Raw genomic sequence first — 103,157 nt, 5'->3', positions numbered from 1 at the left:
CCGGTGTGATCGATCGGCAGTTCGTCCAGACCCCACCACAGCCGGTTCACGACAGCAGCGTGAGGGAGGGTAACGCCCTTCGGCTTGCCGGTGGAACCCGAGGTGAACAGCGTGTAGATCGCCGCGTCGGGGCGGATCGATGCGCCGCGTTCGGCGTCGGTGATCGGTGTGGTGGTCAAGTCCGCCACGCCGTCGCAGGAGACGACGATGGTGCGGATATCTCCGGGCTGTCCGGCTTCGAGAGCGGAGGTTTCGGCGACCAGGAGGAGATCGACACCGGCGGTCTCCAGCATGTATTCGACACGGTCGGCGGGGGTGCCCAGACCGATCGGCACGTACTGGCCACCGGCCGCGACGATCGCGTGGATCGCGACGATGAGTTCCACCGACCGCGGAATGCACAGCGCCACCGCCGAATCCGGACCGACGCCGGACTCGATGAGCTCACGGGCAAGCGAGTTGACGCGTGCACCGAACTCCGCGTAGGAGACACTTCGCCCCTCGAACCACAGCGCGGGTGCGTCCGGGGTCGCCGCGACCTGCGCGGCTACGGCGTCAACGATCGAACCGGCCCGAATCGCGACCTCGGCACCCCACTCGCGGCCCTCGACCTCGGCGACGCCGGCGTCGTCGAGCAGGTCGATGTCGGCCACCGGCAGTGCGGGCGCGGTCGCGATGGCGCGCATGATCTGAGTCAGCGCATGGGCGAACACGGCGATCTGGTCGTCGCCGAACGCCGACGGCAGATACTTGAGCCGGACCAGAAGCCCGTCGGCCGACGGCGCCGTCACCATGTTCAGCGGGTAGTGCGTGGAATCGCTAGCCCGGACATCGGTGATCGACAGCCCGCCGGTGGCCGAGGTGTCCGCGGTGGCCAGCGAATCGGCGTTCACCGGGTAAGACTCGTGAATGGTCAGGGTGTCGAACCCGACCGGCTTGCCCGCTGCCGCCGCGATGGCCGGCAGGCTCAGATACTGGTGGTCGAGCACCGTGATCTTGTCGGCCTGGACCTTGCCGATCACCTCTCCGATGGAGACCGCAGGGTCGACGTCGACCACCGCGGGCAGGGTGTTGATGAACAGGCCCACCATGGTTTCGACACCGTCGAGGTCGGCGGGCCTGCCCGATACCGTCTCGCCGAAGGTCACGACCCGGTTTCCGGTGAGCCGGGACACCAGCACCGCCCAGGCCACCTGGACGACCGTCGCCAGAGTGGAACCATGTTCTCGTGCAACCGATTCCAGCAGGGAGGTGGTCTCGGGGTCGAGACGGGTCTCGTAGTCGCGGGGCAGCGCGTCGGCCTCCGGTACCTGGCCGGCGGCCACCATCGTCGCACCCTCGACAGGGGCGAGGACCTCCCGCCACGCGGCCAGTCCCTGTGCCCGGTCGCGACCGGTGATCATCGTCAGGTAGTCGCCGAAATCGCCTGTCGCGCCACCGGATGCCACCGAGGTGTACGGGGTGCCGGTCGCATACACCGCCAACACGTCGGCCAGGACAAGCGGTGCCGACCAGCCGTCGAGAATGAGGTGATGGTTGGTCACGACGAGTGTCGATGATGCACCGTGCCGGACGAGGACGAACCTCAGCAGCGGCGGTGTGGCCAGGTCGAACGGCCGCACGCGCTGCGCCGCGACGATCGACTCGATCCGTTCGGCGACAACATCCTCGGTGCCATGTTCATCGAGGTCGACAACGGTCCAAGGCAGTTCGGCGTCGGCTGCGACGGCGGCGACCACCGCACCGCTCGGGGCGGCGACGAACCGCGACCGCAGCACCCGATGGTGGTCGATGACCTTCTGGGCCGCTGCCCGCAGCCGATCGGCGTCGGCACCGGACAGCGTCAGAACCGCCTGTGCCACATACACATCCACTTGACCACTGTCGATGGCCAGCTGTGACTGGAAGTACAGACCGCCCTGCAGCGGCGACAGCGGCCACAGGTCGGCATCGGGGAAACGCGCTTCCAGATCGTCGACGTCGGCCTGGGTCAGTTCGGCCCCGGGAATGTCGGATGGACTGGAACCGACCTGTCCCCCGACGGATTCGACGTACTCGGCGACCTCTGCCAGATAGTCCTGCCAGTGGCCGGCGATCTCGCGGGCGGCCGCCTCGGAGAAGATCGTGGTCAGGTAGCCCAGGCTCGCGACAAGTTCGCGGCGGCCGTCGTGGGTGGCGATACCGGCGTCGAGCCGGATCGCGGATGTGGCGACCATACCGCCGGAGATCGTGCCCGGCAACGCATACGGCTCTTGTGCCGGCGCGAACGGAACCAGAGCGGCAGCCGACTCATTGTCGGCGCGGACACCGCGGTTGCCGCCGTAGTTGAACGACACCGCGGGCAGCCCACGGTCGGCGAAACGCTCACCGTGTGGGCCGAACAGTAAGGGGGTGAACGCGATTCCGTTCTCCGGCTCGGCGTGGAAGGCCTCTTTGGTCTGCTTGATCAGTGCGCGCGGCGACTCGTCGGCCAGGTCGAGGCCGACCGGGGCGAGCGCCGTGAACCAGCCGACGGTGCGGGCCAGGTCGGCGCCGGGCGCGATCTCCTCGGCCCGGCCGTGCCCCTCCAGCAGGATCGACAGTCGCCCGCAGTCGTGCCCGTGCGCGGCGGCCCAGCGATCGACGGCCACGGCGAGCGCGGCCACCATCGCCTCCGACGCGCCGGCACCGAATGCCTCCGGCACCGTGGTGAGCAGGCGTTCGGTGATGTCGGCGGATACGGTGACCGACACCTCACCCATGGCGCGTTCCCGGTCGGCGACGCGATCGAGGGTGCGCCCGAACCATTCCCGAGTGGTCGGCAATTGCTCACGCCAGTAGTCGATCTCGTCGTCGCGTTCGGCGCCGAGATCGGCGAGGACCTGCGACCATCTGCGGACCGAGGTGCCCTCCGCGTTGAGCGAGACCGCCTGTCCGGCCCAGATCTGCCCGGCGGCCACCACGAGATCGGCGATCACGGTTTGCCAGGACACGATGTCGACGACGGCGTGGTGAATCGCCAGCACGAGACGGCCGTCGGAACCGTCGGCGGGCAGCACGCCCGCAGCCGCGACCATCGCGCCTCGGGTGGGATCGAGCCGGCCGATGGCCTCGGCGTGTGCCTGCTCGACGGCCGCGGTGAAGGCATCGGTGCCGGGAGCGGCTGCCACCGAATGCATCGTGACCGCCTGCGCGGCGTCGAATTCAGTCGCACCCGCGGTCATCGACCAGGTGTCGCCGGACACGGTGAGGGTGGCGGTGAGCATCGGATGGTTGGCGACCATCGCCGTGAGCACCGCACCGATTCCGTTCACGCCGCTGCCGGCCGGCAGTGCCAGCACCTGCGACTGCGAGAAATCAGCGAAATCTTCTGCAGTGTCACTTCTTTCGAGCATCCACCGGACCATCGGCGGGAGGGTGACCTCGCCGCCGGGTCCGCCGGGCAGCTCGTCGAGGACCACCGATTCGCGTTCGCCCACCGCATGAGCCAGTGCGCGAACGGTTTTCAGTTCGAAGATGTCGCGGGGCCGCAGTTCGTAGCCGGCGGCGCGCAACGCCGAGGACAACTGGATCGACATGATCGAGTCGCCGCCGAGGGCGAAGAACGAGTCGGTGGCACCGACCTGATCGTGGCCGACAAATCCGGCGATGATCGCGGCGATGGTCCGCTCGACCTCGCCCTCGGGTGCTACATATCCGGCCTCCACCAGCGCGGACGGCGCGGGGAGCGCAGCCCTGTCGAGTTTGCCGCCCGGTGTCAGCGGCATCGCATCGAGGGCGATCAGCTGCGCGGGCACCATATGCGCCGGCAACGTGGACGCTGCGGCGGACAGCACCGCGTCGACATCGGCGCCGTCGGGCGCCACCACATAGCCGACGAGGCGGGTGCGGCCGGAGGCGGCATCGTCGACACCGAGCACCAGCGCCTGGGTGATGCCCGGCTGGTCGGTGAGCACCGCCTCGATCTCGCCGAGTTCGATGCGCTGGCCACTCACCTTGACCTGGTGGTCGGCACGGCCCGCGTACTCCAGGTCGCCGGAGGCGTTGACCCGCACCAGGTCGCCGGTGGCGTACATCCGCGCTCCGGGTGCGTCGAACGGGTCCGCGACGAACGAGGTGACGGTGGCGGCGGGCTTGTTCAGGTAGCCGCGCGCCAGGGCGGGCGCCGACAGGTACAGCTCACCCACCACGCCCTGCGGGACCTGGTGCAGGCGGGTGTCGAGGACGTAGGTGGTGAATCCGACGATGCCGCGGCCGATGGTGACCGGTTTGCCCGGCAGCAGGCGCGCGCGTGTGGCCCACACGGTGGCCTCGGCGGGACCGTAGACGTTGAAGATGCGGCGGCCGCGGGCGGCCCAGCGTTCGACCACCTCCGGTGGGCAGGCCTCACCGCCGATGGCGAGGTGTTCGACCGTCTCGCCGAAGTCGGGGTCGACGGTGGCGAGCACCGTCGGGGTGATGATGACGTCGGTGACCTCGTGGTTCTCGATGACCTCCCCGAGGGCGTCGCCGGCGTAGTCGGCCTGCGGCGCGACGACCAGGGTGTGTCCGGCCAGGACGGCGGCGGCCATCTCGACGACGATCGGGTCGAAGCTCGCTGAGGCCAGGTGCAGGATACGGGTATCCGGGTTGTCCTCACGCGGCCCGGTGACCTGAGCGAAGGTCTCCATCAGGTCGGCGATACCGGCATGGGTGACGCTCACACCCTTGGGACGGCCGGTGGAGCCCGAGGTGTAGGTGAGATAGGCGAGGTTGCCGAGCCGGACCGGTCCGTTCAGCTCACCGGGTGTCAGCGGATCGCCGGACAGGCTCTCGTCGTCGAGATCGTCCAGGCGCAGCCACTCGCGGTGGTCACCGCCGAGACGCTCGCGGGTGGCCCCGTCGGTGATGCCGATCTCGACGGCCGAATCGTCGAGCATGTACTCGATGCGGTCGAGAGGATAGGACGGGTCGATGGGCAGGAAGGCCGCCCCCGATTTGGCGATACCCCACACGGCGATCACCGACTCGGCGGACCGGTCGAGGGCCACGGCCACCACGCTCTCGGCCCCCGCGCCGCGGGCGATGAGTGCCCGCGCGATCCTGTTGGTGACGGCCTCGAACTCGGCGTAGTTGAGCTCGGTGTCACCGCAGATTACCGCGGGATGGTCGAGGTCCAGATCGCGTCGCGCGAGTAGATCGATCAGCGTGCCGGCTTCGACGAGACCGGGGTTGCCGCTGGTCGGATCGTTCGTGGTCGCCATTGTGTGTGGCACTCCTTCGCCCATGTTCACTGGTCTCGCTGTCCCCCCGTAGCCCGATCGTGATGACGATGTGGGCCGCGGTTCCGGCTGTTGGTCCATTGTGTCTGTGGCACCGAAAGGAATATCGTTCAGGCCGCAACACGCGTTAGGGCGGTCGACCATTCGGTCGACCGCCGTCGGTCACTGTTTTCGGGGCTTCAGCGGGTCATCGATCCATTATGTCAAGATCTCCGGACGGGTTGAGCATCCCGCGCACTCCGGTGGCGTACATCCGCTGCCCGTCACCCGCCGGATCTGCGACGAAGCGCACCGCGGTGTCGCCCGAACGGCCGAACAGGCCCTGGGCCAGAGCCACCCCCGACACGTACACGTCGCCGGCCTGACCCGGTCCCGCCTCGGCGAGCCTGTCGTCGAGCACCCGCACCGTCATCCCGCCGATCGCCTTGCCGGCGGTGACGGGCTTCTTGCGCGCCACCCGGCCCCGGGTGACCCAGCCAGACGCCCCGGCCGGGCCGAACGCGGTGAAGATGCGGCGGCCCCGTGCCCACCACTGCGCGACCAGATCGTCGGCGCAGCGGCCACCTGTGACCACGATGTTGCGGACCGTGTCCGCCGCGGCCGGGTCAACCGCGGCCAGCACCGACGGCGACCACCACACGTCGGTGACCTCACCGGCGGTCAATGCCCGCTCCAGCTCGCCCGTCTCTCCCGAGTCCGCCACGACCAGGGTGTGACCCGAGACGACCCCGGCGATCATGGACACCCAGACGCTCACCGAGTGGGCGTCGGGAGTCACGAGCACCCGGGTGTCGGGGTCGGTTGCCCGCGAGCCGGTCAGGCCCAGACATTCGGCCGCCACCTGCGCCACACCCTGATGGGTCAGGACCATCGGCGTCCCCCCTGATTCCGGGCCGGCGTCGGACACCAGCGCCACCGCGTCGGCCAGACGCACCGAGCGGCGGAACTCGGCCGTGCCGACCGGTGTATCCGGGACGGCACTGTCGGTGACGTCGGCCCACGAGACCGCCGTCACCGCGTCCCCCACCGGGCGGTCGGTGATGGCGAAGACGGTGCCCGTCCCGCCCGCAACAGGGTCGAGGACAGGGTCGAGGGCAGCAGCATCGAGGGCAGCGGCCGCGACGGCCGCACCCGTCTTGACCACACCCCACCAGCCGAGCACCCCGTCGACCGGGCCGGCGGCGTCCACCACGACCACATCACCGGCGCCCGCGCCGCGCCCGATGAGGACACGGGCGATGCGGTCGGTGCGGCGCTCGAACGTCGCGTAGTCGAGTACCGTGTCGCCGGCCAGGATTGCCGGATGGGCCGGGTCGAGGTCGCGTCCGCCGAGCAGATCGACGAGCGTGCCGGGTTCGACGCTCGCGTCGCCTACACCGGCGGGGTTTGCGGGGGCGGGCCCGGCCGGTGTGGCCGAGGTGGTGACGATGTCGATGTCACCGACCGCCTTGTCGGAGCCGGACACGATCGCGGTGAGCACCCGCAGCCATACCGCGGCCAGCCGCTCGATCGTCGACTGGTCGAACAGTGCGGTGGCATAGGTGAATTCGACACGGGTATGGCCGGCGGATTCCACCACGCTCACCATCAGGTCGACCTTGGCGTCCGCCGAGTCGATGACGATGGGCTCGATATCGGCGTCGCCGAGTCCGGTGGCCCCCAGATCCACCTCACCCACCGTGTGTGTGAGCGACACCTGCGCCAGCGGCGCGTATGCGGTGGACCGTTGCGGCGCGAACCGCTCCACCAGCTGTTCGAACAGAACGTCGGCGTGCCCGAACGCCTCCAGGTCGGTACGCCGCACCTCGTCGAGGACATCGGTGACCGACGCCGCCGGGTCGATGCGGGTGCGCAGCACCAGGGTGTTGACGAACATGCCGACGAGCCGTTCCAGTGGGCCGTCTGTGCGCCCGTCGATCGGCGAGGCGATCACCACATCGGCGGTGGCCGCCATCCGGGACACCGTGATCGCCAGCGCCGCGTGGAACACCATGAACGAGGTGACCTTATTCTCGCCCGCGCAGCGGGCCACGGCGATGGCGATATCGTCGGGCAGCGCCGTGCGGACCACGCCGCCGGCGGGGTCGGCGACGGCGGGCCGGGGCCGGTCCATGGGGAGGTCGGTGACCGCGGGCAGCCCGTCGAGCTGCCCGGCCCAGTACGCCAGTTCCCTGGCCATGACACTGCCCGGGTCACCGGCATCGCCGAGGGCCCGCTGCTGCCACATGCTGTAGTCGGCGTACTGCACCGGCAACGGTTCCCACAGCGGGGCGGTGCCGGCGGCCCGTGCCGCGTAGGCGGTGGTCAGATCGGCGATGAACACACGCGCCGACTCTCCGTCGAAGGCAATGTGGTGGGCGACGAACAGCACCTCGGTGACGCCTGTCGCGGCATCCTGCCACACCCGCACCCGCACAGGCAGGTCAGTGGTGACGTCGAAGCCTTCCTGGGCCGCCGCCGGCACCTCGTCACGGCCGGCGCAGATCCGCCAATCGAGCAGCTCCGGCACCCGCGCGGCATCGACGACGTGCTGGTACGGACCGTCGGCGTCGGACAGGTAGCGGGTACGCAGCACCTCGTGCCGGCCGATGGTGTCGATGACGGCACCGCGCAGCGCGTCGAGGTCGATCCGGCCCCGCAGCCGTACCGGCAGTGGAATGTTGTAGGCGGCCGAGGCGGGATCGAACTGGTTCACGAACCACATCCGGCGCTGGACATGCGACAGGGGAACCCGCTCCGGGCGCGGCACGAGGGCCGTCAGCGGCGGCAATTGCGGAGAGTTCCCCGCGGTCGCGGCGATCAGCGAGCGCACCGTGGGAGCCTCGAAGACATCGCGCACCGACACCCGCACCCCGAGCGCGGCCCCGGCCCGCGACGCCACCCGCATGGCCAGGAGCGAATTCCCGCCCGCGTCGAAGAACGACGTGGTCACGCCGAACGTGTCGAGGCCGGTGACGTCGGCGAAGATCCGCGCGATCGCCGATTCGGTCTCCGTGGCGGGTGCGACGTACTCGTCGGTCGAGGTCCCGAAGTCCGGACGCGGCAACGCGGCCCGGTCCGTCTTTCCGGCCGCGTTAATGGGCCACTCATCGAGCGGCAACCATACGCCGGGCACCATGAAATCCGGAAGCAGCTCCACCACATGCGATTTCACAAACTCGACGTCAATCGTGGCCGGCGTCAGATAACCGACCAGGTGCTGGGCTCCCGAGTCGGCCCGCACCACGGCGGCAGCGGCGTGCACCACACCCGGGACACCCGACAGCACCGTCTCGATCTCCCCGAGTTCGATACGCTGCCCGCGCAGCTTGACCTGGAAGTCACGTCGGCCCAGATACTCGATGTCACCCGAATCATTCAGGCGGACAACATCTCCGGTCCGATAGAGCCGGCCACCCACGGCGAACGGGTCGGCCACGAAACGCTCGGCCGTCATGCGCTGCGCGCGGGCATAACCGCGCGCCGTCTGCACACCCCCGAGATAGAGCTCGCCGGACACCCCCGCCGGCACGGGATGCAGACGGGTATCGAGCACGTACGCCCGCACCCCCGGCACCGGCCGGCCGATGGTCACCCGGCCGTCGGCCGGATCGAACACCGAGATCGTGGAATAGATGGTGGTTTCCGTGGGCCCGTACTGATTGTGGACGCTGACCGCCCAGTCCTCGGTGACCTCGGCGGCCACCGACGGCGGCAGTGCCTCACCACCGGCCGCCACCTTGGTCAGGGTTCTCGCCCAGGAGTTGTCCTCCCCGAGCGTCTCGGCCATCATCGCGAGCATCGACGGCACGACGATCATCGCTGTCACCCCGAACCGCGCGACAGCGGTGGCGAGCGCCCGCGGGTCGCGGTGTTCGCCGGGTTCGAGAAGCACCAGCGGTGTTCCGTCGACGATCGGGCGCACAAACTCCAGCACCGCCGGGTCGAAGGTGTATTCCAGCACCTGGAGGAACACATCGCCTGGACCGAATCCGTAATGCGCACGGTCGGCGTAGATCTCGGCGATCAGCGCGCGATGGCTCACCGTCACGCCCTTGGGCCGGCCGGTGGAGCCGGAGGTGAACATCGTGTAGGCGGCATTGTCCGGGCGCAGCGGGGCGAGCCGGTCGGCGTCGGTCACCGGTGCGATGGCCGGCGCGACATCGCCGCAGCAGTCGACGACGATCACCTGGGCGTCGCCGGTGCCGGCATCTCCGGATGCGGCGAGTACCACCGCCGCCCCGGCGGTGGCCAGGATGTACCCGACGCGATCCTCCGGCGCGTCCGGGGCGATGGGCACGAACTGTCCGCCCGCCACCCACACCGCGTGCAGCGCCACCACCATCTCCAGCGAGCGGCCGAACCGGATGCCGACCGCGGTATCGGGGCCGACCCCGGCCGAGATGAGTTCGCGCGCCAGAACATTCACGCGGGCACCCAATTCGGCGTAGGTGACCTCACGGTCTCCCGCCCACACCGCCACCTTGTCCGGCGCCGATGCGACGCCCCGGGCGAACAACTCGGCCACCGAGTCCGCCCCGCCGGCCACCTCACCCCCGGACGCGGCGTCGAGAAGCTTCCGCTCGTCCGTCACCGACATCAGTTCCGCATCGCCGACCGCCATCGCGGGGTCGGTGGTCAGGCCCTCGAGGAGCCGGACGAGCCGCGCGGCGAAGGCGGTCATCGTGGTGTCGTCGAACAGGTCGGTCGCATAGGTGATCGCGCCGGTCCAGTCGGTCCCGTCCCCGGCCGGTGACAGCATCACCTCGACGTCGAGTTTCGCCGGGGTCGTCGGCGCCTCCAGCGGCTCCACCCGCACCCCCGCCACCGACAGCCCAGCCGCGATCCCCGCCTGTGGGTCGAACGACAGCGACACCTGCGCCAGCGGCGAGAATGCCTCGCTGCGGACCGGGTCGAGCGCCTCCACCACCGTCTCGAACGGCACGTCGGCGGTGGCATAGGCGTCGAGGTCCGCGGCCCGGACCTGGTGCAGCAGTTCGGTGAACGACATGCTCTGGCGGATCGGTGTGCGCAGCACGAGCGTGTTGACGAACATGCCAACGAGCGGATCGAGCACCTGCTGACCACGCCCGGCCACAGGTGTCGCGATCGCGATGTCGTCCGTGGCGCTCAGCCGGGACAGCAGCACAGCGAGCGCCGCGTGCACGACCATGAACGGGGTGACCCCGTGGCGGCGTGCCGTGTCGCCGATCTCGGCGCCCACCGCGGCCGGGAGGGTGAACCCGACCCGAGCACCGCGGTGCGAGGCGACAACGGGACGGGGCCGGGCGCCGGCGATGTCGAGGACCTCGGGGAGGCCGGCTAGCCGGTCACGCCAGTGCTCAAGCTGGCGTGCCACCACCGAGTCGGGCGCCGCCATCCGCCCGGCACGCTGCTCGGGGCTGCCGAGAACGTCGTGCTGCCACAGCGCGTAGTCGGCGAACTGCACCTCCAGCGGCGCCCATGACGGCGCCGCCCCACCGCTGCGGGCGGCGAAGGCGGCAACCACGTCGGCCACCAGCGGGGGCATCGACTCGCCGTCGACGGCTATGTGATGGGCGACGACGGCGAGCAGGAAGTCGCCGGGAGCCTGCTCGTACAGCCGGACCCGCAACGGCCATCCGGCAGTGACGTCGAACCCGGAGGACACGGCGGCCACGATGTCGGCCTCGGAGCCGACGACCCGCCAGATGTCACGTCGGTCGAACTCGTCGATCGCCCCGATCAGCTGTCGCGGTTCGCCGTCGACCGCGGGGAAAGAGGTGCGCAGTACCTCGTGGCGGGTCACCACGTCGCGGACGGCCTCGCGCAGGGCGGTGGCGTCGACCGGGCCGGTCAGCCGCAGCACCGCCGGCACGTTGTAGGTGGCCTCGGCCGGGTCGAACTGGTTGATGAACCACAACCTGGCCTGCGCGAACGACAGCGGGATGACCTCCGGGCGCGGGCCGGCCGTGATCGGCGGGAGCGCCCGCGCATGCCCGGCCACCTCGGCAACCAGCTCACGGACCGTGTTGGCGGAGAACACATCCCGCACCGACACCGCGGTCCCGAGGACATCGCCGGTCCGCGCCGCCAGCCGCATCGCGGCCAGCGAGTTGCCGCCCAGATCGAAGAACGAGGCGGTGACACTCACGCGTTCGGCACCGAGGACGTCGGCGAATACCTGCGCGACGAGGGCCTCCTCGTCGGAACCGGGTTCGGTGAAGTCGTCGCCGGCATCGGCGAACCCGGGCGCCGGCAACAGTTTCCGGTCGAGCTTGCCCGAGACACTCAGCGGGACCTCGGCCAAACCCACCCAGACAGACGGAACCATGTACGCCGGCAGTCGTTGCGCCGCGAACGCCGAGACCGCGGCCGTGTCGGCGCCGGCCGGGGCGAGGTACCCGGCGAGCACCTGATCTCCCGACGGCGTCGTGACGACGGCGGCGGCGGCATGCACCACACCGGGTGCGGCGGCCAGGACTGCCTCGACCTCACCGAGCTCTAGTCGCTGCCCTCGCAGCTTGACCTGAAAATCGGTGCGGCCCAGGTACTCCAGGCTTCCGGAGGCCGTCCAGCGCACCAGGTCGCCGGTTCGGTACAGGCGCCCGCCGTCGGGGCCCAGCGGATCGGCGACGAAACGCTCGGCCGTCAGGTCCGGGCGCGCGGCGTAACCCCGGGCCAGCTGCACGCCACCGAGATACAGTTCACCGATGACCCCCGCGGGCACCGGGTGCAGCCGTTCGTCGAGCACGAGCGTGGTGGTGTTGGGCACCGGTGTACCGATCGGGATCACCTCGTCGCCGGCGTGTACCTCGTGGGCGGTCACGTCGACGGCGGCCTCCGTGGGTCCATACAGGTTGACCAGCCGGACCGACCCGAGCGCGGACAGCAACGCACGCGAGGACGGCACCCCAAGAGCCTCACCTGAGGTGAAGACGACCCGCAGCGATGTCAGTGCCGCGAGCCGATCCGTACCCAGCACGTCGGTGAATGCCGCCAGCATCGACGGCACGAAGTGCACGACCGTCACCCGCTGGTCGCACACCAGCGCATCGAGGTAGTCGGCGTCGCCGTGCCTACCCGCTTCCGCGATGACAAGTGGGGCGCCGATCATGGGCGGCAGGAACAGCTCCCACACCGACACGTCGAAGGTGGCCGGCGTCTTCTGCACGAACACGTCGAGGGCGGACAGGCCGTACCGCGCGCGCATCCACTCCAGCCGGTTGCGCAGCGCCCGATGCGACACGGTGACACCCTTCGGGCGGCCCGTCGATCCCGAGGTGAACAGGGTGTATGCCGCGTGGTGCGGCAACAGCGGCGCAGTGCGCTCGGCATCGGTCACCGGCGCCACCGGAACCGGATCCACCGCCCCTGTGCAATCGACGAGAACGATGTCGACGTCCTCCGGCAGCGCCGCGACATCGGTACCGGCCACCAGAACGACGGTCGCTCCGGCGGTCCGCAGCATGTAGTCGACCCGGTCCGCGGGCGCGTCGGCGGCAACCGGCACGTACTGACCACCGGCGGCGAGCACCGCGTGGACGGCGACGAGCAGTTCGACGCTGCGGTCGATCATCACGCCGACCGCGCTGTCGGGCCCCACTCCTAGCGAGATCAGTTCCCGTGCAAGCGTATTGACGCGTAAACCGAATTCTGCGTACGTGAGGTCACGGTCGCCGGCGCGGAGTGCCGAACTCTCCGGCGAGGAGATCGACCGGGCCCCGATCACATCGACGACGGTACCCGGAGGCACCGGGAGCACCTGCCCTTGAGCGGCCTCCAGCACCACAGACCGCTCGGCCGCGTCAACGAAGCCCGCCTCGCCCACCGGCATGGCCGGGTCGGCGGTGAGTGCGTCCAGGAGCGCGACGAAGCGCCGCAGCATCGTCGCGGCGGTCGGCTCGGCGAACAGGTCGGTGGCGTAGGTGAGCGCCAGCGACCAGGACTCGCCCGGGGCCGCGGTGGACACGATCACCGACAGATCCAGCTGCGCCGGGATCTCGGGCAAGTCGACCGGGGTGAAGCCAAGGCCGCCCACCGCCACGTCGGCACCGGCCGCCGAGGCTGCCGGATCGAACGACAGCAGCACCTGGGCAAGCGGTGAGAATGCTTCGGAGCGAACCGGATCCAGCGCCTCCACGACCGATTCGAACGGGGCCTCGGAGTGGCCGAACGCGTCGAGGTCGGTGCCGCGCACCAGACGCAGGAAGTCGGTGAACGCCTGACCCGGATCGGTCGGGGTGCGCAGCACCAGGGTGTTGACGAACATGCCGACAAGCGGCTCGAGCACCGCCTGGCCGCGCCCGGCGATCGGGGTGGCCACAGCGATGTCCCGCGTCCCACTGAGCCTGGCCAGCAGGACTGCGAGCGCCGCATGCACCACCATGAACGGGGTTGCGCCATGCGTCCGCGCCACCTCAAGAATCCGGGCAGCGACAGCGGTGGGCACCTCGGTGTGCACCTGGGCGCCGCGATAGCCGGCGACCTTGGGCCGGGGATGGTCCGCCGGCAGGTTCAGCACATCCGGCAGCCCCGCCAGTTGTCGACGCCAATAGGCCAATTGGCGGCCGACCACCGAGCCGGGATCATCCACGGCCCCGAGCGCCGCATGCTGCCAGAGCGCGAAGTCGGCGTACTGCACGGCCAGCGGTGCGAAATCTGGTGCCCGGCCGTCGATCCGGGCGGCATAGGAGCTCAGGAGATCACTCACCAGCGGCAGGACGGATTCACCGTCGACGCCGATGTGATGGCCGACCACGGCGAGCAGGTGCTGCGCGGAATCCTCCGGGTCCGGCGAAAGACACACGCGCAGCGGCCAATCCGAGGTCACATCAAAGCCCGCGGAGATGGTGCCGAACAATTCCTCACTCGAGGCGCTCACGCGCCACACGCCTCTGTCGGGGAGTTCGCCCACGCCGCCGACGAACTGGAACGGTTCGCCGTCCGGCGCGGGGAAAGAGGTGCGCAGGATCTCGTGCCGCGACACCAGATCACCGACCGCCAGCCGCAGTGCGTCGGCATCCAGCGGCCCGGCCACCCGCAGCACCACGGGAATGTTGTAGGCGGGGGAGGCCGGGTCGAGCTGATTGATGAACCACATCCGGGCCTGGGCGAACGAGAGCGGCACGCGGGCAGGCCGCGGATCCGCCACCACCACCGCACCCAGGCCCGCGTCGGCATCCGCCACACGCTCGGCGAAGCCGCGCACGGTGGGCGCTTCGAACAGGTCACGCAGGTTGAGGTCGACGCCCAGCTCGTCACAGACGCGGGCGACGATGCGCGCCGCGAGCAGCGAGTTGCCGCCCACGTCGAACACCGACTCGATGACGCTGATCCGCTCCAGACCGAGCACCTCGGCGAAGATCTTCGCGAGCGTGGACTCCGCATCGGTCTCGGGTGCGACGAACTCGACCGCGGACACCAGCACGGGTGCGGGCAGCGCCCGGCGGTCGAGTTTGCCGTTCACGTTCAGTGGGAGCTGCTCGATCACCATGATCACGTCGGGCACCATGTACTCGGGAACCTTGCCCGCGACAGCACGTTTGATGTCCGCGGTGACGAGTTCGCCGGCACCGGAGCCCGCGGTGACATAGCCGACGAGCTGATCGGGGAAGCCCTCCCGTGAATGCACAGTGGCCGCCGCCGCGCTGACCCCGTCCGCCGCGAGCAGTGCCGCCTCGACCTCGCCGAGTTCGATGCGGAAGCCCCGCAATTTCACCTGATCGTCGGCGCGCCCGAGATACTCGATGCCGCCGTCGCGGATCAGCGCGACGTCGCCGGTCTGGTACATCCGGTCGCCGGTGCCGCCGAACGGGTCGGCGACGAACCGGCTGGCGGTCAGCTCGAACCTGTCGGCATACCCTCGAGCGAGCTGACCGCCTGCCAGATATAGATGTCCGGGCACCCCGGCGGGGACCTTGGCCAGCCGGGAGTCGAGCACGTAGGCCCGGACGCCGGGCAATGCGGCCCCGATGTCGCTGGCCGAGGTGGCCGCCACGAAGTCCGGGGTCAGCTCGCGGCGCGTGGAGTACACGGTGGCCTCGGTGGGCCCGTACATGTTGTTCAGTTGTGGCCCGGCGACGCCGTCGCAGCGCTCCCGGTCGGCGAACCAGCGGCGGACCTGTTCGAAATCGAGTGCCTCACCGGCCAGGATCATCGACCGCACCGATGCCGGGAACCGTCGGACGGACGGATCCCGCACGGCGTCGGCAAGCTGGTAGAAGGCCGACGGCGTCATATTGATCACCGTCACGCCCTCGGCGTCGAGCACCCGCACCAGATCCGACGGGGTGCGCGTGGTCAGGTAGTCCAGGACGACGAGCCTGCCACCCCAGCACAGCGACACCCAGACCTCGCTGACCGAGACGTCGAAGGCGTAGGAGGTGTACATCGCCCACACGTCCTCGGGCGTGTAGTCGTATTCGCGGCCTATCGCCGACAGCAGGTTGACCACGTCGGCATGGCTGATCACCACGCCCTTCGGCCGGCCCGTGGAGCCGGAGGTGTACATGACGTAGGCGGGATGGGCGCTGTCGATCGTCGCCGGCAGCGCGGCCAGGTGGTCGTCGGTGCCCAGTGCGCTCTGCGTGGCGACGGTGACGAGGGCGGCGCCGAGATCGGACCACTTCCCGATCGTCTCCTCGTCGGTCAGCACGAGGACCGGGTCCGCGTCGCCGACGACCATCCGCAGGCGGTCGAGCGGGTGGGTCTGGTCGAGCGGCAGATAGCCGGCTCCCGCCTTGACCACGGCCAACAGGGCGACGACCAGCTCGATACCGCGCGGCAACGCGACGCCGACCAGCCGCTCGGGGCCCGCGCCGGCGGCGAGCAGCCCGGCGGCGAGGGTGTCCGAGCGGTTGTCGAGGTCGGTGTAGGTGACTGTGTTCCCTTGCTCGTCGACGAGCGCGGTCCGGTCGCCGAAGCGTGCCGCGACCGACCGGAAGATGCCGGGCAACGAGGCGAGATCGGCGCTGCCCGCAAGATCGAGCGCGGTCGCCCGCAACGAGGCCAGCGTCTGTCTGGTCTGTGCGGCGACGGCCTCCGGGGACAGCCCGGCCACCGGCAGTGCGGTGGTGAGTGCGGCACCGACCGCGGCATCGGTGTCGATGCCCTGGGCCGCCAGCACCTTGGCTGTCACCGACAGTTGCGCGTTGAGCTGTGCGAACGTCACGGGTCCGGTGGTGCCGTCGACGGCAACCGCCTCGGGGCGAACGGCCGCGGCGAACGCGACCAGGTCCACCGTCGCCACCGCAGGGCCCCAGACACGGCTGAACGCGGCAGCAACCTCACCCAGACCCGTCACGCCACACCAGCTCCTTCCACATCTGTCACGCCTGTACCCGGCACGGCGCCCTCCGTCTGCCGCACGGCCATCGGGCCGTACCTGTACCGATTCACGGACAACCACGTCCGGTTGAGGACCGCCAAGGCTGTAATGCCGGACCAAATGACATTAGCCGTCCGACAATACGCCACCGTCCGGTCGTGGGTATGCTCACCCGTTCAGCCTTTCGGGCTTGTCCTTGATATGAAGATCGCCCGCATCATCGAGGTACGCCCGCAGACCTGTCGCGACGATCCGATCACCCCATTCACCTGCGGGATCGGCGACGAACACCGCGGCCGTCGACGCCGCATCGCCCAGGTAACCGAGCGCTATCCCGGCGCCGCCGAGGTACAGGTCACCCGTGGTGCCGTCGGCCACCGCCGCGAGGCGCCCGTCGAGAATCCGGACGACGACACCGCCGACGGCCCGGCCCACGCCGGTGTCCTTACCCGGCCGCACCCTGGCCGTGGTCGCCGTCCCCGACAGCTCGGCGGGCCCGAAGAGCGTGAACAGTCGTCGTCCGCGCGCCTTCCAGGGGCCGCAGACCGCGGCCGTCTCGGGTTCGCCGGTGAACGTCAGGTTCCGCACCGACTCGAGCGCGGTGGCCTCGAGCGCCTTCAGATCGGCGAGCGGTGTCCACAGGTCCGTCACCGCGTGCGCGGCGATCGTCGCGGCAAGGCGCTCACCGATCGGCCCCCTGCCGTCGGGCACCACCACCAGGGTGTGCCCGGCGCCGACTGCGGCGAGCATCTCCCGGAACGCATCGATCGTGCCCGGCACCCCGAACGCCGGCACCCGCGTATCCGGGTCGGTGGCGAGGCTGCCGGTGACCTTCAGGTTCTCGGCCGGCATCAGCGACAGTCCCGCATGGGTCATGGCCGTCAACGGTGCGCCGGGCCTCGACCGGACCAGCGCCACGACGTCGCCAGGACGGACGGGCGCGGTACGTTCGGCCGCGCTGACCGGCGCCGCCGACTGCGCGCCTTCGAGATCGGCCAGATGTGCCCGCTCGACGGCGTCCGGACCGTCCGGCCCGATCCACAACCTGAGCCCGGGCCATGCGGCGGGGTCCTCGTCGCCGGCTGCTCCCACATAGACCGCCCCGGATTTCAGCACGCCCCAGGCGGCGACCACCGCGTCGACGGTCCGGCCAAGCCCCACGGCGACCATATCGCCGGGACCGATTCCCCGGCCGATCAGCGCCCGCGCCACCCGGTTGGTCCGCGACTCGAACTCCGCATATGCGAGGAGCGCACCGTCGCCGAGCACCGCCGGATGAGTGGGGTCGAGATCGCGCGCGGCCAGCACACCGACAAGGGTCGACGGGTCGTCCGCGGCCTCGGCCCGCGACGGGGAGCCACCCGCGTTCCCTGTCGCGGCAACCACGCCGGCGCCGGTCCCGGAGGCACCGAGGATGTCGATGTCGCCGACGGCCGGATCGGCGACCGGGGTGCTCCCGACGAGGGATTCGAGGATGCGTTCCCACACCCGGCCGAACCGGACGATTCTGTCTTCGTCGAACAGTGCTGTCGCGTAGGTGAACTCGGCCTCGGTGTGTCCCCTGCCCTCGTGCACGCTCAGCATCAGGTCGGTCTTCGCCTCGATGACGTCCTCGACCACGGGCTCGACGGCCAGGTCTCCCACAGCCTGTGCCGCGGCGAAGACGTCCAGATCACCTGCGGTGTAGGTGAGGGCGATCTGGAACAGCGGTGAGTACGACGTGGGCCGCTCCTCGATGAGGGTGTCAACCAACTGGTCGAACTGCACCTCGGCGTGAGCGAAGGCGTCGAGGTCGGTGCGCCTGGCCACCGCGAGGACCTCGGTGACGGTGTCCGACGGGTCGAAGGTGGTGCGCAGGACCAGCGTGTTGACGAACATCCCGACCACACGATCGAGCACCCGGTCGGCCCTGCCGGCGATGGGGGTGCCGATCACCACATCCCACTTGCCGGTCATCCGCGCGATGGTCAGCGCAAGAGCGGTGTGGAACACCATGAACGGGGTCACCCGGTGCTCGGCCGCACACGCGGCGACGGCCCCGGCGATGTCTGGGCGCACCGTCATCCGCACCACCCCGGCCTCGGTGCCCGCCACCGCGGGACGGGGCCGGTCCATCGGCAGGTCGGTCACCTGCGGCATACCCGCCAGGTGCCGCACCCAATAGCCGAGCTGGCCGCCCGGCGCCGGGTGCTCGGTTCTCTCCTCCACGATCTCCCGCTGCCACAGCGTGAAATCGGCATACTGCACCGGCAGGCTTTCCCACTCGGGTGCACCACCGGCACCCCGGGCCGCATACGCCGTCACCAGGTCCTCCAACAGCACCCGCACCGATTCACCGTCACACGCGATGTGGTGGACGACGACGAGGATCTCCGATTCATGGGACTGCGCGTCACGGAAGAACCTGACCCGCACAGGCAGTTCGGACTCGACCCGGAATCCGGCCACGGCCGCTGCGCGCAACTGGTCACGTTGGCCGACTATCCGCCAATCCAGTTGCTGTGCAGCCGATTCCGCATCGATGATGTCCTGATACGGCCCGGTGCCGTCAACCGGGTAGCGGGTCCGCAATGCTTCGTGGCGGCCCAGGACATCCACGAAGGCCGCCCGGATCGCCTCGAGGTCGACCGGTCCCCGCATCCGCAGGCCCAGCGGGATGTTGTACGCGCTCGACCCCGGATCGAACTGGTTGACGAACCACATGCGCGACTGCGCATCCGACAACGGGATGCGAGCGGGCCTGGGGTGGGCCGGGACGACCGGGGGCAGTGCCGACGCGTTGCCCGACACCGCCGCCACCAGTTCCCGCACGCTCGGCGCGGCGAACACGTCGCGCACCGACACCGTCACCCCGAGCGCGTCACCGGCTCGCGCGGACAGCCGCATCGCGGACAGCGAGTTTCCGCCCAGGTCGAAGAACGAGTCGGTGACCGACACCCGCCCGACACCGAGAAGCTCGGCGAAAACCTGGGCCACCAGGCTCTCCGCAGGGCTTTGTGGGGCCGTGTACGCACCGTGGCGGGCGCCGAGGTCGGGAACAGGCAACGCACGCCGGTCCAGTTTGCCGTTGGCGGTCAGCGGTAGGTCATCGAGCACGACGATCGCGGCGGGCACCATGTACGCCGGCACCCGCCGCGCCGTGGCGACTATGACCGCGTCCGAATCGACGTCGGCACCCGTCGCGGGCACCACATATCCGACGATGGCATCGGCGGCAAGACCGACGGCCGCATGGGCCACACCGTCAGCCGAGGCCATCGCGGCCTCGATCTCGCCGAGTTCGATCCGGAAGCCGCGCAGCATGACCTGGAAGTCGTTGCGGCCCAGATACTCGATATCGATGGACCCGGTGCCATCGGCGCGTACCCGGCGCGCGATGTCGCCGGTCCGGTACATCCGCCGGCCGTCACCGGCGAACGGGTCGGCGACGAAGCGTTCCGCCGAGATCACCGCCCGGCCCGCGTATCCCCGGGCCAGTTGTTCCCCGGACACGTAGATCTCGCCCGGCACACCGATCGGCACCGGCCGCAGCCTGCTGTCGAGAATGTGGACGCGCAGTGACGACAACGGACGGCCGACCAGCGAGCGATCTCCGTCCGGCATCGATTCCGGGGTCAGCTCACGAAAGGTGACGTGCACCGTCGTCTCGGTGATCCCATACATATTGATCAGGCGGGCAGGGTCGTCGGGGAAAAGTTCCCACCAGCGCCGCACCCGCTGCGGACTCAGTGCCTCACCACCGAACACCACGTAGCGCAGGCCGATGTCACCGCCGGCGCCGCGCCCCGTATTCGGTCGGCGGCGGCTGCGGGCGTCGATGAACTGGTAGAAGGCCGACGGGGTCTGGCTCAGCACCGTCACGCCGCGCGCGGCGATCAGTTCGATCAGGAGGGCGGGGTCGCGCACCGTGTCACGGTCGACGATCAGGCACGTGCCACCGGTCGCCAGCGCACCCCACAGCTCCCATACCGAGAAATCGAAGGCATAGGAATGACACAGTGTCCATACGTCATTCTGGCCGCAGTCGAAGTCCTCGGCCACCGCGCCGAGGAGGCTCACGACGTCCCGATGGGTCACCTCGACCCCCTTGGGGCGCCCTGTGGAGCCGGAGGTGTAGATGACGTAGGCCAGCGAATCGGGGTGCACCGTGATCGCAAGGGTAATACCGCCGGGGGCGGGCCGGCCCAGGTCCGCGATATCGAGGCACCGCACCCGGTCGTTGACCGCGTCCCACAGTGGGTGCCCGGCGGCGGCGGAATCCGTGAGTACCACGGACACCTCCGAATCGGTCACGAGGTATGCCAGCCGGTCCACTGGGTTGGTCACGTCCAGCGGCACGTAGCCGGCCCCGGCCTTGAGCACACCCAGGATCGCGACGGCCAGATCCACCGAACGCGCGGTGGCGATCCCCACCAGATCTCCCTGCCGCACACCGGATGTCACCAGCGCCGCGGCGACCGCAGCGGAACACTCATCGAGCTGTGCGTAGGTGAGGACCGTTCCCGTTTCGTCCGACACCGCAGGTCTGGCACCGAAGTCGGCGACGGTCCGCGCGAAGACGTCCACGAGCGAACGACCGTCCGGAATCTGGGCAGCGGAGGGCCGGTCCTGCGCCGCGAGCTGTACGCGGTCGGCGTCGATCAGGATGTCCGCATCACCGACGGCGGCCTCCGGGTCCGCGGTGACCGCGTCCAGCACCCGGACGAACCGTGCAGCGATGTCGGTGACCGCCGCCGCGTCGAACAGGTCGGTGGCGTACCCGACCGCACACGACCACGGCGATCCGGCCGCCGCGGAGGCGACGATGGTGATCAGATCGAGCTGCGCCGGAATATCCGGCGGGCGCACCGGTTCCACCGTCAGGCCGGCCACCGAGATATCCGCATCGGCCAGCGCCGCCGCCGGATCGAACGACAGCATCACCTGCGCGAGCGGTGAGAATGCTTCCGAGCGCACCGGATTCAGGGCCTCGACCACCGTCTCGAAGGGTGCATCGGCGTGCGCGAAAGCCTCCAGGTCGGCATGGCGTACCTGCTCGAGTAACTCGGCGAACCGGGTGGCGGGCCTGATCTCGGTGCGCAGGACGAGCGTGTTGACGAACATACCGACCAGCGGATCGAGCGACCGCTGGCCGCGTCCGGCGATCGGTGTCGACACGGCGATGTCGGTGGTGGCGCTGAGCCGGGCCATGAGAACGGCGAACGCCGCATGCACAACCATGAACGGCGTGACGCCGTGACCCCGTGCGACAGCCGTGATCCGGTCACCGATCCCGGCCGGGATCACGAACTCGACCCTGCCGCCGGACATCGATGCCACCGGTGGCCGCGGCCTGGTCGTCGGCAGTTCCAGGACGTCGGGCAGGCCGTCAAGTTGCCGGCGCCAGTAGCTGAGCTGACGCCCGATCACCGAGTGTTCGTCGGTGACCGGACCGAGCACGTCGTGCTGCCAGATCGCGAAGTCGGCGAACTGCACCGGCAGCGGCTCGAACTCGGGTGCGCGGCCCTGTGCCCGTGCGGTATACGCCGACACGAGGTCGGTGACCAGCGGGTGCAGCGACTCCCCGTCACCGGCGATGTGATGGATGATGACGGCGAGCACATGCACGTCGGTGTCCTTGCGCCAGATGCACGCACGGATCGGCCACTGGTGGGCGACATCGAAACCCGTTGCCACGGTGTCGAGTACCGCCTGCCGGGAGTCGACGACCCGCCACACATCCCGGGCCTCGAATTCCCCTGCCGGGCAGATCCGTTGACACGGCACGCCGTCGATCGCCGGGAACGTGGTGCGCAGCACCTCGTGCCGTTCGATGACATCGATGATCGCCGCGCGCACCGACGGGACGTCGAGCGGTCCGGTGATCCGCAGGATCACCGGAACGTTGTAGGTGGGGGCGGCGGGGTCGAAACGGTTGATGAACCACATCCGCTGCTGGGCGAACGATACCGGGATCGGGTCGGGGCGCACCGCGAGCGCGGTGACCGGCTCGGGGGCGAGTTCGTTGTCGGCAACCTGCTCGATCAGCTCGCGAACCGACGGCGCGGCGAAGACATCGCGGATCGCGACCCCCACCCCGAGGGCCGCCGCGACCCGGGACGCGAGCCGCGTCGCCGACAGCGAGTTGCCGCCGATATCGAAGAAGGAGTCGGTGACACCGACCCTCGGCACCCCGAGGACCTCGGCGAACGCCTCGGCGACGAGGATCTCCTGAGCCGATTGCGGCGCGGTGAAACCATCTGCCGCCGTACCGAATTCAGGGATCGGCAGCGCGTCTCGGTCGAGCTTCCCGTTCGCGGTGAGCGGCAGTGATTCCACAACCAGCACCGTCGAGGGCACCATGTACCCGGGCACCAGAGTCGCCGCCTGCTCCCGTACGGCACGGGCGTCGGGGTGGGCCCCGTCCGCGGCCACCACGTACCCGATGAGCTGCTCCCCGATCACCGGCATGTCCACGATTCGCGCCGCCGCACCCACCACACCGTCGGCCGCGAGCAGCCCGGCCTCGACCTCGCCGAACTCGATCCGGAAACCGCGTAGCTGCACCTGTGCATCGGCCCGGCCCAGATACTCGATATCGTCGCCGCCACCGGGACCGGCGGCCACCCGCCGGGCGACGTCACCGGTACGGTACAGCCGCGAACCGGCCGGGCCGAACGGGTTCGCCACAAACCGGGTCGAGGTGAGGTCCGGGCGCGCGAGGTAACTCTGTGCCAATTGGCCGCCGGCCACGTACATCTCGCCGGCCACCCCCGCGGGCACCGGACGCAGGCGCCCGTCGAGAATGTGAATTCCCAAGGACGACAACGGCCTGCCTATCAACGAACCGTCGTCCGCGGAGATCACCGCACGGTCGAGTTCGCGGAAACTCACGTGCACCGTCGTCTCGGTGATGCCGTACATGTTCACCAGCCGGGCGCGGTCCTCGGGGAACAGGTCGAACCAGCGACGCACCTGCTCGAAGCTCAGCGCCTCACCGCCGAAGACGATGTACCGTACCGGCCACACCCGGTCCGGTTCGTCACGCCGCCGCGCGTCGATGAGCTGATAGAACGCCGACGGGGTCTGATTGAGCACCGTCACGCTCTCTGTCAGGAGCAGCTCCACGAAGGCATCCGGGTCGCGTGCCAGGTCACGGTCGATGATGACGCTGCGCCCGCCGTGGAACAGGGCGCCCCACAGCTCCCACACCGAGAAGTCGAACGCGTACGAGTGAAACATCGTCCACACGTCGCCGGGCCCGCAGTCGAAGTCCGCGGACGACGCGTCGAGGAGGGTGAGCACGTCGCGGTGTGTCACCTCGACACCCTTCGGCAGCCCCGTCGAGCCTGACGTGTAGATCACGTAGGCACGCGAATCCGGCTGCACGACAATCGGACAGAGCGCATCGGTGGTGTCTGCCAGGTGATCGACATCGACCACGGTAACGGCCTCGGCCACGGACTCCCAGAGCGGATGGCCCGTCGACGACGCGTCGGTCAGCACGACCGTGACACCCGAATCGGAGACGATATGGGTCAGCCGCCCGACGGGGTTGGTGAGATCGAGTGGCACGTAGGCCGCACCGGCCCGCAGAACGCCGATGATCGAGGCGACCAGATCCACCGACCTGGCTGTGGCGACGCCGACCAGATCACCCGACCGCACCCCCCGACCGCGCAGGCCGGCCGCAATCGCCCGGGACCGGGCATCGAGCCCGGCATAGGTCAGCGACACCGCACCCGCCGTGACTGCCAATGAATCGGGGTGCGCCGCAGCAGAATCCGTGAAAACTTCGGCCAACGACGAGCCGGTGTGCGCGGTGCTTGTCACCGGGGCGGGCACCTGGGCCAGCATCGCCCGATCTGCCTCGGTGAAGATATCGGCATCGCCGACCGCCATCGACGGGTCCGCGGTGAGCGCGTCGAGCACCCGGACGAACCGCTCGGCGAACGCCGCCATCGTCGCCCTGTCGAACAGGTCTGTCGCGTACGAGATCGAACCGTGCCACGATCCGGGCCCGGGCACGACCGTAACAGTCAGATCACGTTGCGCGGCAACCTGACCGACAATTCCTCCCGTCTGCGTACCCGCACCGTCGACCGTCGTTCCCGGAGCGAGCTCCCGGAATTCGAGCCCCAGCACATGCAGGTCGACGTCCCCGAGCTCACCCACCGGATTGAACGACAGCATCACCTGTGCCAGTGGTTCGTACGCCTGCCCCGCGTGCGGCACCAGGTCCGCGACGACATTCTCGAACGGCACCTCCGCATGCGCGAAGGCGTCCAGGTCGGTGCACCTGACCTGATTCAGCAGATCGTTCATCGTCAGCTCCGGCACCACGGCCGTGCGCAGCACCAGCGTGTTCGCGAACATCCCCACGACATCGTCCAGCGCCGCCTGACCCCGCCCGGCGACCGGCGTCGCGACGGCGATGTCGGCGGTCGCGGTGAGTCTCGCCAGCAGCACGGCCAGTGCCGCATGCACCACCATGAACGGCGTGACCCCGCCGGTGCGCGCGAGGGCTTCGATCCGGCGGGCGACAGGGACGGGAACCTCGAATCCGATCCTGTCCCCGCGACCGGAGGCCACCTCCGGTCGCGGCCGGTCAGCGGGGAGTTCGAGCACATCGGGCACCCCGGCAAGCCGTTCACGCCAGTACCCGAGCTGACGCCCGATCACCGATTCCTCGTCGTCCGCACCGCCGAGTACGGTGTGCTGCCAGATCGCGTAGTCCGCGATCTGGATCGGGAGCGGATCCAGGTCCGGCGCCCGGCCACCCATGCGGAACTCGTACGCCCGCAAAAGGTCTGAGATCAATGGTGCGAGCGACTGCCCGTCGGCGGCGATGTGGTGCACGACGATCGCCAGCAGGAATTCGGACGGACCGCCGCGGTGGACCCGGATCCGGATCGGCCAGGCGGCAGACACGTCGAATCCCCGATCCACCGCCGCGCCGATCTCCGACGGATCGGTAACCTCTTCCCAATCAAGTTGCGCTGCCACCGAATCCGGATCGGCGATGACCTGGTACGGCGTGCTGTCGCCGGCACCCGATGCATCCGCGACAAAGATGGTGCGAAGCACCTCGTGACGGACGACGACGTCGATGACCGCCTGTCGGAGCACACCGGTGTCGAGCGGGCCGGTGACGCTCAGGACCAGCGGGATGTTGTACGCGGGTGAATCCGGGTCGAGCCTGTTGATGAACCACATCCGCGCCTGCGCGAACGACAACGGCACCCGGCCCGGCCGGGGCGACACCGCCACCACCGGGGGCAATCCGGCGTTCGCGCGCGCCACTCGCACCGCGAGACCATGAACTGTCGGATCCTCGAACAGGTCCCGCAGGTTCAGATCGATGCCGAACTCGTCACATACCCGCGCCACGATCCGGGCGGCCAGCATCGAGTTGCCACCCACATCGAAGACCGATTCGGTGACGCTCAACCGCTCCACGCCGAGCACCTGTGCGCAGATCCGCGCCACCGACTCCTCCACGGTGCCCTGCGGCGCAACGTATTCCGTCGCCGAACCGAAGACGGGCGCGGGCAGTGCACGACGATCGAGCTTGCCGTTGACGGTCAATGGCAAACGTGCCAGCGTCATCACGACATCGGGCACCATGTAGTCGGGTACCAGGGTCCGGGTGAACTCCCGGACCGAGTCCCCGGTGAGTTCGTCGCCCGTCACGTAACCCACCAGCCGATCCGGAGATCCCTCAGCGACGTGCACGGCGGCGGCCGCGGCGACGACGCCGGGTGCCACCGACAACGCCGACTCGACCTCACCGAGCTCGATCCGGTAGCCGCGCAGCTTCACCTGGTCATCGGACCGGCCCAGGAACTCCAGGCTTCCGTCCCGCAGCAGCCCCACGTCGCCGGTGAGATACATGCGGTCACCGGGCTCGCCGAACGGGTCGGCGACGAACCGCGAAGCGGTCAGCCCCTGTTGATGTGCGTACCCGTCGGCCACCTGCGAACCGGCCAGGTACACATCGCCCGGCACCCCGTCGGGCACCACCCCGAGCCGCGAATCCAGCACGTACAGACGCATTCCCGGCAAAGCCGAGCCCACATCGCTGGCGGCGGTGGCCGCGACGAAGTCCCGCGTCAATGCACGCCGGGTCGCGTAGACAGTCGCCTCCGTGGGACCGTACATGTTGTTCAGGCGTGGGCCTTCGACGCCCTCGGCCTCCCAGTCGGTGAACCACCTCCGGACCTGAAGGAAGTCCAGGGCCTCGCCGGCCAGCATCACCAGGCGCACACACGCCGGGAAACCGCCGTCGCGCACGGAGCCCGCCATCTCGTAGAACGCCGACGGGGTCACGTTCAGAACCGAAACGCCCTCGCGGCTGACCAGGTCGAGAAAATCCCCGGGCGAGCGTGAGGTCAGGAAGCCGACCGCCACGAAGCGTCCACCACACACCAGGGACAACCACATCTCGGCAACCGACACGTCGAACCCGAAGGAGGTGAACCCGGCCCACACATCGTGGGCCGTGACGTCGTACTCCCCGACCATCGCCTTCAAGAAGGCCAGCACGTCACCGTGCGTCACCACCACGCCCTTGGGCACCCCCGTCGATCCCGACGTGTACATCACATAGGCGGGCAGCCCCGGATCGATCCGCGCTGGCAGCACCACCTCACCGAACCGGTCGGAGCCGGACGCGGCCACATCGGCGACCGAAACGCACCGTAGGTCAAGAACCTCGGACCAGGCGATGGCCACCGAGGGATCGGTGACGACCAGAGCCGGCGCGGCGTCCCGCACCACCATCCTGATCCGCTCGACAGGGTGGGCGCTGTCGAGCGGCACATACCCCGCTCCCGCCTTGAGCACCCCCAGCAGCACCACGATCAGGTCGGCGCCACGGGCCACGCCCACACCGACCAGCGTTCCGGCACCGGCCCCGTGACGCAGCAGTCCCGCCGCGACGGCATCCGACCGGGTGTCGAGTTCGCGGTAGGTCATCGGGCTTCCGGAGACGTCGACGACAGCGACGCGGTCTGCGTTCCTGGCCGCAACAGTACGCACGACCCCCGCCGGAGACGCCAGATCGGCAGGACCCAGGGCCTCCCGGGCCGCCTCCCGTACCCGGGCCACGGCTACGGGAACCCGCTCGGCCACCTCGGAGGAACCGACCCCGTCGCGCATCAGCGCCACCGTGAGGACGGCCCCCACCGCCGCATCGGAGTCCAGGCCCTGGGCCGCAAGTACTTCCGCGGTCGCCGTGACCTGTTCGTGCAGTTGACCGAAGGTGATGGCCGGGGTTCCCGCCAACGCCGTCGCGGAGGGATCGAGAACTGCGGCACACGCGAGCAGATCGACCGTCGCCGGCTCGTGCTCTCCCCACAGACGGGAGAAGGCCACCACGCCCTCACGACTACCGTTCATCCCGGACACTTCCCCTATCCCCTGTCACGGCACCACCTCCCGAGGCGCCCTGCGCCCAGCCCGCAATCAAGGATGGCGACTTGGGACGATATCCGCGAACAACGGAAGTACCCTGCCGCGAGCAGCCATCCGGGATCGGCACCGGGCTGAGTTGTCGACACCATCGGCCGAGTCAGATCACGTTACCCTGGTCCATCTCACGCTCACCGGCGGCACGGCGCCGGATCTCGTCGAGCGCCTCACCGAGTACTTCGGCGTCCCCCCCGGCCAGACTGGGAGCCAGACTCATCAGCGCGGTGACAAATGCCGAGTCCGCATCGGGCAGGGCCGCCGACATGGCGGTTGTCATCGTCGCCAGCGACTGGAAGGTGACCGTGGCCCCGTCCCGGGTGAGCGCCGCACCGTCCGGCGAGCGCAGCGCGGCTGCCGCCACGAGCTCGGGCAGCGGCTGATCGTCGTCGGCGGGTGACTCGCTCGCAGCCGCACGTTCGGCCTCAGTGGCGATCGAGATGTCGCCGACCACGATCTGCGGATCCGCACAGATCTCCTCGAGCACGCTCAGGTAGCGCTGCGCATGCCGGGCGATCGTTTCCTCATCGAAAAGATCTGTGGCATAAACAAACTCGCCACGCATCGGGGCACCGGGTTCGCTGAGCCCGGAGTCATTCGGCAGCAGGGTCAGTTGCAGGTCGACCTTCGCCGCGACGAGTTCCTCCGACAGCGGGGAGATCTCCAGCCCGGCCAGCTCGACCACCGGGAACTCCATGTTCTGGAATGCGAACATCGCCTGGAACACCGGATTGAACGAGGCGCTGCGCGGGGTGCCGAGCTCGGCCACCACCGACTCGAACGACACATCGGTGTGCGCCATGTCGGCCAGGTCATTGCTGCGGACCCGTTCGATGAGACCGGAGAACCGCTCGGCCGGATCGACCTCGGTGCGCAGGGCCAGCGTGTTGACGAACATCCCGACGATGTCGTCGAGCGCCGGCATGGAGCGGCCCGCGTACGGGGTGCCGATGACGACGTCGTTGCGTCCGCTCAGCCGGGTCAACAGAATCGCCAGGGCCGCGTGGGTGACCATGAACAGAGTCGTATTCCGCGCCCGCGCGATACCTTCGAGTGCGTTGACGAGACGCGCGGGGATCTCGAACCCGACGCGCGCACCGCCGAAGGTCGGTACCGCCGGACGGGGCCGATCACTGGGCAGGTCGAGACGCTCGGGTGCCCCCGCCAGGCGGCGCTTCCAGTAGGCCATCTGCCGGTCGCGTTCGGGTACCCCGTCGTCGTCGCACATAGCCAGCCGCTCGGCCTGCCATTGCACATAGTCGGCGTACTGGACCCGCAACGGCTGCCAGGACGGTGCGTGGCCCTCGGCACGAGCCGAGTAGGCGGTCATGAAATCACGCGCGAGGGGTCCGAGCGACGAACCGTCACCGCTGATGTGGTGGATGACGAACACCATCACATGCTCGGCCGGGCCGACACGGAGCAGTGCCAGCCGCACCGGCGGCGCGGCGACCACGTCGAAACCTTTGCCGGTGACCTCGGCGATCGCCTCGTTCACCGGACCGCTGATATCGACCGGTGTGAGTTCGAGTCCGGCCACCACCTCGTCGGCCGGGCGGATCACCTGGGTGGGCATCCCGTCGATCATCGGGTAGCTGGTGCGCAGCACCTCCTGACGGCGGATCAGGTCGCCGGCGGCGTCCCGCAGCGCGCCGAGATCGAGATCGCCGGCCAGTCGTAGCGCGAATGCGATGTTGTAGGCGGCCGAATCGGGGTCGGCCCGGTTGAGCAGCCACATGCCGCGCTGCGCATCCGACACCGGCACCAGCTCGGCCCGCTGCCGGGCGACCAGCGGCGGCATGATGTGACCCGCGGTGAGCGTTCCGATGGCCTCGGACATGCCCGCGACGCTGGGTGCCTCGAAGAGCGTCTTCACCGGAACCGGACGGCCGATCACATTCGACAGCGCCGCCGCGAGCTTGGTCGCCGACAGTGAGTTGCCGCCGAGCTCGAAGAATCCGTCATGGACGCTGACCCGCTCGAGCCCGAGTGTCTGCGCGAACACGTCGGCGATGACGCTTTCGAGCTGGGTCCGCGGTGCGACGAAGTCCGTCACCCGCGTGAAATCGGCGGTTGGCAGCTTCTTGCGGTCGATCTTGCCGACGGGTGTCAGCTCGAACTCATCGACCACGACCACCGACTGCGGCACCATGTGCGAGGGCAGGGACTGCGCCGCGAAGTCGATCACGTCATCGGGGAAGAGGGTGCCGCCTTTGACCGGGGTCACATACGACACCAGGACCGTCGCACCGGCCGGACCGGGAACGCCCATGCTGAGCGCATTGGCGACACCGGGATACGTGTTGAGCACCGCGTCGACCTCGCCCGGTTCCACGCGCATACCGCGGACCTTCATCTGGAAGTCGCCGCGGCCGTGGTACACGAGCCTGCCGTCGGCGAGCCGCCGCACCCGGTCGCCGGTCCGGTACATGCGGGTGCCCGTCCCGAACGGATCGGCGACGAAACGCTCGGACGTGAGCCGCATCCGGTTCAGGTAGCCCAGGACCACCTGGTCACCGGTGAGATACAACTCACCGATCACCCCGGTGGGCGTCGGACGCAGACCCGCGTCGAGCACCATCGCCCCCACACCCGCGGGCGACCGGCCGATGGTCACCTCTTCGGTGGTGGTCATCGGGCCGATGTAGGTGGCGAACACCGTGGCCTCGGTGGGGCCGTACGCGTTGAAGAATTTGCGGCCGGCGTCGGTCCAGCGGCGGACCAGGTCGGGCGAGCACGGCTCACCGCAGCTGACCACGACCTGCACCGACGACACCTGCTCCGGCGCCACCGTGGACAGTGCCGACGGCGTCATCACCACGTGGGTGACACGGTGCTTGGCGATGAGCGCCTCGAGTTCCTGCCCGCCGTAGGTGTAGCGGTCGGCGACCACCAACGGCTCGTCGGTGGACAGCGCCATCATGAGCTCGGCGACCCACACGTCAAAACTCGTCGACACCACATGCAGCACACGGGAAGTGCGCGCGACGTCGAAGATCTCGACGCACCGCTCGGCCAGGTTCTGCAGGCCCCGGTTGGGCACAACGGTGGCTTTGGGGGCACCGGTCGAACCGGAGGTGTAGATCAGGTAGGCCGGATCGTCGAGCTGCGGCGGCCTGCGCAGTTCCGCGTCATCGACAGGGGTTTCCCGGTGACCGGCGAGCCTCAGCTCACAGACGCTGTCGTCCAGCACGATCCAGTCGATCCCGCCGTCGCCCGCGGCCTCGGTGGCCGTGGTGGTGATGCCGACGGCCGAACGCGAGTCGGCCAGCATCGTCTCCCTGCGTTCCTGCGGGAACTCCGGGTCGATACTCACGAAGGCCGCACCGGTCTTGATCACGGCAACCGCCGCCATCACCGACAGGTGTGATCGTGGAATCGCAAGTGCGACAACATCTCCCGGACCGATTCCGGCCGCGAGCATGTCACGCGCCAGCTGATTGCTGTGCATGTCGAACAGTTCGTTGCTCACGGTGGCGGTGCCGACGACCGCGGGCCGCTGCGGATCCGCGGCGGCGAGCGCGTCGACCACGAACTCGCGCAGTGTCCGCGGTGCGGCTCCGGCACTGTGCCGGGTCAGCGCCGAGATCTCGTCGGCGGGCAGGATATCGATCGACCCCAGCGGGCGATCCGGGTCGGCGATCATCCCGTCGATGGTCGCGGCCAGGTACTCCGCGATCCGCTCGACCGTCGAACGCTCGAAAAGATCTGTCGAATAAGAGAATTCAAGTTCGATGCGGTCGCTGTCGGCGCCGTTTCCGCGGAACTGGACCGCCGAGACGCTCAGGTCGTACTTGGCCGCCGGAACGCGGGCGTCGAGAACCTCGATCCCCTCGGTGCGCAACGCCCGGTGGTGGTCGGTGGTCATGGTGAAGATGGCCTGCACCAGCGGGCTGTGGGCCAGCGTCCGGTGGGTGGCCACGGCATCGACAACCTGCTCGAACGGTGCCTGCGAGTGTTCGAGAGCCCGGGTACGCACCCGGCCCGCCTCGCGCAGGAAACCTGCCACCGTCTGCCCCTGCCGGACCTGCGTGCGCAGCACCACCGTGTTGACGAACATGCCGATGAGTCCGGCCGTCTCCGGCTCGTCGCGGCCCGCGACAGCGGTACCCATCGAGATGTCGCCGCTGTCGCCGAGCCGGGAGAACACCGCGGCAAGCGCGGCATGCAGAACCGTGAACGGGGTGACGTCGTGCGCCCGCGCGAGGGCGCGCACGCCCGCGGCCGTCTTACCGTCGAGCACGGTGTCGACGAAGGCACCCACACCTGTGGGGATGTGCGGCCGGGGATGGTCGACGGGCAGGCTGAGCACTTCGGGTGCACCGGCCAGTTCGTCGGACCAGAACGCCAGTTCCTTGTTGAGCCGCGAGTTCTCGTCGTCGGGAGCGCCGAGGACCTCACGCTGCCACAGCGCGTAGTCCGCGTACTGGACGGGCAACGGCGCCCAGAGCGGGGCCTGACCGGCCAGCCTGGAGGCGTAGGCGGTCATCAGATCGGTGATCAGCGGTTCGAGCGACGCACCGTCGCCGGCGATGTGATGTAGCACAATCGCGAGCACATTGTCGGAGACCGTGCCGGCATCGATCACCTGGAAGATCAGGAACCGGACCGGAAGCTGGGAGGCGACATCGAAGCCGACCATCACCTCTGAGCTCAACGCGGAGTCGAGTTCTGCCACCGATACCCTGCGCACCGACAACGCCGTCTCCGCGACTGCCACCTCCACCGGAATGATCTCCTGCAGCGGCTCACCGTCTACGGCCGGGAAACGGGTGCGCAGCGATTCGTGCCGCATCACCACGTCGGCCACCGCCGAACGCATCGCATCGACATCGACGTCGGCGCCGAGCCGGACCGCGCCCGGCATGTTGTAGGTGGCCGCGGACGGATCCATCCGGTTGATGAACCACAGCCGGGTCTGCGGATACGACAGCGGGATCCGCTCGGGACGCAGGGCTGCGCGCAACGGCGGCCGGTCGTCGGCGCGCTCGGCGTTGTCGATGGCCGCGGCCAGTTCGCCGATGTCGACGCTGTCGAACACCTCGTTCAGGGCGACCGCGGAACCGAACTCCTTACGGACCCGGGCGGCGAGCCGGGCCGCGGTGAGGGAATCGGCACCAAGAGAGAAGATGTTGTCCCGCAGGCCGATTCGTTCGATGTCGAGGAGCTCGGACAGCAACGCCACCAGTCGGCGCTGGGTGAGAGTCGTCGGCTCGACGAACTGAACCGAATCGTCGGCGGTGAATATCGGGTCCGGCAGCGCGGACCGGTCGAGTTTGCCCGACGAATTGACCGGGAACTCGTCCAGGACGACGACGGCGGCGGGCACCATGTAGCGCGGCAGGTGCCTGCGGCACCAGCGCAGCAGCGAGGCCGAAAGATCCTCGTCGACGGTGGTCCACGGGTTGGGCCGGGCATAGGCGACGAGCGTGGGTGCGCCCAGGTCGGTACGGACCACCACGACCGCACTGTCGACGCGACCCTCACCGAGCAGCGTCGCCTCGATCTCACCGAGCTCGACCCGCTGACCGCGGATCTTGACCTGGAAGTCGGTGCGACCCAGGTAGTCCAGGTCGCCGTCGGCGTTCCACCGGACCAGGTCGCCGGTCCGGTACATCCGCTCGCCCGGCACGAACGGGTCGGCGACGAACCGGCCGGCCGTGAGTGACTCCTGCTTGACATAGCCGTCCGCGAGCTGAACACCGGCCAGATACAGTTCGCCGGCAACGCCGACCGGGACCTGGCGCAGGCGTGCGTCGAGAACGTACGTGCGGGTGTTAGGGACCGGGGCACCGATGGGAATCGTGTGCTCAGCACCGGCGACCTCGTAACCGGTCACCTCCACGGAGGCCTCGGTGGGGCCGTACAGGTTGATCAGCAGGGCCTCGGACTCGGCGACCACACGCCGGGCCAGCGGCGCGGGCAGACCCTCACCGGAGGTGAAGACGCGGCGCACACCCGACGGCAGCACCGGTGCACCCGGTTCGGCGGCGTCGACGAACACGTCGAGCATCGACGGCACGAAGTGGACGTTGGTCACCGACTTGGCGCTGAGCACCGACCGCAGGTACTCCGGGTCACGGTGGCCGTCGGCACGGGCGATCACCATCCGGGCACCCACCTGCAGCGGCCAGAACAGCTCCCACACCGAGACGTCGAAGGTGAACGGGGTCTTGTACAGCACCGAGTCGCCGGCATCGATCGGGTAGCGGTCCTGCATCCAGGCGAGCCTGTTGGCCACCCCGGCCATCGGTACCCCGACACCCTTGGGGACGCCGGTGGAACCTGAGGTGAAGATCACGTAGGCACTCGCACCGGGCGGTAGCTCGGGCGAGGTGACAGCAACGGGATCGGTTCCGTACACGGTCGGCTCCGAACGCAGCCCGACCTTGGCAAGGTAGTCGGCGTCGATGACCAGGGAGGGCTCGGCGGTCTCCAGGACCAGCGACCGCCGGCCGTCCGGGGAGGCCGGGTCGATCGGCACATACGCACCACCGACGGTGAGCACCGCATAGATCGCGGCGACCTGCTCGATCCCACGATCGAGCACAACGGCGACGCGGTCGACGGGCCGGACACCGTCGTCGACCAGGCGCGCAGCCAGCACCCGCCGCAGTCCGTCGAACTGTGCGTAGGTCCAGTCATGGGTGTCGTCGCTGATTGCGACACGATCGGGATGCTCGGCGACCCGCGCCGCGAACAACCCGAGGAGACCGTCGGGCGCGAGCTGCTGCTCGGTCCACCGCCGTTCGGGGCCGGTGGCGAGTTCGATCAGCCCCGAGTGCTCACCGGGCAGCAGGATGTCGACATCGCGCACATCCACCGCCAGGTCGTCGAGCAGGCGCGCGACGAAGGCCAGGAACCGCCGGTGATGGGTATCGATCTCCGCGGGCGAATACAGGTGCGGATTGCCGTGCAGGTCAACGACCAGCTCGGCACCCTTGCTGGCCTGATACAGGTTGACGAGCAGGTCTTCGAGGATGCCCGAGGTGAGGATCCGGTAGTCGACGCTCGCGCCCTCGATCTCGATGGGTTCGTCGAAGAACACCATGTTGATGCGGGGCCCGAAGCCCACCGAGCTGCCGTCCATATCGGCATCGCGCTTGATGTCGTCGGAGCGATAACGCTGATGCCGCAGCGCGCCGGTCATCTCCAGCTGGGCGGCGGCGATCAGGTCGCGCGCGGAGCGGCCCGACACGTCGCGGACCCGAACCGGGAGAATGTTGGACACCATGCCGCCCGAACGCTTGATCTTCGCGGTCGACCGTCCGGTGACGGGAAGGCTCATCACGATGTCGTCGGCACCGGTCATGCGCGAGAGGAACGCCGCGAACGCCGCGGTCAGCACCACGGCCACGGACGACCCGCATTCCTTGGCGACCGCTTCGAGCCGGGCCTGCAACGCCGGGTCGAGCGCCTTGCTCGCGACCACGTTATCGAATGACAGTGCCGCGTTATTGGTGGTCCGGGCCAGCGTGACACGCTCAGGCAGGTCCTGTACGCGGGAGAGCCAGTGCTCGCGGTCGGTGGTGCGGCGAGTGCTGTTCTGATAGGACTGCTCGTACTCGATGATCCCCGCCATGCCGACGACCGGCCGCGCCACCGGTTCTTCGCCGCGCCGGATCGTGTTGTAGCGGTCCACGATGCGCTGCACGAGAACGAGGGCGGCGTAACCATCGACGACGATATGGTGGCTGCGCTGGTACCACAGGGTCCGGTCGTCGGCCACGCGAAGCAGGATGTTGACCACGAACTGGTCGGAGAGCAGGTCGACGGGCTGCCGATACTCGGCGTTCATCCAGGCCAGCGCGGCGGCCACCGGATCGGCCTCACCCCGCAGATCCTTGATCTCGGCGTGCTGGTCGAAGTCGACGTCGACGTACTGCATGGGCACGCCGTCGACCTCGGCGAGCCTGACGAACGGCGATTCGATCTGCTTACCGACCTCCTCGCAGGCGGAGGCGAGCAGTTCGAGGTCAAGACCGCCCGGCGCGTGCCGGATATCGAGGTAGTGCGCGATATTGACCGAGTAGTCGGGCGAGAGATTCTCGGCAAACCACATGCCGCGTTGCGCAGGTGTCAGCGGCAGCATGCCGTCCACCGCGTCGCGATCCCTGTTTGCCCCAACCATCGGAATCAATCCTCCTCGCTACCTCTCTCCACCGTCACCCCTACGGAATTCACCCCGCAGTGGTATGCAGGCAGCGCCGCAAGCCTGTAGCCGCGCCCAAACCCATCGGACAGTGTAGGGGCTGTCGTGTCCGATACCGTCGCCGCACGTCGCCATGCCTGTGCATGTTCGGCACCGGCGGTGAGCACGTTACAGCCCGTCACAGACACCGACCGGGGCCATAATTCGCGATTCCATCGGGTCATTCTGTCACCAGCACGGCCGGTTGGGCACCGAGGTCGGGCTTCCGATTCCCCACCCGCGCGCCTGACCTCGCCATATTGTGGTCCACCTCCTCCTAGGTTCGACCATATGACCGACACATTCCGCACCGCGGCGCAGGTTCGCCGTTCGTGGCGATCCTCGCAATGGTCGCACCTATGTGGTGCGTACCCGACCGGGGTTGCGCGATCCGACAGTAACCTCGCGGGCGGCGGCACACGATACAGTCATCGGGTTTGGTACCCGTCTGTAACTCTGCCGGGGCTGACCGATACAGACCCGAGACACAGCATCGCAGGGACAAGTCCGCACCGGCGGCCACCGAGCCCGACGTATGCTCTGAGACGACGGTCATCGTCAACCTTCCGTGACACACCAGGAGCAGCATGACCCACGCCGACCGGCCAGCGCGCGACCGCGAGGGCGCGTTCGCATCCCGCACCGGCGACGGTCGTAGTCCGGCCACGCACCGATCGGACGGTCAGCCGGCCACGGGTCCGGGGCTGCGGTACCGGCGCGACAACCATGGCCCGGAGGCCCCCGCCGGCCTGCCGGCCCGGCCCGGCGCCAACGGTTCCGCGGCGCTGCCACGCCAGTTCGGGCAGAGACTGCACCACGGCGCCGACGACCCGGACATCACCGACATCCTGCCCGTGGTCCGCGCCGCGAGACCTCCCGCGGCGACGCGGGAGACGCAGCCGGCCGCGGCCCGCGTGACACCGGCCTCCGACGCACCCCCGGCGATCGAGGCCGTGGGCCTGCGCAAGTGCTTCAACGACTTCGTCGCCGTCGATGACGTGAGCCTGGTGGTGCCCTCCGGCAGCATCCTGGCTCTCCTCGGTCCCAACGGCGCGGGCAAGACCACCACCGTCAACATGCTGTGCACGCTGCTCAAACCCGACGGGGGCCACGCCACCGTCGCCGGGCACGACATCAGTAAGGACGCCGCGCAGGTCCGCCGGTCCATCGCGCTCACCGGACAGTTCGCCTCGCTCGACGAGTCGCTCACCGGGCGCGAGAACCTGGTCCTGTTCGGCAGACTCCTGGGCCTGAAGAAGAAGGAAGCCAAGGTCCGCGCCGGCGAACTGCTCGAACACTTCAATCTCGTGGACGCGGGTGACAAGCGGGTGCGCGACTACTCCGGCGGCATGCGGCGCCGGATCGACATCGCGTGCGGTCTGGTCACCTGGCCGAGCGTGGTGTTCCTCGACGAGCCGACCACCGGACTCGATCCACGCAGCCGCCAGGACGTGTGGTCACTCATCGAGACCCTGCGCGACAACGGTGTCACCACCCTGCTGACCACGCAGTATCTTGAAGAAGCCGACATGCTGGCCGACAACATCGTGGTCATCGACCGCGGCAAGGTGATCGCCGAGGGCACGGCCGACGAGCTCAAGACCCGGACGGGCAACGCCTACTGCGATGTCACGCCCGAGTACGCCACCGAGCTGCCCCGGCTGCTGAACACGCTGTCGGATCTGCTCGGCCCCGATCACACCCAGCCACCGGGGCTCACCGTCTCCGTCCCCGCCCCCGACGGTGCCGACACCCTCGTCGAGGTGGTGAGCCGTACCTCGGCGGCCGGGATCCAGCTGTCCGATGTCACGCTACGACGACCGTCCCTCGACGAGGTCTTCCTCTATCTCACCGACCCGGATCAGGCCGGAAAGGGCGACAAGTGACGTCGGAGACCACGGTCGCCGCCGACATCGACACCCGGCTCGTCGGCGTACGGACACCGCCCATCAGCGCCGTCGGCCAGTGGCTGGCGCTCAGCCATCGCGGACTCATCCACGTGGTGAAGAACGGCGAGGTGGTCTTCGCCATCATCTCGCCGCTCCTGCTGGCCGTGTGCTTCTACGTGCCACTGCGGCGCCTGATGGATCTGGGCGGTATCAATTACGCCCAATTCCTGATGCCGATCATCCTGCTGCAGTCGATCGGGTTCACCGGATCGACGGCCGCGATGCGCGTCACGATCGACATGGACCGGGGCATATCGACGCGGTTCCGCGCGCTGCCGATGCACCGCAGCATCCCGATGCTCGCCCGGGTGTCCACCAACCTGCTGTTGCTGGTGCTGTCCATCATCTTCGCCACCATCATCTGCCTGATCATCGGCTGGCGCCCGCAGGGCGGCGTGATGGGCCTGGTGCTGCTGTACTCTTTCGCGCTGGTCGTCGGCGTCGTGGTGAGCATGCTCGCCGACGGTATCGGGATGGTCGCCGGCACCCCACAGGCCACCAGCCAGGTCATCGGCCTGCCGCTGATGATCTTGAGCATGTGTTCGTCCGGGTTCATCCCGCCGGAGCGATTCCCCGAATGGATCCAGCCGTTCGTCCGCAATCAGCCGGTGTCGCAGATCACCAACGCGTTGCGGGCGCTCGATGAGTACGACCTGGACTGGTATCACATCGGGCCGGCGATCTGGTGGTGCGTCGGCCTCACCGTCACGTCCGCGGTCCTGATCGCGGTCGGCACGAGGAAGGCGGCGCTGGCCCGATGAGCACGACCACAACACTTCGCTCGATCACCGCGGCCGAGGTCAACGCCCCACCGGAGTGGACGCTGCGTGGCTGGTGGGAGCATTCGATGGTGCTGGCCGGCCGCCAGTTCCTGATTTGGGCACGGGAACCGTTCACCACCGCGCAGAGCATCCTGATGCCCGCCCTGTCGATGGTGCTGATCAAAGTGGTCATGGGCGACACCATCGGCCGGGCCACCGGCGTGAACAGCGTGTACGGCTCGGTGCCGATGATCATCCTGGTGGGGTCGATGTTCGGGTCGATGGCCACCGCCCTGCGCCTGAACCAGGAGAGTACGGCGGGCCTGCTGAGCAGGCTGTACGTGATGCCCATTCACCGCGGCGCGGACCTGACAGCACGGATCGTCGCCGAGCTGGTCCGCATCCTGGTCACCACCGTCGTGCTGCTCGGGGTGGGTTACCTGCTCGGATTCCGGTTCGCCGAAGGCGTGTGGACGGTCTTCGGCCTCATCGGCGTGGCGGTGCTGTACGGCACGTCGTTCTCGGTGTTCATCATCGCGCTGGCGGTCAACAGCCGGCCGGGTGCGTCGATGGTGCATTATGTGTCGCTGCTGTCGACCGTCCTGATGTTCTTCAACTCCGGCTTCACGCCTGTCGACATGTATCCGGAGTGGTTGCAGCCGATCGTCGAGTATCAGCCGATGTCGCCGGCGATCGACGTCATGCGCGGGTTGGCCTTGGGCGATCGGCCCATCGCCCACAAACTCGTCATCGTGTTCATCTGGTCGGCGATCATGATCGTCCTCTTCATCTACCCGGCGATCCGCGGATACCGGAAGGCAGCCACGGCCCGCGGCTGACCGGAGGCGTAGAGACATCAGGTACCTCACGGACTATCCGTGAGGCCGGAAGTCCCGTCTGCGGATCGCGGCCGTCCGCGTGCTGAGCTAGCCTGTTCGGGTGACCTTGCGGCTGAGTCTGGTGATACCCGTCTACAACGAAGAGCAGTACATCGGCGCCTGCCTGGAGGCTGTCGCCCGTCAGACCGGACCGGCCGACGAGGTGATCGTCGTCGACAACGGATCCACCGACGGCACCCGCGCGGCCGTCGAAGGTTTCGCCGACCGGCTCCCCCTCACGCTCCTGTCGGAGTCCCGCCAGGGCGCGATGTACGCCCGGGACACCGGCTTCGAGGCCGCCACGGGTGAGGTCGTCGGACGTATCGACGCCGACACGCTGCTGGACCCGAAGTGGTGCGCCAACGTCATGGGATACATGACCGACAATGCCGAACTCGACGCCATCGCCGGCAGTCAGTTCTTCTACGAACTCCCCTGGAAGAAGCTGCAGGCACGGCAGCGGCGTGCCGCGCTGGACACGTTCATGAGTACGGAACCGAGTGTCACCGATGCACTGTCGGGAAACAACATGGCCATCCGCAGGACCGCCTGGGAGACCGCCAAGCCGTATCTGGTGGGCAGGCCGGACCTGCACGAGGACATGGACCTGTCTATGGCGCTCAAGAAGGCACAGGCCACCCTGTGGTACGCGCCCCCGGTGTTCGCCGACGTCTCGGCCCGCCGATTCCGGTCCTCCCGCAAAGAGCTGCTGCAGTACGGACAGACCATGATGGACACCGCCGTCGCACACGACGACCAGGAACTCATCACCGCCCTGAAGAAAAACAAGTACGCTATCGGCCTGAACTTCGCGATCCTGTGGGCCATCGAGCAGAACTACGACCCGGACAAGGACCGGATCGTGCCGTTCTTCCTCCGCAAGGACAAGAAGAAGCGGGTCTCACCGGTCACCATTCCGTGAGATAGGCCATCGCCGCACTGCGCACCCGGTCCGGTGTCGCCCGATCCGGCGATGGTGAGCGCGCCGATGAATCGGCTACTCTCGCACGGTGACTTTGCGAATGTCCGTCGTGATCCCCGTGTACAACGAAGAAGACTGCATCACCGAATGCCTCGACGCCGTCGTCGCGCAGACACGGTTGATCGATGAGGTGATCGTCGTGGACAACAACTCCACGGACGGCACCATGGCGATCGTCAACACCTACGCCGACAAGCTCCCGCTCGTGGTGCTCAACGAGCCCGAGCAAGGACTCCTGTACTCCCGGACCACCGGGCTCAATGCCGCCCAGGGCGACATCCTCGCCCGGTTCGACGCCGACACGAGGCTGTCGGAGACGTGGTGCGAGACCGTCATCCGGTACATGGAGGACAATCCTGACCTCGACGCGATGACCGGACCCACGCTGTTCTACGACATTCCCGGATCCAAACGCCAGGAACGCAAGGTCCGTGAGCTTCTTCCGAAGCTGGCGGATGTGCCGCCGGAGAAGGACACGTGGCCGATCTCCGGCAACCACATGATTCTGCGCAAGGGCGCCTGGGAAGCGGTGAAACCGTACCTTCTGAACGATCCCCTCTTGCACGAAGACCTCGACATCAACTGTGCTGCCGACAAGGCCGGACTCACGATGTGGTACTGCCACACCGTTTACGTCTGGGTGTCCGCGCGCCGCTACAGGTCACCGCTCAAGGAACTCAAGCACTACATCCAGACCACCTACGACACGATCGAGGCGCACGGACTCGCCGAGCGCGCCGAATGGTACAAGGGTCAGATGCCCGCCGTCTACAAGAACTTCCGGTTCCGGTGGCTCATCCAGAACAACTACAACCCCGAGACCGGGCACTTCGTGCCGTTCTTCCTCAACCGCAACAAGAAGACCCGCGTCTCCCCGGTCTGATTCACGGGGTCGATGCAGAGACAACTCCGCCCCATCGACATCGTGTTCTGCTGATGTGGATGGGGCGGAGTTGCGTTCGATCACTGTCCGATCACTCGGTGAACGAACCCAATCCCTGCTGGATCAGTCCGACAGACCGCTCCTGATGCTTGGTGAAGTGGAAGTTCTGGAAGAACAGCCGCTCACCGCCCAGGAAGTGGTACGGGCTGGCCACGCGCACCTTCAGCGCGACACCCTGCGGCACGTTGTACGCCACATAGCTGAACCCAGTACGGCCCGGACGGCGCTTCGGGTAGCCGACGTTGCGGGCATCCTTCACGTAGCGGCCGTAAGCGGTGGTGATGTACACGCGGGGTGCACGGTAGTTGTCGCCCCTTGTCCACACGGTGATGTTCACGGCGTTGGTCACCGGGCCGCCGTCGTTGTCCCACGGGGCAGCCGCGGCCTGCCCGGATGCGACGCTCACCAGTCCCGCCGACAGGATCAGCCCCATCAGCGCCACAGTCAGTTTCCTGATCATCGTATTCCTTCCCTCTGCCGGGCCTCCGGCGCGCTTGGGAAGCGTGCCGCGTCGAAATCCGGCGATCACCGCCCCATGGTAGCGATGACGCCACGACGGCCACCAGACCGTCACAGGCCCCCGTTATCTATCGGTCTGCACGGGGCGGTTTGTTACCCGATACTGACCCGATGACCGATCACCGGCCCGAATTGCGCTTCTCCGCCGCGCTGACCCCGCTGACCGCCCGGCAGAAGGCCGACCTCATCGGCACCCTCGGCAGCGCAATGCACGAGGGTCTTGACCCGGACGACGAGTTCGTCGCCACCATGGTCGCGTTGCGCCTGGGTGACCTGAGCCGCGATGAGCTGCTCGCGACGTGGCGCCGGGCCTGACCGTTGTTCCGGCAACGCAAGGCCCGCGCGGCGTGGGAGGCGACCTTCATCCCGGGCACCTATATCCTGGCCAACTCGCTCGGGATCACCGACGCCCGGCAGTTGCAGCGCGCCGAGTTCGAGTTGTCCGCCGACGCCGAGCTGCGCATCCTCGACGGCTCGCTCCAGATCCCCGCGACCTATGACTTCGCCCACCTCAAGGCGTTGCACGTGGCGCTGGTGGGCGATATCTATCCGTGGGCCGGGCAGTGCCGCATCTACGAACTGGGCCGCGGCAGCGTCTCCTTCGCCCCGACCCACGTCATCGACGGTCAGCTGCGCAAGGTGGCCGCGTTCGTCCGGAAGCAGCCCTGGGCGTCCCTGGGGCACGACGAGACGGCGGTGGCGCTGGCGCACGTGTACGCGCGGCTAAACTACGCCCACCCGTTCCGCGACTGCAACGGGCGAGCGGGCAAGCTCCTGGTGCGGTTGCTGGCCCGTGAGCACGGCTGGGAGGTCGACTACTCGCGGGTGGCGATCGCCGACTGGATCCACGGGTCACGGCTGAGCCTGCCCGAGCAGAACGCCGGCTACCACTGGGGCGGCCCCGCCGAACCGGAACCGGACTACCTCGTCCCCGCCTTCCACCAGGCCCTCATCGACCAGCCCTGGTGACGCCCGCGGGAAACAGTGAAGCGACCCGCTCCCCACAGGGGAACGGGTCGCTTCGTGGCGTTGGGAGAACGGCCTACTTGGCCTTCTCCAGCACCTCGACGAGGCGCCAGTGCTTGGTCGCCGACAGCGGGCGGGTCTCCATGATCCGCACGCGGTCACCGACGCCGGCATCGCCGTTCTCGTCGTGTGCCTTGACCTTGCTGGTGGTCCGGATGATCTTCTTGTAGAGCGGGTGGCTCTTACGATCTTCCAGCTCGACCACGATGGTCTTCTGCATCTTGTCGCTGACGACGTAACCGATGCGCTCCTTGCGCCGGTTACGGACCTCAGCCTGGGTTTCGGTCACGTTCTGGTCCTCACTCATGCGTCGTCACCGTCCGGCCCGGCCGCCAGGCCGAGTTCGCGCTCACGCATCACGGTGTAGATCCGGGCGATCTCACGACGCACGGTCCGCAGCCGACGATTGTTGTCGAGCTGGCCGGTGGCCATCTGGAAACGAAGGTTGAACAGCTCTTCCTTCGACTCCTTCAGACGGTCGACCAGATCGGTGTCGGTGAGGTCACGCAGCTCTGCTGCTGCCACTCCCAGTCCCATCAGAACTGCTCCTCTCTGGTGACGATCCTGGTCTTGATGGGGAGCTTGTGCTGCGCGCGGCGCAGGGCCTCGCGAGCGATCTCCTCATTGGGGTAGGTCATCTCGAACAGCACCCGACCCGGCTTGACCGGGGCGACCCACCACTCGGGCGAACCCTTACCCGAACCCATGCGGGTTTCGGCCGGCTTCTTGGTGAGCGGGCGGTCCGGGAAGATGTTGATCCAGACCTTGCCGCCACGCTTGATGTGCCGGTTGATGGCGATACGAGCGGACTCGATCTGCCGGTTGGTGATGTAGGCGCCTTCGAGCGCCTGGATGCCGTAGTCACCGAAGGTGACCTTGGTGCCACCCGATGCCTGGCCCTTCAGGCTGGGGTGATGCTGCTTGCGGTGCTTGACCCGGCGAGGGATCAACATGGGCTAGCCCTCCTGATTCTCGGTGGCCGCACCCGCACCGGCGGTGGCCTCGGCCGGAGCCTCGGCTGCGCGACCCGCCTCGGTGCTGGTGGCGGTGGTGCCCGACGAACCGCTGCGACGCGGACGGCTGGGACGGCGGGGACGACGATCCTCCGAGGCCGGAGCGGCAGCGGCCAGTTCGCGACGGCCGCCGACGATGTCGCCCTTGTAGATCCAGACCTTCACACCGATGCGGCCGAAGGTGGTCTTGGCTTCGTAGAGTCCGTAGTCGATGTCGGCGCGCAGCGTGTGCAGCGGCACGCGTCCCTCGCGGTAGAACTCACTGCGGCTCATCTCGGCGCCGCCCAGGCGACCCGAGCACTGGACCCGGATGCCCTTCACGTTCGGCTGACGCATCGCCGACTGGATCGCCTTGCGCATCGCGCGGCGGAAGGCCACACGGTTGCTCAGCTGCTCGGCGACACCCTGGGCCACGAGCTGGGCCTCGGACTCGGCGTTCTTGACCTCGAGGATGTTCAGCTGGACCTGCTTGCCGGTCAGCTTCTCCAGGTCGCCACGGATCCGGTCGGCCTCGGCGCCGCGGCGGCCGATGACGATGCCCGGACGGGCGGTGTGGATGTCGACGCGGACCCGGTCACGGGTGCGCTCGATCTCCACCTTGGCGATGCCGGCGCGCTCGAGCCCCTGCGAGAGGAGCTTGCGGATGGCGACATCCTCTTTCACGTACTCCGCGTACTGCTTGTCGGCGTACCACCGCGACTTCCAGTCCGTGGTGATGCCCAGACGGAAGCCGTGCGGGTTGATTTTCTGGCCCACTACTAGGCTCCCTTCTTCTTCGGCTGGCGCGAACGGGCGCGGCCCGCGGTTGCCTTCTCCGGCAGCGACTCCACGACCACGGTGATGTGGCTGGTGCGCTTACGGATCCGGAACGCACGACCCTGCGCACGCGGCTGGAACCGCTTGAGCGTCGGGCCCTCGTCGGCGAACGCCGTGTTGACCACGAGGGTCCGGCGGTCGACACCGAGGTTGTTGGTGGCGTTGGCGACGGCGCTCGCGAGCACCTTGTACACCGGCTCGGACGCCGACTGCGGGGCGAACCGCAGGATGTCGAGCGCTTCGTCGACATCCTTGCCGCGGATCAGGTCCAGCACGCGACGGGCCTTCATCGGCGTGACGCGCACGAAGCGCGCCGTGGCCTGGGCGGTCGGGTTTTCAGTCTGTGTGCTCATGGTTACCGGCGCTTCGCTTTCCGGTCATCCTTGATGTGACCCTTGAACGTGCGGGTGGGCGCGAACTCGCCCAGCTTGTGGCCGACCATGTTGTCCGAGATGAACACCGGCACGTGCTTGCGGCCGTCGTGGACGGCGAAGGTGTGACCGATGAAGTCGGGGATGATGGTCGAGCGGCGCGACCAGGTCTTGATGACCTGCTTGGTGCCCTTTTCGTTCTGGGCGTCCACCTTCGCAAGGAGGTGGTCGTCGACGAACGGGCCCTTCTTGAGGCTGCGTGGCATTCTCTAACTCCCTCCTGTGCTTATCGCTTGTTCTTGCCGGTGCGACGACGCCGGACGATCAGCTTGTCGCTGGCCTTGTTCTTGCTGCGGGTGCGGCCTTCAGGCTGTCCCCAGGGGCTGACCGGGTGGCGACCACCGGAGGTCTTGCCCTCACCACCGCCGTGCGGGTGGTCGACCGGGTTCATGACCACACCGCGGACGGTGGGGCGCTTGCCCTTCCACCGCATACGGCCGGCCTTGCCCCAGTTGATGTTGGACTGCTCGGCGTTGCCCACCTCGCCGACGGTGGCGCGGCAGCGCACGTCGACACGGCGGATTTCGCCGGAAGGCATACGCAGCGTGGCGTAGGGGCCTTCCTTGCCCAGCAGCTGGATCGAGGCACCGGCGCTGCGGGCCATCTTGGCACCGCCGCCCGGACGCAGCTCGACGGCGTGCACCTGGGTACCGGTGGGGATGTTGCGCAACGGCAGGTTGTTGCCGGGCTTGATGTCGGCGCCGGGGCCACTCTCGACGATGGCGCCCTGGTTCAGGCCCTTGGGTGCGATGATGTACCGCTTCTCGCCGTCGACGTAGTGCAGCAACGCGATCCGCGCGGTGCGGTTGGGGTCGTACTCGATGTGAGCGACCTTGGCGTTGATGCCGTCCTTGTCGTTGCGACGGAAATCGATGACACGGTAGGCGCGCTTGTGGCCGCCACCCTTGTGACGGGTGGTGATGCGACCGTGCGCGTTACGGCCACCGCGGCCGTGCAGCGGGCGGACCAGCGACTTCTCCGGATGGTCACGGGTGACCTCGGCGAAGTCGGAGCCGCTGGCGCCGCGGCGACCGGGGGTTGTCGGCTTGTACTTACGAATAGCCATAGTTAGTTCTCAGTCCCTACTTTCGAAACCCGGTCAGCTGACCGGACCTCCGAAGATCTCGATGGACTTGCTGCCCTCGGCCAGCGTCACGATGGCGCGCTTGGTGTCCTTGCGCTTGCCGTAACCGAAGCGGGTGCGCTTGCGCTTGCCCTGCCGGTTGAGCGTGTTCACCGAGGACACCTTCACACCGAAGATCTTCTCCACGGCGATCTTGATCTGCGTCTTGTTGGCGTCCGGGTGCACCACGAAGGTGTACACGTCATCCTCGATGAGTCCGTAGGACTTCTCCGAGATCACCGGCGCCAGAATGATGTCGCGAGGATCGGCAATGGTAGCCATGCTCACGCCTCCTCTGTCTTGGCGGTCTTCGTGTTCGCGGCGATGAACGCGTTCAGCGTCTCGACGCTGAACACCACGTCGTCGGAATCGAGGACGTCATAGGTGTTGAGCTGATCGGCGGCGATCGGCAGCACGTTCTGCAGGTTCGCCACGCTCTTCCACGCGGTCAGATCTTCGCGCGGCAGCACCACCAGGAACTTGGTGCGGTCGCTGAGCGACTCCAGGAAGGAGCGGGCCGACTTGGTGGACGGAACCTGTCCGGCGACCAGTTCGGTGATCACGTGGATGCGCTCGTTGCGCGCCCGGTCCGAGAGGGCTCCGCGCAGGGCGGCGGCCTTCATCTTCTTGGGGGTGCGCTGGCTGTAGTCACGCGGCTGCGGGCCGTGGACGGTGCCACCGCCGGCGAACTGCGGTGCGCGGGTCGAACCCTGGCGAGCGCGGCCGGTGCCCTTCTGGCGGTACGGCTTGGCGCCGCCACCGCTGACCTGGCCACGGGTCTTGGTCGCGTGGGTGCCCTGACGCTTGGCGGCCTGCTGGGCGACGACGACCTGGTGCATCAGCGAGATGTTGGCCGGTGCGTCGAACAGCTCGGCCGGGAGGTCGACGGTGCCGTTGACGGAGCCGTCGGCGGCCTTGACCTCAAGCGTCAGCTTGGTTGCGGATTTGGTCAGATCGGTGCTCATTACGCACCACCCTTCACTGCGTCGCGGATCACCACGATGCCGCCCTTACGGCCGGGGATCGCGCCCTTGATCAACAGCAGACCGGCCTCGGCGTCCACCTTGTGGACGGTGAGGTTCTGCGTGGTCACCTTGTCGTTACCCATGCGACCGGCCATCCGCATGCCCTTGAACACGCGGCCCGGGGTGGCGCAGCCACCGATGGAACCGGGAGCGCGGTGCACGCGGTGCACGCCGTGGCTGGCGCCCAGACCGGCGAAGCCGTGACGCTTCATGACGCCGGCGAAGCCCTTGCCCTTGGAGGTGCCGGTCACGTCGACCAGCGCTCCGTCGGCGAAGATCTCGGCGGTCAGCTCCTGGCCGACGCTGAACTCGGCCACATCGGCGACGCGGATCTCGGCCAGGTGCCGGCGCGGGGTGACCCCGGCCTTGGCGAACTGACCGGCGACAGGCTTGGTGACCTTGCGCGGATCGATGGCGCCGTAGGCGAGCTGCACGGCGGTGTAGCCGTCCTGCTCGGCGGTGCGCAGCTGGGTGATGACGTTCGGGCCCGCCTGGACGACGGTGACCGGAACGACGCGGTTGTTCTCGTCGAAAACCTGGGTCATGCCGAGCTTGGTGCCCAGGATGCCTTTGGTACTCGCTTGGTTGCTCATGTCTTTTCTCGCCCCCGCCCTACTGGATGTTGACGTCGACGCTGGCCGGAAGATCGATGCGCATCAGCGCGTCGACGGTCTTCGGCGTCGGGTCGAGGATGTCGATGAGTCGCTTGTGAGTGCGCATCTCGAAGTGTTCGCGGCTGTCCTTGTACTTATGCGGCGAACGGATGACGCAATACACATTCTTTTCGGTGGGCAACGGCACCGGGCCGACGACGCGTGCACCCGTACGGGTCACGGTCTCCACGATTTTGCGCGCCGAAGCGTCGATCGCCTCGTGGTCGTAGGCCTTGAGCCTGATGCGGATCTTCTGTCCCGCCACGCTGTGTCCTCTTCCGTCAGTTGTTCTCGACAGACAAACACCGCGTGGCCGCTTACAGCCGGATGCCACCAAAGCACCCGGACATCGGCGCGTGAGGCCGACGGTCACATGACCACCCGTGTGAGATTCGGGGATCGACGCTGTTCATCTATCGTTGTACGTTGGCTCGCTACAGGAGCGAACCCGTTGTGCTCCGGCACCCGCGGTCGGGCGTGTCGTGGCCGTGAACCTGATGGTTGCACGCGGAACACGCCAAACCCCGTGTCGGGAGCCTGGGAGTCATTCACCTCGCCCGAGACCGCAGTTCACCGCGGCGCCGGTCAAGGCAACCCGACAATTATGCACCATCGGGGGTGCCCGGTTCAAATCCGTACGTCTCGCACCTTCGCACCTGCTCCGAAAACCGATCACCTTGCCGGTTGAGGTGCGAAGAGCCGCTAGGCGATGAGCCTCGAAACCAGGTGAGACGACATTGTTCGCTCACGGGGTTTCGAGGCTCGTCGCTAACGCTCCTCACGCCTCAACCGGCGAGGGGTCGGCTTTCCCGCATCGGCGGCCGGCAAGCCCTGGTGACTCAACCGGCGGTGGGGCGGCCCGGCGCGTCCGCATCGGCATCGGTGACGGCGGCCTTGACAGCCCCCTCCTCGGCGACAGCAGGCTTCTCGATGTCGATGGTCTTACGCAGCGGCCGGTTCGGGATGAACAGGATCGCGATGATCGCGGCCGCGGCACAGGCCGCGCCGATCAGGAAGATGGTGGCCGTGGCGTCACCGTAGGCGTGCCGGATGACGTCCGCGACGGGCGCGGGCAGCGACTTGATGTCGAGGTTGCCACCGCCGGACTGCTTGCTGGTGTCGATGCCCAGCTTGGCCAAGCCGCTCTCGGACAGGTCGGCGACATGGGTGGCCAAGACCGAACCGAGCACCGAGACGCCGATCGCACCGCCGAAGGTCCGGAAGAACGCGACGTTGGACGAGGCCGCGCCGATGTCCTCGACACTGACGGTGTTCTGCACCGCCAGAACCAGGTTCTGCATCAGCGAACCGGTGCCCAGGCCCATGATGAACATGTAGATGCCGATCAGCACGATCGGGGTGGCGTGGTCGATGGTGCCCAGCAGCCCCAGACCGATCGTCAGCAGGATCGAGCCGCCGATGATGAACGGCTTCCACTTGCCGAAGCGGGTGATCATCTGGCCGGAGACCATGGTGCCGGTCAGCATGCCGATGACCATCGGAATGGTCAGCAGGCCGGCCTCGGTGGGGCTGTAGTGCCGCGCGGTCTGGAAGTACTGCCCCAGGAAGGTGATGGCGCCGAACATGCCCAGCCCCACCATGACCGAGGCGATGATCGCCAGCGCGGTGGTGCGCTCGGTGATGATCTTGAGCGGGATCACCGGATCCTTGGCCCGCGATTCGACGAACACGGTCAGTGCCAGCAGCGCGACGCCGCCGATCACGTAGTAGGCGCTCTCCGGCGAGATCCAGGCGTAGTAGTCGTCCTTGCCGGCGAACGAGACCCAGATCAGCAGCACGCTGACACCGGCGGTCATCAGGGTGGCGCCCAGCCAGTCGATGGTGACATTGTCCTTGCGCTGGGTCTCCAGGTGCAGGGTGCGCTGCAGTAGCCCGAGCGCGATCACCGCAAGCGGGATGCAGACATAGAAGCACCAGCGCCAGCCGAGCGGGCTGTCGGCGATGACGCCGCCGAGCACCGGGCCACCGGCCATGGCGACGGCCATCACCGCACCCATATATCCCGAGTACCGGCCGCGCTCACGCGGCGGGATGATCGAGCCGATGATCGCGACCACCAGCGCGGTCAGACCGCCCATGCCCAGGCCCTGGATGACGCGGCCGACGAGCAGCAGCTCCATGTTGTGGGCCGCACCGGCCAGCGCCGAACCGGCCACAAAGGTGATCAGCGAGACCTGGACCAGCAGCTTCTTGTTGAACAGGTCCGACAGTTTGCCCCAGATCGGGGTCGACGCCGCGTTCGCCAGCAGCGCCACGGTGACCACCCACGCGTACTGCGTCTGGGTGCCCTTGAGATCGCCGACGATGGTCGGCAGGGCGGTCGCGACGATCGTCGTCGACAGCAGGGCCGTGAACAGGCCCGCCAGCAGGCCGGTCATGGCCTCGAGCACCTCGCGGTGCGTCATGGCGGTCGGCGCTGCCGGTTCCGCCGCGGTACTGGTTGGTGAACTCATTTCTTTTCCTCTACTGCTTCACTGCCGTGAAAGGCTTCTTCTATTACGGCGTCGCCCGGGAACCCCGGGGCGGCCGCGTCAGGTCATTCGGCGATCGCGCGCCGGAGCGTGACGATGGTGGCGAGTACGTCGCGGGCCTGGTCGTCGGACCAGTCGGTGAACTTCGGCGCGTAGTCGTCGGCGCGGTGCTCGAGCGCGGCGTTGAGCCGGTCCCTGCCCGCCTCGCTGATCTGGACGAGGCTGACCCGTCCGTCGTCCTCGCTGCGGGTGCGTTCGATCAGGCCGTCACCGGCCAGGACCGAGATCTGCCGGCTCAGCGCGGATTCGCTGATGCACAGCCTGTCCGCCAGCTGGTTCTGCCGCAACGCCCCATGGGAGTACAGCGTCCACAGCACGCCGACGAGTGGCGCGGGCAGATCAACCCTGGCCGTCGAGCGCTGGGCCATCAGGCGCGCCGCGCGCAACAGCAGCGACATCTCGTCGATGAGCTCGACGACCGTCTCACGTCGCGGCGCCATTGGCAAAGCCTTTCTATATAGTTGATTGACGAAAGTAAATGTACGCCGCTCCGCCGCCGCCGTCACGTCCGTGCTCGAGTGACGTTCGTCCCACCGGCCGCTCAGGGGCTGCCGGGGGCCTACCGGCCGCCTCCCTTCACGCTGCCGTCGCACGCGCGCGGCCTTACGCTTCTCAGGTGACCCGACAGACCGTGCCGCACGCTCCGGCGACGGCGTCGACTCCGCATGCGCCCGGCTCCAGGAGGTGGTGAGCGATGCCCCCTCGCCCGGTGTCCAATCACCTCATCGCCCAGCTCGCCGAGACCCGCTCGGGCAACACCCGGGCCAACGTCCTCGAGGAATTGCGCCGGCTCATCCTGTCCGGGTCGGTGCCGCCGGGCACGCAGATCCCGCCGGCGGAGGTGGCGTACGCGTTCGCGGTCAGCGCCATCCCGGTGCGCGAGGCACTCAAGACGCTGATCGGTGAGGGCCTGGTCGATCACCGGCCGCACGGCGGATACAACGTGAGCCTGCTGTCGGTGGAGGAACTGCACGAGATCTACTTCGTGCGCGGGGTCCTGGAGGAGGCCGCACTCGCCCGCGCCGTCGCCAGGGTCACCGACGACGACCTGGCGCTCGCGCGCGGCTATCACGAGCAGTTGCTGACCGCGACCAGGTTCGGCGACCGCAAATCCTTTCACGACGTCTCGCGCGAGTTCCATCGGCAGTTGGTGCTGCCGTGCGCGATGCCGCGGCTGCTCAACATGTTCGAGTCGACCTGGAATCTCACCGAACCGTTCCAGGTGATGCGATCGGTGTCCGAGGACGTCCAGAACACCCTCAACGACGACCACGCGCGGATACTCGATGCTGTCGCCGCCCGGGACACCGATACCGTCCTGAACCTGGCCCGCGAGCACCACGCCCGCCTCGGCGACGCGATCGCCGGCGCCGAACCGGACCTCACCCTGCGGCCGGACCATCCTGATACCCGGTAGGTTTCAATCCCACTCCGGCAGCGGTACGCCACGATAGCCCGGAATGTGGGAAATACCCACCCCGATCAGACCGCCGGATCGGGCAAATATATCCGCGAGGTAATCGCCGAGTAACACAGCACTCCTAGGTTGAGAAACGTCACCGTCGACCCGACGTACGGCTTAATCGAGGAGAATCATGACTGCCACGGAGAACGCTCCGGCGGCCGCGCACAGCGCCGCGGGTGAAAGTGTCATCAAGCTCGAATACCACCAGCGATTGACCAACAGCGATCTCGCACCGCTGCGCAAGCAGAGCTGGACCTGGTACAACATCTTCGCCTTCTGGATGTCCGATATTCACAGCGTTGGTGGATATGTGTTCGCGGGCAGCCTTTTCGCGCTGGGCATCGCCGCCTGGCAGGTGCTGGTGGCGCTGATCATCGGCATCGTCGCGGTCAATATCCTGTGCAACCTGGTCGCGAAACCGTCACAGCTGGCCGGGGTTCCGTATCCGGTGACCACCCGCGTGTCCTTCGGTGTGATGGGTGCCAATATCCCGGCCATTCTGCGCGGCCTGATCGCCGTCGCCTGGTACGGAATCCAGACCTATCTGGCGTCGGTGGCGTTCGGCCTGCTCGCTCTCAAGTTCTGGCCGAGCCTGGCGAAATACGACGTCGTCGACGACTACGGATTCCTGGGCCTGAGCGTCCTCGGCTGGGGCGGATTCATTCTGATGTGGATTCTGCAGGCGATTGTCTTCTGGAACGGCATGGAGACCATCCGCAAATTCATCGATTTCTGCGGACCCGCCGTCTACGTCGTGATGGTCATTCTGGCCGGCTATCTCATCGCCAAGGCGGGCTGGAGCAATGTCTCGCTGGACCTGTCGGTCGGACCCGGAAAAGTCGGCTGGGATTCGGTGACCGCCACCATCGGCGCGATAGCTCTTGTGGTGTCGTACTTCTCGGGACCGATGCTCAACTTCGGCGACTTCTCCCGGTACGGCAAGACATTCGGTGAGGTCAAGAAGGGCAACTTCTGGGGTCTGCCGATCAACTTCCTGTTCTTCTCCCTGCTGGTGGTGTGCACCGTGTCCGCGGCCGTCACTGTGATCGGTAAGGACGAGGACGGTGCGATCATCACCGATCCGGTGCATATCGTCGACCGCATCGACAACACCACCGCGGCGGTCCTGGGCGTGCTGACCTTCGCGATCGCCACCATCGGCATCAACATCGTCGCCAACTTCGTCTCCCCCGCGTTCGACTTCTCGAACGTCGCGCCCACCAAGATCACCTGGCGCACCGGCGGCATGATCGCCGCGGTCGGTTCGGTCCTGATCACCCCGTGGAACCTGTTCAACAACCCGGACGCGATCCACTACACGCTGGACACCCTCGGCGCGGTCATCGGCCCGCTGTTCGGCATCCTGCTGGCCGATTTCTACCTGATCAAGAAGCAGAAGATCGTCGTCGACGACCTGTTCAGCATGGAGCCGGGCTCCACCTACGCCTACCGCAAGGGCTGGAACCCGGTCGCCGTGATCGCCACGGCCGTCGGCCTGATTCCGCCGCTGTGCGTGGTGATCTGGGGAACCGCGTACGCCGCGAGCTTCACCTGGTTCATCGGCGCCGGAGTCGCCGGTGCGGTCTACTGGACGGGGATGAAGTACGCACCCAAGTCGTTCATCTACGACACCGGTGCCGAACCGGTGATCGGGGACGGCGCCGCCGACGGATCAGCCGAACGCACCCTGTTCTGACGCACCGACCCGGGCCCTCTCCTGACCCCCTCGCGTGACACCGGGGTCATGAGGGGGCCTGTGTGGCATCACAACCCAGCCCGCACCGGTCACCGGGAGCCTCCATGCGCATCGTCATCATCAACCCCAACACCACCACCGCGATGACCGCCGTCATCGACGCCGCCGCCCGCGGTGTCGCCCGGCCCGACGCCGAGATCGTCTCGGTCACCTCCACGATGGGGCCGGCGTCGATCGAAAGCCACTACGACGAGGCGATGGCCGTGCCCGGCATCGTGGACGCGATCGAGGACAACCCCGGCGCCGACGGCTACCTGCTGGCCTGTTTCGGCGATCCCGGACTCGACGCCGCACGGGAGGTGGCCGGTGCACCCGTTCTCGGGATCGCCGAGGCGGCAATGCATCTCGCGGCGCCGCTGGGGCGGGGATTCTCGGTGGTCACCACCGCGAGCCGCACCATCGGCCGGGCCGCGGACCTGGTGGAGCACTACGGATTCACCCGCAGTTGCCGCGGCATCCACGCCTGCGAGATCCCGGTGCTCGAACTCGAGAGCAACCCGGAGGCGGTGGGCATCATCACCAAGATGTGCGCCGAGGCGCTGGCCGCCGACGGCTCGGACGCGGTGGTCCTCGGCTGCGCCGGGATGGCCGGCTTCGTGGGCGACATCGGCGCCGCCGTGGGCGCGCCGGTCATCGACGGGGTGGCCGCCGGGGTGGGGATGCTGACCGCGATGGCGGCGATGGGCCTGCGCACCGGCACCCGCACCGGGGAGTTCGCCCCACCGCCGCCCAAGCCGTACACGGGCCTGCTGACGCCGTTCGCCCGGCCCCAGGACTGATCCACCCCCTTACCGACCAGTAAGATTGCGCGCATGTCGATCTCCACCGCGGCCGGAAGCGCCACCTACCGCCTGCGTCGCAAGCTGCCCGACAACACCTTCGGCAACGCGTTGTTCTCCCTGGGCATGGTGGCCCGGGTGCCGTATTTCGGCACGATCCTGCCCTACGTCTCGGTGATGGAACCGGGCCGCTGCGTGGTGTCGGCGCCCAAGTGGTTCGGCATCCACAACCACATCGGCACCTTCCACGCCATCGCCGCCTGCAACCTCGCCGAGGTCGCCATGGGCATGCTGATGGAGGCCACCACCCCGGCCACGCACCGCTGGATCCCCAAGGGCATGTCGGCGCAGTACCTCACCAAGGCGAACACCGGACTGACCGCCACCGCCACCCTCGCCGAGCCGGTCGACTTCGCCGCTCTCACCGAGGGCACCGACGTGGTGGTGTCCATCGAGATCCGCGACACCACCGGCACCGAGGTCGTCCACTGCGACATCACCACCTGGGTGACCCCCGCCTAAGCCGGCACAAACCCCACTGATACGCCCCGGCATCGCAATTATTGTGATGCCGGGGCGTATTCGTGGGGTTCACGACAGCAGGGCGGCCACCATGACGGTGGTGGCGTGTGGGCCGCTTCGGCCGCCGGGGGGCAGGACCGAGCCGTCGATGATGCGCAGGCCGCGGACGCCGTCGAGGTTGCCCGAGGCATCCGTCCGGTCGCCCATCGGCAGTGAGCCGCAGGCGTGCTGGGAGGTCCTGACCACCGGGTCGAGACGTACCGATCCGGGTTCGACGATGCCGCGGAAGGTCTCCGACGCCAACATGTCCCGGACCTGCTCCAATTCGGGACGCAATCGGTCCGGAAGCTGCGTGGCCGTACCGAGGTCGACGGCCAGCCGTCTTCCGTCCCAGGTCAGTTCGCCCGGAGTGCCAGGCACCATCGCAGCCACCCCGACAGCGGGCCCTGTGGGCGGAACCCCATCGATGTAGTCGGCGAAATCTCCGCCATAGCAACGTATCTCGACACCATAGCCGGTGTGTACCACGGACGGCAGCAGTGGTGCGGGCCGCGTGGGCCCCGAAAGTCGGTAGTGCACCAGCATTTCCCGGTGCTCGACGACGCGCAACGGCCCGGTCACCAGCCCGGAGGCGAACAACAGCGCGGCCGTGCCGAGCGTGCCCGCGCACAGGACCACCTCACCGGCACCGATCACCTCCGCGCCACAGTGCACGCCGGTGACCCGGGTGCCGGCCATGTCCAGGGCACTCACCCGGGCCGCGGTCCGCACGGTCAGGTTCGGGCGACCGAGAGCGGGCCGCAGGAAGGCCTCGGCCGTCGTCACCCGGCGCCCACCGGCCGCGTCCCGGATGCTGTTGGAGTGCACGCGGTTGACCCCGGTGACCGGCCACCGGTCATCGAGGCGCCGCGTCGGCAGGTGCGTACCCCACCATGCCTCGAAGGCGTGTGCGGCATCGGGCAGTTCGTCGTCACCGAACGGACTCACCGACATCGCGGCCTCCACCTCCGTGTAGGCGGCCTCGATGTCGCCGATGGAATGTTCCCAGTCCCCGAAATCCTCGCGGTGCCACCGCAGAAAGTAGGCCCCGTTCACCGCGGCCGACCCACCGATCCCGTGGCCCCGCACCACCGACAACTCCGCCGGCGACACCGGATAGGAGACGGTACGGCCCATCCGCTCGGCGTCGGCACCGACCGGCAGGTGGAACAGGTCGATGACCTCCGCACCGGGCAGCCCCGGCCCGGCCTCCAGCAGCAGCACCGAGCGGCCGGGGTCACGGGAGAGTCGTTCGGCCAGCACGCATCCCGCGCTACCCGCACCCACGATCACCACATCGTGGGCCACCGCGCACTCACCTGCTCAGGACCGGTCGCAGCGCACCCGGATCGCGGTGGGTGATCACCCCCTGCCACAGGCCGAGGCCGTAGGCGAGGTCGTCGAGGCGGCGCATGAACACGTAGGTGACCGGTCCGAGCGCGGGCCGCGCCGTGGGTTCGCTCAGCACCCGCCGGGTCCAGTCGACGAGTCCCTCGGCGATCGCCACCTCCACCACGAAAGTCCGGTACCGGCGCGAGAAGAGGGCCGGCACCAGGGCTATCGGCCAGTAGTGCCGGCAGATCGCCGCCCCCGCCTGTAGCAGGCCGAAGCCGGCCGCCCGCCCGGTCATCTGCGCGGCCACCAGCGGGGCCTGCGGCAGGCCGTCGAGCCTGCGCCGCAGGCGCACCGCCATCTGACCTAGCAACAGCATCGCGATGGCCGTGCCGGTGGCGGTGCGGGTGAGCAGCGCGACGACGGCCGCGGCCATCGTGGCCGACATGACCATCGGCGCGGCCAGCGTCTCGTGCCGGTCGGCGAGGTAGGCGGCGCCGGTGCCGTAGAAACGGCGCCGGCCCAGCACCTCACGCATTCCGGTGCGATGATCGTGCGCCACGTGGGCGACCGGGTCGTAGCGCAACCGCCAGCCGCCGTCGTGCAACCGCCAGCACAGGTCCACATCCTCGGCCACCCGGAGCGACTCGTCGAACCCAGGAAAAGCGCTGCGGCGCACCACCATCGCGGCGCTCGGCACATACGGCATCGGCGTGGACGGCACCACCGGCGCCTCCGCCGGGCCCATGTCGAGCGAGGAATAGCCGTTCTCGTAGCGGGCAGCGAGCGCGAACAGGCCGGGACGCGTGTTCAATCCGACGATCCGGGGCGCGGCGACGGCCACCGCGGGGTCGGAGAAATGCGGCAGCAGCATCGTCAGCCAGTCCGGCGCGGGCACACAGTCCGAATCGACGAACGCCACGAAATCCGTCACAGCCGCCGCGGCACCGGCGTTACGGGCGGCGGCCGGACCCAGGTTACGCGGCAGCCGCAGCACACTGACCCCGACGCCGTGCACGGTGATCGGGGTGTCCGAACCGTCGTCGACGACGATCATCCGGGCCTCGCCCCGGGTTGCGATCAGCCGGTTGATGCCGGCCTGGTTGTCGCGCACCGGGACCACGATGGTCACCTGGTCGGTCGACGGACCGAACATCGGTCGCGGATGCGCGATACCGGCGTCCAGAAGGCGGCGGCACAGCGTTCGGGTAGCCTTGTCGCACACCGCGATACGGCCGTCGGCCGACATCATGCCGAGTGCCGCGTCCGACAGGCGCAGCATCCGTGTCGGCGATCCGCCGACCAGATACCGCAGGTCGCCGCGGTGCGCGCAGCGCAGATCCACCTGCACCTGGAATCCGTCCGGCAGGTCGGTGGGCACGGCCTCGACCCCACCGGCCGCACTTCCGTCACGGCTGTCGACGACGCTCACGCGGCGGCACCGCCCCGCAGCAGCCCGCGCTCGTCGACATCCCAGCGCGTGATCGCGGACACCAGCGACGAGGTGAACGCGCCGACGAGATCGCCGCCGCGCGCCGCCGTGGCCGTGGTGGGATCACCGAGCACCCCGTTGGCGCTCACCGCCGCCACCCCGCCGGCCCGCATCGGCACCAGCAGTTCGGCGATCGGCGCGCAGTTGCCGGCCACCGCGTCGGCCAGGCGCACATCGTCGGGTGAAAGGTGCAGCAGCACCGAGGTTTCGGTGTCACCGGCGTGGGCATCGCCGCCTGGGTGCCCGCACGCGAACCAGGCCACGTCGCGGCCCTCGTAGCGCAGCAACCGCGCCGCCTCCACCAGGGTGCGGCCGTTGCCGCCATGACCGTTGACGAACACGATCCGCCGCGCCCACCGGCACGCGCTGCGCCCGTACTCGACAAGCACCAGCCGCAGCGCCTCATGCCCGAGCGACACGGTCCCGGGAAAGCCCTCGTGCTCGCCGCTGGCACCGTAGGGCAGGCCGGGGGCGACGATGAACGTCTGCTCAGCCGAATCATCCGCCAGCAGGGGCTGGGCGCGGCGGGCGACGGCGTCGGCGATGCGGATGTCGGTGTCGAGCGGAAGATGAGGCCCGTGCTGTTCGACGGCGCCCAGCGGAACGAGCAGGGTCACCACGGAACCGTCGAGCTCAGGCCAGGAGAGAGCACCAAGCCCCGTGCCGCGCATCATTCGGTCAACTCTAGCGATATGCGCGCCATCGGGGTAAGGGTCACCGCCCACCGAAACATATATGATTACTGACCCCCTGCCCGAACGCTCGCTCGGGTGTGCCAAGCTGTGGTGACCGACGACACAAATCAACGATCTCGCGCGGCCGGCACGGCATCGGCGGCAGGCGGGGTCCCACACACCCGAGGAGATCGGAATCCCATGGCACCCACACCCAACGCCACCAGTGGAAAAAGCGGACCCCTGCACGCCATCCGGGTCATCGAGTTCGCCGGTATCGGCCCCGGGCCGCATGCCGCGATGCTGCTGTCGGACCTGGGCGCCGACGTCGTGCGGGTGCAGCGGCCCGGCGCTCTCCCCAAGCCGGGCAGGCCGGCCGACGCCCTGCTGCGCGGGCGCAAGGTGGTGGAGGCCGACCTCAAGAATCCCGCCGACCGGGAGACCGTGCTCGGCCTCATCGCCAAGGCTGACGTGCTGATCGAGGGTTTCCGTCCCGGCGTGATGGAGCGCCTCGGCTTCGGCCCCGACGATCTCGCCGAGGTCAACCCCGGCCTGGTGTACGGCCGGATGACCGGCTGGGGCCAGGACGGCCCGCGCGCGGACCGGGCCGGCCACGACATCAACTACATCTCGCTCACCGGCCTGCTGCACGCCGTCGGGCGCGCCGGCGAGCGCCCGGTGCCGCCGCTCAACCTGTTCGGCGACTTCGGCGGCGGGTCGATGTTCCTGGTCGTCGGCGTGCTCTCGGCGCTGCTCGAACGCCAGGTGTCCGGGCGCGGGCAGGTGATCGACGCCGCCATGGTCGACGGCGCTTCGCTTCTGGGACAGATGATGTGGGCGTTCCGTGGTACCGGCATGTGGTCGGATGTGCGGGGCGTGAACTTCCTCGACTCCGGCGCGCCGTACTACGACGTGTACGAGACCTCCGACGGCAAGTACATGGCCGTCGGCGCCATCGAGCCGCAGTTCTACGCCGAACTCCTCAAGGGCCTCGGCCTCGACGGCGAGGACCTGCCGGGACAGGCCGACCTCACCCGCTGGCCCGAGCTGCGCAAGATCTTCACCGACACGTTCGCCGCCAAGACGCGCGACGAGTGGACCGCCGTGTTCGACGGCACCGATGCGTGCGTCTCGCCCGTCCTGACCTTCGGCGAGGCACCCGACGAGCCACACATGGCCGCGCGCGCCAACCTCGTCGAGATCGATGGCATCCGGCAGGCGCAGGTGGCCCCGCGGTTCTCGCGCACCTCGCCCGAGACACCGGCCGGACCGGCAACGGAGGCAACCGATCCCGCCACCCTCTGGGCATAACGGCATCTTCCGCCGGTTGAGGCTCCCCTTCACCGGTTGAGGTGTGAGGAGCGTAAGCGACGAGCCTCGAAACCTCTTCCGCCGGTTGAGGTGTGAGGTCGCCCGGCGACCGAGCCTCGAAACCCCGGTGAGACAACATTGTCATCTCACCGGGTTTCGAGGCTCGTCGCCAGCGCTCCTCACACCTCAACCAGCGGAGCAGGGGCACCGGGTCAGACTTTGGAGTGACCCATGTCGATCGGAAGCTGCACCCCGGTAAGGGATTTGGCGGCATCCGAGCACAGGTACAGGATGGCGTCGGAGACCTCGTCGGGCTCGGCCACCGGGTTGTAGTCCATCATCGACGGGAAGAAGCGGGTGAAGCGCTCGGTGGAGAACACCTCCAGCGCGGAGCTGTCCGCGACGCCCATCGGCGTGTTGACGGCGTACGGGTGGATCGAATTGACGCGGATCCGGTAGGGCGCAACCTCTTTCGCGACGACCTGGGCCAGGCCGGTCAGCCCGTACTTGGATGCGCTGTAGGAGGCCTGCACCGGCATGGCCTTGAGGCCGGCCACCGACGACACGATGACGACGGACCCGCCGTTCTTCGCCTCGATCATCGACGGCAGCGTGGCGCGCAGCGTCTTCCAGGCGCCGACGAGGTTGACGTCGATGACGTCGGTGAACTGTTCCTCCGACATCTCCCAGCTCAGGCCCCAGGTGAGCACGCCGGCGTTGACCACGACAACGTCGAGGCCGCCGAACTGCTCGACACCGTCGGCCACCAGTTGCTGCTGGAAGGCCAGGTCACGGACGTCGCCCTGCCGCGCCAGGATCTTGCCGCCGGCCTCCTCGACGAGCCGGGCCGTCTCGGCGAGGTCATCGGGTGTGGCGGGCGGATAGGTGGTGTGATCGGCGACCGGTCCCGCGATGTCGAGGCCGATGATCGACGCCCCCTCGCGTGCGAAGCGGAGTGCGTGATTGCGGCCCTGACCACGGGCGATGCCGGTGATGTAGACGACCTTGCCGTCGAACTGTCCCATGCCAAAACTGTAACACGTTCTAGTTCTGGGTCGAGTGCCGAAACCCCACGAATACGCCCCGGCATCGCAACTATTGTGATGCCGGGGCGTATCGGTGGGGTTCGGGACGGCGGTCAGCCGCCGTAGGAGCGTTCGAAGCCCTCCGGGATGATCAGGTCGTCGCGGCTGAGGTCGTGGACCGACTTGTGGCCGGTGCCCATGACCACTCCGTCGAGGCCCATCCGGAGCAGGTCGAGGACGTTCTCGACGCCCGCCTGGCCGTTGGCGGCCAGGCCCCACAGGTAGGCGCGGCCGATCATGACGGCCTTGGCACCGAAGGCGATGGCCTTGGCGACGTCGCTGCCGCGGCGGATACCACCGTCGAGGAGCACATCGAGATCCTTGCCGACGGCGTCGGCGATGGGGCCGAGCAGACGGATGGTGGCGGGGGTGCCGTCGAGGTTGTTGCCGCCGTGGTTGGAGACGGAGATCGCGGTGGCGCCGATGTCGACGGCGCGCTTGGCGTCGTCGAGGCGGGTGACGCCCTTGACCATGAACTCTCCGCCCCACTTCTCACGCAGCCACTGCAGATCTTCCCAGGTGGGTGACGGGGTGTTCATCCACTCGCCGTAGGCACCGAAGAACGTGGGGCCGGGCAGTCCCTTGCCGTGGGAGACGTTGGGGGCGGTCAGATCCGGGATCGTCAGGTTGCCCTTGTTGAACCAGTCCCAGGCGTAGCGCGGTTTGACCGCGACCTCCGGAGCCAGCCGGATCAACGCCTTCAGGTTCATCTTCTCCGGGATCTCCGGACTGCCCCAGTCGCGGCCGATGTTGAACACCCAGTCGGTGGTGACGATCAGGCCCTTGGCGCCGGCCTCACGGGCGCGTTCGGCGCGGGCGAGGATCTCCTCCTTGGTGCCAAGCCAGTAGATCTGGAAGAAGATCTTGTCGTTGACGGCGGTGACCTCTTCGATGGGGTGGCTGGCGAAGCTCGACAGACCCATCGCGGTGCCGCGGGCGGCTGCGGCGCGGGCCACCGCGACCTCGCCGTCCTTGTCGACGGCCTGCACGCCGGTCGGCGAGATCATCACCGGGAACGGCAGATCCACACCCATCACCCGGGTGGACAGGTCACGATCGTCCTGGGCGCCGATGACATGCGGGGCGAACCCGATCTCGGAGAACGCGTCCACGTTGTCGTTGACGGTGATGCCACCCTGGGTACCGGCCACCAGGGACGAGTACACCGACTTGGGCAGGCGCTGCTTGGCCCGGCGCTGGGCCTCGGCAACGGTCTCGAACCAGGGGTTGCGGGCCCACGGGTTGGTCAGCTTGAAGTTCGCCATTGATCTTTCGCCTTTGGGATTGATGGTGGTTGCGGACATGGTCGGCGCACCGGGTTTCGAGGCTCATCGCCTGGCGGCTCTTCGCACCTCAACCGGCGAAGGCGTGGCCCGTCGCTGGTTGAGGTGCGAGCTTGCGAGCCTCGAAACCCGGTGCGCCGACGGTGTCGCCGATACGCGGGTCAGCCGACGGGGCTGAAGCCGGCGAGGGGGTTCTCGTCGCAGCTCTTGGACGGGCGGCCGAGGGGGGTGAAGCTGCCGTCGGAGCCACGGGTCATCAGCGTGAGCGGGGTGCCGCGCGAATGATCCTTGTTGGCCGTCGGTTTGGTGCGGTCACCGGCCAGCAGCGACTCGCCGTAGCCCTGCACGCATTCGGGGTCGGGGCCGTCGAGGGGCAGGCCGGTGAAGAACTTGGCGGCCATGCAGCCGCCGCGGCAGGCGTCGAAGTGGTTGCACTTGGTGCACGCCCCGGCCGACTGCGGCTCGCGCAACTCGGTGAACAGATCCGAGCGCTGCCAGATCTCCTGGAAACCGCCGTCGGACAGGATGTTTCCGGCGAGGAAGTTCTCGTGGATGGCGAACGGGCAGGCGTACACGTCGCCCACCGGGTCGATGAGGCACACCACGCGGCCGGCGCCGCACAGGTTGAGGCCGGGCAGGCCTCCCCCGCCCTGATCGAACGCCGACAGGTGGAAGAACGAGTCGCCGGTGAGCACCCGATCCCCGTGTGCGACAAGCCAGTTGTACAGTTCGAGCTGCTGCTCGGGCAGCGGGTGCAGGTCGTCCCACACGTCGGCGCCGCGGCCGGACGGGCGCATGCGGGTGATGCGCAGGGTGGCATTGTAGCGGTCTGCGAGCGCCTTGAACTCGTCGAGCTGCGAGACGTTCTCGCGGGTCATCACCACGGAGATCTTGGCGTCCTTGAAACCCGCCTCGTGCAGGTTCTCCAGCGCCCGCACGGCCATGTCGAACGAGCCCTTGCCGCGCACGGCGTCGTTGACCTCGGCGGTGGCGCCGTCGAGCGAGATCTGCACGTCGACGTAGTCGGAGGCGGCCAGGCGCGCGGCGACCTTCTTGTCGATGCGCAGGCCGTTGGTGGAGAACTTGACGCCCACCTTGTGACTGGTGGCGTAGTCGACGAGTTCCCAGAAGTCCGAACGGACGGTGGGCTCGCCGCCGCCGATGTTCACGTAGAACACCTGCATGCGTTCGAGCTCGTCGATGATGGCCTTGCACTGCTCGGTCGAGAGCTCACGCGGGTCGCGCTTGCCCGACGACGACAGGCAGTGCACGCACGCGAGGTTGCAGGCGTAGGTGAGTTCCCAGGTCAGGCAGATGGGGGCGTCGAGGCCCTTCTCGAACTGGTCGACGAGGCGGCCGACCTTGGGCGGGGCCTGCAGGTCGAGCGGGGGCGTCGCCCGTACCTGTGCTGCCGGATCCGCTGCGCTGGGCGGCATCTCAAGTGTGGTCATCGGAAGTCTCCGGGTCTGGGTGGGGTGGGTACGGGCGTGCCGGCGTCAGCGCCGGGTGATCATCCCCGAGTCGGCGAGCGCGCCGAGCGCCTGCAGGTACAGGGGCCGTTCGGCGTCGGTGATGCCGGCCTCGGCCAGGGCGGCCTCGGCGGTGGGCGTCTCGGCGAGGGACTGCACGATGCCGACGACGGTCAGGTTCTTGAGGAACGAGAGTTTGCGGGTGCCGAAGTGGTAGAGCAGCGCCCCGAACGGTTCGGGCCGCAGCGCGACCTTCGGGTTGAGCTCCCAGGCGGCATCCAGATCGAAACCGGTGGGTGTGTCTGCTGCCGGGTTCCCGGCGGCCGCGTCAGCGCGGCCGCCGGAGTCCGGCATGGTTGCCGGGGCCGACATCAGTAGACCCCGCACATCCCATCGATCGACACCTCTTCGACGAGCGATTCGCCCACGAGTTCGGTTGCAGCGGTCACATCGGCCGTCTGATCTGCCATGATCCATCCTCCTGTATCAGTAGTGATGCGGATCACGACATACTATAATGGCACCCGGTGCATCAATCCAGTTACCGGTCCGAAACTAGCCGAACAGACAGTCCGGTTCCAGTGTTTACCCGCCGGACGGCCCCCGGAATACGATGGATGCCTCAGCGTCGCCACCCACCCGCGGCGACGCGCACTCAACGGGGAGGTGGTCATGGCCGTCCGGGAATCGACGCACAAGCCCGATCTCCTCGACACCGCACCCCAGCCGGGGCGCCGGCCGGCCACCTCGCACGCCCAGCTCAGCACCATCGCCATCGATCTGTTCACGGCCAAGGGTTTCGACGAGACCAGCGTCGACGACATCGCCGAGGCCGCGGGCATCGCCCGGCGCACCCTGTTCCGCTACTTCCCCAGCAAGAACGCGATCGCGTGGGGTGATTTCGACGCCCATCTCGACGCGATGCGCACCCGGCTCGCACTGATCCCCGACGACCTGCCCATCGCCGAGGCGCTGCGGCAGGCGCTGGTGACCTTCAACGAGGTGCCCGACGCCGAGCTCGACAACCATCGCCGGCGCCTGCGGCTGCTGCTCGAAGTTCCCGCACTGCAGGCGTATTCGATGCTCATGTACGCCGACTGGCGGCAGGTGATCGCCGGGTTCTGCGCGGCCCGGCTCGGAATCGACGCCGACGGGCATCTGCCGCAGACCATCGGCTGGCTGTGCCTCGGGACGGCCCTGGCCGCCTACGAGCAGTGGCTCGCCGCCCCGGACACCGACCTGATCGAGCTGATCGAGGCGGGCAGCGATCTGCTCGCCGGCGGTATCGCGGCACTGCGCTGAATGGTCGGGTTTCGGCCGGCCCCGAAGTCCCGACCGAACCCCTCCTGAACTACCGGTAGATTCCGTCGCGCCCGGCCTCGTCGGCGAGTTCGGCGATGGTGTGCTCGGCGATCGACAGCGCCGCGTCGACAGCGGCCACCGACCGGGCCGCGACGCGCACCTGATCGCCGCGTCCGGCCCACTCCGCGTCGGCGGCTGCCGTTGACAGGAACAGCACGGGCAGGTCCGGATGGGTCATGGTCCGCGCGTCCGCGATGAGGATGTAGTCGGGCACCCCGTCGATGACCTCGAGGAACCGGTCGGTGGTCCAGCCCGAGTAGTCGCGGTTGTCGATGAGGGTGAGGTCGGGTTCGTCGCCGTCGGAGTTCCGGCTGCCGACGACGGCCACCACCGCCTCCCACGACGTCTTGTCGGAGAAGTCGGTGCGGACGAACAGCGGTGCGTATGTGCCGAGGTAGCGCTCGATGGTGTTGCCCGCACCCTGGGTGTCGCGGAACACGTCCTCCTGCCGCACCTCACGTTCGGAGTCACGCACCGCCTGCGCGATATCGATGTAGTCGCCGTGGAAGCCGAAGACGGCCGGCGAGAAGTGGTCGGTGACCACGAGATCGGACAGTTCGATCGCCCCGAACCCGCCGGCGTTGCGGCCGATGACCACGCCGCACTCGTCGTCGAACGTCCAGGTGATCGGGTGCCCGTTGGCCGTACGCACACACGGCACCGTCCACCCGGCCCGGCCGCGCACCCGCGTGGCCACGACCTCGCCGGCGGCCCGGTAGCGGGGTTCGGGCGCGTCGGGGGTACTGAAGGTGGCCGAGCGGCCGTCGATGAGCTGCAGTTCCGCGGTGCGCGGGGCCTGTTCGGGCCAGTCGCGGTGCAGCACCAGCAGTTGTTCGGGACCACCCGCGTGCGAGGCGCCGGCGGTGCGCTGGGCGAAGCGATCGGTGCGCACCATCACCTCGCCGGACCTGTCGAAGTACCAGCGCGTGCCGGCGATCCGCTCGGGGTTTCCGTCGGCGTCCTCGATCCGCCACAGGTCGGGCGGAGCGTGCCAGACGTGGTGTTCCCGCCAGCCGCCGACGCCGGAGGTGTGGACGGTCGCGCTGATGGCTTTGGTTGCGGTAGCACGGTTTCGGCGAAGGAGTTCGTCCCACGTCGGAGTGACCATTCGCAGACGATAACAGCGGGGTTCTCACCCCCGCCCGGCGAGGGGACTGGCGACCAAAACTAGAACATGTTCTACTTTGGGGTGAACACCCCACCGAGGCGGAGAACCGATGACCGACCTGACCCCCCACAGCTCCCGCAGCGTGATCCTGACTGTAGCGGACGTGGTCGACGAGACCGCCGACGCACGGTCGATCGTCTTCGACGTACCCACCGCGATGACCGACAAGTTCACCGCGTACAAGCCGGGCCAGTTCCTCACCCTGCGCATCCCGAGCGACCAGACCGGATCGGTGGCCCGCTGTTACTCGCTGGCGTCCTCGCCGGTCTCGGGTGAACTGCCCAAGGTCACCGTCAAACGCACCAACGGCGGGTACGGCTCCAACTGGGTGTGCGACAACCTCGCGGCCGGCTCGCAGATCGAGGCGCTGCCGCCGAGCGGCGTGTTCACCCCCGCCGACCTCGACGCGCCGCTGCTGCTGATCGCCGCCGGCAGCGGCGCCACGCCGGTGATGTCGATCCTCAAGACGGCGCTGGCCTCGGGCAGCGGGCCGATCGTGTTCTTCTACGCCAACCGTGGCGAGAACGACGTCATCTTCGCCGCCGAACTGCGCGAGCTGACCCATGAACACGACGACCGGCTTACCGTCATCCACTGGCTCGAAAGCCTGTCCGGACTGCCGTCGGAGACGACGCTGGCGCGGGTGTTCTCCCCCTTCGCCGGCCACCACGCCTACCTATGCGGTCCCGGCCCGTTCATGGACGCCGTCCACAAGGGTTTGGCCGCGGCCGGATTCCCCCACCACGACGTGCATTCGGAGGTGTACAGCTCGCTGTCGGGCGATCCGTTCACCGATGTCGAGCACGAGGCGCTCTCCGCCGAGGAGGAGGCCGACGCCGCGACCGTCGACATCGAACTCGACGGCGAGACCCACACCCTCAAGTGGCCGCGCGGGCGCAACCTCATCGACGTCATGATCGCCGCGGGCCTCGACGCGCCCTACTCGTGCCTGGAGGGTGAATGCGGTTCGTGCGCCTGCACTCTCACCGAGGGCACCGTCGACATGGCCAACCCGGGCGCGCTCGACGAGGACGACATCGCCGACGGCTACATCCTGGGCTGCCAGTCGACGCCGACGGCGGACAGGCTGCGTATCGAATTCTGAATCCCCTCGGTGGTTGAGGTGTGAGGTCGCGCAGCGACCGAGCCCCGGAACCCGGTGCGAGAACAATGTTGTCTCACCGGGTTTCGAGGCTCGTCGCTAACGCTCCTCGCACCTCAACCGGCGGAGGGTGAGTACTTCGCCGACTCAGCCGGCGGGGGTGAGTACTTCGCTGATGGGCGTTTCGGTCATCAGCTTGGGCCGGGTCTTCATCACCGCGGCCACCTTGCCCGCACCCACCACGGCGGTCAGGATGCCATCCCGGCTGTAGTAGGCGAGGAACTTCTTACCATCGTCGTCGACGATGTGCACGTCGTCGTCGGCGCGGGGTTCGCCGAGCACCTGGATCTTGACGTCGTACTGGTCGCTCCAGAAGTAGGGCACCGCACCGCGCACCGACTCCCCGCCGGTGATCGCGGCGGCCACGATCGAGGCCTGCTCGACCACATGGTTCCAGTGCTCGACCCGATTCGGGTTGCCTTCGGCATCAAGCCAATTGGCCACGTCACCGACGGCGTACACGTCGGCGGCGCTGGTCTTTCCGCTCGCGTCGCAGGCGATGCCGCCGCCCACCGAACGGTCGGCGAGCTCGATGCCCGAGCCGTCGAGGAAGCCGACCACCGGGACCGACCCGATGCCGACGACGACGATGTCGGCGGGCAGTTCGGTGCCGTCGTCGAGGGTCACCGCCCTCACGTGGTCGGTGCCGACGATCTGCGAGACACCCACCCCGGCACGCACATCCACCTCGTTGCCGACATGCAGCCGGGTGACCAGTGCGCCGATCTGCTCGCCGAGCGCGGCGGCGAGCGGTGTGGGCGCCGGTTCCACCAGCGTCACCGGCACACCGTAGCCGCGGAGGGTGGCGGCCACCTCGCAGCCGATGAAGCCGGCGCCGATCACCACCGCCGAACGCGCACCGTCGATTTCGGTGCGCAGGGCGAGCGCGTCGTCGATGGTGCGCAGGGTGTGCAGGCCGGTCAGGGTCTCGTCGGCGCCCGGGAAGGGTCGCGGGGCGAGCCCGGTGGCCAGCACCAGCGTGTCGTAGGCGACGGTCTCGGTCCGTCCCGGGTCGTCGGTGCGGGCGACCGTCAGCGAATGTGCCTGCGGGTCAACCGAGACCACCGTGCGCCCGGTCCGCAGGTCGATCGACGAATCGGCGTAGAACTCGGCCGGTTTGAGGTCCGGGCGCTCCTGCTTGCCGGCGAGGACGTTCTTCGACAGCGGCGGCCGGTCGTACGGCGGATGCTGCTCCGCCCCGATCAGCGTGACCGGACCCTCGTATCCGGCGGTGCGCACGGCCTCGGCCACCCGGATCCCGCCGAGTCCCGCTCCGACGATCACCACCCCAGCGTTGTTCCCCATGTGTGGTTGTTCTCCTTGTCTGCCCGATCGGGCCGATGTTCGTGTCCGGGTGTTCCGGACCGTCCGGTTGGTGTCCGGACCGGCGGGTGCGTTCTGATCGCTACCCCGCCCCTGTGCCGACCCCTGCCACGCTGTTCACCGGCGTGAGGTCGGCGAGTCGCCAAGTGCCCTCGACATTACGCATAAAGGCCCACTTGGCGGTAGAGCCTCGTTGAGTGACAGAACCCGGGACGGCGACCGTCTGGTCGACGAACACCAGCATCCGCGTCTCCCCCGCGTCGTCGTCCGTCCGCACTCCCACGCCGACGACCTTCGCGCTCATCGTGACGTTCGACTGCCGCGCCCCGGGCAGCACCACGTCCGGCCCGCGGGACCGGTATTCGGCGGCCAGCCTGCCGGTGAGCCGGTCGGCGACGTCAGTCCGGTGCTGCGCCGAGGCCGCCGGGGAGAACGTCATCAGCCGCTCGACCGCGTCCCGGGTGGTGGTCTGCAGGGCGTCGCGGTGCCCCTCGCTCATGCCGGTGGTCGATCGTGCGGCCGCGACGAAGGCGAGGGTGGCGACGGCCAGTGCCGCCACGACGATCACCGCGCACGCGAGCAGCCATCGCCGCCCGCCTGGGGTGAGCGTGCGTGGCGGCGCGACCGGGGTGACCGGCCGGGCGCGATACCCAGCGGGACGTGCTGCGGCCATCACGACCCCGCCTTCACCGGGACGGCACCCGTGATCCGCCAGCCGTCGGCGGTCCGCAACAGCCGCACCGACAACGTGATCCGGTCACCCTGCGCGGTGCTGCCGACGAGTTCGGGGTCCGACGCCTCGGCCACCAGCAGCGCCTGGGCGGTGGAGCCCTCGGCGTCGCCGTCGGTGGGGTCGCTGCGCAGCCCGGCGACGATGACGTTGCCGGTACTGGGCGTGGCGAGCCCGCGGGCCGCGTCGATCAGGCTGTCGCGGGCTGCGGTGAGCTGATCGCGCCGCTGTCCCGCCGAGGTCCCGATGACGCGGTCGGCGAAGCCTTCCGCATCGGCGGGGTCGGCGGTGAGCATCGTCGTCACGCCGGTGGTGGCGGCGGCCAGGGCCTGTGCCCGGCCGGCCTCGTCGTCGTCCCCGTTTCCGGTGAACAGCACGATCGCAAGCCTCGTGATCGACCCGGACACCGGCCGCCTGGAAGCAGCGATGTTGCGCAGGATCGACTCCGCGGACTGACCCGCACCACGCCCGGTCGTGCTGCCGTCAGCGTTCGGCGAAGCTTCGGATACACCCACGGGCTGCCGTATTCTGCCGCCCGGCACCGGATCATCAGGTCAGTGGGCTGGATTGATCAGGGCCGCCAGGCCGTCGAGGGTGCGGGCCAACCCGAATTCCCAGGCGAGGTAAGCGTTCCAGGCGCTGCCCTGGGCTTCGCCTGCGGCCGCACCGACACGGACTGCCCGCGGATAGCGCCCGGGGTCGAATACCCGGGCCAGGATGGGCTGATTGGCGGCCCACCAGTCGGCGTCGGATATTGCCGAATCGTTGGTGGCCCGCGCCGCGTCGTGTGCGGCCCGGCAATGTGATTGGACGAAACCGAGCAGATAGTTGAGCGCGGCGTCGGTGTCGACGTCGGAGAGTCCGGTGCCGTCCAGGGCTGCCAGCTCATGCTCGTACTTCGCCATCACCCCGGGGCCCAGTGGTGGTCGACTCAGCGATGCAACCTCGGTCAGCCACGAATGCGCCAGCAGTAGTGCGCGATTGGACTCGGCCACCGCGCTCAGCCGCCTTCGCCAGCGTTCCCGTCCCCACTGGGGGCGTTCCATCCGGGCGTAGCAGGCGTCCACCATCAGGTCGAGCAGTTCCGGCTTGCCCGGCACGTAGGTGTAAATCGACATCGCCGACACCCCGACCCTGTCGGCCACCGCACGAACTGTGACCGCCTGCAGACCGTGCTCGTCGGCAAGGGACACCGCGGCGTCGACGATCTGCCCGACGGTGACCGACCGGGCAGGTCCTTTGCGTCGCGCCGGTGCGGATTGCACGCCCCACAGGAGTGCGAGTGTGCGGCTGGGCTCGCCGGCCCCGGTGCTGTTGTCGGTCATGGGAACAATTCTGGCATGGTTTTGTTATACGGCGTACGGTGTACATCGTATAGAGATATCTGCAACGGAGGAGCCCCCATGCAATTCACCGCATCCGCCATCTCCCTCAACGTCCCCGACGTGCAGGCATCGGCCGAATGGGCCCGCACCCACCTGGGTTTCGAGGAGGCCATGTCGGCGGACGGCTTCTGTTCGCTCACACATCCCGATGCCGGTTTCAACCTGATCTACCTGCGGACCGGTCTGCCGACGTTCACACCGTCCTCCGCATCGGGCACCGCCGACGGGCTCCTCGTGGTGTTCACCGTCGACGACATCGACACCGACTACGCGCGACTGTGCGACGAGGGCGTCGACATCGTCACCCCGATCGAGACCGAGCCGTGGGGCGAACGCTATTTCCAGATGGCCGACCCCAACGGCATCATCTACCAACTGGTCCAATGGGTCGAACCACTCGATCCCACACACTGACCGGGCTGGCGGAAACGCCGCCGTTTCCCCGACACCCCAGGCATAGCACCGCCCGTGCGGGATGAATTATTCACCGGTAGCGTCGCGGGAACGTGGACACTTCCGGCCCGGAGGACCGACCAGGAGGGGCTGCATGACGGTGCTTGCCGCAGGACGACGGCATTCCGTGCCAAGCCGATGGACCCGACGGTCCGGATCGCCGGGATCTCCCCCACCGCCACCCTCAGCGACATCGGCGAGACCCTGCCCGGCTACCGCCGGACCAGCCTGCGCAACTGTTCGTCGGCGGCCGCCCGTTCGTCGGCGGCGGCGGTACGGGTGGTGGTGATGTCGGCGTCGAGCGCGGTCTCCCGGTCCTGCAGCGACACCAGGGATGCGACGGTGCGGGCCCGCACCTGCCCCTCCTCGCCGCCGTCGTGCAGCACCTTGAGTTGTTCGGCGACACGGGACTGGTTGTCGTACACGACCTTCCGTTCGGCTTCGAGCTGCTTGACCTTCTCATCGCAGCGCCGGGCCTGCTCCCAGTGCTCGACGACGGCGCTGAGTTCGGCGAAGGTGGTGCGGTCGAGCAGCCGCTGCGACAGCCACTCACCGAGCGCCCGTCCGGTGAGGTCGGCGTAGGCAGTGTACCGGGACAGCACGCGCGCCTCACCCACTTTGACCTCGGCCTTTCCCCGTCCCGAGACCGGCACGCGGAACCGGTTGTGGCCCGCTGTCTCCTCGAACGGCGCCAGATATTCCGCACCGCGCATCAGCCTGGTGTCGTACCCCTTGGGCAGTTCGATGATCACCTCGGTCTGGGCGTCGCCGTCGTGTTCGACGCGGATGGTGTGGATCTCCTCGTGCCGCATCTCGGCGACCAGGGCGTCGCCGTCCAGATGCAGCCGGGTGGTGACGGTGGTCGTCTCCGACGTGCGTCTGCACCGCACCGCGAGGTCGCGGGCGAAGCCGAGCCGCACATGGGTGCCGCGCGTGGTGTACGGCATCATCGACTCGCCGGCGTAGCTCTCGTCGTCGTAGATGACCGCCGGCCCTTCCTCCAGCACGATGCCGCTGCTGTTGTCGAAGCTGAGCACGATGTCAGGGTTCGGGCCCGACTCCTCCCGCCAGATGCGTTCGGTGACAGCGGAATCGATCTCGGCCACGGTAAGCGGGACCATCGCCGCCGTACCGCGCTTGAGCGACACCGGAGTTCCCACCCGGTACTCGAAATACTCACCGGCGGCACCTGTTTCGGCCAGAGCCTCGGCCGCGAACGAGCGCGCCATCGCCTTGGCCGCGCGCGGCGCGGGAGCCGCCCCGAGCATCGGCGGCGCACCGGTCGGCTCCATGTCCAACGCACCGTAGGCCTGCTCGTAGCTGGTGGGCACCACCCCGCCCCGCTCGGATTCCTCGATCATCGCCCGCTCGGCCCAGCGCGCGTTGTACAGGTCGATGTCGAACGACACCGGCTGCCCGGTGGTGAGGGTCAGCTCGATGTCGGTGAGATCCTCGTCGACCGGATTGTGCACGATCCCCATCGCGATGAGCGTGACCGCATCACCTGATCGCACCAGCCGGTACGAGATCCGCCACACCGGCGCGGCCAGCACGTACGAGACGTCGAGCCGGTCTGCCCGGCCGTTGACCGACACGCGCACGGTGCGGTTCTCCCCCGCGGTGGCCGCCCGTGAACGATCGATGAGATAGGCCAGATCCTCACGCGAGGAGTCGTCGGCGAAACCCAGGGCCCGCACCGCCGACAGGTCGACGAGCCCGATCCCGGCGTCGCGGGTGCGGATCGCCAGCAGCCGTTGCGTACCGCCGGATCCGACCGAGTTCTCGTCGACACCCACCACCTCCCCGCGGTGAGTGGTGCCGTCCGCCGTGCGCACCTCGACGGTCCGGCCGCGCACCGCCGCCAGCAGTCCCGGCAGCGCCTGACCCGGTTCGAGGTACAGATTGCGGCGGGCCAGCTCGTCGTCGGGATCGGTGGGCGCCTCATACGCCAGCGCTCCCACCGTCGCGTCGCCGTCGACGACCCCGACGGACAGTGATTTGAGAACATCGTTCATGTCGCCCTTGCGGAACGACAATTCGAAGTCACTGTCGGCCGGTCCACTCCGTTCGAGGTAGGCGATGCCGTGCTTGAACAACACGAGACGGGTCACTGCGGGTCGGGTGGTCATGGCGACGATGGTATGCCCCGCCACCGACATCTCGACCCGGTTCGCGTCCCGCTCACCTATCTCGGTCCCGCTCAGGGAATCGGCTGAGCGTGACCAGATTCGGTGAGCGTGAACTCGGCTAGGCGACCAAGAGTCCGAAGCGCTCCAGCCAAAGGGGTGACCAGGGCGACCAATCTGTGCCGCTCCAGATCGGCCCACGTCCATCGGCGGACCATCGCCCCGGAAGTGCCCCGCAGATCGTCTTCCCGTCGCTTCTCTCGAGCTACCGACTCAGCGGCGGACTCCCCCGAACGCAGGTGCCTCCCGTACTTGACCATGCCGTCGAACTCGCCGATCACAAGGCCCTGCCAGTCGAAATCCGTTCTGTAGTTACCTGACGCGCACCTGAAGGTGTGCTGCAGACGTGGGAGCGGCAGGCCCGCCTCGATCATCTGAGCACGGCTCCACGACTCGCCCACGCTCTCCGACAGGGGACTCGCCCGGTCGAGAGCGCGCCGGGCAACACTGCCACCGCGTCGGCGACGGTTGCCGAGAATGTCCCGCATGAGATCGGCACGGCCACCTGCCCGCAACCCGTGGTCGAAGGCCGTGAGCGCCTGGGCAAAGTCACCACAACACGCGACGTCGACGGCGGTTCGCTCGACGGTCGTCACCGCTGTCCCGTCAACGAATGTCACCTCGACCGGGTCCAGTGGAGCCGCATGGATGTGTCGGTACTTGCGGATCGACCCACCGGCGGATCGTCCCGTTGTGACATGAACACGTGCGATGTCCGGCTTCAGAAGGGGGATACCGTGCAGCGCCGCTGCCGACGCATGGCTCAGTGGCAGGTCGGTTCCTGTACCGATCTCCGTGATCGACGCCGCGATCGAAGCAAGGCGATGCAGTCCCTGCGCACCCTCATGACCAGCGAATTCCTCGCCTGCGAGGACATATGCGCCTGGGTACACCCGGACGAGCCGATGGCGCCGTAGGTCTGTGGTGATCTCGTGGTCAGAGATACCGGCCCCCAGTGCAGCAGAACGCCGGATAATCCCATGCTGGTCCCTCGGATACGTAGTCATGGGTGTTGGACGCGCCCAACACCTGATCGGTTCCATCCAATTTCTCCCGCTCACCCGTTCCGGTCCCGCTCAGGGAATCGGGTGAGCGTAATCGGAACTGATGAGCGGGAACGCTCAAGCGATGGGGTGGGAACCTGGGGCGATAGTGTTGGAGCGCGAAGTGAGGAGCCACCGATGATCGAGCTGAAGACACCACAGGAGATTGACAAGATGGCGGTGACCGGGCAGTTCGTCGCGCGGACCCTGGCCATCCTGGGTGCGCAGGCGCAGCCCGGCGTCAACCTGCTCGACCTCGAACACCATGCGCGCGAACTTGTTTCGGAGCGCGGCGCGCAGTCCTGTTACTGGGACTACGCGCCGTCGTTCGGTGAGGGACCGTTCCGCAACGTGATCTGCCTGTCGGTGAACGACGCCGTGCTGCACGGCAAGCCACGCAGCCATGTCCTCGCCGACGGCGATGTGCTCACCCTCGACTTCGCCGTCTCCATCGACGGCTGGGTCGCCGACGCGGCGATCACCGTGATCGCCGGCGACGGCGGGCCGCAGCGTGCGGAGAACCAGCGGCTCATCGACTCCACCCGCCGCGCCCTCGCCGCCGGGATCGCCGCGGCGGTGCCGGGCGGGCACCTCGGCGATATCTCGGCTGCGATCGGTGCCGTCGCCATCGCCGACGGTTACACCGTGAACACGCAGTTCGGCGGGCACGGCCTCGGCCGCACCATGCACGAGGACCCCCACATCCCCAACCTCGGCAAACGGGGTCAGGGTCTGCCGCTGAAGGCGGGGATGACGCTGGCGATCGAACCGTGGTGGTCGCGCGGCACCAACAAACTGGCCATCGACCCGGACGGCTGGACCCTGCGCTCGGCCGACGGCACGATGACCGCGCACACCGAACACACCATCGCCATCACCGACGACGGCCCGCGCATCCTCACCGAACTCGCCGGCTGAGCACTACCAGACCATCGGGGCGATGAACTTGCCGACGGTGGCACGCACCCGGTCCGGCGCCCAGCGCCCGGCATCCGAAGGCGGCACCTCCATGAACGACATCACCAGCCGCACATGGATTTCCACCACGTCGTGCAAGTCGGCGTCGGGCATCTGCGCACCGGCGCGGCGCAGGGTGGACGCGACCCGCTGCACGGCCAGCTCGATGAACATGGCCGGCGCCTGGGCGGTCAGCATCTTCACGTCGCCGTCGACGAGCAGCCTGCGCACCAGATTGTCCTGCTCGATCAGCGTCGCGCCCGCGACAAACGCCTCCACCACCGCATCCTGCGGCGACAGCCCGGCGACCGCGGTGTCGAGCTCGCGCATCACCCGCTCGTAGACCCGCTGGGCCACCGCGATCAGCAGTTCTTCCTTGTTGGCGAACCGCCGGTAGAGCGTGCTCCTGCTGACGCCGGCGCGGGCGGCGACGGTATCGACATTCGCCTTGCGCACCCCGGCCTCGGTGAACTCCGCCTCGGCCGCCGCCAGGATCATCGACTCCTGGTCGCGGCTGCTCAGCGTGTTCCGCGGCTTACGGCCTGCACTCACGTCCTACTCCACCCACTCCCGTGTGTTCCGCCGCCGGCCAGCACCGCGTGGCACCGGGCCAGTCTCTCGCGCCACCATCGTTCCCGGTCCGGGCTCGCCCGCAATCCATCCGGCACGCTGACGTCGGTGACCCAGCGCGGCGCGACCTCGCCGCCGGACGGCAGGAACGACGGTGCCACATCGTCGACGAACAGGGAACCGGTACCCAGTCCGCACGCCAGGTCCAGCTCCGGCAGCGCCGCGGCGGCCGCGACACCGGCGGCCATGCCGACCGCCGAATCCAGGGCGCTCGAGACCACCACCGGCAACCCGATCTGCCCGGCCAGCGACAGCACCGCCCGCATCCCGCCGAGCGGGGCCACCTTCAGGATCGCCAGGTCGGCGGCGTCGGCGGCCACCACCCTCAGCGGATCGTCGGCCTTGCGGATCGACTCGTCGGCGGCGATCGGCACGCCGACGCGCCTGCGGACCTGCGCCAGTTCCTCGACGGTGCGGCACGGCTGTTCGGCGTATTCGACGTCGCCGATCGCGGCGATGGCGGCCACCGCCTCGTCGACCGACCAGCCGCCGTTGGCGTCGATCCGGACCGCGGGCACCACCTCGCGGGCGGCGGCGACCCGCTCGACATCGTCGGCGAGCCTCTGACCGGGTTCGGCCACCTTCACCTTGGCGGTGGTGGCCCCGGGGTAGCGGGCCAGCACCCCGGCGACCTGGTCGGCGGGCACCGCCGGCACCGTGGCGTTCACCGCGACCCGGTCACGGCGGGCGGGCGGCGGGCCGAGGTAGGCGGCCTCGATACCGGCGGCCAGCCACGCCGACGACTCGGCGTCGTCGTATTCGGTGAACGGCGCGAACTCGCCCCAGCCCGCCGGACCCCGCAGCAGCATCACCTCGCGGGAGGTGATGCCCCGGAACCGGGTCCGCATCGGCAGTGTCACGACGACCGCCCCGGCGGCGAGTTCGGCGGCCGACGGCAGCACATCGAGTTCTCCCACCAGGACCTGTCGCATCCGGTCAGTATCGCGCACCTCGTGCGCCGCCGATGCCGGTACGCCCCCGAGGGAGCACCGCGAACCCGGTCAGCGCTTGCCGCAGGGCGGCGAATACGACCGGTCGTGCACGTACAACTCCCACTCGGTGCGGCTGATCGCGTCACCGGGGCGGGCACACTCGCGCTCGATGATGGCATTGGGGCCCGTCGACCACGTCCGGATCTCTCCGCCGTCACCCACCGCCACCAACGTCCGGTCCGCGGCGTACCGGATGTCGTAGATGCCGTCCGGGAACGACCGCAGAATCGTCGACGCCTCGGCCTTGCCGATCTCCCAGACCCAGACCTCCGACGTTCCGCCGCCGGCGACGACCCTGGTCCCGTCGTCGTTGAAGTCGACGGCGTAGGTCAGTACCGCGGTGGGCCACGTGGACACAACGCGTGGCCGGTCGGGGTCGGCCACGTCGATCACCGCGACCGTGGGTTCCGTCGATCCCACCGCGAGCCTGCGGCCGTCGCGGCTGAAGCGGGCGGCCATCGCCATCCCCGCGAACGAGTACGCGTCGGCGGTGACCTTCGGGTGCGCGGGGTCGGACAGATCCACCAGCTTGACGACCCCGGACACCAGGGCCACCGCCGCCCGGCGGCCGTCGGGACTGAGGGTCACCAGGATGGCTCCGGACCCGACATCGACATCGGCCACCTTGCGCGGGTTCCGGACATCGGAGGCGTCGATGATCGCGACCGTCGGCAGATCCATACTCACCGCCACCGCCAGCCGTGACCGCTCGTTGTAGTCGACGGAGATGCTGACCGCGTCCTGAGCCCTGATACTGCTCACGTACCGCGGGTGGTCACCGTCGCTGTAGTCCGCGAAATGCAGGTCGCCGGTCTGCCCGGCGAGCACGACCGTGTGACCCGATCCGCCCGCCGCCACGCCACCGGTGAGGCCGTCGGCGGGCGGTGCCAGCACCGGCCCGGCACGGACCAGCCTGCCGTCGGTGATATCCCAGCGGTGGACGCCACCGCCGGGTGCGTTGTCGACGGCGAACGCACGCCTGCGGTCTGCCGACAGGGCGAACTGCTGCACGGTGTCGGTGCCGATCGTGGTGGCCGACATGGTCAGCGGCCAGTCCAGAAGCCGTCCGGACGTGTCGGTGGTGATCATGTGGTCACCGGCGAACAACACCGAGTGTGCCGTGCTCTGCACGGTCCTCGGCGGCGCGTCCGGGTTGGTGCTGTCGAAGATACGCACCGTGTTGTCGGTTCCCGACAGCGCGATCGTCGACCCGTCACCGGTCATCCCGAAACCATTGACGAACGCCGACGACGACGGCCAGGTCCGCACCTGCCGCGGATGTCGCGGGTCGGAGACATCGTAGGTGGCCGCGCCCGCGATCCGCATGGCCGCCACCAGGGATCTGCCGTCGTCGGTGAACCGCATCTCGCTCGCCGACTGGGCCTCGGGCCCGAACGCCGGGATGCGCGCGACGGGAGTCAGGCCACCGGACGACACCGACCACAGGTCGATCCGGCTGTAGTTGCCACCGGTGGCGAGCATCCGCCCGTCGGGCGAGAACGCGACGGGGCCCGCGACCGGGCCCATCCCGGCAGGCGCGGGCAGCCGGCGCCAGTCCTGGCCGTCCCGCGTCCACACCCCGATCCCGGCCTGGGACGTCGATGCGGCGACGAAGGTGCCGGCGGGGTCGACGGCGACCGCCGTCACCATGCCCGAGACTCCGGGCAACGACTGGCCGCGCCGGGGCGAACGCGGGTCGGTCAGGTCCCACAGCGTCAGCGAGTCCCGCCCGCCGACCACCGCCGTCCGGGTACCCGGCAGGAACGCCGCCGCACCGAACTCCCCGGCCGTGCGGTTCGGGTGTGGGGTGTTCGGGCCGGAGCCGGCAGTCAGAGTTCCGCTCACCGGGTTCCCGGCGATCCCGTGCGGGCCCAGCGGCAGCATCCGGAAGTGCCCGGCGGTGTCCAGGGCGAGCAGTTGCGTGCCGTCGGTGGTCGCGGCGGTCGCCATCCGGCCCGACTCGGCGCCGGGGCCGGCGAAGCCGGCCGGCACCGAACCCGCCCCCAGGTCGATGAGCGCCGATCTCGCCTCCCGCGTCGGCGACTGCCGGTACGCGACCATGGCGAGCTGTATCGCCAGGAACGGATCGCGACTGCTCAGCCGCAAGGCCTCCGCCGCCAGTTGCCGGCTCAGCGCTTCGGTGCTCGCCCGCTCGGCGTGCTCACGTTCGATCACCGAACTGATGCCGGTGACGATCGCGACGACCGCGGCCAGCACCGCGACCACGCCGAAGACCAGCGCGAAACGTGTCAGGTTCCGCAGCTTGCGGGTGTTGCGGCGCCGCGCGTCGAGTTCGGCCCGCCGTTTGGCGCCGCCGGCGTCGAGGTAGTCGCGGCTGGTCTGGTCGAGCGCCGAGTCGCCGACCAGTTCATCGAACATCTGGAGCCGGGCGGCACCGGGCAACAGGTCGTCGAGCCGGCCGTTGGCGTCCCACACCTCGCTCAGCCACCGCAGCCGCCGCACCAGCAGCAGCCGCTCGCGGTCCTCCTCGATCCAGGTGGTCAACCGCGGCCAGGCGGTCAGCAGCGCCTCGTGGGTGACCTGCACGTTGTCCAGCGACACCGTCAGCAGCCGGGCCGCGGCGAAGCGTTCGACCAGTTCGATGCGCGGCTCACCGTCGGCGGTGAGGTCGGCCAGGGGCACGACACGACGGGTGACGGTGTCCTCATCGACGTTGACCATCGCCAGCAGCAGGGTGCGGGCTGCGGCCTGTTCGTCGGGGGTGAGCGCCGCGTACACGTCCTCTGCGGACTTCTCGACCGCACCCGCGATGCGGCCGGTCGCGAGGTAGTCGCGGACCGTCAGCCTGCGGCCGTCGGACTCCTGCCAGGTGGCCCGCAGGGCATGGCTCAGCAGTGGCAACGCACCGGCTCCGGGCGCCCCTCCCGTGCCGGCGACATCGTCGAGCAGCATCCGGACCAGGTCGTCGTCGACGCTCACCCCGGCGGCGTCGGCGGGCCCGACGATCACCTCGCGCAACTGTTCGGCCGTCATCGGCGCGATCAGCATCTGCCCACGGATCGGCACGCCGCGCGAGGACGCCTCGTGGGCGTAGGCGTAGATGTCGGGGCGGACCACCGACACGACAACCATGTCCCAGCCACGGGACAGTTCCGCCCACTGCGCGCCCTGCGCGATGCCCTCGGCATACGGGTGCAGCGTGAGGATCTCCTCGTACTGGTCGATCACCAGGATCGCCGGGCCCGGCCGGTCGTCCTGCTCGTGCAGGTCGTCGAGGGCCTTCTCGAAGGCGCCCACCGGGTCGATGCCCGGCACCATCACCGCGTACTTCCAGCCGTGCAGCGGCCCGGGGGTGCCGACGGCACTGCCGAGCGCCACCCGCACCAGCGACGACTTGCCCACACCGGAATGCCCGAGCACGACGAACGCGGGCGGCACCGCGGCGGCGGTCTCGTCGTCGTCCATCGCCGCGCGCTCGGGGAGCCACTCCCGGTACACCTGGGCGACGGACTCGACCAGATGCCCCATCTGTTCGCGGCGCCCGAAGTACCGGGAGCTGTCACCGGCGTTGAACGTGGCGAAACCGAGGTACGGCGATTCGGGCCGGGACCGACGACGGCGACCGCCCCGGCGGGACAAACCGTCGATGGCAGCCCACCACGCGGCCACGTCGCCGGGTGCGACGCCGCACACCCCCAGCACCCGGTCGAACGGTTCGCGGCTGGCCTTGGTGGGCGCGTGCTGCCCGGCGAACCAGCCCGCCACGGTTCCCAGCAAGGCGTCGGCGCGCTCGGCGACGTCGCGCACACTGAGCCCGGCCGCCTCACGGCACGCCGTCAGCGCCGCACCCAGATCCTCCCGGGTGCGGATGTCCTCGGGTGAGCGTGGCCGTGCGGCGACGTCGTCCCGGGGCGCGGAGCGACTGAGTTGCTCTGCCGTCACACCGCCGCCTTCTGTCCCGTATCGGGGTGTTCGAAGTTGCCGCGGCAGCCATTGTCAGCGTGCATTTCCACCCCCCGTTCCGTCGTGTTTTACCTGGTCACTGTATCGAATCGCGTATCGACTTGGTGGTTGGTGCAGGTTCTTCACTCCCGCACCGACCGGTCCACCGAATAATTCGAGTCCTCAGTATGTCGTTGCATCCCGGTTGCCGGGAACTACCCCAACGGAGGACACCAATTGAGTACGGCGACCATCTCCTCGCACATTCCCTGGGCCGGTCCCGAGCGCGACGCCCCGCCCACTCCGGCCGCGAGCACAGCTGTGGACTCCGGACAGACCAGTCCGGCGCTCACCGACCGGGAGATCGAGGTGCTGCTGACGTGGCTGCGGGTGGGCACCAAGGAGTCGGCGGGCCGGGAACTGTTCATCGGTACTGCGACGGTCAAGTCGCACCTGACCCGCATCCGGCAGAAGTACATGGCCGTCGGTCGCCCGGCGGCGTCGAAAGCGGCACTGTTCATCCGGGCCGTCCAGGACGGGTACATCGACATCTCCGACTGGCAGGACGTCGGCCTCATCGACCCCGAGGCCGAGGACCACTAGGCGGGCTCTTCCGGCCCCGACAGTCCGCTAGGCCGGCCGGGTACCCGCCAGTCCGAGGAACTGGCCGACGGCCGAGTTGAACGCGGGGCCGGCGTCGCGGTGCACGCTGTGCCCGACGTCGAACTGTTCGAAACCTGACTCCGGTAGGGCGGTCGCCAGATCACGCAGGTGCCGGGGTTGCAGAAAACTGCGGGTGCCGCCGGAGATGACCAGCGTGCGTGTGGTCACCTCGGGCAGCCGCTCCCACCACCCCGGATCGGCGACGGCGAACTGCTGCTGCACAGCCTCCCCGACGGCCCGGTCGCAGCGCAGCACCGGCAGCGGGTTGCGCAGCAGCGCGGCGATCCCGCGGACCCGTTCGCCCAGACCCGCACCCATGGTGATCTCCTCGGCGAGGTCGGCGTCGTCGCGTGGCATCGGCGGTACCTCCTCCAGCACCAGCGACCGCACCCGCGTCGGATGCTCCATCGCCAGCCGCAACGCCGAATGCGCGCCCAGCGAATGCCCGATCACGTCGGCCTGTTCGACGCCGAGATCGTCGACGACGGCGCGCAGGTCGTCGGCGAAGCTGCCGAGTGAGTAGTCGCCGGTGTGGGCGCTGCGGCCGTGCCCGCGCAGGTCGGGGGCGATCACGGTGCGGCCGGCCCGGCGCAGCATCGACGCCGTCGACCGCCAGGTGCTGTGGTCCGACCCCATCCCATGCACCAGCAGGACCGGGGGCCGCGTGTCGATCGGTCCCGAGGTGCGCACGGCCAGCGTGGTGCCGCCGGCACCGGTCAGGGTTCGCATGGCACCCACCCTAAGCGGGTACGAATGGGGCAAGTACGGATGGGGCAGGTGTCAGCGGTCCCGGAACCAGCCCGAGTTCTTGGCCCGCCACACCATGTCCTGCCAGTAGTCCCACTGATGGGTGCCGAGCAGGGCGTAGTCGGTGGTGATCGGGATGCCCTGGGCGGCGGCCGCGGCCTGGAAGATCCCGGCTTGCTGCAACGCCAGCATCTCCAGCGGGGTGCCCTTCGCCGAGCCGACGGGGTCGACGTTGTACTGCCCCCAGATGCCGGTGGCCGAGGCGATCCGGATCTTCATCCCGCGCATCCGGTTCAGCTGCATGACGGGGTCGTTGTTGATCCAGCGGATATCCCAGGGCGGTCCCCACATGGCGTCGGCGTTGAACGGGCCCAGCCCGGCCTCGATACCGGCGTCGGCCAGCGCGATCCTGATACCTGTGCGCATACCGGGCGAGGCGAGGCTGATGTAGCCCGACATCGAGAACGCGTGCGAGATGCGTTTGCGGTGGTGGGCGGCGTAGGTGAGGGCCGCACCACCGCCCATCGAGACGCCCATGATGGCGTACTTGCCGCTGCGGCCGGTCGCCATGCCGCGGGCGTCGAGTTCGCGAATGATCCGGTTGAGCCTGCACGTCCAGCGGTACCGGTACTTGATCTTGTTGCCGGGTTTGGCGTTCCAGTCGGTGTAGAAGCTCGCCAGTCCGCCGACCGGTTCGACGACGTTGACGCCGCTGTAGGCCATCTTGGCGATGTTGGTCTCGTACGCCCAGCCGCTCTTGCGGCTCGTGGCCCGCAGGCCGTCGAGCGCGATGACGGTTTTGTAGTTTCCGGCGCCCACCCACATGTCCACCGGCTTGGCCGGCATGCCGCAGCCGCCGACGATGAACCGGTAGTGTGCGACGGCCGCGGCCTGGCCCGCGCCCGTCACTCCCAGTCCGGCCGCGATCAGCACGACCATCAGCAGCACGCCCGAACGCAGCGACCACCGGCGTCTGCGCCTGGGTGGGTCGGGGTTCGAGCGTGCGGGTATCCGGACGGGCAGAGATCTCACCCGACCAGTCAATGCGGCGACCGTTCGCAAAGCGAGAGGACGCGACAGATCGCAACAGGGTTGTTACCAAAGTTAATGCTGTGACTAAATCACATCTATGTGACCAGAGAGGCGCGCTGCGGCACCGAGAATGCCAGGCTCCACACACTTCGCATCGGGACATCGACCTGCCGTCACTGCATCGAGTCACGCATTCGGACGACCCCGAAACGTCCGGATTGTCGTTACCGTTACGAACATGATTGCCACGCCCACGACGACCGGAAACCGACATGTGCCGACCCGCTACGGCCGAGCGGGCCGCTTCCGTGCGCTCACACGCCTGACGATGATCGGACTGGCGATGGTCGTATCGCTCGTCATGACCGCGTGTGGCGGAGACAGCAACGGCCGCACCATCACCATCGAGTTCACGGCGAATCCGCACCAGTCTTCGGGGTCCCGGCTGGTCGTCGACGGCGCATCCGTCGGGCGCGTCACGTCCGTCAAGATGCTGACGCGCGGCGGCGCGCCCAGGGACACCTTCTACCAGGTCACAGCCACGATCGACCGCAGCACCAAACTGCCCGCCGACGTAAAGGCGGTGGCCGTGACCGGCGACAAGAACCCCTTCATCGAACTGACACCGGCCTACAGCGGCGGCGGGCCCGAGTTGGCCGACGAAGCGACCATCCCGCTCCACCACACCCTGGTCGATTGACCGGCCCGGTCCGGCCGATCACCGGTCCCGCAACCTCCCGCCGGCCGACATCACCGGTGTCCTACCCAAAGAAGCAGCGCCCCAGCCGCTTTCGCGGCTGAGGCGCTGCCCGATGACTCACAGAGTCAGATCACTCAGAGATCAATGATCACTTGATGATCTTGGTGACGCGACCGGCACCGACGGTGCGGCCACCTTCGCGGATGGCGAAGCGCAGGCCCTCGTCCATGGCGACCGGCTGGATGAGCACAACGCTCATCTCGGTGTTGTCGCCCGGCATGACCATTTCGGTGCCCTCGGGGAGGGTCACGACGCCGGTCACGTCGGTGGTACGGAAGTAGAACTGCGGACGGTAGTTGTTGAAGAACGGGGTGTGGCGGCCGCCCTCGTCCTTCGACAGGATGTACGCCTGGCCCTCGAACTCGGTGTGCGGGGTGGTGGTGCCCGGCTTCACGATGACCTGGCCACGCTCGACGTCCTCACGCTTGAGGCCGCGGAGCAGCAGACCCGCGTTGTCGCCGGCCTGAGCCGAGTCGAGCAGCTTGTGGAACATCTCGATGCCGGTGACGGTGGTCTTCTGCGACTTCTCGCGGATACCGACGATCTCGACTTCCTCGTTCACGTTGACCGAGCCGCGCTCCACACGACCGGTGACAACGGTGCCACGGCCGGTGATGGTGAAGACGTCCTCGACGGGCATGAGGAACGGCTTGTCGGTCTCGCGGACCGGATCCGGGATCGACTCGTCGACGGCAGCCATGAGCTCCTCGACCGACTTGGCCCACTCCGGGTCACCCTCAAGAGCCTTGAGAGCCGACACCTTGACGACGGGGGCTTCCTCGTCGAATTCCTGAGCGGCCAGCAGTTCGCGGACCTCCATCTCGACGAGCTCGAGGATTTCCTCGTCGTCGACCATGTCGGCCTTGTTCAGCGCGACCAGGATGTACGGAACGCCGACCTGGCGGGCCAGCAGCACGTGCTCACGGGTCTGCGGCATCGGGCCGTCGGTGGCGGCGACCACGAGGATCGCGCCGTCCATCTGGGCGGCACCGGTGATCATGTTCTTGATGTAGTCGGCGTGGCCCGGAGCGTCGACGTGTGCGTAGTGACGCTTCTCGGTCTCGTACTCAACATGCGAGATGTTGATGGTGATGCCACGAGCCTTCTCTTCAGGAGCCTTGTCGATCTGATCGAACGCGAAGCTCTTGTTGAGGTCCGGGTACTTGTCGTGCAGCACCTTGGTGATGGCCGCCGTCAGGGTGGTCTTGCCGTGGTCGACGTGACCGATGGTGCCGATGTTCACGTGCGGCTTGGTCCGCTCGAACTTCGCCTTCGCCACTTGATTGTCCTCCTGGACTGTTGCACTGCTGGGCGGATCCCAGCAGAGAATTTTTATGGGGTTGTTGTCGCGCCGTGGATCCCCGAGGTCCGGGGGGCGCTGCGCGGTCCTCGTCACGAGGAGCGCTCCGCTGGGGCCGGTGGTGGGCGGACGGTCTGCCCGCCCACCGCCAGGCGGCGGTAGTACTACTCGCCGGTGGCCTTCGCGATGATCTCCTTCGACACGTTCGCCGGAACCTCGGCGTAGGAGTCGAACACCATGGAGTAGTTTGCCCGGCCCTGGGTCTTCGACCGAAGGTCTCCGATGTAGCCGAACATCTCCGACAGCGGCACCTGTGCCTTGACGACACGAGCACCGCTGCGCTCCTCCATGGCCTGGATCTGGCCACGGCGGGAGTTCAGGTCGCCGATCACGTCACCCATGTAATCCTCAGGGGTGGTGACCTCGACGGCCATGATCGGTTCGAGGATGACCGGGTTGGCCTGCCTCGCAGCTTCCTTGAGGGCCTGCGCGCCGGCGATCTTGAAGGCCATTTCCGACGAGTCGACGTCGTGGTACTGACCGTCGAGCAGCGTCACCTTCAGGTTCACCAGCGGGTAGCCGGCGAGCACACCGTACTGCATGGCGTCCTGTGCACCCGCGTCCACCGACGGGATGTACTCGCGCGGAACGCGACCACCGGTGACAGCATTCTCGAACTCGTAGGTCGCGCCGTCCTCGGCGTCGACGAGCGGTTCGAGCTTGATGATGACCTTGGCGAACTGCCCCGACCCACCGGTCTGCTTCTTGTGGGTGTACTCGTGCTTCTCGACCACGCGGCGAATGGTTTCGCGGTAGGCGACCTGGGGCTTGCCCACGTTCGCCTCGACCTTGAACTCACGGCGCATCCGGTCCACCAGGATGTCGAGGTGGAGCTCGCCCATGCCGCCGATGACGGTCTGGCCGGTCTCCTCGTCGAGCTTCACCGAGAAGGTCGGATCCTCTTCGGCGAGCTTCTGGATCGCGGTGCCCAGCTTCTCCTGGTCGGACTTGGTCTTCGGCTCGATCGAGACGTTGATGACCGGGTCCGGGAAGCTCATCGACTCCAGGACGATCGGCGCATCGGCGGCACACAGGGTGTCACCGGTGGTCGTGTCCTTGAGGCCGATCATCGCGTAGATGTGGCCCGCGGTGGCGTCCTCGACCGGCATTTCCTTGTTGGCGTGCATCTGGAAGAGCTTTCCGATGCGCTCCTTCTTGCCCTTGGTCGAGTTGAGGACCTGGGTACCGGCGGTGAGGTGGCCGGAGTACACCCGCACGAAGGTCAGCTTGCCGAAGAACGGGTGAGCCGCGATCTTGAAGGCCAGCGCCGAGAACGGCTCGTCCTTGCTGGGCTTGCGGATCAGTTCCTGTTCCTCGTCGCCCACCTTGTGACCGTGCACCTCGCCGATGTCCAGCGGAGTCGGCAGGAAGTCGATCACCGCGTCGAGCATCGGCTGCACGCCGCGGTTCTTGAACGCCGAACCACACAGCACCGGGTACAGCTCGGAGTTGACGGTCATCTTGCGGATGGCGCCCTTGATCTCCTCGATGGTGAGTTCCTCGCCGGAGAAGTACTTCTCCATGAGGGCCTCGTCCGACTCGGCGACCGTTTCGAGCAGCTTCTCGCGGTACTCGGCGGCCTTGTCAGCGAGATCGGCGGGGATCTCCTGCACCTCGTACGAGGCACCCATCGTCACGTCGCCCTTGGCGTCGCCCGGCCAGACCAGCGCCCGCATCTCGAGGAGGTCGACGACACCGACGAAGTCGTCCTCCGCGCCGATCGGGAGCTGCAGGACCAGCGGCTTGGCGCCGAGCCGGTCGATGATGGTCTGCACGGTGAAGTAGAAGTCCGCGCCGAGCTTGTCCATCTTGTTGACGAAGCAGATACGCGGGACGTCGTACTTGGCGGCCTGCCGCCACACCTGCTCGGACTGCGGCTCGACGCCTTCCTTGCCGTCGAACACGGCAACGGCGCCGTCGAGGACGCGCAGCGAACGCTCGACCTCGACGGTGAAGTCGACGTGGCCGGGGGTGTCGATGATGTTGATCTGGTTCTTGTTCCAGAAGCACGTCACCGCGGCGGAGGTGATGGTGATACCACGCTCCTTCTCCTGCTCCATCCAGTCGGTGGTCGAGGCACCGTCGTGGGTTTCACCGATCTTGTAGTTCACACCGGTGTAGAAGAGGATTCGCTCCGTGGTGGTGGTCTTGCCGGCATCGATGTGCGCCATGATGCCGATGTTGCGAACCTTGTTCAGGTCGCTGAGCACTTCCTGTGCCATTACGTTCCCTTCGGGAAGTTTATTGACTAAAGGCAGATCTTATTCGCAAGGGTCGCTCGCTACGCTCGCGCCGCCGAAACAAGTTTCGGCGGGCTGGGGCGGGATTCGCTTCGCTGCATCCCGCCCCAGCAACCGTTATGGACTTATCCGTTCCGCAATACGCGTCGCCATGCCCTCGCGACAAGACCATCTGGCGTAGCCCTGCGCAGTAGCAATGCCCTGCGCAGCAGCGTTCACCAGCGGTAGTGCGCGAACGCCCGGTTGGCCTCGGCCATCTTGTGCGTGTCCTCGCGACGCTTCACCGAGGCACCGAGACCGTTGGAGGCGTCGAGCAGCTCGTTGGCCAGACGCTCGACCATGGTCTTCTCACGGCGCTGCCGGCTGAAGGTGACCAGCCAGCGCAGGGCGAGGGTGTTGGCGCGACCCGGCTTGACCTCGATCGGCACCTGGTAGGTGGCACCACCGACGCGGCGGCTCTTGACCTCAAGCGTGGGCTTGACGTTGTCGAGGGCGCGCTTGAGGGTGATGACCGGGTCGGTGCCGGTCTTGTCCCGGGCCTGCTCGAGAGCCTGGTAGACGATGCGCTCGGCGGTCGACTTCTTGCCGTCGAGCAGGATCTTGTTGATCAGCTGGGTGACCAGCGGCGAACCGTAGACCGGGTCGTTGATCAGCGGACGCTTGGGAGCGGGTCCTTTACGTGGCATGTCGCTTATCCCTTCTTGGCGCCGTATTTGCTGCGGGCCTGCTTGCGGTCCTTGACGCCCTGGGTGTCGAGCGAGCCGCGGATGACCTTGTAACGAACACCGGGGAGGTCCTTCACGCGACCACCGCGGACGAGCACCATCGAGTGCTCCTGCAGGTTGTGACCCTCACCGGGGATGTAGGCGGTGACCTCGACAGAGGTGGTCAGTCGCACACGGGCGACCTTCCGGAGCGCCGAGTTCGGCTTCTTCGGGGTGGTGGTGTACACGCGGGTGCACACGCCGCGACGCTGCGGGCTCTCTTTCAGAGCCGCGGTCTTGGTCTTCGACGGCTTGTCGTGGCGGCCCTTGCGGACCAGCTGGTTAATGGTTGGCACTGAGGCCCTTCCTTGGTTGGCAGTCTTCTTCGTTGCGGTTTGTGCTCCGGGCAGGATCCGCGAACCGAGGTCCACGGTTACTCCGCAACTCGCCCCACCGGCACATAAGTGCTGGTCAGTACATGTATCGCTACCCCGAGGTCGGGCGTGTTGCCGATCCTCGCATTAGCGCCTGTCAGCGCTGCGCGTCCTCCGCGGAGTCTCCTCCGAGCATGCGGGTGGGCACGCAGACTGGCCCAGCATGTGCCGGGCACCGCCGATTCACTCTACCGATCCGATTTGCACAGGTCAAAAAGCGCTCACCCAGCGCAAACAAGAGGCAGACCCACGATGACCACAACCCGCCCCTCTCCGCCCGCCAAGCCACCCCCTCCGCCCGCCAAGCCACCCCCTCGCTGGTTGAGGTGCGACGAGCCGCAAGGCGAGGAGCCTCGAAACCCGGTGACCCGACAGTGTCCGCAACCACCACAGATACCCTCGACCTCATGCGCGTGGCGACCTGGAATGTGAACTCGGTGAAGCAACGGATCCCCCGTCTCCTGCCCTGGCTCGACCAGCGGCAGCCGGACGTCGTCTGCCTGCAGGAGACCAAGCTCTCCGACGACGCCTTCCACGACGTTCTCGGCGCCGACCTGGCCGAACGCGGCTACGAGATCGCCCACAACGGCCAGGGTCAGTGGAACGGGGTGGCGCTGCTGAGCCGCGTCGGCCTCGACGACGTGCAGCACGGTTTCGCCGACGTCCCCGAGTACGACGGCAAAGTGGAGGCGCGTGCGGTGTCGGCGGTGTGCGGCGGCGTCCGCGTCTATTCGCTGTACGTGCCCAACGGCCGCGAGCCCGACTCGCCGCACTACATCTACAAACTCGACTGGCTGGCCAAGCTCGGTGCGTCCATCGCCGACCCGGCGTCGACGATGCTGTGCGGCGATATCAACATCGCACCCACCGACGCCGACGTCTACGACCCGGCCTCGTTCGACGGCCACACCCACGTGACGGCTCCCGAACGCGACGCCCTCGCCGCGCTCGAAGCGCTCGGCCTGACCGATGTGGTGCGGCGCCGCTGGCCCGGCGAACGGGTGTACAGCTACTGGGATTACCGGGCGGGCATGTTCCACAAGGACCTCGGCATGCGGATTGACCTGATCCTGGCCGGCAGTGATCCGGCCGAACGCACCAAGGCCGCCTGGGTCGACAGGCTGGCGCGCAAGGGCACCAAACCCAGTGACCACGCCCCCGTCATCGCCGACCTCGACACCGCCCCCGACGGTGACGTCGGCCCGATGGTCCCGCCGCCGTCCAATCCGGCCAAACGCGGCGGCAAGAAGGTTCCGCTGCCCCAGTCACAGGACAAGTGATGGCGAAGCTCGCCCGGACGAACCCCGCCCTGGCCAAGGCGATCAAGCCGGCCGCGACCAGGGTGGCCGGCGTCTACGGTGGCGCGGTAGGTCTGCTTCTCGGCGCCGCCCGCCGCACCGGTCTCCGGCGCCTGCCGGGGCCGCCGTCGACGACCGGCCTGCTGGTCGGCGCCAACGTCCTGGCGCTGACGTTCTGGCTCGGCCCGATCGGGCTCGCGGCGTCGGTGTTCGCCGGCCTGACCGCCGCCGCGATCACCGCGCTGACGGTCCGGTCCCGGCCCCTCAACGCGTACGAACGCGCCATCGCCGTCCAGGTGTTCGGCGAAGCTGCCTGGCTCGACGATGTGCACCTGACGACGATGTCGGTGCAGCACGGCCGGGCCTTCGCGTTCCCCGGCGCGGACGGCCGCACCTATCTCAACCTGGGCGCCAAGGGTTTTCACGCTCCGCTCGACGGCAATCGCCTCTACCCGGCGATCGGCCAGATCCTCGTCCACGAACTCACCCACGCCTGGCAGATCGAGCACTCGAAGTCGTTGGCCGCGTTCCTGTCTCACGCCGCCGAGGTCCAGCTCCGCAACGAACTCGGCGAACGCGTTTACGACATCGGTTCCGCCCCGGTCGTCTGGTCCGAGTGCAATCTCGAACAGCAGGCCACCGCCGTCGACCGCTGGTACGCCGGCCGCCGCTCGCCCACCAACCGCCAGCTGGATCCCGAAGCCACCGACGCCACCACCATCACCAACGCCCTGCACCGCAACCTGTGAGCGTTCCTGTCCGAGACGTCGACATATCTAAACCTTGCGCAGCATTCGCCGCGAATCGGGAACCGTCATTGCCGGAATCGTTCCAGCAGGTCGTTCAGGTCAACGGGTTCAGGCACGTTGCCCGGAGCGTGCCGCACGGGTCGGTTCAACATGACCGAGACGCCCAGGGCGTCCGCGACGCGCATCACCATGTCAAGCGGCGCCGAGGGCTTGTCGCCCATCTCGAAGGCGTTGAGCCACTGCCGGCCGACGCCCGCGATCTCGGCCAGCGCCAACTGACTCGTCCCCTGCTCCAGACGTTCCGCACGCAGCGCGGGGCCGAGGTCGGAGGACCTGGACACCTCGACTGTCGTCATTCGACGACAGTACCACTTGTCGCCGTATGACGACAGGCGTCGTGGCCACATCGGTCCGGTGCAGCTGACTGGCGCGGTCGTCGTCTGACCGTACGAATTGGCGTCGCCACCCGTGGCACAGGGCGTTGCCATGTCGATAGCGTGACGGCCATGTTCACCGCTGCGCAGCTCTGGCCCGTTCCGTCGGCGGATACCACCGAGGTGGCGGGGGTCGCGCTTCCGCCCGGACAGCAGGTCATCGCGCGCGAGGCCGACAAGCCGGCTCCGGTGGCCTGGATCTCCAACGACATTCTCGACGCCGATACCCTCACCGACCACGTCCGTGCTCTGGCGGCGGTGTACCCGACGACGGGCCTGTGGCCGCTGCGCGCCGAACTCTATCGAGACTCGCTGCAACGCCCGTGGTTCGACGGCGAACTCGGCGGTCTCGACACCCGCACCGTCGACGCCGCCGGGATCCTCGCCGGCCGCCCCGCCCCGGAGTACACCTCACCGGCCGATCCCGTTCCGGGACAATCGCTGTCGTCGGCGATGCTGAACGTCACACAACCCGGCGGACTCCTGCTGGTGCCCACGCACCGGCCGGCCGACGTCCCCAAGGTTCTCGGCTGGCTCGGCGGCTGCAACTACGACATCCTGGGCGAGTCCGCCTCAGCAGTGCTGCGCTCATGGGAGGACCGATTCGGCACCACGATCACCGGCATCGGCTTCGACACCATGTCCGTGCAATTCGCCCGGACCCCCGAGACCAGCGATCAGCTCCGGCGCCTGGCCTTCGAAGTATTCGCCTTCTGCCCCGACCTCGACGAGGCGGAACCCGACGACCTCGCCGAATTCATCAGCGACGAGCACGCCCTCGGATTCTGGTGGGACTGATCGTCCCGTTCATTTCGGACGACGACTCGGCCGCCGCTTCCACGAGTTGCGGTCTGATCCGGATCCCGGAGCGGACCGCAACCGGTTCACCGAAAGTCCGCCGATGTCGACGAGACGTTCACTCCCCCAACGCCGACCGCACCAGCTCGATGTAGGTGGCGACCACCTGGGCGCGGCGTTTCGAGTCGTCGGAGAGGGTGTCGGCCAGGCCGAGGCCGCGGGCGAGGTCGAGGGTGAGCTGGGCGATGCGGTGGATCCGCTGGTCGTCGTCCGAGGGCCCGAGGGCCTGCACGGTCATCCGGTGCGCGGCGCGGGCGAACTTCGCTTCGAGCGGCAGGATCAGTTCGCGCAGCGCCGGGTCGGAGGCGGCGGCCGCCCACACCTGTAGGGCGGCCTTGAATTCCTTGCCCGTGTAGATGGCTACGGCGCGATCGACGACGGCGGCGATGCGGTCGCCGGCCGGCTCGGTGGCGGTGGTTTCCGAGGTGACCGCGGTGAGGTCGGCGAAGATCTGTTCCAGGGTGGCGGTGACCAGGGCTCCGCGGGTCGGGAAATGATGCTGGGCGGCGCCGCGCGACACCCCGGCACGAGCGGCGACGGTGGCGACGGTCGCCGCCGCCCAACCCTGTTCGGCGAGCACGTCGACGGCCGCACGCAGCAACCCTTCCCGGGTGATGCGTGAACGTTCTTGCTGCGGAATGCGTTCGGTCACGTCAGGTCCCAGGCCGGATTACGTCTCGACAGGAACGCGGTCATTCCCTCGCGAGCATCGTCGGTGCCGAATAGCGCGGCCGATTCGTCGGCACGCCGGGCCGCCTTGTCGGTGAAGGAGGCCAGCACGCTTTCGGTGGTCAGGGCTTTCGACGCCGCCAGCCCTTGCGGCGATGCCTTGCGAATGCCGGTCAACACCTCGCCCATCAGTGCGTCGACACCTTCCCCGTTGTCGGCGGACGCGGTGAGCAGGCCGATGTCGACGGCCTGCTCCGGTCCGAACTTCTCTCCGGTGAGAAAGTAGCGCGACGCCGCCCGCGACGAAAGCCGGGGCAGCACGGTGAGCGAGATGACGGCGGGCGCCAGGCCGAGCCGCGATTCGGTGAGCGCGAAAGTGCAGGCCGGGCCGCCGATCGCGATGTCGGCGGCGGCGACGATCCCGAATCCACCTGCCCGCACGTGGCCGTCGATCCGGGCGATCACCGGTTTGGGCAGTACCAGGATGGAGCGCATCAGCTCGATCATGGCCCCGGTCCCCTGCGCCGACGCCTCCTCGGGTGTCGCGCCCGACGCCAGCGCCTCACTCAGATCGGCTCCGGCGCAGAAGGTTCCGCCGGTGTGCGTGAGCACCACCGCCCGCACCCCGTCGTTCTCGGCCGCCTCGGCCAGTCCCGCACCCAGCTGCGCCACCAGCGTGGTACTCAGCGCGTTCCGGTTCTTCGGCGAATCCAGCGTCAGCGTCAGTACTCCCGCGTCGACGTCCCGCCGCACCAGTGTCTCGGTCACCGTCATCTCCTTCTCGTGGTTACCAACACTGTCGGCTCACCGGGTTTCGAGGCTCCTCGCCCAGCGGCTCGTCACACCTACGCGCTGGTTGAGGTGTGAGGAGCGCTAGCGACGAGCCTCGAAACCCCGTGAGCCAACGATGTTCTCAGTACGACTTCGGCAGCCCAAGACTCGCCTGCGCCACGAAGTTCAGCACCATCTCGCGGCTCACCGGGGCGATCCGCGTGACCCGGGCCAGCCCGAGCGCCGACGCCAGCCCGTATTCGACGGTCAGACCGTTGCCACCGAGCGAATGCACCGCCTGGTCGACGGTTTTCACGCACGCCTCACCGGCCGCGTACTTGGCCATATTGGCGGCTTCGGCGGCACCCCAATCGTCGCCGGAGTCGTACAGGACAGCAGCCTTCTGCATCATCAGCTTGGCCAGCTCGATGTCGATCTTGCACTGCGCCAGCGGATGCGAGATCGCCTGATGGGTGGCAATGGGCGCCTTCCACACCGTCCGGTCCTTCACATAGTCGACGGCCTTGCCGAGCGCGTACCGGGCCATCCCCACCCCCGTCGCCGCGGCCATGATCCGTTCGGGGTTGAGTCCGGCGAACAGTTGCGCCAGCCCCGCATCCTCGTCGCCGATCAATGCGTCGGCGGGCAGCCGCACGTCGTCGAAGAACAGTTGGAATTGTTTTTCCGGGTTGACCAGTTCCATGTCGATCATGGTGCGGCTGAATCCGGGTGCGTCGGTGGGCACCACGAACAGTGCCGGTTTGAGTTTGCCGGTCTTGGAGTCCTCGGTGCGGGCGACGATGAGTACCGAATCCGCCTGGTCCACACCGGAGATGAACACCTTCTGCCCGCTGAGCAGCCAGTCGGACCCGTCACGCCGGGCGGTGGTGGTGATGTTGTGCGAATTGGATCCGGCGTCGGGTTCGGTGATGCCGAAAGCCATCACGTACGACCCGTCGGCCAGCCCGGGCACCCAGCGCTGCTTCTGTTCGTCGGTGCCGTAGCGGACGATGATGTTGCCGCAGATCGCGGGCGAGACCACCAACATCAGCAGTCCGGTTCCGGCTGCGGCGATCTCCTCCATGACGATCGACAGTTCGTACATCCCGGCCCCGCCGCCGCCGAATTCCTCCGGCAGGTTGACCCCGATGAAGCCGAGTTTGCCTGCCTCTTGCCATAGTTCGTCGGTCTTGCGGCCTTCCTTGGCGCAGGTGCGGAAGTACTCCTGACCGTACTTGGCAGCGAGCGCGGCCACGGCCTTGCGCAGTTCGCGGCGTTCGTCGGTTTCGGTGAAAGCGGTCATGCCTGCGCCCCTTCTTCGGTGATGACGGCGAGGACGTCGCCGACGGAAAGTTGTTGTCCTTCAGTGACTGCCAGCGTCTCGACGACGCCGTCGGCGGGTGCGCTGATGGTGTGTTCCATCTTCATCGCCTCCAGCCAGATGAGCGGCTGCCCCGCGGTCACCCGATCGCCCTCGGCGACGGCAATCCTGATCACCGACCCCGGCATCGGCGCCAGCAGCGAACCGGGCTTCTGCACGGCCGAAGGATCGATGAACCGCGGCACGGCCCGCAGTGCCACAGCGATTCCCGGTCCGTCCACATACACGGAGTCGCCGTACTGCACGACGCTCAGGGCCCGCAACACCCCGTCCACATCGAGGCTCACCACGTAACCATCGCCCTGGGCCGAACCCCTTCGCCGGTTGAGGTGTGAGGAGCGCAAGCGACGAGCCTCGAAACCCGGTGACCCGATATCGCCGCCTTCCCGCACGTCGACGACCCGCACCCGCGGGTGATCGGGGAGTTCGTACCCGTGGCGGGCCGGCCGGTACCGCACGATGATCTCGTCTGAGTCCGAACCACCCACGGCCGCATACTTCTTGGTCTGATATCCCGATGCCAGATTGCGCCACCCACCGGGCACCCCACCCTGCACCGGCGCCGACGCCCTGTTCGCCGCCGCATCGGCCAACGCGGCGGCGAGCGCCGCGAGCCGCACCTCGTCGTCACCGGCCGCCGGTGCGACCAGCGCCGCATATCCAGCTGCGGACGAGTCGAGGAATCCGGTGTCGGTCCGCCCGTCGAGAAAGTTCTTGTCCCGCAGAATGTTCACCAGCAGGTCGCGGTTGGTGACCGGCCCGTGCAGCGTCGCATCCGAGAGCGCACGCGCGAGCATGGCCGCGGCCCTTCGCCGGTCGGGCGCCCACGAGATCACCTTCGCCAGCATCGGATCGTAGAAGGTGGAGATCTGCGATCCCGAGTCGATTCCGGCGTCGACACGGACACCGGGCCGCGTCAGACCGGAGAACACAGCGTCGGAACGGATGTCGACGGCGTGCACCGTCCCCGACTGCGGCTGCCAGTCGGCGGCCGGGTCCTCGGCGTACAGCCGCACCTCGATGGCATGACCGGAACTCGCCGGTTCTTCGCCGTCGAGGGCCTCACCGTCGGCGATGCGCAGTTGCCATTCCACCAGGTCGGTGCCGGTGGTCAGTTCGGTGACCGGATGTTCCACCTGCAGCCGGGTATTGGTTTCCAGGAAGTAGAACCGGCCCTGTTCGTCGGCAAGGAATTCGACGGTTCCGGCCCCCACGTAGTCGATGGCTTTGGCCGCATCGCGGGCGGCAGCGTAGAGCCGGTCCCTCAGGTCACCACCTACCCGGTCGACGAGCGGTGCCGGTGCCTCCTCCACCACCTTCTGGTGCCGCCGCTGAATGGAGCAGTCGCGTTCGCCGACGGCCCACACCGCTCCGTACGTGTCGGCGAGGACCTGGACCTCGATGTGATGTCCGCGTTCGACATACGGTTCGCAGAACACCGTCGGATCACCGAACGCCGACTGCGCCTCCCGCGCCGCCGCCTCCACCTGCGCCGGGAGGTCGGCGAGGTCCCGCACGATCCGCATGCCCCGGCCACCACCACCGGCGGACGCCTTGATCAGCAGCGGAAGATCGGCTTCGGTCGCCGACGCCGGGTCGATCGACCCGAGTACCGGAACCCCCGCCCGGTCCATGAGTGCTTTCGCGTTGACCTTGGCGCCCATCGCCTCGATGGCGGCGGGCGGCGGCCCGATCCACACCAGCCCGGCGTCGATCACGGCCTGCGCGAATGCGGCGTTCTCGGAGAGGAATCCGTAGCCCGGGTGAATCGCGTCGGCACCGGCGGCGATGGCGGCGGCGATGATCGCCTCACCGCGCAGATAGGTCTCGGCGGAGGTCTCTCCCGGCAACCGGACGGCGACGTCGGCGGCCCGCACGTGTGGCATGCCGGCGTCGGGGTCGGAGAACACGGCGACCGTCGACAATCCCATCCGTCGGCAGGTGGCGAACACCCGGCAGGCGATCTCGCCACGATTGGCGACCAGCACAGAAATTATGCTCATGAATGAAGTCCCCTCACATCCGGAAGACGCCGAAGTTGCTGGTGCCCTTGACCTCTGCCGTGTCGATTGCCGACAGGCACAGCCCGAGCACCGTTCTGGTGTCGCGTGGGTCGATCACACCGTCGTCGTAGAGCATTCCCGACAGGAACGTCGGCACCGATTCGAGTTCGATCTGCGCCTCGATCATGGCGCGCAGCCCGGCGTCGGCCTGCTCGTCCACCACCCCGCCGCGGGCCTCGGTGGCGGCGCGGGACACGATGGAGATCACGCCGGCGAGCTGCGCGGCGCCCATCACCGCCGATTTGGCACTGGGCCAGGCGAACAGGAACCGCGGATCGTAGGCGCGCCCGCACATTCCGTAATGTCCGGCGCCGTAGCTGGCACCCATCAGGACCGAGATGTGCGGCACCGTCGAGTTCGACACCGCGTTGATCATCGCCGACCCGTGTTTGATGATGCCGCCCTGCTCGTATTCCTTGCCCACCATGTAGCCGGTGGTGTTGTGCAGGAACAGCAGTGGGGTGTCGCTGCGGTTGGCGAGCTGGATGAACTGGGTGGCCTTCTGCGATTCGGCGCTGAACAGCACACCCTGCGCGTTCGCCAGAATCCCCACCGGATAGCCGTGGATACGGGCCCAGCCGGTGCAGAGCGACGACCCGTATTCGGGTTTGAATTCGTCGAAGTCGCTGTCGTCGACGATTCGGGCGATCACGTCCCGTGGGTTGAATGGGATCTTCAGGTCCGGCGGCACGATACCAACGAGTTCCTCGGCGTCGTACCGTGGTTCGATGACCGGTGCCACCGGGCCGGGCCCCTTCTTGTGCCAGTTGAGGCGGGCCACAATACGCCGGCCGAGGCGGATACAGTCCTGTTCGTCGGCGGCGTAGTAGTCGGCCAGACCCGACGTGCGGGCGTGCATCTGCGCGCCGCCGAGCGATTCGTCGTCGCTTTCCTCACCGGTGGCCATCTTCACCAGCGGCGGACCGCCGAGGAACACCTTCGACTGATTCTCGATCATCACCGTGTGATCGCTCAGACCCGGCACGTAGGCACCGCCGGCGGTAGAATTGCCGAACACGAGTGCGATGGTGGGGATTCCGGCCGCCGACAGCCGGGTCAGATCCCGGAACATCCGGCCGCCCGGGATGAACACCTCTTTCTGGGTGGGCAGGTCGGCGCCGCCCGACTCCACCAGCGACACCACCGGCAGCCGGTTCTCCAGAGCTATGTCGTTGCCGCGCAGGATCTTCCGCAGGGTCCACGGGTTGGAGGTGCCGCCCTTGACGGTGGGGTCGTTGGCGCTGATCAGGCATTCGACGCCCTCGATCACGCCGATCCCCATCACCACCGACGCGCCCACCGGGAACTGCGAGCCGTGCGCGGCGAGCGGGCACAGTTCCAGGAACGCGGTGTCGGGATCGATGAGCATCTCGATCCGTTCACGGGCGAGCATCTTGCCGCGCTTGCGGTGCCGTTCCACGTATTTCTCGCCACCGCCGGCCAGGACCTTGTCGAATTCGGCCGACAATTCGCCAAGCTTCTCGGTCATCGACTCGCTGTTGCGGGCGAAGTCGTCTCCTGCGACATCCACCGTCGAACGTAGTGCCGTCATCGCTGATACCCCAATCGTTTTGCCGCGAGCGCGGTGAGGATTTCGGTGGTGCCGCCGCCGATGCCGATGATCCGCATGTCGCGGTACTGGCGTTCCACCTCGGTTCCCGTCATGTAGCCGAGCCCGCCGAACAACTGCACCGCCTGGTTGGCCACCCATTCACCGGCCTCGACGGCGGTGTTCTTGGCGAAGCAGACCTCGGCGAGCAGGTCGTCGGAGGCATGCCCGCCGGTCTGCCCGGCCTCGACGGCCGTTTTCCGTTCGACGACGGCGCGGGTGTAGGTGCGGGCGATGTCGACGCGGCGGGCCATGTCGGCGAGGGTGTTCTGCACCGACTGCCGTGAGATGAGCGGTTTGCCGAACGTCTCCCGGTCCCGCGTCCACTGCAGGGTCAGGTCGAGGCAGCGCTGGGCGCTGGCGTAGGCCTGCACCGCGAGCGCGGATCGTTCGGTGACGAAGGCCTGCGCGATCTGCGCGAATCCCGAATTCTCCGGTCCCACCAGATTCGCCACCGGCACCCGCACGTCGACGTACGACAGTTCGCCGGTATCAGAGCTGCGCCAGCCCATCTTGTCGAGCCTGCGGGTGACGCTGAATCCGGGGGTGTCGGTGTCGATGACGAGCAGCGACACCCCGGCCGCGCCCGGACCGCCGGTGCGGACGGCGGTGACGATGAAGTCGGCGCGGGTCGCGGAGGTGATGTAGGCCTTGGAGCCGTTGACGATGTAGTGGTCACCGTCGCGGATGGCGCTGGTGCGCAGGTGTCCGACGTCGCTGCCGCCGCCCGGTTCGGTGATCGCGAGGCTGCCGATCAGCTCACCGGCCAGGGTGGGCCGCACCCAGCGGTCGATCTGCGCCGGATCTCCGGCGGCGATCATATGCGGCAACGCGATCCCGTGCGTGAACAGCGACGCGTACACACCGCCCGCGGCTCCGGCGTAGTGAAATTCTTCGCCGACGACGGTGGTGTCGAGCAGGTCTCCGCCCGAGCCGCCGACCTCCTCGGGAATCCCGATCCCCAGCAGTCCGAGTTCGGCCGCCGCACGGTGCAGCGACCGCGGCAGTTCCCCGTCGCGTTCCCACTGATCCTGATGCGGCAGCACATGTTTACCCACGAAGTCACGGACGGTCTCCCGCAGCGCGAGCCGCTCCGGGGTATCCCACACCGCACTACCTATCGGCACCGCATTCCTCCTTTTGCCAACCGTCCAGATCGCTCGGTGACAGGACATCGTTCTCTCACCGGATTTCGAGGCTCGGCCGCCGGGCGGCCTCGCACCTCAATCAACAAGGGGGTCCGCTCCCCGAAAACCACCCGTCGCCGCTGGTTGAGGTGCGACGAGCCGCTAGGCGAGGAGCCTCGAAACCCGGCGAGCCGACGATGTCCTCAACCATCGACTCCACCCAGGAACCGTTCGGGCACATCGACATTCCGCGAACGTAGCCACTCCCCGAGCCCCTTGGCCTGCGGATCGAAGCGGACGTTGTCGGCCACACCCCGCCCGAGGATCCCCTCGATGACGAAGTTGATCGCGAGGAGGTTGGGCAGCGGGTACCGGTGCACGGTCAGCTCCGCGACCTCCGGCAACAACGACCGCAGCAAATCGACGTCAAGGGTGGCGTTGAGCCAGTCGAATTGATCCCGATCCCGCACCCACACACCGATGTTCGCGCTGCCACCCTTGTCTCCGGAGCGCGCCCCGGCAATAAGCCCGAGCGGCACCGACCGTGTCGGACCCCAATCCCGCGCCACCACAGCCACTTCGGTCGGTTCGTCGGCGGCGGGCCGCCCCCGCAGCGGGCTCGGATCGATGCGCTGTACCACCCCCGACGGGAACGCCACCCGATGCTCCACCTCGGCCGCGTCGACATATCCGGGCTCGAAAACCCCGTACGGCGAACCATTTCCGGGTGGTGCGGTCATGGTGAATCCGGGGTAGCTCGCCAACGCCAGCTCGACGGCGGTCGAGGTGAACGTCCGCCCGACGATTGACGGGTCGGTGTCCCGCACGACGCACCGCAGCAACGCACTGGCCTGTTCCTCGGTGGCGGCGTCGGGCCGGTCGAGCCGCGACAGCGTCCACTCCATCGATTCGGGACGCGTGGGCAGCGCCGCCTCGAACTGTTCGGTGAACAGCGCCGCCTTGGCGTCCACGTCGAGACCGGTGAGCACCACATTGATCTCGTTGCGCAGTCCGGCAAGGTAGTTGAGCGACACCTTGACCGTCGACGGCGGTGCCTCGCCGCGCACCCCGCTCACCGATACCCGGTCCGGCCCCACCTGCGCGAGTTCGATGGTGTCGAGGCGGGTGGTCACGTCGGGTCCGAGGTACCGCGGCCCGCCGATCTCGTACAGCAGTTGCGCGGTCACCGTTCCCACGGTGACCGCACCGTCGGTGCCGTCGTGTTTGGTGATCACCGACGATCCGTCAGCGGCGATCTCGGCGATCGGGAATCCGATGCGGGTCATCGCCGGGATCTCGGTGAAGAACGCGTAGTTGCCGCCGGTGGCCTGGGCACCGCATTCGATGATGTGCCCGGCGACGGTCGCTCCGGCGAGTGCGTCGAGGTCGTCGTAGCCCCAACCGTGGGCGCTGGCGGCGGCGCCGATGGCCAGCGAGGCGTCGGTGACCCGGCCGGTGACCACCACATCGGCCCCGGCGTCGAGCGCCTCCTTGATCCCGAACGCCCCGAGATAGGCGTTGGCGGTCAAGGGATTTCCCAGCCCGAGCGCCTGTGCCCGCGGCAGCAGGTCGTCGCCGCAGACGAACCCGACGGACGCGTCGACGTCCAGCTTCTCGGCAAGCTCGCGCAGCGCGACGGCCAGCCCGTGCGGGTTGAGCCCGCCGGCGTTGACGACGATCTTCACACCGCGGTCGACGGCGAGGCCGAGCGAATCCTCCATCTGCCGCAGAAAGGTTTTCGCGTACCCCAGGTCAGGGTTCTTCAGCTTGTCGCGGCCGAGGATGAGCATGGTGAGCTCGGCCAGGTAGTCGCCGGTGAGATAGTCCAGCTCACCGCCTTCGAGCATCTCCCGGACCGCGGAGAACCTGTCGCCGTAGAAGCCCGACGCGTTGCCGACCCTGATCACCGCTCCACCTTTTCTTCGGTTGCCGAATCTTCTTGTGGTGCCCGCTTCCCGCCGGGAGGCCCGGCGAAGCACTGCGCGATCGTCACCCAGGTGCGAGCGTCGTCGCCGGTCACCTCCAGCGCCAGATCCTCCGGCGCCCGCCGCTGCGTGATGAGCATGCAGAAGTCGATGGCGCTGCCGCGCACCGTATTCGGTGAACCCTCCGGACCCCAGGTCCACAGGTCACCCGACGGTGCGGTCAGTTCGATGCGGAATTCACCGGCCGGCGGTTCGAGCTGGTTGACCAGGTACGCGAAGTTGCGGGTCCGTACCCCGAGATGCGCGATCGACTTGAGCCGGTCGGTCGGTTCGCGCTGCACACCAAGGGTTTCGGCGACGTCGAGGCCGTGTGCCCAGGTTTCCATGAGCCGGGCCGTGGCCATCGACGCCGCCGACATGGGCGGCCCGAACCACGGGATCTGCGTTCCGGACGGTACGGCCGCCAGCGCCTCGGACAGCTTCCGCCGCCACTGTCGCCACTGCCGGAGAATCTCGGCGGGTTCGTACCGGGCCATCGCCTCGGCCTCCGCGTCGACGAAGCCGAGCGGATCGGCCCAGGCGTCGGTGAGCACGGAGTTGAACGCCTCGGCGTCGGTGGCCGCGATGGTGGCCACCATGTCGGTCCAGCACAGATGCCCGATCTGGTGGGCGATGCTCCACCCCTCCGCCGGGGTGGGCCGCGCCCACTCCTCCGCCGGCAGGTCCGCCACGATCTCGTCCACCGATGCCGATTCGGCGTCCAGGTCCGCTATCAGCTGCTCGATCAGCGCCATGTCTCCGACGATCACACACCGGTTCAAAAAAAGCAAGCACGCACGCTTGTTTTGCTGGGCGACACTGTCGTCTCACGAGGTTTCGAGGCTCATCGCCTAGCGGCTCTTCGCACCTCAACCAGCGGGAAACCACCCCCACCGCCGGTTGAGGTGCGAGAAGCACAAGCCACCCAACCCGGCAACCCCCTCGCCGGTTGAGGT

General features: G+C 68.2%; 71 protein-coding genes and 1 pseudogene. 21 read left to right on the top strand and 51 right to left on the bottom strand.

Annotated features, from left to right (window positions below; genetic code table 11):
• The 4 genes and pseudogenes from GOAMR_RS23370 to GOAMR_RS23355 all read right to left on the bottom strand — a co-directional run.
• Positions 1-5,180, bottom strand: a pseudogene (locus tag GOAMR_RS23370) (amino acid adenylation domain-containing protein); the annotation flags it as partial.
• A 247-nt stretch (positions 5,181-5,427) separates the two neighbouring features.
• Positions 5,428-16,503: a non-ribosomal peptide synthetase gene (locus GOAMR_RS23365; RefSeq protein WP_005193607.1), complete on the bottom strand. Its 11,076-nt coding sequence runs from the start codon at positions 16,501-16,503 to the stop codon at positions 5,428-5,430.
• Positions 16,504-16,695: 192 nt separating this feature from the next.
• Positions 16,696-27,906, bottom strand: a complete 11,211-nt coding sequence (locus tag GOAMR_RS23360; RefSeq protein WP_005193605.1) for a non-ribosomal peptide synthetase — start codon at positions 27,904-27,906, stop codon at positions 16,696-16,698.
• Between the two features lie 172 nt (positions 27,907-28,078).
• Positions 28,079-36,106 (bottom strand): non-ribosomal peptide synthetase, encoded by an 8,028-nt coding sequence (locus GOAMR_RS23355; protein WP_005193604.1) that lies wholly within the window; start codon positions 36,104-36,106, stop codon positions 28,079-28,081.
• A gap of 647 nt (positions 36,107-36,753) precedes the next feature.
• Between GOAMR_RS23355 and GOAMR_RS23350 the strand changes: the two genes are divergently transcribed.
• From GOAMR_RS23350 to GOAMR_RS23330, 5 genes are all read left to right on the top strand, one after another.
• Complete coding sequence (locus GOAMR_RS23350; protein WP_005193603.1) at positions 36,754-38,052, top strand: ATP-binding cassette domain-containing protein; 1,299 nt, start codon at positions 36,754-36,756, stop codon at positions 38,050-38,052.
• The gene (locus GOAMR_RS23345) at positions 38,049-38,876 is read left to right on the top strand and encodes an ABC transporter permease (RefSeq protein ID WP_005193601.1); all 828 of its coding nucleotides are present in this window, start codon (positions 38,049-38,051) and stop codon (positions 38,874-38,876) included. The genes GOAMR_RS23350 and GOAMR_RS23345 overlap by 4 nt, the downstream gene beginning before the upstream one ends.
• Positions 38,873-39,715, top strand: coding sequence for an ABC transporter permease (locus GOAMR_RS23340; RefSeq protein WP_005193599.1), 843 nt, complete (start codon positions 38,873-38,875; stop codon positions 39,713-39,715). Before GOAMR_RS23345 ends, GOAMR_RS23340 begins: the two co-directional genes overlap by 4 nt.
• 100 nt (positions 39,716-39,815) lie before the next feature.
• Positions 39,816-40,676, top strand: a complete 861-nt coding sequence (locus GOAMR_RS23335; protein WP_005193597.1) for a glycosyltransferase family 2 protein — start codon at positions 39,816-39,818, stop codon at positions 40,674-40,676.
• Between the two features lie 88 nt (positions 40,677-40,764).
• On the top strand, positions 40,765-41,619 hold the full coding sequence (locus tag GOAMR_RS23330) for a glycosyltransferase family 2 protein (protein WP_138943870.1): 855 nt from the start codon (positions 40,765-40,767) through the stop codon (positions 41,617-41,619).
• 91 nt (positions 41,620-41,710) lie between these two features.
• On the opposite strand, the gene GOAMR_RS23325 is transcribed toward GOAMR_RS23330, so the two are convergent.
• The gene (locus tag GOAMR_RS23325) at positions 41,711-42,139 is read right to left on the bottom strand and encodes a hypothetical protein (protein WP_005193594.1); all 429 of its coding nucleotides are present in this window, start codon (positions 42,137-42,139) and stop codon (positions 41,711-41,713) included.
• A gap of 170 nt (positions 42,140-42,309) precedes the next feature.
• Between GOAMR_RS23325 and GOAMR_RS23320 the strand changes: the two genes are divergently transcribed.
• Both GOAMR_RS23320 and GOAMR_RS23315 read left to right on the top strand, forming a co-directional pair.
• Complete coding sequence (locus GOAMR_RS23320) at positions 42,310-42,513, top strand: antitoxin VbhA family protein (RefSeq protein ID WP_005193592.1); 204 nt, start codon at positions 42,310-42,312, stop codon at positions 42,511-42,513.
• A 3-nt stretch (positions 42,514-42,516) separates the two neighbouring features.
• On the top strand, positions 42,517-43,167 hold the full coding sequence (locus GOAMR_RS23315; protein ID WP_005193591.1) for a Fic/DOC family protein: 651 nt from the start codon (positions 42,517-42,519) through the stop codon (positions 43,165-43,167).
• 73 nt (positions 43,168-43,240) lie between these two features.
• Here GOAMR_RS23315 and rpsQ read toward each other — a convergent pair whose 3' ends face one another.
• From rpsQ to GOAMR_RS23250, 13 genes are all read right to left on the bottom strand, one after another.
• The gene (gene rpsQ, locus GOAMR_RS23310; protein ID WP_005193590.1) at positions 43,241-43,531 is read right to left on the bottom strand and encodes a 30S ribosomal protein S17; all 291 of its coding nucleotides are present in this window, start codon (positions 43,529-43,531) and stop codon (positions 43,241-43,243) included.
• Positions 43,528-43,761: a 50S ribosomal protein L29 gene (rpmC, locus tag GOAMR_RS23305; RefSeq protein WP_005193589.1), complete on the bottom strand. Its 234-nt coding sequence runs from the start codon at positions 43,759-43,761 to the stop codon at positions 43,528-43,530. Before rpmC ends, rpsQ begins: the two co-directional genes overlap by 4 nt.
• Positions 43,761-44,177, bottom strand: coding sequence for a 50S ribosomal protein L16 (gene rplP / locus GOAMR_RS23300; protein WP_005193588.1), 417 nt, complete (start codon positions 44,175-44,177; stop codon positions 43,761-43,763). Before rplP ends, rpmC begins: the two co-directional genes overlap by 1 nt.
• A gap of 3 nt (positions 44,178-44,180) precedes the next feature.
• Complete coding sequence (rpsC, locus tag GOAMR_RS23295) at positions 44,181-44,993, bottom strand: 30S ribosomal protein S3 (RefSeq protein WP_005193587.1); 813 nt, start codon at positions 44,991-44,993, stop codon at positions 44,181-44,183.
• A 2-nt stretch (positions 44,994-44,995) separates the two neighbouring features.
• Positions 44,996-45,406, bottom strand: a complete 411-nt coding sequence (gene rplV / locus GOAMR_RS23290; protein ID WP_005193586.1) for a 50S ribosomal protein L22 — start codon at positions 45,404-45,406, stop codon at positions 44,996-44,998.
• A gap of 2 nt (positions 45,407-45,408) precedes the next feature.
• On the bottom strand, positions 45,409-45,690 hold the full coding sequence (gene rpsS, locus GOAMR_RS23285) for a 30S ribosomal protein S19 (RefSeq protein WP_005193585.1): 282 nt from the start codon (positions 45,688-45,690) through the stop codon (positions 45,409-45,411).
• A gap of 20 nt (positions 45,691-45,710) precedes the next feature.
• Positions 45,711-46,550, bottom strand: coding sequence for a 50S ribosomal protein L2 (gene rplB, locus GOAMR_RS23280; RefSeq protein ID WP_005193584.1), 840 nt, complete (start codon positions 46,548-46,550; stop codon positions 45,711-45,713).
• A gap of 33 nt (positions 46,551-46,583) precedes the next feature.
• Positions 46,584-46,889, bottom strand: a complete 306-nt coding sequence (gene rplW / locus GOAMR_RS23275; RefSeq protein WP_005193583.1) for a 50S ribosomal protein L23 — start codon at positions 46,887-46,889, stop codon at positions 46,584-46,586.
• A gap of 2 nt (positions 46,890-46,891) precedes the next feature.
• Positions 46,892-47,572: a 50S ribosomal protein L4 gene (gene rplD / locus GOAMR_RS23270; protein ID WP_005193582.1), complete on the bottom strand. Its 681-nt coding sequence runs from the start codon at positions 47,570-47,572 to the stop codon at positions 46,892-46,894.
• The gene (gene rplC, locus GOAMR_RS23265; protein WP_005193581.1) at positions 47,572-48,225 is read right to left on the bottom strand and encodes a 50S ribosomal protein L3; all 654 of its coding nucleotides are present in this window, start codon (positions 48,223-48,225) and stop codon (positions 47,572-47,574) included. The genes rplD and rplC overlap by 1 nt, the downstream gene beginning before the upstream one ends.
• Before the next feature lie 19 nt (positions 48,226-48,244).
• Positions 48,245-48,550, bottom strand: coding sequence for a 30S ribosomal protein S10 (rpsJ, locus tag GOAMR_RS23260; RefSeq protein ID WP_003938093.1), 306 nt, complete (start codon positions 48,548-48,550; stop codon positions 48,245-48,247).
• A gap of 574 nt (positions 48,551-49,124) precedes the next feature.
• On the bottom strand, positions 49,125-50,759 hold the full coding sequence (locus tag GOAMR_RS23255; RefSeq protein ID WP_005193580.1) for an MDR family MFS transporter: 1,635 nt from the start codon (positions 50,757-50,759) through the stop codon (positions 49,125-49,127).
• 83 nt (positions 50,760-50,842) lie between these two features.
• Positions 50,843-51,277: a MarR family winged helix-turn-helix transcriptional regulator gene (locus tag GOAMR_RS23250; RefSeq protein WP_005193579.1), complete on the bottom strand. Its 435-nt coding sequence runs from the start codon at positions 51,275-51,277 to the stop codon at positions 50,843-50,845.
• 254 nt (positions 51,278-51,531) lie between these two features.
• Between GOAMR_RS23250 and GOAMR_RS23245 the strand changes: the two genes are divergently transcribed.
• The 4 genes from GOAMR_RS23245 (at position 51,532) to GOAMR_RS23230 (ending at position 55,359) form a co-directional block, all read left to right on the top strand.
• Complete coding sequence (locus GOAMR_RS23245; protein WP_005193578.1) at positions 51,532-52,254, top strand: GntR family transcriptional regulator; 723 nt, start codon at positions 51,532-51,534, stop codon at positions 52,252-52,254.
• A 178-nt stretch (positions 52,255-52,432) separates the two neighbouring features.
• A complete protein-coding gene (locus GOAMR_RS23240) occupies positions 52,433-53,998 on the top strand; it encodes an NCS1 family nucleobase:cation symporter-1 (protein WP_005193577.1) in 1,566 nt (521 codons plus the stop codon).
• 104 nt (positions 53,999-54,102) lie between these two features.
• Positions 54,103-54,837 (top strand): aspartate/glutamate racemase family protein, encoded by a 735-nt coding sequence (locus GOAMR_RS23235; protein WP_005193576.1) that lies wholly within the window; start codon positions 54,103-54,105, stop codon positions 54,835-54,837.
• A 33-nt stretch (positions 54,838-54,870) separates the two neighbouring features.
• A complete protein-coding gene (locus GOAMR_RS23230) occupies positions 54,871-55,359 on the top strand; it encodes a hotdog fold domain-containing protein (protein WP_005193575.1) in 489 nt (162 codons plus the stop codon).
• A gap of 69 nt (positions 55,360-55,428) precedes the next feature.
• Here the strand turns inward: GOAMR_RS23230 and mftG are convergent, their stop codons facing one another.
• From mftG to mftE, 3 genes are read right to left on the bottom strand one after another with little or no spacing between them, the layout of a single operon-like run.
• A complete protein-coding gene (mftG, locus tag GOAMR_RS23225; protein ID WP_005193574.1) occupies positions 55,429-56,706 on the bottom strand; it encodes a mycofactocin system GMC family oxidoreductase MftG in 1,278 nt (425 codons plus the stop codon).
• Positions 56,707-56,713: 7 nt separating this feature from the next.
• On the bottom strand, positions 56,714-58,162 hold the full coding sequence (gene mftF / locus GOAMR_RS23220) for a mycofactocin biosynthesis glycosyltransferase MftF (RefSeq protein WP_005193573.1): 1,449 nt from the start codon (positions 58,160-58,162) through the stop codon (positions 56,714-56,716).
• Positions 58,159-58,896: a mycofactocin biosynthesis peptidyl-dipeptidase MftE gene (gene mftE / locus GOAMR_RS23215; RefSeq protein ID WP_005193572.1), complete on the bottom strand. Its 738-nt coding sequence runs from the start codon at positions 58,894-58,896 to the stop codon at positions 58,159-58,161. Before mftE ends, mftF begins: the two co-directional genes overlap by 4 nt.
• A gap of 201 nt (positions 58,897-59,097) precedes the next feature.
• Between mftE and GOAMR_RS23210 the strand changes: the two genes are divergently transcribed.
• Complete coding sequence (locus tag GOAMR_RS23210; protein ID WP_005193571.1) at positions 59,098-60,207, top strand: CaiB/BaiF CoA transferase family protein; 1,110 nt, start codon at positions 59,098-59,100, stop codon at positions 60,205-60,207.
• A gap of 212 nt (positions 60,208-60,419) precedes the next feature.
• Here the strand turns inward: GOAMR_RS23210 and GOAMR_RS23205 are convergent, their stop codons facing one another.
• From GOAMR_RS23205 to mftA, 5 genes are all read right to left on the bottom strand, one after another.
• Complete coding sequence (locus GOAMR_RS23205) at positions 60,420-61,232, bottom strand: mycofactocin-coupled SDR family oxidoreductase (RefSeq protein WP_005193570.1); 813 nt, start codon at positions 61,230-61,232, stop codon at positions 60,420-60,422.
• A gap of 113 nt (positions 61,233-61,345) precedes the next feature.
• A complete protein-coding gene (gene mftD, locus GOAMR_RS23200) occupies positions 61,346-62,557 on the bottom strand; it encodes a pre-mycofactocin synthase MftD (protein ID WP_005193569.1) in 1,212 nt (403 codons plus the stop codon).
• Positions 62,558-62,736: 179 nt separating this feature from the next.
• A complete protein-coding gene (gene mftC / locus GOAMR_RS23195) occupies positions 62,737-64,026 on the bottom strand; it encodes a mycofactocin radical SAM maturase (protein WP_005193568.1) in 1,290 nt (429 codons plus the stop codon).
• A 45-nt stretch (positions 64,027-64,071) separates the two neighbouring features.
• Entirely contained in the window at positions 64,072-64,416 is a 345-nt protein-coding gene (gene mftB, locus GOAMR_RS23190; RefSeq protein WP_040516242.1) for a mycofactocin biosynthesis chaperone MftB, read from the bottom strand.
• Positions 64,416-64,514 carry a mycofactocin precursor MftA gene (gene mftA, locus GOAMR_RS24420; protein WP_083837120.1) on the bottom strand — a complete coding sequence of 33 codons (99 nt, stop codon included), beginning with the start codon at positions 64,512-64,514 and terminating at the stop codon, positions 64,416-64,418. The genes mftB and mftA overlap by 1 nt, the downstream gene beginning before the upstream one ends.
• Before the next feature lie 202 nt (positions 64,515-64,716).
• Here mftA and mftR point away from each other — a divergent pair, with 202 nt between their 5' ends.
• Positions 64,717-65,346: a mycofactocin system transcriptional regulator MftR gene (gene mftR, locus GOAMR_RS23185; RefSeq protein ID WP_005193566.1), complete on the top strand. Its 630-nt coding sequence runs from the start codon at positions 64,717-64,719 to the stop codon at positions 65,344-65,346.
• A gap of 49 nt (positions 65,347-65,395) precedes the next feature.
• Here the strand turns inward: mftR and GOAMR_RS23180 are convergent, their stop codons facing one another.
• A complete protein-coding gene (locus GOAMR_RS23180) occupies positions 65,396-66,514 on the bottom strand; it encodes a DUF6924 domain-containing protein (RefSeq protein ID WP_005193565.1) in 1,119 nt (372 codons plus the stop codon).
• 109 nt (positions 66,515-66,623) lie between these two features.
• Between GOAMR_RS23180 and GOAMR_RS23175 the strand changes: the two genes are divergently transcribed.
• Positions 66,624-67,679, top strand: a complete 1,056-nt coding sequence (locus GOAMR_RS23175; RefSeq protein ID WP_005193564.1) for a ferredoxin--NADP reductase — start codon at positions 66,624-66,626, stop codon at positions 67,677-67,679.
• A gap of 144 nt (positions 67,680-67,823) precedes the next feature.
• On the opposite strand, the gene GOAMR_RS23170 is transcribed toward GOAMR_RS23175, so the two are convergent.
• The 4 genes from GOAMR_RS23170 to GOAMR_RS23155 all read right to left on the bottom strand — a co-directional run bounded on the left by GOAMR_RS23170 (position 67,824) and on the right by GOAMR_RS23155 (position 71,114).
• Positions 67,824-69,041, bottom strand: coding sequence for an NAD(P)/FAD-dependent oxidoreductase (locus tag GOAMR_RS23170; protein WP_005193563.1), 1,218 nt, complete (start codon positions 69,039-69,041; stop codon positions 67,824-67,826).
• Positions 69,042-69,141: 100 nt separating this feature from the next.
• Positions 69,142-69,732 carry a hypothetical protein gene (locus GOAMR_RS23165; protein ID WP_005193562.1) on the bottom strand — a complete coding sequence of 197 codons (591 nt, stop codon included), beginning with the start codon at positions 69,730-69,732 and terminating at the stop codon, positions 69,142-69,144.
• Positions 69,732-70,166 (bottom strand): hypothetical protein, encoded by a 435-nt coding sequence (locus tag GOAMR_RS23160; RefSeq protein ID WP_005193561.1) that lies wholly within the window; start codon positions 70,164-70,166, stop codon positions 69,732-69,734. Before GOAMR_RS23160 ends, GOAMR_RS23165 begins: the two co-directional genes overlap by 1 nt.
• Before the next feature lie 177 nt (positions 70,167-70,343).
• On the bottom strand, positions 70,344-71,114 hold the full coding sequence (locus GOAMR_RS23155) for a TetR/AcrR family transcriptional regulator (protein WP_005193560.1): 771 nt from the start codon (positions 71,112-71,114) through the stop codon (positions 70,344-70,346).
• A 78-nt stretch (positions 71,115-71,192) separates the two neighbouring features.
• Here GOAMR_RS23155 and GOAMR_RS23150 point away from each other — a divergent pair, with 78 nt between their 5' ends.
• On the top strand, positions 71,193-71,588 hold the full coding sequence (locus tag GOAMR_RS23150) for a VOC family protein (protein ID WP_005193559.1): 396 nt from the start codon (positions 71,193-71,195) through the stop codon (positions 71,586-71,588).
• Between the two features lie 251 nt (positions 71,589-71,839).
• Here the strand turns inward: GOAMR_RS23150 and GOAMR_RS23145 are convergent, their stop codons facing one another.
• Both GOAMR_RS23145 and GOAMR_RS23140 read right to left on the bottom strand, forming a co-directional pair.
• Complete coding sequence (locus tag GOAMR_RS23145; RefSeq protein ID WP_040516260.1) at positions 71,840-73,756, bottom strand: hypothetical protein; 1,917 nt, start codon at positions 73,754-73,756, stop codon at positions 71,840-71,842.
• Positions 73,757-73,827: 71 nt separating this feature from the next.
• Positions 73,828-74,706 (bottom strand): hypothetical protein, encoded by an 879-nt coding sequence (locus GOAMR_RS23140; RefSeq protein ID WP_005193557.1) that lies wholly within the window; start codon positions 74,704-74,706, stop codon positions 73,828-73,830.
• A 288-nt stretch (positions 74,707-74,994) separates the two neighbouring features.
• On the opposite strand from GOAMR_RS23140, the gene map reads away from it, so the two are divergent.
• Positions 74,995-75,774: a type I methionyl aminopeptidase gene (map, locus tag GOAMR_RS23135; protein ID WP_005193556.1), complete on the top strand. Its 780-nt coding sequence runs from the start codon at positions 74,995-74,997 to the stop codon at positions 75,772-75,774.
• Positions 75,775-75,777: 3 nt separating this feature from the next.
• Here map and GOAMR_RS23130 read toward each other — a convergent pair whose 3' ends face one another.
• The 3 genes from GOAMR_RS23130 to GOAMR_RS23120 form a co-directional block, all read right to left on the bottom strand.
• On the bottom strand, positions 75,778-76,365 hold the full coding sequence (locus GOAMR_RS23130; RefSeq protein WP_005193555.1) for a TetR/AcrR family transcriptional regulator: 588 nt from the start codon (positions 76,363-76,365) through the stop codon (positions 75,778-75,780).
• Positions 76,362-77,375: an o-succinylbenzoate synthase gene (locus tag GOAMR_RS23125; RefSeq protein ID WP_005193554.1), complete on the bottom strand. Its 1,014-nt coding sequence runs from the start codon at positions 77,373-77,375 to the stop codon at positions 76,362-76,364. The genes GOAMR_RS23130 and GOAMR_RS23125 overlap by 4 nt, the downstream gene beginning before the upstream one ends.
• Before the next feature lie 69 nt (positions 77,376-77,444).
• Positions 77,445-81,338 (bottom strand): nSTAND1 domain-containing NTPase, encoded by a 3,894-nt coding sequence (locus GOAMR_RS23120; protein ID WP_005193553.1) that lies wholly within the window; start codon positions 81,336-81,338, stop codon positions 77,445-77,447.
• Between the two features lie 237 nt (positions 81,339-81,575).
• On the opposite strand from GOAMR_RS23120, the gene GOAMR_RS23115 reads away from it, so the two are divergent.
• Entirely contained in the window at positions 81,576-81,941 is a 366-nt protein-coding gene (locus GOAMR_RS23115; RefSeq protein WP_005193552.1) for a LuxR C-terminal-related transcriptional regulator, read from the top strand.
• Between the two features lie 27 nt (positions 81,942-81,968).
• Here GOAMR_RS23115 and GOAMR_RS23110 read toward each other — a convergent pair whose 3' ends face one another.
• Positions 81,969-82,730 (bottom strand): alpha/beta fold hydrolase, encoded by a 762-nt coding sequence (locus GOAMR_RS23110; protein WP_005193551.1) that lies wholly within the window; start codon positions 82,728-82,730, stop codon positions 81,969-81,971.
• Between the two features lie 51 nt (positions 82,731-82,781).
• On the bottom strand, positions 82,782-83,687 hold the full coding sequence (locus GOAMR_RS23105) for an alpha/beta hydrolase-fold protein (RefSeq protein WP_040516253.1): 906 nt from the start codon (positions 83,685-83,687) through the stop codon (positions 82,782-82,784).
• A 331-nt stretch (positions 83,688-84,018) separates the two neighbouring features.
• Here GOAMR_RS23105 and GOAMR_RS23100 point away from each other — a divergent pair, with 331 nt between their 5' ends.
• Positions 84,019-84,480, top strand: coding sequence for an MlaD family protein (locus tag GOAMR_RS23100; protein WP_138943869.1), 462 nt, complete (start codon positions 84,019-84,021; stop codon positions 84,478-84,480).
• A 148-nt stretch (positions 84,481-84,628) separates the two neighbouring features.
• Here the strand turns inward: GOAMR_RS23100 and tuf are convergent, their stop codons facing one another.
• The 4 genes from tuf to rpsL all read right to left on the bottom strand — a co-directional run bounded on the left by tuf (position 84,629) and on the right by rpsL (position 89,200).
• Complete coding sequence (gene tuf, locus GOAMR_RS23095) at positions 84,629-85,819, bottom strand: elongation factor Tu (protein ID WP_040516240.1); 1,191 nt, start codon at positions 85,817-85,819, stop codon at positions 84,629-84,631.
• A 185-nt stretch (positions 85,820-86,004) separates the two neighbouring features.
• Positions 86,005-88,122 carry an elongation factor G gene (gene fusA, locus GOAMR_RS23090; protein ID WP_005193547.1) on the bottom strand — a complete coding sequence of 706 codons (2,118 nt, stop codon included), beginning with the start codon at positions 88,120-88,122 and terminating at the stop codon, positions 86,005-86,007.
• A 233-nt stretch (positions 88,123-88,355) separates the two neighbouring features.
• Positions 88,356-88,826 carry a 30S ribosomal protein S7 gene (gene rpsG / locus GOAMR_RS23085; protein WP_005193546.1) on the bottom strand — a complete coding sequence of 157 codons (471 nt, stop codon included), beginning with the start codon at positions 88,824-88,826 and terminating at the stop codon, positions 88,356-88,358.
• A gap of 5 nt (positions 88,827-88,831) precedes the next feature.
• A complete protein-coding gene (rpsL, locus tag GOAMR_RS23080) occupies positions 88,832-89,200 on the bottom strand; it encodes a 30S ribosomal protein S12 (protein ID WP_005193545.1) in 369 nt (122 codons plus the stop codon).
• Positions 89,201-89,685: 485 nt separating this feature from the next.
• On the opposite strand from rpsL, the gene GOAMR_RS23075 reads away from it, so the two are divergent.
• Both GOAMR_RS23075 and GOAMR_RS23070 read left to right on the top strand, forming a co-directional pair.
• Entirely contained in the window at positions 89,686-90,558 is an 873-nt protein-coding gene (locus tag GOAMR_RS23075) for an exodeoxyribonuclease III (protein WP_040516251.1), read from the top strand.
• A complete protein-coding gene (locus GOAMR_RS23070; RefSeq protein ID WP_005193543.1) occupies positions 90,558-91,325 on the top strand; it encodes a hypothetical protein in 768 nt (255 codons plus the stop codon). Before GOAMR_RS23075 ends, GOAMR_RS23070 begins: the two co-directional genes overlap by 1 nt.
• Positions 91,326-91,390: 65 nt before the next feature.
• On the opposite strand, the gene GOAMR_RS23065 is transcribed toward GOAMR_RS23070, so the two are convergent.
• A complete protein-coding gene (locus GOAMR_RS23065; protein ID WP_040516238.1) occupies positions 91,391-91,681 on the bottom strand; it encodes a helix-turn-helix transcriptional regulator in 291 nt (96 codons plus the stop codon).
• Positions 91,682-91,831: 150 nt separating this feature from the next.
• On the opposite strand from GOAMR_RS23065, the gene GOAMR_RS23895 reads away from it, so the two are divergent.
• A complete protein-coding gene (locus GOAMR_RS23895; protein ID WP_005193541.1) occupies positions 91,832-92,557 on the top strand; it encodes a DUF4253 domain-containing protein in 726 nt (241 codons plus the stop codon).
• Between the two features lie 118 nt (positions 92,558-92,675).
• Here the strand turns inward: GOAMR_RS23895 and GOAMR_RS23055 are convergent, their stop codons facing one another.
• From GOAMR_RS23055 to GOAMR_RS23020, 8 genes are all read right to left on the bottom strand, one after another.
• Positions 92,676-93,269, bottom strand: a complete 594-nt coding sequence (locus GOAMR_RS23055; RefSeq protein ID WP_005193540.1) for a TetR/AcrR family transcriptional regulator — start codon at positions 93,267-93,269, stop codon at positions 92,676-92,678.
• A complete protein-coding gene (locus GOAMR_RS23050; RefSeq protein ID WP_005193539.1) occupies positions 93,266-94,060 on the bottom strand; it encodes an enoyl-CoA hydratase family protein in 795 nt (264 codons plus the stop codon). Before GOAMR_RS23050 ends, GOAMR_RS23055 begins: the two co-directional genes overlap by 4 nt.
• Before the next feature lie 139 nt (positions 94,061-94,199).
• Positions 94,200-95,360 (bottom strand): acyl-CoA dehydrogenase family protein, encoded by a 1,161-nt coding sequence (locus GOAMR_RS23045; protein WP_005193538.1) that lies wholly within the window; start codon positions 95,358-95,360, stop codon positions 94,200-94,202.
• Positions 95,357-97,441, bottom strand: a complete 2,085-nt coding sequence (locus GOAMR_RS23040) for an acetyl/propionyl/methylcrotonyl-CoA carboxylase subunit alpha (protein ID WP_005193537.1) — start codon at positions 97,439-97,441, stop codon at positions 95,357-95,359. The genes GOAMR_RS23045 and GOAMR_RS23040 overlap by 4 nt, the downstream gene beginning before the upstream one ends.
• 13 nt (positions 97,442-97,454) lie before the next feature.
• Entirely contained in the window at positions 97,455-99,053 is a 1,599-nt protein-coding gene (locus GOAMR_RS23035) for an acyl-CoA carboxylase subunit beta (RefSeq protein WP_005193536.1), read from the bottom strand.
• On the bottom strand, positions 99,050-100,237 hold the full coding sequence (locus tag GOAMR_RS23030) for an acyl-CoA dehydrogenase family protein (protein ID WP_005193535.1): 1,188 nt from the start codon (positions 100,235-100,237) through the stop codon (positions 99,050-99,052). The genes GOAMR_RS23035 and GOAMR_RS23030 overlap by 4 nt, the downstream gene beginning before the upstream one ends.
• A gap of 203 nt (positions 100,238-100,440) precedes the next feature.
• Positions 100,441-102,144, bottom strand: coding sequence for an acyclic terpene utilization AtuA family protein (locus tag GOAMR_RS23025; RefSeq protein ID WP_005193534.1), 1,704 nt, complete (start codon positions 102,142-102,144; stop codon positions 100,441-100,443).
• Positions 102,141-102,956 (bottom strand): TIGR03084 family metal-binding protein, encoded by an 816-nt coding sequence (locus GOAMR_RS23020; protein ID WP_040516233.1) that lies wholly within the window; start codon positions 102,954-102,956, stop codon positions 102,141-102,143. Before GOAMR_RS23020 ends, GOAMR_RS23025 begins: the two co-directional genes overlap by 4 nt.
• Positions 102,957-103,157 lie beyond the last annotated feature (201 nt).

The organism is Gordonia amarae NBRC 15530 (genome assembly GCF_000241345.1).
Lineage (GTDB): Bacteria > Actinomycetota > Actinomycetes > Mycobacteriales > Mycobacteriaceae > Gordonia > Gordonia amarae.
The sequence above is the reverse complement of the archived record's forward strand: the minus strand, read 5'-3'. Positions and strand labels throughout refer to the sequence as shown.

Bases quoted from the DNA above. Each gene is read 5' to 3' on its own strand.
- GOAMR_RS23360 (WP_005193605.1), bottom strand. From the start codon at position 27,906: ATGAACGGTAGTCGTGAGGGCGTGGTGGCCTTCTCCCGTCTGTGGGGA.
- GOAMR_RS23355 (WP_005193604.1), bottom strand. From the start codon at position 36,106: ATGGTTGGGGCAAACAGGGATCGCGACGCGGTGGACGGCATGCTGCCG.
- GOAMR_RS23350 (WP_005193603.1), top strand. From the start codon at position 36,754: ATGACCCACGCCGACCGGCCAGCGCGCGACCGCGAGGGCGCGTTCGCA.
- GOAMR_RS23340 (WP_005193599.1), top strand. From the start codon at position 38,873: ATGAGCACGACCACAACACTTCGCTCGATCACCGCGGCCGAGGTCAAC.
- GOAMR_RS23325 (WP_005193594.1), bottom strand. From the start codon at position 42,139: ATGATCAGGAAACTGACTGTGGCGCTGATGGGGCTGATCCTGTCGGCG.
- GOAMR_RS23320 (WP_005193592.1), top strand. From the start codon at position 42,310: ATGACCGATCACCGGCCCGAATTGCGCTTCTCCGCCGCGCTGACCCCG.
- rpsQ (WP_005193590.1), bottom strand. From the start codon at position 43,531: ATGAGTGAGGACCAGAACGTGACCGAAACCCAGGCTGAGGTCCGTAAC.
- rpmC (WP_005193589.1), bottom strand. From the start codon at position 43,761: ATGGGACTGGGAGTGGCAGCAGCAGAGCTGCGTGACCTCACCGACACC.
- rplP (WP_005193588.1), bottom strand. From the start codon at position 44,177: ATGTTGATCCCTCGCCGGGTCAAGCACCGCAAGCAGCATCACCCCAGC.
- rplV (WP_005193586.1), bottom strand. From the start codon at position 45,406: ATGAGCACACAGACTGAAAACCCGACCGCCCAGGCCACGGCGCGCTTC.
- rpsS (WP_005193585.1), bottom strand. From the start codon at position 45,690: ATGCCACGCAGCCTCAAGAAGGGCCCGTTCGTCGACGACCACCTCCTT.
- rplB (WP_005193584.1), bottom strand. From the start codon at position 46,550: ATGGCTATTCGTAAGTACAAGCCGACAACCCCCGGTCGCCGCGGCGCC.
- rplW (WP_005193583.1), bottom strand. From the start codon at position 46,889: ATGGCTACCATTGCCGATCCTCGCGACATCATTCTGGCGCCGGTGATC.
- rplD (WP_005193582.1), bottom strand. From the start codon at position 47,572: ATGAGCACCGATCTGACCAAATCCGCAACCAAGCTGACGCTTGAGGTC.
- rplC (WP_005193581.1), bottom strand. From the start codon at position 48,225: ATGAGCAACCAAGCGAGTACCAAAGGCATCCTGGGCACCAAGCTCGGC.
- GOAMR_RS23255 (WP_005193580.1), bottom strand. From the start codon at position 50,759: ATGAGTTCACCAACCAGTACCGCGGCGGAACCGGCAGCGCCGACCGCC.
- GOAMR_RS23250 (WP_005193579.1), bottom strand. From the start codon at position 51,277: ATGGCGCCGCGACGTGAGACGGTCGTCGAGCTCATCGACGAGATGTCG.
- GOAMR_RS23245 (WP_005193578.1), top strand. From the start codon at position 51,532: ATGCCCCCTCGCCCGGTGTCCAATCACCTCATCGCCCAGCTCGCCGAG.
- GOAMR_RS23240 (WP_005193577.1), top strand. From the start codon at position 52,433: ATGACTGCCACGGAGAACGCTCCGGCGGCCGCGCACAGCGCCGCGGGT.
- GOAMR_RS23235 (WP_005193576.1), top strand. From the start codon at position 54,103: ATGCGCATCGTCATCATCAACCCCAACACCACCACCGCGATGACCGCC.
- GOAMR_RS23230 (WP_005193575.1), top strand. From the start codon at position 54,871: ATGTCGATCTCCACCGCGGCCGGAAGCGCCACCTACCGCCTGCGTCGC.
- mftE (WP_005193572.1), bottom strand. From the start codon at position 58,896: ATGATGCGCGGCACGGGGCTTGGTGCTCTCTCCTGGCCTGAGCTCGAC.
- GOAMR_RS23210 (WP_005193571.1), top strand. From the start codon at position 59,098: ATGGCACCCACACCCAACGCCACCAGTGGAAAAAGCGGACCCCTGCAC.
- GOAMR_RS23205 (WP_005193570.1), bottom strand. From the start codon at position 61,232: ATGGGACAGTTCGACGGCAAGGTCGTCTACATCACCGGCATCGCCCGT.
- mftD (WP_005193569.1), bottom strand. From the start codon at position 62,557: ATGGCGAACTTCAAGCTGACCAACCCGTGGGCCCGCAACCCCTGGTTC.
- mftC (WP_005193568.1), bottom strand. From the start codon at position 64,026: ATGACCACACTTGAGATGCCGCCCAGCGCAGCGGATCCGGCAGCACAG.
- mftB (WP_040516242.1), bottom strand. From the start codon at position 64,416: ATGTCGGCCCCGGCAACCATGCCGGACTCCGGCGGCCGCGCTGACGCG.
- mftA (WP_083837120.1), bottom strand. From the start codon at position 64,514: ATGGCAGATCAGACGGCCGATGTGACCGCTGCAACCGAACTCGTGGGC.
- mftR (WP_005193566.1), top strand. From the start codon at position 64,717: ATGGCCGTCCGGGAATCGACGCACAAGCCCGATCTCCTCGACACCGCA.
- GOAMR_RS23180 (WP_005193565.1), bottom strand. From the start codon at position 66,514: ATGGTCACTCCGACGTGGGACGAACTCCTTCGCCGAAACCGTGCTACC.
- GOAMR_RS23175 (WP_005193564.1), top strand. From the start codon at position 66,624: ATGACCGACCTGACCCCCCACAGCTCCCGCAGCGTGATCCTGACTGTA.
- GOAMR_RS23170 (WP_005193563.1), bottom strand. From the start codon at position 69,041: ATGGGGAACAACGCTGGGGTGGTGATCGTCGGAGCGGGACTCGGCGGG.
- GOAMR_RS23165 (WP_005193562.1), bottom strand. From the start codon at position 69,732: ATGGCCGCAGCACGTCCCGCTGGGTATCGCGCCCGGCCGGTCACCCCG.
- GOAMR_RS23155 (WP_005193560.1), bottom strand. From the start codon at position 71,114: ATGACCGACAACAGCACCGGGGCCGGCGAGCCCAGCCGCACACTCGCA.
- GOAMR_RS23150 (WP_005193559.1), top strand. From the start codon at position 71,193: ATGCAATTCACCGCATCCGCCATCTCCCTCAACGTCCCCGACGTGCAG.
- GOAMR_RS23145 (WP_040516260.1), bottom strand. From the start codon at position 73,756: ATGACCACCCGACCCGCAGTGACCCGTCTCGTGTTGTTCAAGCACGGC.
- map (WP_005193556.1), top strand. From the start codon at position 74,995: ATGATCGAGCTGAAGACACCACAGGAGATTGACAAGATGGCGGTGACC.
- GOAMR_RS23125 (WP_005193554.1), bottom strand. From the start codon at position 77,375: ATGCGACAGGTCCTGGTGGGAGAACTCGATGTGCTGCCGTCGGCCGCC.
- GOAMR_RS23110 (WP_005193551.1), bottom strand. From the start codon at position 82,730: ATGCGAACCCTGACCGGTGCCGGCGGCACCACGCTGGCCGTGCGCACC.
- GOAMR_RS23105 (WP_040516253.1), bottom strand. From the start codon at position 83,687: ATGGTCGTGCTGATCGCGGCCGGACTGGGAGTGACGGGCGCGGGCCAG.
- GOAMR_RS23100 (WP_138943869.1), top strand. From the start codon at position 84,019: ATGATTGCCACGCCCACGACGACCGGAAACCGACATGTGCCGACCCGC.
- fusA (WP_005193547.1), bottom strand. From the start codon at position 88,122: ATGGCACAGGAAGTGCTCAGCGACCTGAACAAGGTTCGCAACATCGGC.
- rpsG (WP_005193546.1), bottom strand. From the start codon at position 88,826: ATGCCACGTAAAGGACCCGCTCCCAAGCGTCCGCTGATCAACGACCCG.
- GOAMR_RS23075 (WP_040516251.1), top strand. From the start codon at position 89,686: ATGCGCGTGGCGACCTGGAATGTGAACTCGGTGAAGCAACGGATCCCC.
- GOAMR_RS23070 (WP_005193543.1), top strand. From the start codon at position 90,558: ATGGCGAAGCTCGCCCGGACGAACCCCGCCCTGGCCAAGGCGATCAAG.
- GOAMR_RS23065 (WP_040516238.1), bottom strand. From the start codon at position 91,681: ATGACGACAGTCGAGGTGTCCAGGTCCTCCGACCTCGGCCCCGCGCTG.
- GOAMR_RS23895 (WP_005193541.1), top strand. From the start codon at position 91,832: ATGTTCACCGCTGCGCAGCTCTGGCCCGTTCCGTCGGCGGATACCACC.
- GOAMR_RS23050 (WP_005193539.1), bottom strand. From the start codon at position 94,060: ATGACGGTGACCGAGACACTGGTGCGGCGGGACGTCGACGCGGGAGTA.
- GOAMR_RS23045 (WP_005193538.1), bottom strand. From the start codon at position 95,360: ATGACCGCTTTCACCGAAACCGACGAACGCCGCGAACTGCGCAAGGCC.
- GOAMR_RS23040 (WP_005193537.1), bottom strand. From the start codon at position 97,441: ATGAGCATAATTTCTGTGCTGGTCGCCAATCGTGGCGAGATCGCCTGC.
- GOAMR_RS23035 (WP_005193536.1), bottom strand. From the start codon at position 99,053: ATGACGGCACTACGTTCGACGGTGGATGTCGCAGGAGACGACTTCGCC.
- GOAMR_RS23020 (WP_040516233.1), bottom strand. From the start codon at position 102,956: ATGGCGCTGATCGAGCAGCTGATAGCGGACCTGGACGCCGAATCGGCA.